The organism is Halanaerobium saccharolyticum, from assembly GCF_003053565.1.
In the GTDB taxonomy this organism is placed as follows: domain Bacteria; phylum Bacillota; class Halanaerobiia; order Halanaerobiales; family Halanaerobiaceae; genus Halanaerobium; species Halanaerobium saccharolyticum_B.
Window position 1 is genome coordinate 1 of the sequence record NZ_QAXS01000006.1, and the last position, 115,343, is coordinate 115,343.

The 115,343-nt window shown below is 35.8% G+C and carries 87 protein-coding genes and 1 riboswitch; of the genes, 9 read left to right on the forward strand and 78 right to left on the reverse strand.

Features of this window, described 5'->3' with window-relative positions; translation table 11 throughout:
• Positions 1 to 62 precede the first annotated feature (62 nt).
• The 28 genes from C8C76_RS03665 to C8C76_RS03790 form a co-directional block, all read right to left on the reverse strand.
• On the reverse strand, positions 63 to 314 hold the full coding sequence (locus tag C8C76_RS03665; RefSeq protein ID WP_181248140.1) for a hypothetical protein: 252 nt from the start codon (positions 312 to 314) through the stop codon (positions 63 to 65).
• A 124-nt stretch (positions 315 to 438) separates the two neighbouring features.
• Entirely contained in the window at positions 439 to 1,140 is a 702-nt protein-coding gene (deoD, locus tag C8C76_RS03670; protein ID WP_108138754.1) for a purine-nucleoside phosphorylase, read from the reverse strand.
• 406 nt (positions 1,141 to 1,546) lie between these two features.
• On the reverse strand, positions 1,547 to 1,675 hold the full coding sequence (locus tag C8C76_RS15325; protein WP_258222416.1) for a hypothetical protein: 129 nt from the start codon (positions 1,673 to 1,675) through the stop codon (positions 1,547 to 1,549).
• A 149-nt stretch (positions 1,676 to 1,824) separates the two neighbouring features.
• Positions 1,825 to 2,943 carry a hypothetical protein gene (locus C8C76_RS03675; RefSeq protein ID WP_108138756.1) on the reverse strand — a complete coding sequence of 373 codons (1,119 nt, stop codon included), beginning with the start codon at positions 2,941 to 2,943 and terminating at the stop codon, positions 1,825 to 1,827.
• Positions 2,944 to 3,154: 211 nt separating this feature from the next.
• Complete coding sequence (locus C8C76_RS03680; protein ID WP_108138758.1) at positions 3,155 to 4,138, reverse strand: aldo/keto reductase; 984 nt, start codon at positions 4,136 to 4,138, stop codon at positions 3,155 to 3,157.
• 212 nt (positions 4,139 to 4,350) lie between these two features.
• Entirely contained in the window at positions 4,351 to 4,476 is a 126-nt protein-coding gene (locus C8C76_RS15330) for a hypothetical protein (protein WP_255417006.1), read from the reverse strand.
• A 144-nt stretch (positions 4,477 to 4,620) separates the two neighbouring features.
• Positions 4,621 to 6,399, reverse strand: a complete 1,779-nt coding sequence (locus C8C76_RS03685) for an ABC transporter ATP-binding protein (RefSeq protein WP_108138760.1) — start codon at positions 6,397 to 6,399, stop codon at positions 4,621 to 4,623.
• Positions 6,400 to 8,157: an ABC transporter ATP-binding protein gene (locus tag C8C76_RS03690; protein ID WP_108138762.1), complete on the reverse strand. Its 1,758-nt coding sequence runs from the start codon at positions 8,155 to 8,157 to the stop codon at positions 6,400 to 6,402.
• A gap of 37 nt (positions 8,158 to 8,194) precedes the next feature.
• Positions 8,195 to 9,160, reverse strand: a complete 966-nt coding sequence (locus C8C76_RS03695; protein WP_108138764.1) for an acetylxylan esterase — start codon at positions 9,158 to 9,160, stop codon at positions 8,195 to 8,197.
• Positions 9,161 to 9,367: 207 nt separating this feature from the next.
• Positions 9,368 to 9,961: a YesL family protein gene (locus C8C76_RS03700; protein WP_108138766.1), complete on the reverse strand. Its 594-nt coding sequence runs from the start codon at positions 9,959 to 9,961 to the stop codon at positions 9,368 to 9,370.
• Between the two features lie 53 nt (positions 9,962 to 10,014).
• Positions 10,015 to 11,751, reverse strand: a complete 1,737-nt coding sequence (locus tag C8C76_RS03705) for a sensor histidine kinase (RefSeq protein WP_146161853.1) — start codon at positions 11,749 to 11,751, stop codon at positions 10,015 to 10,017.
• Between the two features lie 21 nt (positions 11,752 to 11,772).
• The gene (locus C8C76_RS03710; RefSeq protein ID WP_108138770.1) at positions 11,773 to 13,998 is read right to left on the reverse strand and encodes an alpha-galactosidase; all 2,226 of its coding nucleotides are present in this window, start codon (positions 13,996 to 13,998) and stop codon (positions 11,773 to 11,775) included.
• A 20-nt stretch (positions 13,999 to 14,018) separates the two neighbouring features.
• Entirely contained in the window at positions 14,019 to 14,762 is a 744-nt protein-coding gene (locus C8C76_RS03715; protein ID WP_108138772.1) for a response regulator transcription factor, read from the reverse strand.
• Between the two features lie 89 nt (positions 14,763 to 14,851).
• A complete protein-coding gene (locus C8C76_RS03720; protein WP_219909360.1) occupies positions 14,852 to 15,718 on the reverse strand; it encodes a carbohydrate ABC transporter permease in 867 nt (288 codons plus the stop codon).
• 11 nt (positions 15,719 to 15,729) lie between these two features.
• Positions 15,730 to 16,647, reverse strand: a complete 918-nt coding sequence (locus C8C76_RS03725; protein WP_108138777.1) for an ABC transporter permease — start codon at positions 16,645 to 16,647, stop codon at positions 15,730 to 15,732.
• Positions 16,648 to 16,716: 69 nt separating this feature from the next.
• A complete protein-coding gene (locus tag C8C76_RS03730) occupies positions 16,717 to 18,270 on the reverse strand; it encodes a hypothetical protein (RefSeq protein WP_108138779.1) in 1,554 nt (517 codons plus the stop codon).
• A 203-nt stretch (positions 18,271 to 18,473) separates the two neighbouring features.
• Positions 18,474 to 20,165 (reverse strand): glycosyl hydrolase, encoded by a 1,692-nt coding sequence (locus tag C8C76_RS03735; RefSeq protein WP_108138781.1) that lies wholly within the window; start codon positions 20,163 to 20,165, stop codon positions 18,474 to 18,476.
• 61 nt (positions 20,166 to 20,226) lie between these two features.
• On the reverse strand, positions 20,227 to 21,213 hold the full coding sequence (locus C8C76_RS03740; protein ID WP_108138783.1) for a glycoside hydrolase family 130 protein: 987 nt from the start codon (positions 21,211 to 21,213) through the stop codon (positions 20,227 to 20,229).
• 154 nt (positions 21,214 to 21,367) lie between these two features.
• Complete coding sequence (locus C8C76_RS03745) at positions 21,368 to 22,570, reverse strand: glycoside hydrolase family 130 protein (protein WP_108138785.1); 1,203 nt, start codon at positions 22,568 to 22,570, stop codon at positions 21,368 to 21,370.
• A 46-nt stretch (positions 22,571 to 22,616) separates the two neighbouring features.
• On the reverse strand, positions 22,617 to 23,816 hold the full coding sequence (locus tag C8C76_RS03750) for an AGE family epimerase/isomerase (protein ID WP_208109014.1): 1,200 nt from the start codon (positions 23,814 to 23,816) through the stop codon (positions 22,617 to 22,619).
• A 164-nt stretch (positions 23,817 to 23,980) separates the two neighbouring features.
• Complete coding sequence (locus C8C76_RS03755) at positions 23,981 to 26,464, reverse strand: beta-mannosidase (RefSeq protein ID WP_108138787.1); 2,484 nt, start codon at positions 26,462 to 26,464, stop codon at positions 23,981 to 23,983.
• Positions 26,465 to 26,488: 24 nt separating this feature from the next.
• On the reverse strand, positions 26,489 to 28,579 hold the full coding sequence (locus tag C8C76_RS03760; RefSeq protein WP_108138789.1) for a methyl-accepting chemotaxis protein: 2,091 nt from the start codon (positions 28,577 to 28,579) through the stop codon (positions 26,489 to 26,491).
• 193 nt (positions 28,580 to 28,772) lie between these two features.
• Positions 28,773 to 30,125, reverse strand: a complete 1,353-nt coding sequence (locus C8C76_RS03765) for a GH1 family beta-glucosidase (protein WP_181248142.1) — start codon at positions 30,123 to 30,125, stop codon at positions 28,773 to 28,775.
• Between the two features lie 86 nt (positions 30,126 to 30,211).
• The gene (locus C8C76_RS03770) at positions 30,212 to 31,135 is read right to left on the reverse strand and encodes an ABC transporter ATP-binding protein (protein ID WP_108138791.1); all 924 of its coding nucleotides are present in this window, start codon (positions 31,133 to 31,135) and stop codon (positions 30,212 to 30,214) included.
• Positions 31,122 to 32,114: an ABC transporter ATP-binding protein gene (locus C8C76_RS03775; RefSeq protein WP_181248143.1), complete on the reverse strand. Its 993-nt coding sequence runs from the start codon at positions 32,112 to 32,114 to the stop codon at positions 31,122 to 31,124. The genes C8C76_RS03770 and C8C76_RS03775 overlap by 14 nt, the downstream gene beginning before the upstream one ends.
• Positions 32,115 to 32,117: 3 nt before the next feature.
• On the reverse strand, positions 32,118 to 32,981 hold the full coding sequence (locus C8C76_RS03780) for an ABC transporter permease (RefSeq protein ID WP_108138793.1): 864 nt from the start codon (positions 32,979 to 32,981) through the stop codon (positions 32,118 to 32,120).
• 3 nt (positions 32,982 to 32,984) lie between these two features.
• A complete protein-coding gene (locus tag C8C76_RS03785) occupies positions 32,985 to 33,974 on the reverse strand; it encodes an ABC transporter permease (RefSeq protein WP_108138795.1) in 990 nt (329 codons plus the stop codon).
• Positions 33,975 to 34,052: 78 nt separating this feature from the next.
• Positions 34,053 to 35,732 carry an ABC transporter substrate-binding protein gene (locus tag C8C76_RS03790; protein ID WP_108138797.1) on the reverse strand — a complete coding sequence of 560 codons (1,680 nt, stop codon included), beginning with the start codon at positions 35,730 to 35,732 and terminating at the stop codon, positions 34,053 to 34,055.
• Positions 35,733 to 36,234: 502 nt separating this feature from the next.
• Here C8C76_RS03790 and C8C76_RS03795 point away from each other — a divergent pair.
• The 3 genes from C8C76_RS03795 (at position 36,235) to C8C76_RS03805 (ending at position 40,477) form a co-directional block, all read left to right on the forward strand.
• The gene (locus C8C76_RS03795) at positions 36,235 to 37,245 is read left to right on the forward strand and encodes a LacI family DNA-binding transcriptional regulator (RefSeq protein WP_108138799.1); all 1,011 of its coding nucleotides are present in this window, start codon (positions 36,235 to 36,237) and stop codon (positions 37,243 to 37,245) included.
• Between the two features lie 238 nt (positions 37,246 to 37,483).
• On the forward strand, positions 37,484 to 38,665 hold the full coding sequence (locus tag C8C76_RS03800; RefSeq protein ID WP_108138801.1) for an IS256 family transposase: 1,182 nt from the start codon (positions 37,484 to 37,486) through the stop codon (positions 38,663 to 38,665).
• A gap of 18 nt (positions 38,666 to 38,683) precedes the next feature.
• Positions 38,684 to 40,477: an FAD-dependent oxidoreductase gene (locus tag C8C76_RS03805; RefSeq protein WP_108138803.1), complete on the forward strand. Its 1,794-nt coding sequence runs from the start codon at positions 38,684 to 38,686 to the stop codon at positions 40,475 to 40,477.
• Between the two features lie 121 nt (positions 40,478 to 40,598).
• Here C8C76_RS03805 and metA read toward each other — a convergent pair whose 3' ends face one another.
• From metA to C8C76_RS03920, 23 genes are all read right to left on the reverse strand, one after another.
• Positions 40,599 to 41,516 carry a homoserine O-acetyltransferase MetA gene (gene metA / locus C8C76_RS03810; RefSeq protein ID WP_108138805.1) on the reverse strand — a complete coding sequence of 306 codons (918 nt, stop codon included), beginning with the start codon at positions 41,514 to 41,516 and terminating at the stop codon, positions 40,599 to 40,601.
• A gap of 116 nt (positions 41,517 to 41,632) precedes the next feature.
• Positions 41,633 to 42,910: an O-acetylhomoserine aminocarboxypropyltransferase/cysteine synthase family protein gene (locus tag C8C76_RS03815; RefSeq protein ID WP_108138807.1), complete on the reverse strand. Its 1,278-nt coding sequence runs from the start codon at positions 42,908 to 42,910 to the stop codon at positions 41,633 to 41,635.
• Between the two features lie 157 nt (positions 42,911 to 43,067).
• Positions 43,068 to 43,172: riboswitch (SAM riboswitch) on the reverse strand.
• A 111-nt stretch (positions 43,173 to 43,283) separates the two neighbouring features.
• Complete coding sequence (locus tag C8C76_RS03820) at positions 43,284 to 44,462, reverse strand: anhydro-N-acetylmuramic acid kinase (RefSeq protein ID WP_108138923.1); 1,179 nt, start codon at positions 44,460 to 44,462, stop codon at positions 43,284 to 43,286.
• A 63-nt stretch (positions 44,463 to 44,525) separates the two neighbouring features.
• Positions 44,526 to 46,103, reverse strand: a complete 1,578-nt coding sequence (gene nagZ, locus C8C76_RS03825; RefSeq protein WP_219909361.1) for a beta-N-acetylhexosaminidase — start codon at positions 46,101 to 46,103, stop codon at positions 44,526 to 44,528.
• Between the two features lie 127 nt (positions 46,104 to 46,230).
• The gene (locus tag C8C76_RS03830; RefSeq protein ID WP_181248144.1) at positions 46,231 to 47,136 is read right to left on the reverse strand and encodes an N-acetylglucosamine kinase; all 906 of its coding nucleotides are present in this window, start codon (positions 47,134 to 47,136) and stop codon (positions 46,231 to 46,233) included.
• A gap of 21 nt (positions 47,137 to 47,157) precedes the next feature.
• Positions 47,158 to 48,234 (reverse strand): serine hydrolase domain-containing protein, encoded by a 1,077-nt coding sequence (locus C8C76_RS03835; RefSeq protein ID WP_108138811.1) that lies wholly within the window; start codon positions 48,232 to 48,234, stop codon positions 47,158 to 47,160.
• Positions 48,235 to 48,272: 38 nt separating this feature from the next.
• A complete protein-coding gene (locus C8C76_RS03840; protein ID WP_108138812.1) occupies positions 48,273 to 49,442 on the reverse strand; it encodes an exo-beta-N-acetylmuramidase NamZ family protein in 1,170 nt (389 codons plus the stop codon).
• A 74-nt stretch (positions 49,443 to 49,516) separates the two neighbouring features.
• On the reverse strand, positions 49,517 to 50,650 hold the full coding sequence (locus C8C76_RS03845) for an ABC transporter permease (protein ID WP_108138814.1): 1,134 nt from the start codon (positions 50,648 to 50,650) through the stop codon (positions 49,517 to 49,519).
• Between the two features lie 13 nt (positions 50,651 to 50,663).
• Positions 50,664 to 51,635 carry an ABC transporter permease gene (locus tag C8C76_RS03850; RefSeq protein WP_108138816.1) on the reverse strand — a complete coding sequence of 324 codons (972 nt, stop codon included), beginning with the start codon at positions 51,633 to 51,635 and terminating at the stop codon, positions 50,664 to 50,666.
• Positions 51,636 to 51,719: 84 nt separating this feature from the next.
• Complete coding sequence (locus tag C8C76_RS03855) at positions 51,720 to 53,483, reverse strand: ABC transporter substrate-binding protein (protein ID WP_108138818.1); 1,764 nt, start codon at positions 53,481 to 53,483, stop codon at positions 51,720 to 51,722.
• Positions 53,484 to 53,504: 21 nt separating this feature from the next.
• The gene (gene murQ, locus C8C76_RS03860) at positions 53,505 to 54,401 is read right to left on the reverse strand and encodes an N-acetylmuramic acid 6-phosphate etherase (RefSeq protein ID WP_108138820.1); all 897 of its coding nucleotides are present in this window, start codon (positions 54,399 to 54,401) and stop codon (positions 53,505 to 53,507) included.
• A 16-nt stretch (positions 54,402 to 54,417) separates the two neighbouring features.
• Positions 54,418 to 55,284, reverse strand: coding sequence for a MurR/RpiR family transcriptional regulator (locus C8C76_RS03865; protein ID WP_108138822.1), 867 nt, complete (start codon positions 55,282 to 55,284; stop codon positions 54,418 to 54,420).
• 105 nt (positions 55,285 to 55,389) lie between these two features.
• Entirely contained in the window at positions 55,390 to 56,364 is a 975-nt protein-coding gene (locus C8C76_RS03870) for an ABC transporter ATP-binding protein (protein ID WP_108138824.1), read from the reverse strand.
• Entirely contained in the window at positions 56,357 to 57,337 is a 981-nt protein-coding gene (locus C8C76_RS03875; protein WP_108138826.1) for an ABC transporter ATP-binding protein, read from the reverse strand. Before C8C76_RS03875 ends, C8C76_RS03870 begins: the two co-directional genes overlap by 8 nt.
• Positions 57,338 to 57,342: 5 nt before the next feature.
• Entirely contained in the window at positions 57,343 to 58,200 is an 858-nt protein-coding gene (locus C8C76_RS03880) for an ABC transporter permease (RefSeq protein ID WP_108138828.1), read from the reverse strand.
• Positions 58,197 to 59,183, reverse strand: a complete 987-nt coding sequence (locus tag C8C76_RS03885; protein ID WP_108138830.1) for an ABC transporter permease — start codon at positions 59,181 to 59,183, stop codon at positions 58,197 to 58,199. Before C8C76_RS03885 ends, C8C76_RS03880 begins: the two co-directional genes overlap by 4 nt.
• Before the next feature lie 171 nt (positions 59,184 to 59,354).
• The gene (locus tag C8C76_RS03890) at positions 59,355 to 61,016 is read right to left on the reverse strand and encodes an ABC transporter substrate-binding protein (protein ID WP_108138832.1); all 1,662 of its coding nucleotides are present in this window, start codon (positions 61,014 to 61,016) and stop codon (positions 59,355 to 59,357) included.
• 187 nt (positions 61,017 to 61,203) lie between these two features.
• Positions 61,204 to 62,295 carry a mandelate racemase/muconate lactonizing enzyme family protein gene (locus tag C8C76_RS03895; protein WP_108138834.1) on the reverse strand — a complete coding sequence of 364 codons (1,092 nt, stop codon included), beginning with the start codon at positions 62,293 to 62,295 and terminating at the stop codon, positions 61,204 to 61,206.
• 16 nt (positions 62,296 to 62,311) lie between these two features.
• Positions 62,312 to 63,655, reverse strand: a complete 1,344-nt coding sequence (locus C8C76_RS03900; protein ID WP_108138836.1) for an NlpC/P60 family protein — start codon at positions 63,653 to 63,655, stop codon at positions 62,312 to 62,314.
• A 268-nt stretch (positions 63,656 to 63,923) separates the two neighbouring features.
• Complete coding sequence (locus C8C76_RS03905; protein WP_108138838.1) at positions 63,924 to 65,978, reverse strand: beta-galactosidase; 2,055 nt, start codon at positions 65,976 to 65,978, stop codon at positions 63,924 to 63,926.
• Between the two features lie 21 nt (positions 65,979 to 65,999).
• On the reverse strand, positions 66,000 to 67,160 hold the full coding sequence (locus tag C8C76_RS03910; protein ID WP_108138839.1) for a galactokinase: 1,161 nt from the start codon (positions 67,158 to 67,160) through the stop codon (positions 66,000 to 66,002).
• Positions 67,161 to 67,265: 105 nt separating this feature from the next.
• On the reverse strand, positions 67,266 to 68,246 hold the full coding sequence (gene galE / locus C8C76_RS03915; protein WP_108138841.1) for a UDP-glucose 4-epimerase GalE: 981 nt from the start codon (positions 68,244 to 68,246) through the stop codon (positions 67,266 to 67,268).
• 30 nt (positions 68,247 to 68,276) lie between these two features.
• Complete coding sequence (locus tag C8C76_RS03920) at positions 68,277 to 69,425, reverse strand: ROK family transcriptional regulator (protein WP_108138843.1); 1,149 nt, start codon at positions 69,423 to 69,425, stop codon at positions 68,277 to 68,279.
• Positions 69,426 to 69,603: 178 nt separating this feature from the next.
• Between C8C76_RS03920 and C8C76_RS03925 the strand changes: the two genes are divergently transcribed.
• On the forward strand, positions 69,604 to 70,323 hold the full coding sequence (locus C8C76_RS03925; protein WP_108138845.1) for a putative metalloprotease CJM1_0395 family protein: 720 nt from the start codon (positions 69,604 to 69,606) through the stop codon (positions 70,321 to 70,323).
• A gap of 56 nt (positions 70,324 to 70,379) precedes the next feature.
• Here C8C76_RS03925 and C8C76_RS03930 read toward each other — a convergent pair whose 3' ends face one another.
• Genes C8C76_RS03930 through C8C76_RS03940 form a run of 3 tightly spaced genes read right to left on the reverse strand, consistent with a single transcriptional unit; the run spans position 70,380 to position 74,583 of the window.
• Positions 70,380 to 72,068 carry a glycoside hydrolase family 13 protein gene (locus C8C76_RS03930; protein WP_108138847.1) on the reverse strand — a complete coding sequence of 563 codons (1,689 nt, stop codon included), beginning with the start codon at positions 72,066 to 72,068 and terminating at the stop codon, positions 70,380 to 70,382.
• A 37-nt stretch (positions 72,069 to 72,105) separates the two neighbouring features.
• The gene (locus C8C76_RS03935) at positions 72,106 to 73,266 is read right to left on the reverse strand and encodes an MFS transporter (RefSeq protein WP_108138849.1); all 1,161 of its coding nucleotides are present in this window, start codon (positions 73,264 to 73,266) and stop codon (positions 72,106 to 72,108) included.
• Positions 73,267 to 73,287: 21 nt separating this feature from the next.
• Positions 73,288 to 74,583 carry an alpha-glucosidase/alpha-galactosidase gene (locus C8C76_RS03940; RefSeq protein ID WP_108138851.1) on the reverse strand — a complete coding sequence of 432 codons (1,296 nt, stop codon included), beginning with the start codon at positions 74,581 to 74,583 and terminating at the stop codon, positions 73,288 to 73,290.
• A 164-nt stretch (positions 74,584 to 74,747) separates the two neighbouring features.
• Here C8C76_RS03940 and C8C76_RS03945 point away from each other — a divergent pair, with 164 nt between their 5' ends.
• Together C8C76_RS03945 and C8C76_RS03950 are read left to right on the forward strand one after the other, a co-directional pair.
• On the forward strand, positions 74,748 to 75,581 hold the full coding sequence (locus C8C76_RS03945; protein WP_108138853.1) for an AraC family transcriptional regulator: 834 nt from the start codon (positions 74,748 to 74,750) through the stop codon (positions 75,579 to 75,581).
• A gap of 75 nt (positions 75,582 to 75,656) precedes the next feature.
• The gene (locus C8C76_RS03950; protein WP_108138855.1) at positions 75,657 to 76,529 is read left to right on the forward strand and encodes a DegV family protein; all 873 of its coding nucleotides are present in this window, start codon (positions 75,657 to 75,659) and stop codon (positions 76,527 to 76,529) included.
• A gap of 108 nt (positions 76,530 to 76,637) precedes the next feature.
• On the opposite strand, the gene C8C76_RS03955 is transcribed toward C8C76_RS03950, so the two are convergent.
• From C8C76_RS03955 to C8C76_RS03980, 6 genes are all read right to left on the reverse strand, one after another.
• The gene (locus C8C76_RS03955) at positions 76,638 to 77,216 is read right to left on the reverse strand and encodes a class I SAM-dependent methyltransferase (protein ID WP_108138856.1); all 579 of its coding nucleotides are present in this window, start codon (positions 77,214 to 77,216) and stop codon (positions 76,638 to 76,640) included.
• 254 nt (positions 77,217 to 77,470) lie between these two features.
• Positions 77,471 to 79,177, reverse strand: coding sequence for a glycoside hydrolase family 3 protein (locus C8C76_RS03960; RefSeq protein WP_108138858.1), 1,707 nt, complete (start codon positions 79,175 to 79,177; stop codon positions 77,471 to 77,473).
• Between the two features lie 15 nt (positions 79,178 to 79,192).
• On the reverse strand, positions 79,193 to 80,035 hold the full coding sequence (locus C8C76_RS03965; RefSeq protein WP_108138860.1) for an HAD family hydrolase: 843 nt from the start codon (positions 80,033 to 80,035) through the stop codon (positions 79,193 to 79,195).
• Between the two features lie 93 nt (positions 80,036 to 80,128).
• The gene (uidA, locus tag C8C76_RS03970; RefSeq protein WP_108138862.1) at positions 80,129 to 81,940 is read right to left on the reverse strand and encodes a beta-glucuronidase; all 1,812 of its coding nucleotides are present in this window, start codon (positions 81,938 to 81,940) and stop codon (positions 80,129 to 80,131) included.
• Positions 81,941 to 82,055: 115 nt separating this feature from the next.
• On the reverse strand, positions 82,056 to 83,534 hold the full coding sequence (locus C8C76_RS03975) for an MFS transporter (RefSeq protein ID WP_108138864.1): 1,479 nt from the start codon (positions 83,532 to 83,534) through the stop codon (positions 82,056 to 82,058).
• A gap of 297 nt (positions 83,535 to 83,831) precedes the next feature.
• The gene (locus tag C8C76_RS03980; RefSeq protein ID WP_108138866.1) at positions 83,832 to 86,333 is read right to left on the reverse strand and encodes a GH39 family glycosyl hydrolase; all 2,502 of its coding nucleotides are present in this window, start codon (positions 86,331 to 86,333) and stop codon (positions 83,832 to 83,834) included.
• 477 nt (positions 86,334 to 86,810) lie between these two features.
• Between C8C76_RS03980 and C8C76_RS03985 the strand changes: the two genes are divergently transcribed.
• On the forward strand, positions 86,811 to 88,625 hold the full coding sequence (locus C8C76_RS03985) for a heme NO-binding domain-containing protein (RefSeq protein WP_108138868.1): 1,815 nt from the start codon (positions 86,811 to 86,813) through the stop codon (positions 88,623 to 88,625).
• 87 nt (positions 88,626 to 88,712) lie between these two features.
• On the opposite strand, the gene C8C76_RS03990 is transcribed toward C8C76_RS03985, so the two are convergent.
• From C8C76_RS03990 to C8C76_RS04025, 8 genes are all read right to left on the reverse strand, one after another.
• Positions 88,713 to 89,171 (reverse strand): hypothetical protein, encoded by a 459-nt coding sequence (locus C8C76_RS03990; RefSeq protein WP_108138870.1) that lies wholly within the window; start codon positions 89,169 to 89,171, stop codon positions 88,713 to 88,715.
• A 69-nt stretch (positions 89,172 to 89,240) separates the two neighbouring features.
• Entirely contained in the window at positions 89,241 to 90,029 is a 789-nt protein-coding gene (locus tag C8C76_RS03995) for a fumarylacetoacetate hydrolase family protein (protein WP_108138872.1), read from the reverse strand.
• Positions 90,030 to 90,057: 28 nt separating this feature from the next.
• Entirely contained in the window at positions 90,058 to 90,840 is a 783-nt protein-coding gene (locus tag C8C76_RS04000; protein ID WP_108138874.1) for an inositol monophosphatase family protein, read from the reverse strand.
• A gap of 63 nt (positions 90,841 to 90,903) precedes the next feature.
• Entirely contained in the window at positions 90,904 to 91,347 is a 444-nt protein-coding gene (locus tag C8C76_RS04005; RefSeq protein ID WP_108138876.1) for a GNAT family N-acetyltransferase, read from the reverse strand.
• 36 nt (positions 91,348 to 91,383) lie between these two features.
• A complete protein-coding gene (locus tag C8C76_RS04010; RefSeq protein WP_108138878.1) occupies positions 91,384 to 93,507 on the reverse strand; it encodes an EAL domain-containing protein in 2,124 nt (707 codons plus the stop codon).
• 173 nt (positions 93,508 to 93,680) lie between these two features.
• Positions 93,681 to 93,965, reverse strand: a complete 285-nt coding sequence (locus C8C76_RS04015) for a hypothetical protein (RefSeq protein WP_108138879.1) — start codon at positions 93,963 to 93,965, stop codon at positions 93,681 to 93,683.
• Between the two features lie 172 nt (positions 93,966 to 94,137).
• Entirely contained in the window at positions 94,138 to 94,788 is a 651-nt protein-coding gene (locus C8C76_RS04020) for a hypothetical protein (protein ID WP_108138880.1), read from the reverse strand.
• Positions 94,789 to 94,959: 171 nt separating this feature from the next.
• Positions 94,960 to 95,832 (reverse strand): aldose 1-epimerase family protein, encoded by an 873-nt coding sequence (locus C8C76_RS04025; RefSeq protein ID WP_108138882.1) that lies wholly within the window; start codon positions 95,830 to 95,832, stop codon positions 94,960 to 94,962.
• A 265-nt stretch (positions 95,833 to 96,097) separates the two neighbouring features.
• Between C8C76_RS04025 and C8C76_RS04030 the strand changes: the two genes are divergently transcribed.
• A complete protein-coding gene (locus C8C76_RS04030) occupies positions 96,098 to 98,524 on the forward strand; it encodes a GH36-type glycosyl hydrolase domain-containing protein (protein ID WP_108138884.1) in 2,427 nt (808 codons plus the stop codon).
• Positions 98,525 to 98,606: 82 nt separating this feature from the next.
• Here the strand turns inward: C8C76_RS04030 and C8C76_RS04035 are convergent, their stop codons facing one another.
• Positions 98,607 to 99,986 (reverse strand): carboxypeptidase-like regulatory domain-containing protein, encoded by a 1,380-nt coding sequence (locus C8C76_RS04035; RefSeq protein ID WP_108138886.1) that lies wholly within the window; start codon positions 99,984 to 99,986, stop codon positions 98,607 to 98,609.
• A gap of 216 nt (positions 99,987 to 100,202) precedes the next feature.
• Between C8C76_RS04035 and C8C76_RS04040 the strand changes: the two genes are divergently transcribed.
• Positions 100,203 to 100,643: a hypothetical protein gene (locus C8C76_RS04040; protein WP_108138888.1), complete on the forward strand. Its 441-nt coding sequence runs from the start codon at positions 100,203 to 100,205 to the stop codon at positions 100,641 to 100,643.
• On the opposite strand, the gene C8C76_RS04045 is transcribed toward C8C76_RS04040, so the two are convergent.
• The 9 genes from C8C76_RS04045 to C8C76_RS04085 all read right to left on the reverse strand — a co-directional run bounded on the left by C8C76_RS04045 (position 100,640) and on the right by C8C76_RS04085 (position 115,295).
• Entirely contained in the window at positions 100,640 to 101,587 is a 948-nt protein-coding gene (locus C8C76_RS04045; RefSeq protein WP_108138889.1) for an AEC family transporter, read from the reverse strand. The genes C8C76_RS04040 and C8C76_RS04045 overlap by 4 nt on opposite strands.
• Before the next feature lie 172 nt (positions 101,588 to 101,759).
• Positions 101,760 to 105,527 carry a bacterial Ig-like domain-containing protein gene (locus tag C8C76_RS04050; protein WP_108138891.1) on the reverse strand — a complete coding sequence of 1,256 codons (3,768 nt, stop codon included), beginning with the start codon at positions 105,525 to 105,527 and terminating at the stop codon, positions 101,760 to 101,762.
• Between the two features lie 274 nt (positions 105,528 to 105,801).
• Positions 105,802 to 106,632, reverse strand: a complete 831-nt coding sequence (locus C8C76_RS04055; protein WP_108138893.1) for an AraC family transcriptional regulator — start codon at positions 106,630 to 106,632, stop codon at positions 105,802 to 105,804.
• A gap of 19 nt (positions 106,633 to 106,651) precedes the next feature.
• Complete coding sequence (locus tag C8C76_RS04060) at positions 106,652 to 108,646, reverse strand: FAD-dependent oxidoreductase (RefSeq protein WP_108138895.1); 1,995 nt, start codon at positions 108,644 to 108,646, stop codon at positions 106,652 to 106,654.
• 41 nt (positions 108,647 to 108,687) lie between these two features.
• Complete coding sequence (locus tag C8C76_RS04065) at positions 108,688 to 110,058, reverse strand: hypothetical protein (RefSeq protein WP_108138897.1); 1,371 nt, start codon at positions 110,056 to 110,058, stop codon at positions 108,688 to 108,690.
• A gap of 61 nt (positions 110,059 to 110,119) precedes the next feature.
• Positions 110,120 to 111,232, reverse strand: a complete 1,113-nt coding sequence (locus C8C76_RS04070; protein WP_108138899.1) for an alpha/beta hydrolase family protein — start codon at positions 111,230 to 111,232, stop codon at positions 110,120 to 110,122.
• Between the two features lie 43 nt (positions 111,233 to 111,275).
• Positions 111,276 to 112,601 (reverse strand): glycoside hydrolase family 28 protein, encoded by a 1,326-nt coding sequence (locus tag C8C76_RS04075; RefSeq protein ID WP_108138900.1) that lies wholly within the window; start codon positions 112,599 to 112,601, stop codon positions 111,276 to 111,278.
• Positions 112,602 to 112,622: 21 nt separating this feature from the next.
• Positions 112,623 to 113,609, reverse strand: coding sequence for a Gfo/Idh/MocA family protein (locus C8C76_RS04080; RefSeq protein ID WP_108138902.1), 987 nt, complete (start codon positions 113,607 to 113,609; stop codon positions 112,623 to 112,625).
• Positions 113,610 to 113,789: 180 nt separating this feature from the next.
• Positions 113,790 to 115,295 (reverse strand): UxaA family hydrolase, encoded by a 1,506-nt coding sequence (locus tag C8C76_RS04085; protein WP_108138904.1) that lies wholly within the window; start codon positions 115,293 to 115,295, stop codon positions 113,790 to 113,792.
• Between the last annotated feature and the right edge of the window lie 48 nt (positions 115,296 to 115,343).

Genomic DNA, 115,343 nt, shown 5'->3' on the forward strand with positions numbered 1-115,343 from the left:
ATCATTGCTAAGTATTTAAGAGCAATTCAAAAAATTAAAGAGATAACTTGATTCAAACGGTGCTATTTAGATTTCACAACATTTGTCAAAGAGCCATTTATAGCTTCTTTTTTTATTCCACTGTAGCTAGAATTATTATAGCCAGCCTCTATATTTTCCATTATTTCTAATAAAGGATTTTCTTTTGCCTGTTCATTAATAAATTCTTCTAATTCTACACTGTTATATTGTAATATTTTAACTGCCATTTGCAGTTTTGGGGTCATTACCAATTCCTGTTTTGCCTTTAAATCAAGATTAATATCTAACTGCATCATTTTTCTCCTTGCAAAACTTAGTTTTTTGAATTTTTTAAATAAAATAAGCAAAAAGAAAAATTAGAGCTCCTAACTAAATTAGCAGCCCTAATTTATCATTGATATAGTTATTTAAATTAATTTATTCAGCTAACTCAAGTGCAATCTCCATCATATCAGTAAAGGTCTTTTCTCTTTCTTCAGAAGTAGTTTCCTCTCCAGTTACTAATGAATCACTAACTGTTAAAATACTTAATGCATCTACTCCATACTTAGCTGCCAGAGTAAATAGCTCAGCTGATTCCATCTCTACACCTAAAACTCCATATTCTTTCCACTTTTTCCAGGCTTCCTTGTCATCATTATAAAAAGCATCTGAACTTAAAATGGTACCTACTTTAACATCTGTACCTTTTTCTTCAGCTACCTGATAGGCCTTTGATAAAAGTTTGAAGCTGGCTGCTGCTGCAAAATCCTTACCATCAAAACGCATCCTATTTAAGTTGGAATTACTGCAGGCTGCTTTCGCCAGGATTACATCTCTTACTTTGGCTTCTTCATTAAAAGAGCCACAGGAACCAACCCTAATCAGATTTTTCACTCCATAATCTCTAATTAATTCGTTAACATAAATTGAAAGTGAGGGCATTCCCATACCTGTTCCCTGGGTGGAGACTCTTTTGCCCTTATAAGTTCCTGTAAATCCATACATTCCTCTAACATCATTATATTGTTTTACATCTTCTAAATAGTTTTCTGCAATAAATTTAGCTCTCAGTGGATCTCCAGGCAGCAGAATTGTTTCTGCAATTTCGCCTTTTTTTGCACCAATATGTACACTCATAAGTATAACCTCCTATATATTTTCAGTTCTACATATTATTATAATATATTTAGCTTAAAATGACAAAAAACTGCACTACAAAAACGAAAAACCACCCCGGGGAAGGGTGGCTTTAATTATCATTATATATTTAAGGGTTATATAATTATTTGCTTATTAGTTTTAGTTATTGTTATTACTTTAGTTATATTTTAGCCTGATCGGCTCTTATAATTTGCTTAGTAGTTACCTAAGTTTTTAAAAGCATTAAGCTTTGCTTGATTCTCATTAGATTCAAGTTTAGCCTCTTTCATGAATTTGAACATGCTATTAAACATATGCAATCATCCTTTCTTATAAAGTTATATTAGTTATAATCTGATTGTCTTATATTTTTAAAAGTTATTTGCTTTTAATGAAACAGTCTTTAGTACTGATTTAAGTGAGCACAAGAATCATGTTTGAGCTGTTTTTCTTTAACTGAGCGAATATTGCTCTCGATTCTTCTACCCTCACTATTACTTGCTTTAATGAATGTGAATAAAGAATTCAACATTATCAAATCACCCTTTCTTATAGTCTTATTGTTGTTAATCAATTATAAGTGATTTACTTATATTTTTCTTATCTTAATTACATTATACAGCTTTTAAATCTCCTGTCAAGGGTTTTATTAAAGTCTAAATTTACAGACTTTTACGTTAATTATTGCTTAACTCCAATAATCATTCCACCATGAGATTCGTCGCCATCCCATCCGAAAAGCCCATCATATTTATCTTCAGCTTCATTTATAGTTCCACCATCTTCTGTAACACCTACTATTAAGATTTCTTTCCCAACTTTTTCAAAGAGCATCATTGTCCATAATTCTTCAGATCCATTACCACTCATGTCTGTTCTAAAACTCCATAAACCAGGATTAGTATTTTCATCAAAATTAGAAACTGGACCAACTCTTTCTGTTCCTGAATCATCATCAGTTAAAAAAGTGAGGTCAATAGTGTTATCATTATTAATTGAAATACTTATTTCACCATTATAACCATCGACATCTATAAAATTATAAGTCCCAGCAAAATCAGATAATTGCGAATCAAGATTCTGCTTAACTAAAATAGACATCCCATCACCTTCCAGAGAACCACTATCATTTTCTACATAGGAGTCAAATATTCCGATATCCCCATCTAAGAAAACACCGTAATGCTTAAATAATCCATTATTGTTTTCTATCATTTCTAAAGCTTTATAATCATCTTTATAACTATAATCAGCAGTAAATGATTCTTCATCTTCTGAATAAGATCCATTTCCATCTAAATCTATTTTGATTTCCACAATTCCACCTGATTGAAAATCAACAATACCTGGTGCTCCTTCTAAAGAAGTTATAATATTATATTTTCCACTAATTTGATTAGCTTCATTTGAATCCATTTCTTTTAGGGCTGTGATAATTTCTTCTCCTGTATCTTCATCCACAGCTTTATCTGTAGCAATTAAAACTTCATCACCCAACATTAGAAATCGGTCATCATTATCCATTACATAAAAATCAGATCCTGGTTTGGAAAATCCTATTCTATCTTGTTCCACAATTACTGAAGGGTTAGTAAGAGCTTTTACCTCATAATCCAAATAACCATCTGTGACATTTACTTCAATATTGATAAAGTCCCCAGGTCCAACACTTCCAGCAAATATGCGCACATCTTTGACATCACTTAATTCTCCACTACTTCCACTCTCACAGCCGCTTAAAATAATCATCAAAGCCAGCACAACAAAGACAAATCCCCAGATTTTTCTTTTGATCATCATATGTATTCCCCCTGTTATAAAATATTTAAAATAAAAAATTATAATTTATTATACCACTATTTATTAAAAATTTCACTAAAATTGTCAAAAAATATATAAAAATGTCGTATTTTAATTTTAAATAAACAAAAAAAGAGCCTCAACAGCACTGAAATCTATCAGCTGCTATTGAGACTCTATTAATTACTCTTTATTTATTTTATCAATTTTTTTACCAGAGGTGGTGGACACTATCTCTGATATACTCGTCATAAATTTCATCTACTCTTTCCATTACTTCATCGGAGAGATCGTCAGCTTCAGAAGCTGCTGCATTATCTTTTACCTGCCATGGCTTTTTACCACCAGGAATTACACAGCTAACTGCATCATGCATTAAAATCCACTTGAGAGCAAACTGGGCCATAGTTAAACCTTCTGGTTTAATTTTTCCCAGTTCATCAACAGCCTTTAAGCCGAGCTCAAAATCTACCCCGGAGAAGGTTTCTCCCTTGTCAAAGGCCTCTCCATCACGGTTAAAGTTGCGGTGATCATTTTCAGCAAAAGTTGAATCCTTAGAGAATTTACCGGTTAAAAGACCACTTGCAAGCGGTACTCTACAGATAATTCCTACCCCTTTTTCCTTTGCCTTAGCAAAAAATTCATCCGCAGGTTTGTGTCTGAACATATTAAAGATAATCTGTACTGTGGCAACATTTTCGTATTCTAAAGCTTTCATCGCCTCTTCTACCTTCTCTACGCTGACACCATAATTTTTAATTTTACCGGCTTCAACCATCTCTTCTAAAGCCTCAAATACCTCTTCCTGATCATAAACTTCAGTTGGTGGACAGTGAAGCTGCAGCAGATCTATAGTCTCTACATCCAGATTTTTAAGACTGCGGTCCACAAATTTATTTAAGTTTTCCTTATTATAGCCTTCAGCGGTGTGCGGATCTAGTCTTCTACCTGCCTTGGTAGCTATATGTATCTCCTCATCAGTTTCTTCTCTTAATTTAGCCATTAGACGCTCACTGCGGCCATCTCCGTAAACATCTGCTGTGTCAAAAAAGTTTATCCCCTGATCCACAGCCTCTCTTAAAGCGGCCAGTGACTGCTCATCTTCTACATCTCCCCAGGTACCACCGATTGCCCAGCCACCAAAAGAAACTTCCGAAACTTCATAACCTGTTTTTCCTAATTTTCTATACTTCATTAATACTACCTCCTTGAAATTTAATCTAATTGAAAAAAGTTATTTTAACTTTTAAATTATCTGAATTTATTATACCATTTATTCCCCTATATTTAAAGAATTAAATGTACTGAAAAACAAAAAAAGAACACCCCTTTATCTAGAAGGAAGTGTTCCTTAAGTCTGATTAAAATTATTATATTTAACTGCTTTATTCATTATAAGCTTATTTCCTAAAACTGCATATAACTGCTTGTGTTTTCGTTGCGATATTGTTCTTTGACCTCTCTGAGGTTATTTTCTATTCTCTGCCCCTCAGAACTTACCTCGTCAAAAAATCTGATTACTCTTTTAAACATTATCAATCACCCTTTCTTATTAGCTTATTATTAATTATTAGTGATTTTCTTATAATTCTTATAATGTTATTATACAGATATATTTCTGACTGTCAAGAATAATTACTGATTTCCCTTAAATTGTATTTTGTTTTACAGGAATAATTAAATTACCCGGTTATATTGAGCCATGTAGAGATCATGGTAGTGGCCTTTTCGGGCCATTAATTCTTCGTGACTGCCTGTCTCTATAATTTCTCCATCCTCAAGGACCATTATTCGATCAGCATTGCGGATGGTTGAGAGGCGGTGAGCAATTACAAATGATGTTCTTCCTTTTAATACTGCCTGAGTTGCCTTTTGAATTAAGATTTCCGTCTGAGTATCGATACTTGAAGTAGCCTCATCCAGAATCAGAATCTTTGGATCTGAGAGAATTGTTCTGGCAAATGAGATCAGCTGCCGCTGACCAACAGAAAGTCGGGATCCGCGCTCATTGACTTCAGTATCATAGCCATTTTCCATTTCTCTAATAAAACCATCAGCATATACCATCCTGGCTGCTCCTTCTATATCTTCTCGGGTTGCTTCAAGATTTCCATAACGAATATTATCCGCAATTGAGCCGGAGAAAATAAAGGTGTCCTGCATCATGACTCCAATCTGTTTTCTTAAAGAAGCTACTTTTACTCCTTGAATATCAATATCATCTATTAAAATACTTCCCTGATCAATGTCATAAAAGCGGGTCATTAAATTAATGATAGTACTTTTACCGGCTCCAGTTGCTCCCACAAAGGCAATTGTTTCTCCAGGCTGAACCTCAAAATTCATATCTTTTAAAACAGTTTCTCCATCTTCTTCATAACTAAAGCTTACATTATTAAATTCAACCTTACCGTCAATTTCCGGCATTTTTTCTGCTCCCGGTAGATCAACTATCTCCGGATCAGTATCCAGCACATCAAAAATTCTTTCGGCTGCTGAGTTAGCAACTAAAATCTGATTGTAAAAGTTGCTGATATTAATAATCGGCTGCCATAAACGCCAGATATACTGGAGCAGCGCTATCAGAGTACCTATTGTAACCAGACCGGCATTTAAATCTCTAATACCAACTAAATACATGATAATAACACTGGTGGTATTAATTAAAAGTACGACCGGAAAAATTCCGTGGGACATCATAACTGTCTTCATCCAGTTGCTTACATAATCATCCTGGAGGTCTTTAAAAATATTACTGTTCTTATCTTCTCTCACAAAGGCCTGAGTAATCTGCATTCCAGTCAGGCTCTCATGGATATAGGCATTCATGTTGGAGCGCTTTTTCTGTACCCGGCGCCAGCCAACTCTAATCTTCTTTTTCAGTAAAAAGATTATAAAAATCAAGAGTGGCATTACAGTGATTGAAATCAGAGTTAAACGCAGATCCAGATTAAGCATGATAACTAAAATTGCCAGAAAGCGAAATGTATCAGTAATGATGTTAATTAAACCATTTTCCAGTAGATTCTGCAGTGAATTGACATTATTCATTACCCGCACAATAATTTTACCGGCCGGGATAGAATCAAAATAACTGAAAGATAGTTTCTGGATATGCTGAAAGAGATCCTGCCTGATATTGCGGACAACCTTATGTCCAACCTTACTCATAATTAAAACACGAAACCTAACAGCAAAGCCGTTTACTGCCAGCAGCCCCATAAAAAGCAGACTGATCATTGTCAGCCCCCGAAAATCACCGGCAGTAATGTAATTATCAATTGCAACTTTAGTTAAATAAGGTCCTAAAAGATCTGCAAAGGCGGCCATGGCCATTAAAAATAGTGAGAATGCAACCTTATATTTATATGGTTTTAAATAAGCAAGGACTCTTTTTATATTATTGGGATCAAGATTTTCCATTTCCTCATCTTCAAAATAACGATTATAGGCCATTTAATTCACCCACCTTTCTTCAATTTCTTCTTCGCCAATTACTTCTTTGTACTGCTCCTTAAACATTGTATAATAGTGACCTTTATTATTAATTAATTCTTCGTGAGTCCCTCGTTCTATAATTTCTCCATGATCTAAAATTAAAATCTGATCTGCATTTCTAACTGAAGAGATTCGGTGAGCAATTAAAAATAAGGTGCTTCGCTGCTCCATCCCCTCCAGTGCCTGCTGAATCTGATGTTCAGTCTCCATGTCGACTGCAGAAGTTGCATCATCTAGAATTAAGATTGGACTTTCTTCCACAATTGCTCTGGCCATTGAAACTCTCTGCTTCTGACCACCTGAAAGTCCCATTCCTCTTTCTCCAATAACTTCCTCAAATCCACCTTCCATTTCTTCAATAAATTCTCTGGCACTGCTGATTGAGGCAGCCCTTTTAATTTTTTCCAGATCAAGACCCGGCTGTCCGTAGGAGATGTTATTGGCGATTGACTCCGAAAATAAAAATACATCCTGCATTACGATAGAAACCTGTGATCTCAAATTCTGCAGATCATAATCCCTGTTATCAACTCCATCAATTAAAACTTCTCCCTCTGTTGCTTCATAATAGCGGGGAATTAAGTTAATCAGAGATGATTTTCCACTTCCGGTTGCTCCCATAATTGCAACAGTTTCGCCAGGGGAAGCGTGAAAAGAAATATTTTTTAAGATATCTTCTTCATCATAGCTTAAGGATACATTTCTAAATTCAACCTCTCCCTGCAGCCGCTCAACAGTAATTGCATTCTCTTTATTCTTGATTTCTGGCTCAGTTTCTAAAACATTAAAAATTCTCTCAGCAGATGCACTGGTCCGGGAAAACATATTAACAATATGTCCGATCATCCGCATCGGCATAATTAACATCCAGAGGTAGGAGTTAAACTGCATCCAGATTCCAAGAGTGATTTCTCCCTGAATTACCAGGCGGCCACCATAAAATAAAAGCAGAACTGTACTCATTCCGCCCAAAAATTCCATTATTGGAAAATATTTTGACCAGATTTTGGCGGCATTATAATTTTTAGTAAAATAATCATTATTTTCTTCATCAAATTTTTCCATCTCATAACACTGCTGATGAAAGGCTTTAACAATTCTAATCCCCGATATATTTTCCTGGACAGTTGAGTTCAAATCAGAGTACTGGCGCCTAACCTGTCTGAAAACTGGCTTGATCCTTACTCCCAGACGGTAAGCAAAAAATCCAATCAAAGGACTTAAAGCCAGTGAAACAAGAGATAGTTTTAGACTTTCGGGAATCAAAACAGCCATTACAAAAACTATATAAAAAATAGATCTGACAAAATGAAACATTCCCTCTGCAAATAGCATTCTAACTGCTTCCATATCACCTGTCATCCGGGACATTAATTCTCCAGTTCGGTTATGATTGAAAAAATTAAATGAAAGTTTCTGCAGATGATCATAAAGATCCTGTTTTAAATCTCGCAGTATATTTTGAGAAAGACTTTCCGTGTAATAGCGGTGGACCATAATCACTGTCGCTCTCAGTAAATTGGCGATGATATAAGCAACTAAAAAGCCAAAAAGAAGTTCCATTTTTCCAGCGGTAATTACATCATCGATTATTCTTCTGTTTAGATAACCTGGAATCATTGAAAGCAGCACATTAAAAATTATAAATATTAAGCCGACAATAAGGTACAATTTATAATTGCGCACATAATTCCAGAGTTTTTTTAATTCAGCCATTCTTTATCTCTCCTAACAGATTAAAGCTTGTTTTTATTTATAAGTCATTAAAAAATCTGTAGTGTCTGTCTCTTAAACCCGGCAGATCTTCATGTCCATAATCAGGATAAATTAGCATCTCTTTTTTAGATGTTATTTTATTATAAACAGCAAATTGAGTTGAAGGTGGACAGACTGGATCTGCAACTGCAGTAGTCATTAAAACTTCAGCCTTTATCCTATCTGCGAGATTTTGAATATCTATATAAGATAATTTTCTATAAATCTCCTTTTCTTTAATATGTAGGGGATCATATTTTCTAAAAAAATCTTTGATTTCAGCATAGGCGCTGGCATCAATATCAAGCTGGCTTACCCGCCTGTAATCACTTAAAAATGGATAAACTGGAGCCGCTTTTTTGATTCGTGGTTCTAAAGCTGCACAGGCAACTGTTAGAGCTCCTCCCTGAGAATAACCAAAGACTCCGACCCTCTTTTGATCAATATTATCCATTTCCATCACAATTCCAGCCAGCTGTGCAGCATCTAAAAAGACATTGCGATAATAAAGTTTTTCAGCATCATCTGCAAGCCCTCTAATAATATGACCATTGCGGGTATTTCCCTTAACTCCCCCGCGGTCTTCAGAATAACCTGCATTCTGACCCCGACAGTCCATTCCAAAGTAAGAATAACCGCGAGCAGCAAACTGCAGCTTATCTGACCAGTCTTCAATTTTACAGCCATAACCGTGAAATTCGATTACTGCTGGCTGTTTTGTTTTAATATTTTTTGGTTTTATGTATTTAACATGGATCCGGGCATCATCAACCCCGGTAAAGTATAGATCATAACACTCAGCAAATTCAGTCTGAAAAGCTGAAGCATTAATTTCAATTTCTGGATCAACTGACTTCATTTCCGCCAGAGCCCTGTCCCAGTACTGATCAAAATCATCAGCTTTTGGACTGGAACCTTTATATTCCTTCATTTCTTTTAATGACATTTCGAAAAGCATCTGCATCTCTCCTTTTTAACAATTGTTAAAATGATTTAATAACTACTAAATATTTCTTCAAAATTTTTATTTACTTTATTTAATTATTAAATTAATTCTTATCTCTTAAGTTATCACTTTAAAATTAAAGTTGCAAGTCTATTTTAAAATTAATTTAATTTTTTTAAAAACAATAAATAACAGGTCCAAGATTGACCTGTTATTTACTAGAATTTATCTATTATGATATCGATTAAATATATCTTTTAAAAGAAAGTTAATCCAAAACACATAAATTCCCATTATAAAAAACAAGAAAATTGGCTTCCAGTATATTAAATAATATAAAGCCGGTAAAACACCAAGACATAAAATTGTTGTAACTAAATGCCTATTTGCAATAAAAAAAGCCATTTTAAAGCTTCTTAGAATACTTAGATGATATCTCGCTAAAAGCGGGTAAATAATAATACTTCCAGCCATAAGTTCAAATAAAATAAAATATTGCACTGGAAGTAAAAATCTATTTAATGAAAGCATATTTACACTTCTAATATTTACTAAAATCAAATAAAAAGCTAACGCAAATACAGAGAAAATAATAATTCCCTGCTTAAAATTCATTTTAAAACTTTTCCAAAAATCACTGACTAATTTATAGCTCTCTCCCCTTATTATTTTTCCGCTTACAAAAAACAAGGCTATAGTTGCAGGCCCTATTGTTATTATTGCAATTGAAAAAACAAACCAAAAAATATTTAAAACTAATAAATTATAGATAATTTTTGATATTTTATAAATTGGACCATTAATATTAAATATGCCCATTTTCTCTCACCTCTATAAATTCATTTTATCTCTTTAATGCTTTTTTTAGATCTTTATTTCTCTACAGGAATAATAATTTCTACTTCTGTTCCTTGATCAATTTTACTATCTAATTTTAAACCATATTCTTCTCCATAATTAAGTTTTATTCTTTTATTAATATTTAAAATTCCAATCCCATGTTTTTTAAAGTCTTCAATTTCAATTTTTAAAACTCTATTTAAACTATCATTTAATAAATTTAATTTTTCTTCCTTAATACCTTTACCATTGTCTGAAATTAAGAATATAATATTTTTATCTTTAATTTCTGCTTTAATCACAATTTTACCACCATCAGTTTTAGATTCAAGCCCGTGATAAAAAGCATTTTCGACAATTGGTTGTAATAACATTTTTATTATTTTCTTATTTTTTATCTGTTTTTTGATATCTATTTCGTAGTCAATTCTTTCAGGAAATCTGAGCTTCATTATTCTTAAATAACTTTCTATAATTTCAATTTCTTCTTTTACTTTGACAAATCTATTTGATTTAATACTGTATCTAAAAATATCAGCCATAGCAGTTGAAATATTCATTATTTCTTGACTTTCATAAACCGCACCTATACTACGCATGCATTCTAAAGTGTTATATAAAAAATGGGGGTTAATCTGACTTTGCAGAGCAGATAATTCAGCTTTATGCCTAGAAATTTTTGTTTCATAAATTTGTGTTTGCATTTCAATTTCATGTTTTTTTAAGTTTTCAATTTTTTTTAGCATATTATTAGCATCTTCTACAATAATTCCTAATTCTCCATTGATATCTAAATTTATTCTTTGATTAGCTTTATTTTCTCCAATTAGATCCATACTTTTAGCAATTTTAATAACGGGTTTAGTTATATTTTGGTTAAGGATAAAACCAATCCCTAGAAGTAAAATAACAAAGGTTAGACTACTAAAAATAATCATCAATGGAAATTGCTTTAAATCTTCCGCAACTTTATTACGAGAAGTAAAGCCATAGATTCTCCAGTTAGCAAATTTTATTCTTTCATTTTGAACAATATATTCTGAATTCCGATTATAGTTTTCAAAAGCTTTACTATTATCAATTAAATTACTTTTTAAACTGGAAGTAATAAATCTATCATTTTCATCTGCAATAAAAAAAGTCGTATATTGATTAGCAGAAATATCTCTAATGCTTTTTTTAATATTATTAGAGTCAATTCTAATAACAGCAGTTCCCAGTTTATTATTTTCATTTGAACTGCTATGTAAATCAAAAATTGGGTATAAATAAAAATGAATAATTTCCCCTTTATGTTCTATAATCTCAAACTGGCCTCTTGTCAAATTATTAAATTTCTCCCCTAAATCATTGACAACTTTTTGGTAAATAAAATAATCTAAATCTCCATAAAAATTTCTCCAGTTATTTTCTTTTACTAAAGCAGCAGCTCTAAATTCGGTATTGTTTTCCAAAAGATTATTTATAACATTTTCTACATATGGATGAACCTTAATTTTTTCTTCAATAGTGTCTGCTTTTAAAAAATCAATTAGATAAGTATTATAAGCAAATTTTTGTGTTCTATTTTCCACTTTATCTAAAGTCTGTTCGACAGCTGTTTTAGTTTGAAAGATTGTGGATTGAGAATAATCTTTGGCTCTATTTTCTATCACATTTTGGATACTCAAATAACTTACTGTTTGAAAAGATATGATGAAGAAAACAGCTACAGCAATCAAGCTAAATATTTTTCTCTTTAAAGTCATTTGTTTTATAATATTTTTCACCTCCTTTCTCAATCAATTTTACTATTTAATTTTTTTTAACTCCCATATTTTTGACTGAAAATCTCCTTTAAAAACTGTCCCATCAGGTTGAGCACCATTAAACTGTTTTGGTAGATCTATACCGATATACATTAATTCATCTCCACCATACAATTTACCATTGTTATTTATCTGATAGATCGCATTAGAATCTAAACCCTTAAGTTTTAAACGTCTAAAGGGGGCATTTGGTTCTGCCAGTACTTTGTAATAACCAACTAAAGCCTGATCTTTATTTTCAGAAATAACCATCCAGGCTGTATCTCCACTATTTGAAAATGGACTCAGCAAACGATAAAATTCACCCTGCTGAATTAAGTCTCTCTTATTTTTATAAAATTTAACCTGTTCTTTGACCTGTTTCTTTTCTTTTTTAGATAAATCACTGAGATCAAGTTCATAACCAAAATTACCAAAAAAAGCAGTTTCAGCCCTTGTTTTCAAAGGTGTAACTCTAGCAAGTTGATGATTTGGTACTGCAGATACATGAGCTCCAATTGACGACAATGGGTAAATGAAACTGGTGCCATATTGAATTTTTAATCTTTCTACAGCATCTGTATTATCACTTGTCCAGGTCTGAGGCATATAATAAAGCATTCCTGGGTCAAAACGGCCTCCACCACTGGCACAGCTTTCAAATAAAATTTCTGGAAATCTATTTCTAAGTTCTTCTAGAATTTCATATAGTCCTAAAATATAACGATGAGCCAGTTCTTGCTGGCGTTCTGAGTCTAATTTAGCTGATCCAATTTCAGTCATATTTCTATTCATATCCCATTTTACATAAGCAATATTGGCACTACTTAAGATATTTGTTAACATTTCTAAAATTTTTTCTCTCACTTCTTTTCGACTCAAATCTAAAACAAGCTGAGTTCTGGCTAAAGTTCTAGTTCTACTTTCTACATGAATACACCAATCAGGATATTCTTGATAAAGTTTACTTGCAGGAGATATCATTTCTGGTTCAAACCAGAGGCCAAATTTTAAACCTAAATTATTAATTTTTTCAGCTAAGGGTGCAAGTCCATTAGGTAACTTTGCCTGATCAACAAACCAGTCACCAAGTGAAGTTGTATCATCATTTCTATTTCCAAACCAACCATCATCCAGTACAAATAATTCAAGATCTAAATCAGCAGCAGTTTTAGCAATTTCAAGAATTTTATCTTCATTAAAATCAAAGTAAGTAGCTTCCCAATTATTTATTAAAACTGGTCTTTCTTTATCTCGAAACTTCCCTCTAACCAATCTTTCTCGATATAACTTATGATAAATCTGTGATAAATCATTTAAACCAGAATCACTATAACTCATTACTACTTCTGGAGTTTGGAAACTTTCTTCACTTTTTAAAAGCCAGTTGAAATCAAAATGATTTATTCCCATTAAGGCCCTGGCTTTATCAAAAGTATTAACCTGAACTCCAGCAAAAAAGTTACCACTGTAAACAAAAGAAAATCCATAAACCTCTCCCTGATTTTCATCAGTATTTTTTCGGGCCAGCATCATAAATGGGTTATGCTGTGCACTACTGGCACCTCTTGTACTTTCTACCGACTGCATTCCAGATATTAAAGATCTTCTCTTAATATGATTTTCTCTACTCCAACTTCCGGAAGTTGTAATTAAATCAAAATTAGAGTCTGCAAAATCTACAGACATACTAAATGCTCTTTTTAGTTCAATCTTCTTATCTGACTGGTTAATAAATTTAGCCGAACGTGTTATAGCATTATATTCATTATAAATACTATAGACTAACTCAACCTTTAATTCTGCCACCTCATCAAAAAGATTAATAATTAAACTATCTGCTTCTTTATCAGCTTCTACATATGTTGCCGGTAATCCCTTTAATTGATCTTTACCAGTTTTTATTTGATGTCCATTATATTTTAAATTACTAACTCTACTTCCATCTGCCAGCTCAACCTGATAGGCAGGCTGTCTAAAGTCGGAATGTCCATAGGCAGGATATTCCTGGGGTATATTATCGAGTAAAAATTCATTCTCTGCTTCCCCTTTTAAGTTTTCATCTCTTGTTTCTTTTCTTAATAAATGCGTATAATCAAGATCAGGATTAACTTTTTTACCCCAGTATAAGTGCAGCAGATGTCCGGTTTTTGCTACCTGAATAATATATGAGAATTTATCGTTATATAAATGAAAAATTTTATTCTGTTGATCAAATTTAATTGGCATTTTATTCTCTCCTTATTTTGTTATTTTAATTTTTTTCTAAACTCAGAAGCTGTTAAATCATGACATTTTTTAAAAACCTTATTAAAATAATAATAATCATTATATCCACTTCGAGCAGCTATTTCTTTTATACTCAATTTTTCTTTTTTTAATAATTCTTCCGCTTTTTCCATTCGTAAATCTGTTAAATATTCTGAAAAACTTTTGTCTAAGTATTTATTAAACAAATGACAAACATAATTTGAGTTAAAACCAAATTTTTGTGATAAGTTTTTCAAATAAAGTGTTTCTTTGAAATTTTTATTAATATATCTCAACATTTTTTTAAATTCTGGATTATCAATTTTTTTAAATTCAATATTTTCTTTTTTGGATGTTTTATTATTTCTTTTATTTAATTTATTATTAAGTGAATTTAATATAGAATCAGCTTTTTCTTGTTTAATTGGTTTGAGACAGTAATCAAATGCACCTTCTCTAATTGCTTCCTGGGCATAAGAAAATTCTGCATAGCCACTAATTATTACAAATTCACAACGGCAGTCTATTTTTCTGCTTTCTTTTATTAAATCAATGCCAGAATACTCTGGCATTTTAATATCAGTAAAAACTGCATCAACTTTATTGTTTTTTAAATATCTTAACACTTCTTTGGGATCAGTACTTGACATAGATACATTAAACCCCATTTGCTTGAAATTAAAAGTTTTTAATATTCCCTGTAATATCCACCATTCGTCATCAACAACTACAACCTGATACATTTTTACCCCCTTTTTCGATTAAATAAGCAGGAAAAATGGATACAAATAATAAATATCTGCATCCATCATTAAAATTATATATGATATAACTAGCTTTTTACAGCCCCTAAAGTTAAACCTGATAAAAAATAACGCTGCAGAAATGGATAAAGCATCATTATCGGAAACATTGTAGTTACAACACTGGCCATTTGTATTCCTTCTGAGAAAGTTTCAACATTTGCCATTGCAGCTGTATTTCCCTGAAGAAATTTACTCGCATCTTGAACAATATTCCTTAAAACAAGCTGTAAAGGCATTATATCTGGACTAGTAATAAATAACATACCATGATACCATTCATTCCAGCGATTTACTCCATAATATAAAGATAATGTTGCAAGAATTGGTAAAGAAAGAGGTAAAATTATTTTAAACAAAATTATAAAATCATTTGCTCCATCAATTTTTGCTGATTCTTCTAAAGCATCTGGTATATCATTAAAGAAACTCCGTAATACAATCATATACATAATATTAAAACCCATTGGTAATACCATTACTAAAATATTATTTATTAGACCCAAATTTTTAATTAATAAATAATATGGTATTAAACCTCCTGAAAAAAACATTGTAAACAAAATTAGATAATTAATAAACTTACGTCCAGGTATATCTTTTGTTAAAGCATATGAAGTTAAAATTGTTATTAACATATTATATACCGTTCCAAGAAATGTTACTATTACTGTTGTTTTCATACCATTAATAAGCGTCTGATCATTAAAAACCTGTTTATATGCATCCAATGTAATTTCATCTGGCCAGAGCATAAAAGGACTTTCAGCATATACATGTTGAGGAACTAAAGAAACTAAAATAGCATTATAAAATGGATATAAAACAGCAAGCCCAAAAATCGTCAATAATATCAATATTATTATATCTACCACTGTAAATTTTCTCTTAGTCATCATATCAACTCCTATATAATACCTGATTTACCAAACTTTTTAGCTACAGTATTAGCAATCATTAAAAGCATAAAGTTTACTACACCATTAAATAATCCGACTGCTGTACTTACACCATAGTCTGGTGCCTGCTGAAAAGATATCCGATAAACATATGTAGAAATAATATCTCCTACATCATAGACTACTTCATTATAAAGATTAAATACCTGATTAAAACCCGCCACCATAATACTACCGACTGTCATGATGAACATTATCACAACTATATTCTGGATTCCCGGCCAGGTAATATATTTAATTTTATGCCAGCGATTTGCTCCATCAACAGTCGCTGCTTCATATAAAGTAGGATCAATACCTGCAATCGCAGCTAAATATAAAATTGTACTCCAGCCAGCTTCCTTCCATACCTCTGAATAAACCAGTAAATATCTAAAAATTCCTTTATTCATTAAAAAATTAATCTGTCCTAAACCTAAATTTTCTAAAAGACTATTTAAAGCACCAGTATTACCCAGAAAGTTAAATATTATACCAGATACAATTACCCAGGATAGAAAATGGGGAAAAGTATAAATAGTCTGCAAGAATCTTCTATATTTTTTCATCTTCAGTTCATTAATTAATAAAGCCAAAATTATACCTATAGGAAATCCTAAACCTAATTTCATTAAAGAAATGACAATGGTATTTTTAAAAGCTCGCCAAAATGCTGGCTCACTCCAAATATACAGAAAATTTTCTAAACCAATCCAGGGACTGCCTGTTATCCCCTCATTTAACATATACCTTTTAAATGCAAGTTGTATTCCATACATCGGAAAATATTTGAATACTAATAAAAAAGCTAAACCTGGAACTAACATTAGATAAATATATTTATGTTCAAAAATACTACTAAGTAAATTATTAATTTTAGCTTTCATAAAAATTTCACCCTCAATATTAGTTAATGATTTGTAGTCCAGGAGTTATAACTCCTGGACTAAAGAATCTTATTCTTTTAATAATTCTTGATTTAATTCTTCTAAAATTATATCAACAGTGTCTCTTTTAGAATCAATATATTCTTGCCATTTATTTTCTAATTCTTCCATGCTATTTGTTGATACAATTACATCACTAACTTCAGCCATCGTGTCTCCTAATCTAGAATTATATCTGGTATAATCATCTCCAGCAAACCAGGTTACTTCATATGGTTGAGGTTTCACATAAACATCATCTTCTAATTTTCTTCTTAATATACTTTTTACATCATTTTTAATTTTATCAGCTAAATTAGGATTATTTAAGTCAAATTCATCATGCATTGTGGTTAATTGAAAAAATCTTACTCCTGTATCATAGGGATTAATTAAATTTCCGTCTTCATCTTTTTCCCAGAGTATTTCAACTTCACCGTTTTCGTCTATTTGATAATCTTTACCTTCAATACCTAAAGTAGAAAGTCGCTGTCCTTTTTTTCCAGCCATATAATTTTCAATTTCTAACCATCTAGCAAGTTTAGCATCAGACATCTCAGGATTATATATTGTTGCACTCCAGTGATCTAAAATTTCCTCTGCAAAATAATTGCCTTTTGGACTCGTAACAAACATAGGGGAAACGTCGGCAAGTTCTACATTTTTATCGGCTGCAGTAATAGAATTCATTATTCCAGAATAATCTCCAACACTAATGTTATCAAAATATATTCCTAATTCTCCAGCAATGAATTTATTCTTAGCAGCATCATTGTTAGCAATCGGCTGATCTTCCCAAATTATTCCTTGATCATATAACTTTTTTGTTTCTTTTATTCCAGCAAGAAATTCTGGTTGAGCAGGCGCCCATACATACTCTCCATCTTTAACAGTATAAGTATTCATTTGATGAGTTTGTCTTAAACCTGCAAACCAGGGCCAAGCCCAACCAATACCACCTATACCAATAGTTTTTCTGTTTTCACCAGGGTTTTTTTCTATAAAAGCTTCAGCCATCTCTACCATTTCATCCCAGCTATACTCGTGATCTTTGTTAAAAAGACCAACCTCTTTAGCCCAATCAACTCGATAGATAAAGTTAAAAGTATCTACCAAAGGATCTCTCCAATCTACCGTTCCCATTGGTACTGGCATTGCATATAATTCTCCATTTATCTCCCAATAATCGTCTGATTTTAATTTATCTCTGATTGCCTGTAAATTAGGATATTTATCACCAAATTTTGGAATAGGTTTATATGCTCCCTGACTTGCCCAATTGACATACTCAGTAAATTTATTCTGTAAATCAGTCCACATAACATCTGGCATATCACCAGAAGCAGTCCAAATTCTAACCTTTTCATCCCAATTTCCCCAGTTTACTGGTCTAAATTCAAAATCAACATTAAACTTTTCTTTAATTAAATCCAAACGAGGGTCTTCAAGTAGAGAATCTACATTCATTGTATTAATTACATAAGTATACTCTTTTTCATAATTCTCGTCCTGAGCCATCACAGCAGTTGACATAAAAGACACTAATAATAGTGAAACTAATAATAAAACAATTTTTTTCTTCACTTTTTTTCCTCCTGAGTTTAGTTTAGCTACCGGTAAGCTATTTATGATTACTTATAAACTTATAATCTTGCCTGTTATTTAACTTAATATAATTATATATCAGAAAATTTCAAATAAAAATGTAATAATCTCAAATGATTTTGTAATAAACTCAGATTTTTTCTAAAAAAAGCAGAGCTATTACACTCTGCCATTTAGTATTCTTAATTTTCTACCCGTTTTAAACTAACATTATCAATATAAACATTTGGTTTTTCTAATCCAACATTAAATTCAATACGAGCATCAGGATCATCTGCTTCCTCCATAGTAAAAGTTCTTTTAATTGTCTTTTTATTATGGCTAATCTCAATTGAATCATCACCAAAATACATTAAATAATCTCCACCCTGCTCTCCAACTTTCACAAATAATTTTCGCTCAGAATCTGAATAAATGTCAAAAGTTAGGTTATACTTAATACCCTTTTCTAATTTTATATTAGAATGAATTAATTGAACATGATACTTTTCTTTACCAGGATTTTGAATATTAATTTTAGCTTTTCCCTTATCTGTTTTCAGTTCAGCTTTTGCTCCCTCATTTTCAAAAATATAGCTACTCCAACCAGTTAAGCCATCAGAAAAATCTCCATTACTTAGCAGATTGGTATTTGCAGCCGCTTTAAAGTGAGCAATTATTTTAATATCATCATTTGCATTTATTTTAATGGGATTCTGTTGACCACTAATATTTCCTGACCATTTAGTAAATTCAAAACCTTTATTTGCAACTGCCTCAAAGCAGACTTCAGTTCTTTTATCTACTGTTGTATTATTAGTACTACTCTTAATTTTACCATTTCCTTTTGCCATTGTATAAATTTTAGCAATTTTTGTTTCTACCTTTTCAGTAATATAATAATCCATAATATTTGGTAGTTCAGATAAGGTTATTACATATTCACTATTATATACTTTTTTTAGATGTTCTATTGAATTATTATCTATAAGCCAATCAGAATGCCAGGTCATAAACCAAATCCAATCAATATTATCTTTTTTTGACAATTCTGGATCAGGCATTACTCCACATTCATGATAAGCTACCGGCTCTCCTAATCCTACTACATCTCGAACGGAGTTATACATTTTTTTCTGTGGTTTAGAATCAACATTGTAAGTGTCAGCACCACTTAGATCTACATATTTATCTCCAGGATACCAATCTTTATCAGCATTACCTGCAAAACCTAAAAACCAGATAAGATTATTTAAGCCTTTTTCTTCAGTAAAATAATTATACATAAATCTCCATAGTTTATTAAACTTCTCTGGTCCTCCTTTACTCCACCAGAACCAACTACCATTATGCTCATGCATTGGGCGCCAGATTATAGGAACATTAGCATTTTTTAATTGTTTTAAATAATTAGCAATTCTATCTAAATCTGAAATCATTGCTTTATATTCTTTTGTTCCTTCTGTTAAAACTTGATCAATGTTAATTTCTTTTTTGCTATTTTCATAACCTTCTCCAATCGTTGGTGCTCCCCAGTGCCACATAATTGTCGGGATTCCACCTTTTTGCCACCACTCAATTGCTCTATTAACAACATTTTGATTATCTTTTTCATGAATAAAATCTAGGCCTCTAATAGCTGGCTGCTTACCTGTGTGTTTATTAATATATTCCAGTTCATAATTAGGTCCATCCACCCAAGTAGACTCCATTTGTCCTGAGAGCATTTTATCTCCATTAATAGTATGAAGATAATTAAGTACTGCACGAACTTCTTTACTCGCTTCCGAATTGATAGGTTCAGTTCTAATAATTTTTGTTGGCTCAACTGCAATAACTGACGTACTAAAAAACATAATCAATAAGATAAGAGAAATAATAGTTAATTTATCCATTAGCTATTCCTTTCTTATGTTTGAGATTTTTATAATCTTGAACACTAAATATCATATTATTCTAAAGTGAATTATTCTTAATAAATTCTACCAGTTCATCTATTTTAGTATAAGCAAGAGCAACTACTGTGTCTGCTCCACCATAATAAATTGCCATTCTACCAGTATCAGGATCATGTAAAGTTGCACAAGGGAAAGCAACATTAGGTACATCTCCAACACATTCATAATCTTCTTGTGGGGAAAGTAAATAAGGTTCAGTTCTATATTTTACCTGCCATGGTTTTTCTAAATCTAATAAGGCAGCACCCATGCTGTAGACAAAACCATTACAAGAATTTAAAACACCATGATAAATTAAAAGCCATCCTTCTGATGTTTCGATTGGAGCTGGCCCTGGTCCTATTTTTGTACTCTGCCAACCACCTTTGCTTCCCATTACATATCTATGTTCTCCCCAGTGCACTAAATTATTACTCTGGCTTAAAAAGATATCACCAAAAGGTGTATGGCCATTATCACTGGGACGGCTTAGCATAACATATTTATCATTTATTTTTCTCGGAAACAAAACCCCATTTCTATTGAAAGGTAAAAAAGAATTCTCCATCTGAGTAAAGTTCTTGAAATCTTCAGTGTATCCCAGTCCAATTGTTGGGCCATGATAACCATTACACCACATTACATAATATTTCCCATCCATTGCTACCACTCTTGGATCATATTTATATTCTGACTTACCAATTTCGTCTTTATCATAGTCAAATTCTATCGGTTCTGGCTCAATGTCCCAATTAATTCCATCTTTACTTTTGCCAGCATGAATATTCATATTTCTTGCCTTATCATCAACTCTAAAGACACCAGCAAAACCCTCTTTGTATGGAACAACAGCACTATTAAAAATACTATTAGAATTTGGAGTCGCATCACGCGGAATTATTGGGTTTTTCTTTGAACGCCAAACTACATTGTCACAATTCGCAGGTTTTTCCTCCCAGGGAATATTTGGCAGGCTTTCTCCATAAATTTTGATTTCTTCACTCATAAATTAACACTCCTTCAATTTGTTTTAATTCTGTAAATTAATAATATTATAAAACTATCAATTTGAACATGAATATAATTCAGATTTTTTTGTAATTTACTCAGTTATATCTCAAAAAACTAACAGGCCAAAAAGACCTGTAAGCTTAAACTTCTTAGCTATTCATTATTTTTAGATTTTTTTCAATTAATTCTTTTCTTGTCTTAACAGAAGCTGCAGAGCGAAGTTTGTCTTCCGGGGTGTTTTTTGCATAATCAAGCAGACGATTTACAGAAGTCTCTGCCACATGGATTCGGGTATCAGAGGAAGCATAGTAAATTAAAACTCTACCATTATCTTCTCTGATTACTCCATTAACAAAAACTACATTTGAGACATCTCCAACCCTTTCTTCTCCATGGGGAGCAATTAAATAACCACCAGGATTATAAATCACCTTAGTAGGATCATCTAAATCTGTCATAAAAGCGTAAATTACATAACGCAGTCCGGCAGCTGTATTACGAACACCATGGGCAATATGCAGCCAACCTTCATCAGTTTTTATTGGAGCATCACCCTGGCCATTTTTTGCTTCTTTTATAGTATGATAAAATCTTTGATCAATAATTTCTTCTTTATTAATTACTGGATTTTCAATATCATCAGCCAGCCCCCAACCAATTCCACCGCCGGAGCCAGTACTGATAAATCCGTCCTGAGGACGAGTATAAAATGCATATTTACCATCTACAAATTCTGGATGTAAAACAACATTTCTCTGCTGAGCTGAGGGAGTTTTTAAGTCAGGCAGTCTTTCCCATTCCTTTAAATCTTTTGTTCTGACTATACCAGCTTGAGCTTCTGCAGCAGTGGTATTTCCAGCATCTGCTTCAGGATCTTTTCGCTCAGTACAGAAAATACCATAAATCCAGCCATCTTCGTGTTTAACCAACCTCATATCATAAACATTAATATCTGGTCTTTTGGTTTCTGGAATCTCAACCGGATAATCCCAAAACTCAAAATTATCAATTCCATTATCACTTTCTACTATCGAAAAAAATGATTTGCGGTCATTTCCCTCAGTTCTGACCATTAAATAATATTTGCCATTTAATTTAATGGCACCAGGATTAAATGTTGCGTTAATCCCCTGTCTTTCCATTAAATAGGGATTGCTTTCATAATCTAAATCATAACGCCAGTAAATCGGAGTATGCTCTGCAGTTAAGACTGGATATTTATAACGATAAAAAATACCATTTCCTGGCTCAATCCTTTCATTTTCTTTTTCAACTATATTTCTTCTCTCTCTTTCCAATAAACGCAGTCTTGTCTGAAATTCATCTTTAGTTAATTTTTTCATTAATTCCATTTTTCCCACCTCAATTTTTATTATATTAGTGATTTAACAAAATTAGTTATTTTCTAATTGTTTTAATTCTATTAATAGCTTCATAACAGGCACGGCTATTATGGTAAGGTGATTTCCAAGGGTTAATTTTGGCTTTATCTGAAGCCACTCCCTGATGATCAACCAACCAATACCAGCCTCCTTTTTGGTGATCGATAAGATTGTTTAATATATAGTCCCAATTTTTTAAGGCTGCTTCCAGATATTTTTCAGAACCACTTAATTGATAAGCATTGATGAATCCTACTACCGCTTCAGCCTGGGGCCACCAGTGTCGATCACTGTCAATTTTTTGAGCTTCTTTTTCATAAATAACACTTCCATCTTGATTTATTCCTTCTTTTAAAACCACAGCAGCCATTTTTTTAGCATAAACACCAGTTTTATCGATTAGAGCTTTATTTCCAAGCACTTCTGCTGCCTCAAAAATCAACCAGCTGCCCTCTATATCATGACCATATGAGATTATATCAGACTTAGAACTCCAGTCTTGATCAAAAAAAAGTTTGAATTGGTAATTATTTGAATCAACAATTTTATTAATCATTACTTTAATTAATTCTTCCAATCTAGCCTCTAATTTTTTATCAGGCCAGACTCGATAGAGGTTGGTATAAGCTTCTAAAATATGAAGATGAGTGTTCATTGATTTAGCAACATTCATATCTTTTTCACTTAGGCTCATATCATTTACTGGTGACCAGTCTTTGCTATAAGCTTCAAAATAACCACCATATTCTGAATCATAGCTTTTATCTTCAATTAAAGAAAAAATCTCAATTGCTTTATTAATTGCTGCCTCTTTTTTGAAAGCGCGAAAATATTCGCTAAAAGCATAGATACAAAAAGCCTGTCCATATATTTGCTTCTTTGTTTGAAGAGCTTGACCATTTTGATCAAGCAACCAATAAAAACCACCTCTTTTTTTATCTTCAAAATTATCTAGCAGATAATTATAGGCTCTGTCTGCCATTTTTTTGTATTTAATATTTTTATCTTCCCGATAAGCATTGCTAAAACTCCAAAGAATACGGCTGTTTAAAATAAGAGCTTTATTAGCTGCAGGTACCGGTTGATTATTAACTTTTAACTCTCCATAAAAACCTCCATTTTTCTGATCAATCGAGTTTTCAAGCCAGAAATTTAATAATTTTTCTTTTTCTTTAATTAATGAATCGAGAAATTTTAATTGAAGCTTTTTTTGCATAATTATCATCCCTTCTTAAAAATAAAAGGGTGTACTATTAAAAATTAGCTTTTAATAATCCACCCCTATTAGTGTGCCTATTATTTAATTTTAATTAAGATAAAACTAAGTTGACTACCAAAATATCAGCTTAACTTAGTCTCAAATGACTAAATCTAAAAAATTTAGTATGTGTCAACAAGTGATTTTATCATTAATTTTTCTTCTACTTCTTCTACTGTCATTTCTTTTTCCGGCTTAATCTCAATTATTATCTCTCTCCCAGGGTAAATATGGAAGAAATTATCACTTAATTGAGCATCAATCTCACTAAGCTCAAGCCAGGTCCAGAGAGCAGTATTTTGAGCATTAAGATTTAATTTAAATTTATTTTCTTCTAAAGCTTCAATATTAGTTTCAAATCCAGGCTCTTTAAGCTGCATATGTTTTGGTTTAGCAAAAGAAACAAAATTATCTGCGACAATTTCTCCTTCTACTTTTAATTCCACCCAAAGCATTAAATCTCTGTTTCCAAATTCAGAAACTTCTTCTTTAAAGTTAAGTTTGAGCACTTTTTGATTGCTCTGCCCTTCAATTTCCACTGCAAAATTATTAGACTTAATTAATTTACCAGCTACATCGCGAAGCTGCCAGTTTAACTCGCCCTGCTGCTTCTCCATTAAATCACTGGTAATATGAATTTCTACTGTTGAATCTTCTGGATTTTCAATTCCAGAAACTAGTAGAGGTGCATAGAATTTTTTAGCCATATAGTGTAAGGCCTTCCAGCGGCCGTGATAATCTAGGGAAGACCAGCTCGCTACCGGCCAGTTATCATTTAACTGCCAGTAAAGTGTTCCCATTCCTCTTGGCATATTACGACGCCAGTTTTCGACAGCATATTTAATACCGAGGCCCTGCAGAATTTGACTGGTCCAGATAGTATTTTCAAAACCAACAGGTAAACGGAACCACTGGAGCATGTAATGCATAATTACTGAATTACCAATTCCACTCCGTTGATGGTGTTCCATTACATATGAAGTTATGTTGCGGTCTTCTTTTTCAGTATATCCATAACTAGTTTTAGGTTCAGGAAATGATTGAAAACCAAATTCACTATTAAAGCGATGTTCACAACTACGATACCATTCAAATGGTTTTAAACCATGCCAGACATCCCAGAGATGAGCATCTCCTGAGTCAGGGTTATTATAATCATTACGATCACCCTGAGGAGTGTGAGGACTACCTGGCCAGTAATCAGTCTGTGGATTATGATCTGCTACAATTTCGGGCAGTAGTTCATCAAAAAGCTTTTTATAATCATCCCAGGGCATTGTTATTTTTTCACTGTCCCACTCTTCAGCTGCAATTCCCTGTTCAATCTCATTATTACCACACCATAGTGCCAGAGAAGCATGATGGCGTATTCTTTTTACATTATCTTCTGCTTCAACTTTAACATTTTCCATAAAATCATCATCAAAACTCGGATAGGTTCCACAGGCAAATACGAAATCCTGCCAGACAGTCAATCCAAGTTGATCACAGATTTCATAAAAGTCATCAGTCTCATATAGTCCACCACCCCAGACTCTGAGCATATTCATGTTAGCAGCGGCTGCAGATTCTAAAAGCTCTCTATAATCTTCTCTTTTAACTCGAGAGACAAAAGCATCAGCTGGAATCCAGTTAGCTCCTTTGGCAAAAAAGTCCTCTCCATTTGCCCTGAATTTAAAAGATTCTCCCCATTCATCTGCTTCAGTAATTAATTCAAGAGTTCTTAAACCTATTTTTTTCTGATTCTTGTCTAAATACTGGCCATTACTATCATAAATGGTAATCTCTAAGTTATAGAGAGGCTGCTCTCCCATTCCATTAGGCCACCAGATTTCTGGATTTTCTACTTCAAAGTCAATTTTTGCTTTTTCACCTTCAATTTCAAATTTATTGTGGTATTCCTTTTTTCCTGCCAGTGAAAAGTCTATTTCTACAGTAAGATTTTCAGCAGCAATTTTTTCACATTCGAGATCAATACTTAAATCAACATCACCATTTTCTAAATGATTTTGCTCTATCTGAACTGCTTCTATACGTGCTTTATCAAGTGCGATTAGTTCAATATCTTTCCAGATTCCCATTGTAACAAGCATCGGACCCCAATCCCAACCAAAATTACTTGGCTGTTTTCGCAGCCAGCCACCTCCATGCAGACGGTGGTCACCAACACTCCAAGCTGGAATATGGAATTCCTCATCTTTTTGCTTTAGATATGGCAGAGGAGAATTAAAATGAATTTTTATTTCGTTTTCTCCTTCTTTCAGATATTCTTTGACATCAAACTCCCACTCCCGATACATATTATTAGTAGAAGCTATTTTTTGCTCATTTAAATAAATTTCAGCCAGAGTGTCCAAACCTTTTGCACTTAAAAGAATTTTTTTAGCTGCTAAAAAGTCAGCATCAAGATTAAAAGTACGACTGTAATCCCAATCACTCTCACCAATCCACATAACTTTCTCTTCATTATCTCTATAAAATGGATCATCAATTAGACCAGCATTTATTAAATCAGTATGAACACAACCAGGAACTTCTGCTGTGATAACATCATTCTCTCCACTCTGATTTAACTGCCACTTACCATTTAGACTAAGATTATTCATCTGATCACCTCTATATTTTATTAGTTATTCTACCTGAAAATCATTGATATTATTAATTAATTCTTCAGACATAGTTTTAAGCTCAACAGCTGTATCTAAAATCTCATCTGTTGAAGCAGACTGTTCTTCTGTTGAAGCCGAAATCTGTTCTGAACTGGAAGCAAAATCACGGGTTACTTTTGCAATATCATTAATAGCATTTTCAACATTTTCGCTTTCTTCTCGCATTGATGCAATTCTCTTAACTACATTATTAATTGAATTCCCTAAATCATTTGATACATTTCTAATTTCTTTAAAGATGTCATTTGTCTCTTCAATACTGCCCACACTGGCATCTACAAGTTCCTCATTTTCATCCATAGAATTAACTGCCTGATTAACTCCAGACTGAATTTTTTCTATTAGCTTAGATATTTGTTCTGTTGCATCTGCTGATTCTTCTGCAAGAGAACGAATCTCGTCTGCTACTACAGAAAAACCTCGCCCTGCTTCTCCAGCTCTTGCAGCTTCTATTGCCGCATTAAGAGCTAATAAATTAGTCTGATTAGAAATATCATTAATTAAAACTACAATATCTCCAATTTCTTCTGACATTGTCCCTAAATTTTGAATTAGCTTTGCGACTTCCGATGTCTCCTGACTCAGATCATTAATATTTTTAATAGAACTATCAACAGTCTGATTCCCTTTTTCGATACTGCTTAAAACTTCTTGAGCACCTTTTGAAATTTCTTCCGCATTACTATCAACTTCTTTAATCTCATTATTTAAACGCTGAACATTATTATTACTTTCTTCTATCTGAGCAAGCTGTTCTTCTGAACCAGCTGATAAATTTTCTACTGCCAGACCAACTTCTTCTGCTCCTTTACTAACCTCACGACTATTATTATCCATTTTTTCTGCTGACTGATTTAAATTTCTTGCTTGTTGATCAATATCAATTACCAGACCTTTAAGTTCATCTAGCATCTCATTAAAAATACCAGCCATAATTCCAATTTCATCTTTTCTTTTTAAATTCTTGCCTTCCATCTTGACCTGATCTCTTAAATCACCATTTTTCATATTCCTAAATGCTTCCATAAAGGCTGAAAGTGGTTTAAGCTGCCAGCTAATAAATAAGACTGTAATAATTAAAGCTAAAAACAATGAAATTATTGATACTGTTAAAATATTCTGGCCTAAACTATTTACAGGTGCCAGCATTTCAGAATTTGGTATTTCTACTGCCAGAGCTAAGTTTTCAGTAATTTGTTCTTTTAGTAAATAATTATTATCTATCTCAGTAGTTATTATATTTTCTCCCTCTACCTGATTATCTATAAACCACTGATTATCAATTGTCTGGGCAAATAAATCTCTATTTTGAGCTCTAATTATTTGTCCATTCGCGTTAATAAGCCTATAATTATCTGCATTATCAACAGCAAGACTCTGGAGCTCAGAGTAAACAATTTCTGGGTTTAGGGCAAGAACAATATAAGCAGTTATAGTCTCCCCATCATCTCCATATAGTGGAGAATTATATAATAAGTAGTTGTTTTCTCCCTCACTATGGATAGTACCAAAATTAATATCTTTATATAAATCTTGACTCAGATGTTCTCTTAAGTAATTCTCATTATCTTCTACAGCCTGAGCTGAATAAGCACGAGAATCGGCAATAACAGTTCCATCTGCCATAGCAAGATATGCATATTCAATACTTTCTATGTTTTTGGAAACTGAACCCAGGGCTGAAGCAGTAGAATATTCCATACTTAAAAAGGAATCAATATTTGCTAAAAATTCTTCTCTCTGTTCAGCAGTTACTTCTCCTCCGGGATAAAGTCCTTCCATTAGAGTATAATAACCATTAAAACTACTATCAGAGCTAATTGAGTCTATTTGCCGATTAAGTGTTTTTAACATTGCATCAACATTGCTTTGATAAGAAGCAGCAATTAAATTAATATTTTCATCAATCTGTTCTCTCACAATCTCAGATGCTGAATTAAAAGTTATGTAACTGATCGTTCCTAAAACTAATAATAAAATTAAAACTATAATGGCAGAAATCTTCCATTTGAGTGAGTGAAAAAATCCGAGTTTTCCTTTTTGGGAAGCCATTTTATTTCCTCCTGCTTAATTTTTTGGATCAAATTAATAAAATTAAAAATTTTTAAAATGAGTATAACTAAATTAACATTAATTGTCTTGAAAGTCAATAAAGCTTAAAGTGGTTAAGGGATATTAAGCTGGTATAGGGGAACCTGCTCTATAATTAAACCACTCTAAGCTTTTATTGCCTTAGAACAAATATTTATTTATCTAAACCGTTTTTAGCAATAACTTCCTGCAGTAGCTTAGCACTATCTTTTAAAATTCTTGTCTGCTCATTTTCATAATCAATGAATATAATTCCAAAGCGTTTATCATAACCATATGCCCATTCGAAATTATCCATTAATGACCAGATGTAATAACCAGCAAGATTAACTCCAGCTTCAATCGCCTGCTTGGCTGCTTTAAAATGTTCTTCCAAATATTCAACTCGTTTCTTATCATGAACCTGCCCATCTTCTGCTATTTGATCATCATAGGCAGCTCCATTTTCGGTAATAAAGATTGGAGCTTTAGTATATTCTTTGTTTAATCTTAATAATAAATCAGTTAAGCCCTCTGGATATACCTCCCAATCCATTTCGGTGTATTCTACACCATCTGGTTTTACTGTTTTAAAATTAAGTTTTTCAGACTCATCATATTCAACCACTGCTCTTGAATAATAGTTGATACCTAAAAAATCAATATCTCTGCTTATTATTTCTAAGTCTCCCTTTTCCATTTCAAAAGGATTATCATATTCATTCTGATATAAAGACATTAATTTTTCCGGATACTTAGCTTTAAAAACTGGATCTAAAAACCAGCGATTATTAAAAGCATCACAATAATCTTTAGCCAACTGATCTTCTGTGCTATTAGTTTTTGGATAAACATGGTTTAGGTTTAGAGTAATACCAACTTGACCATCGATACCACTTTCTCTAAAGCTCTTAACTGCCATTCCATGTGAAAGTAATAGATTATGTGCCACCTGTAATGCTTTTTGAGGATCGGTAAAACCAGGAGCATGCTCCCCCCATAGATTACCAACCATCGAAACTACCATTGGCTCATTATGTGTTATCCAGCGGGGAACCAGGTCCCCCAGCTCCCTATACATTATCTGAGCATACTCATTGAAGTACTTGGCTGTATCTCTATTTTCCCAGCCTCCATTATCCTGCAGTTTCTGGGGTAAATCCCAGTGATAAAGGGTTGCAGCAGGTTTAATCCCAGCCTCTAATAACTTATTAACAAGATTTTTATAAAAATCAATTCCTTTTTGATTAATTTTCCCTTTTCCTGCTGGTAAGATTCTGGGCCAGGCTATAGAAAATCGGTAGGTATCCAGCCCGATTTCCTGCATTAATTTAACATCTTGCTGATAGCGATGGTAGTGATCACAGGCCACATCTCCGTTATCATTATTTGCTATATTACCTTTTTGGTGGGTAAATCTATCCCAGATAGACTCCCCTTTTCCATCTTCATTATATGCCCCTTCAATTTGATAAGATGCAGTAGCAGCACCCCATTCAAATTTTTCGGGGAACTTAATCATTGTCATTAAAATGCCTCCCTGCTAAATATACTCTTCCGAACAGCTCAACACTTTCTTTTATCTAAGCTTAACGGAAAAATAATAATTAACTTCTATTGATCACTGAATAAGACACTGTGGTCTTCTTCTATCTCTACAAAACCCTTACCCTTATTATTTTGGTAAAAGTCATTTACATCATCTACAACTTGTTCTGGCAAGAATTCTTCGTCTGGATCCCAGCGCTCACCAATCTCAGGTACTGCTTCAAATAACATCTGAGTATAAGGATGAGTCGCGTTTTCGTATATCTTTTTGGTGTCTCCTCTTTCAACCAGGCGTCCTTTGTACATAATAAGTGATTTATCACTGATGTAATAACCAAGGTTCAAATCATGAGTTATAAATATAACTGACATACCATGTTTTTTACAGGATTCCACCAATAAGTTTAAAACTCCAATTCTAGTTGAGGCATCTAACATACTGATTAACTCATCTGCAATTAGAACATCTACATCCATCAGCAGAGCTCTGGCTATCAACAATCTCTGCAGCTGGCCTCCACTTAATTGATGGGGAAATTTACCCAGAGTTCGATCTGGATTTAAGTTCACATCATAAAGAGCATCTCTAATTGCCTTATCTTTATCTTCATAATCTAAATCAAAGGAATCGAAAATCAGATCAAAAACTCTATCCACTCTGTATAAAGGGTTAAATGTTGCAAATGGATCCTGAAATATTCCCTGAACTCGTCGATAATAATTCTGAGTTTCAGATTTATCATTTATTTCAGCAATATCTTTGCCTTTATATATTATCTTTCCTTCACTGGGATTAATTAGTTTCAATATCAATTTACCAACAGTAGTTTTCCCACTACCACTTTCTCCGATCAAAGAAATTATTTTTCCTTTTTCAATATGAAAAGATACATCTTTAGCCGCTACAGTATATTCTGGATTTAAAATTCCACTTTTAAAAACTTTAGTTAAACCCTGAACAGACATTACTATATCTTTATTTTTGGCCACTTAAATCACTTCCTAACTCTTTCCATCTCCAGCAGGATACATAATGATCTTCTGCTACCTGCTCCCGCTGAGGTGTTTCTTCACATTTGTCTATTGCATAAGGACAGCGGTGTCTAAAGCGACATCCTTCACCAATGTTTAATAAATGAGGTGGTGTTCCATCAATCCCGGACAATCTTTTATCTTTATACTGAATTCCTACTTTTGGTAAAGAATCAATTAAAGCTCTAGTATAAGGATGACGAGGATTATCTACAATCTCATCTGTCGGTCCAATTTCAGCAAAATTACCAGCATACATAATCATTATTCTGTCAGCTATCTGATATAGAATTGATAAATCATGGGTAATAAAAATTGAAGACTTAATAATGCCTAAATCTCTTAAATTAGCAAGCATTGTTGCCACAAAGCGCTGTGAACTCACATCTAAAGCAGATGTAATCTCATCAGCTATTAAAAACTCTGGATCTAAGATTGTCGAAATTACCATAATTACTCTCTGTTTCATACCACCAGATAATTCTATTGAATAACGATTTAAAACTGACTCATCCAGATTAACTAAATCAAGTCTTTCTTTAACTTTATTAAAAAACTTTTTATCAGTTTTGATTCCGTGCTGTCTGGCCAAATCTGCTATATATGTTTTGATTTTTTTAGTTGGGCTAAAAGCATCAAGGGCATACTGAGGAATTAAAGAAATAGTACTTAAACGCAATTTTTTAAATTCTTTTTCGCTCATTTCCATAATTTTGTTCCCTACAAGATCAACCTCACCTGATATGTATTTGAGAGGCTTTTTACGAGAAATAAATGAACTGGCAAGTGTACTTTTACCACAGCCTGACTCTCCAGCCAAACCCAAAATTTCGCCTTTTTTAAGATTGAAAGTTACATCATCTACTGCCTTAACTTGTCCTTTTAAAATATCATAGTATGCTTTGAGATTTTTGACTTCTAGTATATTTTCACTCATATCTTACATCTCCCTTAAACGTGGGTTAAAGGCTGCATCTAATCCTGTATTAACAAAGTATAAAGCTGTGATTAAAATTGTTAAAATCAGACCAGGAATTATTGCCCACCACCACATGCCAAGTTGGATACCATTCCAGTTAACAGCATTCTGCATTACAAGACCAAGAGAAATACCCTTAGTTGGACCAAGTCCTAAAAACTCTAACTGAACTGTTGCCAGCATTGTTCCATTAAATTGCTGGATAAAAACCATAAATACATAGGAGAACATATTTGAAGCAATATCTTCTCTTAAAATTCTACTAACACTAATTGAAGAAATTCTGGATAAAGATACATACTCCTGATTTTTTAAAGAAAGAGTCTGTGATCTAACAGCTCTTGCTGTCCAGGGCCAGGCTGTTGAAGCAACGATTACTGCCATAACAAATGTACCTCTAACTTCTAAAAATGCTGCAATTACAATTAAAAGTGCAAGCTGAGGCATAACTACAAAGATATTTGTTAACATCATTAATAACTCATCGAAAATTGTACCTCCATAATAACCGGCAACGAAACCGATAATACAACCAATTAATGTTGCAATTGTACCAGCAACAGCTCCAACCAAAAGAGTAGAACGTAGACCGTGAACTGTCCGGGTAAATACATCCTTACCATCGATAGTTGTACCGAAAAAATGATCTGAGGAAGGTGGTAAATACCCCTGTCCTGCATATTCATCATATTCATATTGTGCAATTAAAGGTCCAAATGCTGCCAGCAAAAAGACAATAGCTACAATTGTCAAACCAAAAATAACTTTTTTATTTGTAAGGGCATAATATAAATTTTCATGTTTTGCCCAAAAATCTTTTGCCATAACCTACACCTCCTCAGTGAATGAAAGTCTTACTCTAGGATCAATAAACATGTAAACAATATCTACTAAAAAGTTTGCTGCTAAAACCATAGTTACTATTGTTAAAAATACTCCCTGCATTAAAAAATAATCCTGATTTTGTACTGCGTCTAACATCATTCTACCGAGGCCAGGATAGTTAAATACTACCTGAACAGTGATTGCTCCACCAACAATCCTTCCAATTCTTAAAGCAAGACCGGTAACCTGAGGTAAAACACCATTACGAAAACCATAATTACGAATTAATTTTTTTGAGGCTCCGAGTGTTTCCATATACTTTGAATAATTAGAACTCTTCTCATACATAATCATATTCCGCATACCGATTGCCCAACCACCGAGCTGAACTAAAAACATAGTAAAGAATGGTAAAAACCAGTGGTGTAAAAAATCAGCTATAAAATTCCAGGTAAAAGCTGGGGAAGTTGTCGAACCATAAGCTCCACTGATTGGGAACCAACCAATCACCACTCCAAAGAAAAACACCACAATACCTGCCATCCAAAAATATGGTGAGGAAGCTAAAAAATAAAAGAACGGCATTGAAGCATTATCTACCTTTTTATCTGTTCCAGAATAAGCACCTAGTTTATTACCAACAATCCAGCTTAATATAATTGCGGGAAACAGAACGGCAAGATCATAAACTACAGCTCTTTTTATAATATCAAAAACTGGTGTTGGAAACTGAATAATTGAAATTCCAAAATCAAATGTAAAAACTGATTTCCAAAAGTTTAAATACTGCTCCCAGATCGGCTGATCTAAGTTAAAGAGTAAGGTTAATTGTTCTTCTAAAATTTCACGTCCACCCTCCATACCAGAAAAACGTGATAAAAGTGATTGAATTGGATCTCCGGGCATCATTCTGGGGATAGCAAAGTTAATAGTTACTGCTATTATAAAAGTAATAATATAAATGATTAATTTTTTTCGTAAATATTTACCCATATTTTGCTCCTTTCTAAATAACAGGCCCGATAGTAACTATCGGACCTGTATTAATGACTAAATTCAGTTTTGTGATCTTTACTGAGCAGGTTCCAATCCGATTAAGGTATGGATCATACCTAACTGATAGGCATTACCCCAACTAACTGGTACACCATATGGATCATCTTCGCTTGGCCAGTTAGTCCAATTATTTGTTGTCTGCTGTGCCCAAAGACCATTGTGCCATAGTGGAACTGTTGGCATATCTTCTAATAAAATTCTCTGAATATCGGAAGCCAAATCTTGCTTAACTTCTTCATCTTTAGTCATATTGAAAGTATCAATTTTTCTGAATAATGTTGGATTATCATAAGCACCCCAGTTACCATTACTAATTGTCTCTCCATGAATACTCTCATTTGCTACACCATTCCAGTAATCAAATGGATTAGAGGAAAGAGTAGTGTTAAAGTTACCAATCAGCATATCAAAGTCTTTATTGAAACGCTTATTATCAAATAGTGAGGAATCTGGGAAGTTAGGTGTAATATTTACCCCAATTTCTTCAGCATTTTGAGAAATAACTCTAACAGCTGACATCCAGTCTGTCCAGCCACTAGGAACAATAATACTTAGTTCTAATGGATCTCCATTAGGCATATCTCTCCAACCATCACCATCTGCATCTACATAACCTGCATCATTTAATAATGCTTTGGCTTTAGTAGTATTATATTCAAAACCATAATCTTCTACTACTTCTTCATCTAAATATTCTAACCAACCTTCTCCAAATAAACCAGTAGGATTAGCAGCCTGTACTAAACCACCATATACACGATCAACAATTGCCTGCTGATCTACCATAAAGGCCATTGCTCTTCTAAATTTAACATCGTCCATTGGCTTTCTGGTTGTGTTCATGTACATATTAGCTGTGTTCCAGGAAAGCATATATGGTTCTTCTTCGTACCAAGTTTCTAAACCAAATTGGTCTTTAACTTTTTGGATTCCAGGTAGGAAGTTATTACTTAAATCAACCTCACCCTTCATCAGCATACCCATAACAACATTGTTACTCTGGTTTACTAAGTCAACAATGTATTTTGGTGTAGGCTGACCAAAAACATCATTACCCCACCAGTCTTCATTTCTTTCCCAGACCATTCTATCCTGACCAGCTTCTCTGGCAGTATATGGTCCAGTTCCAACTGGATCCTGCATTGTTTTAGTGATTAACTCATCAGAAGGAACTTCACTCCAGATGTGTTCTGGGATAATATAACGTCCGTATAATTCAGCATCCCATTCGGCATAATGTGGTTCACTGAATGTAAATCTTACTGTATAGTCTCCTTCTGCTTCTACAGATTCCATCCAGTCCCAGATTGGAGAATACATAATTGAGTTATCTTTAGCTACTTCATAAGTAAAGACAACATCTTCTGAAGTTAATGCTTCTCCGTCTTCCCAACTAATACCTTCTCTTAACTCAACAACATATTCGTTGTCAGAAACCCATTCTCCACTTTCAGCAAGCCATGGCTCATACTTGTTTTCAAGTGGGTTGTAAGAGAACATTGTTTCATAAACTAATCCACCTGTACCAGGTGTAGGGTTAGGAATTAAAATATTCCAAGTTGATGGAGGTCCCCACATAGCTCCAGAAACGACTAATGTCTCTTCTCTAGGAAGATCCTGAGCTAAAGACATTCCTCCAACTAAAAATAGAAAAGCTAGAGTCAAAATTAAAACCTTCTTACCAACATTCATCATTAATAAACACCCCTTTAAATTATTTTGTGATGCAAAATGTCACTCTCTTTTGTCTTAAGGGATTATTAACTTATAAAAAGTAAGAGTGAGCAAATTTTTAGCAATTCCACTAATCTTCATTAAATTATTTAATTTAATGCTTAAAACTTTGACGAAGATTTAAAAGAATTTGCGCTAAAAATTACTAAAACGATTTCTTAGTTTAATTATAGCGCAAATTTGTAGACAATTCAAGCTAATTTTTTAATTTTTTTATTTAATTTTCAATGTACGAAAGTTATTAGTCGCCACCTAGGTTGATTTTCGTGATTAACGAAATAACTTTCTTTTATTATAGCATTGTTTTTTCGTTTTTTCAAACTATTTTAAAAAATAATTTGATTTTATTTATTTTTGAACATATGTTATACTAAAAGAAATAAGTTTCGCTGATTTTGAAAGAAAAAAACAATTTATTAAGAATTAATTTCGTAATCATTTTTTTAAGAAAGGAAGAATTATTATGAGTGTTACAATTAAAGATATTGCTGAAAAAGCAGAAGTATCAATCTCAACAGTTTCTAAATCACTGAATGATAAAGGTGGTGTCTCTCCTGTTACCAGACAGAAAGTCTTAAATATTGCTAAAGAAATGGGCTATTTTTCTTTCCATTCTCAGGCAAATTTAAAAACTCATAATATTGCTTTTCTCATGAGTCGAAATCATATTCCTATTTTTAATAATCCCTTTTATACCAGGGTTATTGCAGGAGTGGAAATAGAAGTTGAAAATTTTGATTATAATCTTTTGTTTTCTACAATTATACTTGATGCCCTGGATAATAAAGAAGTTCCTGCTATTATCAGTCAGAATAAAGTTGATGGTTTAATTCTGGCTGGAGCTGATATCAATCAAAAAATGATTAGAGCCATTGAAAAACTTAAGTTTCCAACAGTTTTAGTTGATAATTATTTAAGCTCTCCGATTATGGATTCCATTGTTTCTGATAATTTTTCGGGAGCAATGAAAGCAGTTAATTATTTAATTAGTATGGGCCACAAAAATATTGGTTATGCAGGAGGACCTCTGAGCCATCCCAGTTTTGAAGAAAGATACAAGGCTTTTAAATTAGAAATGATGGAAAATGATTTAGAAATTAATAGTCATTTCGTAAAAATTAAAAGTGAATTTGGCCAGGATATGGACCAAAAACTGGCAAAAGAATTCCTAAAGGAAGAAAAACTTCCTACTGCTATTTTTGCGGCCAATGATGCAACTGCGATTGGGCTATTGCAGACCTTTAATAAATATGGAGTTAAGGTTCCTCAGGATATTTCAATTATTGGCTTTGATAATATTGAACTCACTGCTTTTACTTCGCCGTCAATTAGCACTATTTCTGTCGATAAAGAAGGAATGGGCCAGGAAGCTGCACGAAAATTATTTGAGCGCATCCAAAATCCTGAAAAGAAATCAACTAAATCAGTTATCCCCACAGAATTGATTGAAAGGGAATCAGTGAGAGAAATTTAAATTTTCTACTTTAAGCTTTATTTCAGAATCATTAATTTCTGATTCTAAATCATTATTTAATTGATTTAGTTTAATTGTTGCATTTATGCTCTGTTTTTCATTTTCTTTAAGAGTATTGTATAATAAGTTGTGTAAATTAAATTTAACGATTTTTTTAAAATAAAAAAGAGGAATCCTTCTTTAAGTGGTTGAATTATTTATTAGCGAAATAAAAACCAAACCACTAGGAGGACTCCTCATGAAAAGTATAACTGATAACCCCAATAATGGTCAAGTGAATTTTGACGATATGATTAATGATTTGATCAAAAATTTTATCGAAAAAATGCTTAAAGGTGAATTAACTGAATTTCTTAATTACGATAAATATGAATCTGCTGGTAAGAACTCTGGCAATAGCCGCAATGGCAACTATTCTCGTAATTTCCAAACTAAATATGGTGTCATTGAAAAACTAGAAGTCCCAAGAGACAGAAATAATGACTTTCAGACTGCTCTATTTGAGCCATATAAACGCCGTGATGACTGGCTGGAGCAGACTGTTATCCAAATGTATGCCAGAGGTCTATCCACTCGAGATATAGCCAATTTGATTGAGCAAATGTATGGTCAAAAATACAGTGCTACCAGTGTCAGCAATCTAACAGATATAGCAGTAAAAGAAATTGAGCAATGGAAAAACAGACCCTTAGAAAAACGCTATAGCGTGCTCTTCATTGATGCTCTAAGCATCAAGATTCGCCGAGAGCATGTTGGTAATGAATCAGCATATATCATTATTGGAATCAATGAAGAAGGTTATAGAGAGATTCTAGACTTCTACATTGGCGTAACAGAGTCAGCTACACTCTGGGAAGAAGTACTGATGAACCTTAAATCCAGAGGCGTAGAACAGGTGCTTTTAGGCGTTATGGATGGCCTACCAGGTTTAACTGACGCATTTCTTAAAGTATATCCAAAAGCTGATGTTCAACGCTGTGTAGTTCACAAAGTCCGTAATACACTTCATAAAGTTAAGAAGAAACATACAGATGAAATTGTTACTGATCTTAAGAAAATTTACAAAGCCCCCAGCAGAGAGTATGCAGAGCAGGCCTTAAATGATTTCAGTTCAAAGTGGGATAAACTCTATCCTCACCTGGCTCAAAGCTGGTTTGAAGATAAAGATGAATTATTTGCTTTCTACAAATATCCAGATAGTATTCAGAAGTCAATTTATACAACAAACTGGATTGAAAGAGCCAATAAAGAAATTAGAAAAAGACTTAAAACAATGAACAGTTTACCAAATGAAAAAGCAGCAGAAAAAATCTTATATCTTAAGATCATAGACTACAATTCTAAATGGTCAGAACGAAGATTAAAAGGATTTTTAGCTACTAGAGATAAGCTAATTCAACTATTTGAAGAAAGATATTAATTTATTTACACAAAATACTTGACGTTACCTAAAAAAAGCATCTTCTCTCCTGTTACAGCTTTTAAAAATTTAGTAAAGAAACCGGAAACAGTTCGCTATCCGGCAGAGTCAAATGATGCTGCTAAAAGATACAGGGGTTTTCATATTAATGATTTAGAAGAATGTATCGGCTGTTCTACCTGCCAGGAAGTCTGTGTTAATGATGCCATTTCGATGGTGGAAATGCTGGATGTACCGGCTGAGGAAGGACAGCGAAATGAAAGACCCCAGATTGATTACGGCCGCTGCTGGTGTGGACTCTGTGTTGATGTCTGTACCACCGGTTCTCTGGAAATGAGCCGGGACTACAGCTATATTGACCTGGACCCTGATACATTTATAGTTACTCCGGATCAGCATGATATAAATAAAGTTGAACATCCACTCGGATATTTAAGAGATGAAAATTCTGATCTCTTAGATTTAAAAAGAATTGACATGGAAATGCTGGAGCCGGAAAAAAGAGTCGATTCCTTTATAGAAATTGTAGAAGGTTTTTCTAAAGAACAGGCGGAAAAGGAAGCTTCTCGCTGTGTGGAGTGTGAAATCTGTACTGAAACCTGTCCTGCCAATATGAATATTCCCCAGTATATCAGAGGAATTTTTGATGAAGACTTAGAAGAATCTCTGCAGCAGATTTATGAGGATAATCCACTACCTGAGGTCTGCGGCCGAGTCTGCACCCATAAATGTGAGGGAGTCTGTGCAATCTCCCACCGGGGTGAAGCAGTCTCTATCCGCTGGCTGAAGCGCTATGCAGTCGACAATGTTGATTCTGCCGACTACAAGAAAATTTTAGGAACAGAAAAAATTGAACAGAATAATAAAAAGGTTGCTGTTGTTGGAGCCGGTCCTGCCGGACTTTCTGCTGCCCACTATTTAAGTGTAATGGGTTATCAGATAACAGTTTATGAAAGTAAAGAAAATGCCGGCGGGATGATGCGCTATGGAATCCCTGAATACCGCCTTCCCTATGATGCCCTGGATAAAGACATTAATTATATTAAGAGTCTCGGGGTAGACTTTGTTTTTAATACCAGGGTTGGCGGGGATATTACTTTAGATGAGCTGCACGAGCAGTATGATGCAGTCTTTGCAGCCACCGGACTTCACAACGGCCGCAGCACCAGAGTACCGGGAACTGACAACAATAATGTCTATCAGGCTGTTAACCTGCTGGCAGACATTGCCCGCGGTAAAGAAGTTCCGGTCACCAAAAACTTAGTAGTTATTGGTGGGGGTAATGTAGCGATGGATATTGCCCGCTCCATGGCCAGACTGCAGATGGATAAGTATGGTGAGGTAAATATTACTGTTACTTCTTTAGAAACTGAAGATATTATGCCTGCTGACCAGGAAGAAATTGAAGAAGCCCGGGAAGAAGGAGTAGTCTTTAAACCCGGTCGCGGTCCTAAAGAAATCGAAGTTAATGAAGACGGCTCACTGGCTAATTTATGTACCAACTGCTGTGTTTCTGTCTTTGATGAGGAAATGAATTTCAACCCTACTTTTGATGACAGTGATATTGAAAATTACGAATGTGATATGGTAATCGAAGCTATTGGTCAGGGTGGAGATAATTCCTATATTGACGACCAGTTTGAAATTGAATATGCTGGCCCCAGAATTAAGATTAATGACTACAGCCAGACTTCAGTTGACTGGCTCTTTGCCGGTGGTGACATTGCCCGTGGTCCAGATGTAATCAATGCTATCAGAACTGGACATGATGCAGCTGTCGGTATCGATAAGTATTTAAATGATGAATTATAAATAATAGCAGCTAATATCTGCTGCCTAAGAACTAGAAAAAGCTTGAGCCCTTCTATTTTAAGTTTAGAAGGGCTCTTTTGCATTATAGTTGTCAGTCTAACCATAAAATGCTTTATCTATTTTATTTAAGTTTGCTCAAATCAAATGGTGTTTCCTGGTAGACATAATAGTTCAGCCAGTTGACAAATAAGAGATTGGCGTGACTGCGCCAGCGCATAATTATTTCTTTTTCCGGATCATCATCCCGGTAATAGTTTTTAGGAGGATCCATTTTCATTCCTTTATTAATATCCCGCAGATATTCGTCCTGCAGGCTCTCCCTGTCATATTCTGAATGTCCGGTAGCAAAAACCTGTCTTCCATTTTTACTGGCTACCAGGTAAATCCCAGACTCCTCTGATTCAGATAAAATCTCCAGCTCATCTACTTTTTCAATATCTTCTTTCCTGACCTCAGTATGCCGGGAATGGGGAACAAAAAATAAATCATCAAAGCCGCGCATTAACTTAACATGTTTTTTGTTTTTATAATGAGGAAAAACTCCAAACATTTTTTCCTCCAGAGGATATTTAGGTACTCCATAGTGGTGATAAAGCCCTGCCTGACTTCCCCAGCAGATATGAAAAGTGGAAAAAACATGGTGTAAACTCCAGTCCATAATTTTCTGCAGTTCCTCCCAGTAATCAACTTCTTCAAATTCGAGTGTCTCAACTGGAGCTCCGGTAATAATCATCCCATCATATTTATTATCTTTAATTTCTTCAAAGGTATTGTAAAATTTAATTAGGTGCTCTTCAGATGTATTTTTAGAATTATGGCTGGCCGGATGCATCAGGTCAATGTCAACCTGCAGGGGTGAATTTCCGATCAGGCGTAAAATCTGGGTTTCTGTTTTGATTTTAGTCGGCATTAAATTTAAAATTAATATTTTAAGTGAGCGGATATCCTGATGGGTTGCCCGCGATTCTTTCATCACAAATATATTTTCATTTTCAAGGGTTTCTACTGCTGGTAATTCATCCTGAATCTTAATTGGCATTTCTTCTCACTCCTAGCTTCTTAACTTTTAAAAGTTTAAATTCTATAATTTCAGGAAAAAGCTTCTCAGTTTTGAATCAGAGAAACTTTTTCCATTAAATATTATGCAATGATTATTTATTTTTGAGCTGCTGTTAAAGCCTGATCTAAATCAGCTATAATATCTTCAACATCCTCAATGCCTATTGAAAGTCTAATCAGTTCTGGCAAAACACCAGTTTTCTTTAAGTCTTCATCACTAAGCTGCTGGTGGGTTGTGCTGGCTGGATGAATGGCCAGAGATTTTGCATCACCAACATTGGCCAGATGTAAAAAGAGCTGAAGCTGATTGATAAATTTCTCGGCCGCTTCTTTTCCGCCCTTAATCCCAAAAGCTATCATACCGCCATTACCATTTTCTAAATATTTTTGAGCATTTTGATATGAGTCATGGCTGTCCAAACCGGGATAACTTACCCATTCTACCCGCTGATCAGCTTCTAAAAATTCTGCTGCTGCCTGTGCATTTTCTGAATGACGCTGCATTCTAAGCCCCAGTGTTTCCAAGCCAGTGATTGTTAAAAATGAGTTGAAAGGGCTGGGTGCACTACCTAAATCTCTTAAAAGCTGAACTCTCGCTTTAGTAATAAAAGCAGCTGCGCCAAATTCTTCCTGAAACTTAACCCCATGGTAACTTGGATCAGGTTCTACAAGACCGGGAAATCTACCGGTATCCCAGTCAAAATTACCACTGTCAACTATAACTCCACCAATTGAATTACCGTGACCGGCTATGTATTTAGTGGTTGAATGAATTACAATATCGGCTCCATATTCAAATGGGCGACAGAGATAGGGAGAAGCAAAGGTATTATCAACTATCAGCGGTACTCCAGCCTCATGTGCAATTTCAGCCAGCCTCTCAAAGTCAGGAACTGATAAAGCGGGATTGCCGATTGTTTCCACATAAAGAGCCTTTGTCTGCTCATTGATTGCTGCTTTAAAACTTTCCGGATCTTCAGAATCAACAAAAGAAACATCTATTCCCATATTTTTAAAAGTATGTTTAAAGAGATTGTGAGTTCCTCCATAAATAGAGCTGCCGCTTACTAGATGGTCTCCATTATTGCAGATAGTTAAAAGGGCAATTACCTCTGCTGCCTGACCTGAAGAAACTGCCAGAGCTCCTACTCCTCCCTCCAGAGCTGCAATTCTTTTTTCCAGAACTGAATTAGTCGGGTTCTGAATTCTAGTGTAGATATCTCCAGCTTCTTTTAAAGCAAATAGATCTGCTGCATGGTCTGTGTCCTCAAAAGTATAAGAAGTAGTCTGATAAATAGGTACTGCTGCCGATTTTTTGTTCTGATCTGCCTCGTAGCCTGCGTGTAGTGCCAGTGTGTCAAATTTAAATTCCATTTTATTTCCTCCTCGAATTTTCTCTACTTGATTTTTAAAATTTCTTGCTTCTAACAATAAAACTTGAGTGATCACTCTCCTGCTTCCTGCTTATAATAAGTTTAATAGATACAAAAAATCCCACTACCTAAAAAATAGGAGTGGGTAATTTACTTACTCCTTATCTCTCAGGAATCTTCCTGCTGGAATTAGCACCGGGCAGTAGCTAACTGCTGGTTGCCGGGTTTCAAAGGGCCAGTCCCTCCACCTCTCGCGATAAGTTTTATTGTTTTTTATAACTTTAACATAGATAAGTAATTCTGTCAAGAAAAGATTTTTGAAAATTCGCCTTTAAAAATTTGATTATCAAATCAGATCAAATCACAAGACAGGTCTACCAGTTCAAATAATCATAAAAATCATTACCCGGCACTAGATCACCGAGCACAACTTTTCTTTTTGCACCAGTAGCAGCCGGCAGATTATTACTTCTCCCCTTCATGGTCTGATAGCCGAGCACTGCAAAGGCGATTGCTTCTTTTGCTTCACTGCTCTGCCCCAGATCTTCCAGAGTTATAACTTTAACTGCTGCAGATATTTCTCTAACAGCATATTCTCTAATTTTCTGCATCAGATAATTATTGTAGCTGCCGCCACCGGAGATAATTATTTCATCAATTTCGGAATTTAAAAATCTCTGGTAAGAATCAACAATTGCTCTGGCTGTAAATTCAGTAATCGTGGCAAGAATATCATTATCACTCAGCTCAGACTTTTTCGCTCGAGCAATTACTTTTTTAGTATATTCTTCCCCAAAATCTATTCGGCCTGAGCTTTTGGGAACTTCTTTTTTGATAAAAGGATGCCCCATTAAATAATCTAATAATTTTTGACTGCACTGGCCCCGAGCTGCCATTTCCCCGTCCTGATCAAAATCTTTTTGATAATCAGTCAGAATTTTAACAGTATAATCAATCATCATATTTCCCGGTCCATTATCACTACCCCGCACTTCACTTACAGCTGCCCCGGCAGGAAGATAGGTATAATTAGAAATCCCACCAATGTTCTGCAGCACTCTATTTTTATTCTGATCCTGATAGAGCAGATAATCCACATAGGGCACCAGAGGAGCTCCTTCCCCACCTGCAGCCAGATCCCTCATTCTAAAATTGTAGACTGTGGTGATTCCACTTCCTTCTGCAATAAAAGGAGCAGCTCCAATCTGCAGGGTAACCGGCCTCTCTTCAAGATTATGATAAATTGTCTGGCCGTGGGATGCAATCAGGTCAATATCTACTGCAGAATAACCCGATTTCTCAATCAATTTAAAAACTGTTTTGAGAGACTTCTCTCCAATCTCAATATTTAATTCTGCAATTTCTTTAACCCTGCTTTTTTTATAATCTGCAGCCTTTAAAATCTTATTTTTAAACTCGCGCTCATAGGGCAGAGAAATAAAATCAAGCAGCTCAACTTCTAAATTGTTTTCTGCTTCTGAAATATCTACTAAAGCAGCATCAATTCCATCAACTGAGGTTCCTGACATTAACGCAATTACTTTTTTACTCATCCTGATATTAATAAAAGTTTCTAAAATAATCAGCAGAAAACTTTTATTAAATCTCACCTCTTTCTATTTAATACTTACCGGCAGTTTCCCCTGAGCTTCAATTTTTCCTCTGACTAAATCAGCAGCAGCTTTCTGGCTGGCCGGGCTGTAATCATAAGTTGTGATAAATGCCTGAACCTGATCCAGATATTTAAAATCATAGGGATTGCGGAGTGCTAAAACTAAAACATTATAGTCTGCAGCCAGTTTTTCTGCAATATCTGCCTGGCTTCTGTTTACTGCCGCATTATAGGTACAGACAACAACTAAATCACTGCCGTTTAATTTTTGCTCAGCAGCAGCACTCAACTGATTAGCTTCTAAACTAAGATGTTCGACTCGATTTAGGTCAGTTTTTAAATAATCTAGAAATAAATTGCTTTTTTCTCCTACATCCTCAGCCAGTGAAACCCTGCCCATTTTAAAATCAATTACACTGATCTTTTTTTCTTTAATATTTTTAAGGGGTAAAACACCCTCATTTTTAACCATCGTCACTGATTTTTCGGCAATTTCTCTGGCAACTTTCTGGTGAGCAGTAAAATTAATTTTATTTTCATCCGCCTCTTTCAGCTCAGCCAGCCTGATTCTTTTACCTTTGAGGCTTAAAATTCTTTTTACAGACTGATCTATCCGTTCTTCACTAATCCGGCCGCTTTTAACCGCTTTCAGCACAGCTTCAATTGCATTTTTCTGCTTTTGATAGCTGTGAGAAACTAAAACGGTGTCACTGCCAGCTTCTATAGTTCTAACAGCTCCCTCTACAGTCCCAAAAGTATTAACTATTGCATTCATTTCCATACAGTCAGTAATAATCAGGCCCTCAAAGCCCAGCTCTTTTCTTAATAAATCAGTTAAAACTGCTTTAGAAAGTGTTGCCGGGATCCCCTCTTCCTTTTCAATTGTTGGAAAATATATATGGGCTGTCATAATACTGTCTACTCCAGCTTCAATTGCCTTTTTAAATGGATATAATTCAACCTGATCCAGGCGGCTGCGGGAATGCCTGATCACAGGTAAATCCAGATGAGAATCTACTGCTGTATCCCCGTGACCGGGAAAGTGTTTTGCTGTGGCAGTAACTCCCTGTGACTGCAGACCTTCAATATAAGCAGTTCCCAATTCAGCAACCAATTCTGGATCCTCACCAAATGAGCGGACACCAATTACCGGATTATCCGGGTTATTATTTACATCCAGATCAGGTGCCAGGTTAACATTGATCCCTAAATTCTTTAGTTCATCACCTACTGCTTCTCCTGCCTGATAGGCAAGTTTCTGATCAGCAGCAGCCCCCAGAGCCATATTACCGGGAAAATGAGTTGCTCCTTTTAACCTGGTTACTGTACCACCCTCCTGATCTGCCGAAATAAAAAGCGGCAGCTTTGCTCCAGAGTTTAGGGCCAGGTCCTGCAGCTTATTTGAAAGCTCTGCCGTCTGAGCCGGGTTAACAATATTTCTGCTGAAATAGATCACTCCTCCAACATGGTAATTCTCAATCATATCCTTAATCTCAGCATCTACTTTAGGACCCGAAAATCCAATCTGAAAAAGCTGTCCTACCTTTTCTGCCAGAGACATCTCTGCAATTTTATGCTCCATTAGTAAATCTCCTCCTCTATTTAAAAAATTAATAATTTTGTTTTCTGAGCTTTCTGCTCTCACTGTCGGAATCAAAAAGAAAATAAGTAAAAGAAAAATTGAGCTGAAAATTAGCTGTTTTTTCATTTTAATTTTCTAATTCCCGTAAAGCCATAAAAACAGCACCATAAGCTGCAGATTTTTTTGCCTTATAAATTTCCAGCTCATAATTTTCCCTTAATTTTTCTTTTAATAACTGATAAAAATAACTGCTTTTGATTAAACCACCAGCAGCAGCTATTTTATCTTCCTGATAATCAAGTTTTAAGAGCGCTGAATGGGCAAGGATTGCCAGCTCAGCTGCTGCCTCCTGACAAATTTCCAGTGCAGCCGCATCTCCATTTTGAGCTAAATCAAAAACTGCCGGTGCTAAAGCAGCTATTTTTTTCCGGGGCAGCTGCTGCTGATAAATAAAGGGAATTAGTTCTTCTAACTTGCTGAAATTAAAATGCTCTAAAATTAGATTTTTCAGCTCTGTCTTTTCAGCTCTCATCTCTTCTGCTCTCACAGCCTTTTTTGCTGCCTCAAGTCCTATCCAAAAACCGCTTCCTTCATCACCGATAATTGGTCCCCAACCACCACTTCTAATCTTAGCTCCATTTTTCTTTAAACCGTAGGCGATTGACCCTGTTCCTGCGATTAAAACAGCTCCCGTGCTGCCCCCAGTAGCTCCCAGCAGAGCAATATGAGCATCACTGCAAAAAAAGAAGTTTCTAGAATTCATTATTTTTCCCATTTCTCTTTCAATTTTCACCAAGTCTTCTCTGCGGCCGGCTCCAGCAAGACCAATCCCTACTGCCTTTAAGCGGCTGATACCTGCTCTTTTTTTGGCCTGCTCTAAAGCCAATTTTATTTCTCTGCAGGCGGCCTCTAAGCCAACAACCTGATAATTTGCAGCTCCAGTTTGGGCTCGAGTAATTATTTTATCTTTTTCAGTGTCCACAATTATACACTCTGTTTTACTACCTCCGGCATCAATTCCGGCTATTAACATCATATCACCTCAAAATTATATTTACTTTAAAACCGCTGCAATTAAATTGTGCAGTCTTGGTCTGAGAGAAATAATATCCACATTATCTCGGGTGGGGTGAACTCGGTTGGTTAGAAAAACCACTCCCAGCTCCAGCACCGGGTCAATCCAGATTGAAGTACCGGTAAAACCAGTATGACCATATGCCTGATCTGAAAATAGAATCCCACCAGAAGAGCGAAAGTTATTTCTGAGGTCCCAGCCTAAAGCTCTATTTTGATTTAAGTCTGCTGTCCAGTTCTGCCGCATGCTCACAATAGTTAAAGGACTAAATACTGTCTGATCCTGATAACTCCCATTATTTAAGAGCATCATTACAAATTTAGATAAATCCTTATTATTTGAAAAAAGTCCGGCATGACCGCTGATCTCTCCCAGAGAATAAGCATTTTCATCATGAACTTCCCCGACAATCATCTTATTTCTCCAGCTGCAGTATTCTGCAGCAGCGATATCATCTGCAGCAGCCTCAAGATTCGTCAGCGGTTTATAGGAAGTATTATCCATTCCCAGAGGCGAAAAAAAGTACTGCTGACTGAACTCCTGCAGGGACATCCCACTCACCCGCTGAACCAGTTCTCCCAGCAAAATAAAATTAGGGTCACTGTAATTAACAAGCTCTCCTACCTCATTCTCTAAGGGCAGATCCAGGATATACTTTATTTTCTGCTGATAATTCATCCCCTGATCCCAGAGCTTTACAATCGCCTGGTAGCCAGAGCTGTGGGTTAAAAGATGAAAAATTGTTATTTCATCTTTATCAGCAGGCAGTTCCGGAAAATATTCCTTAATGTAATCATATATATTTATCCGACCCATTTCAACTAATTTCATAATTGAAGAAGTTGTAACAATTACTTTGGTTAAAGATGCCAGACCAAATATAGTGTCTGACTTCATTTTTCTCTGCTCAGGCTGCAGCTGGGCAGAGCCCAGATGAGTCCTGTATAAAACTTCGTTTTTAGAAACAACAGAAAGTGCTGCTCCCGGAAAAGATCCTTTTTCTAACTCAGATTCTAAAAGTTCTCTAACTGCTGAAAAATCAAGCTTATTATCCATTTATTCTGCTCCTAATTAATATTTTATCCAGAAAGATTTCAATAAAGCAAATATTCTTTTCGGCTTTCTTTAAATTGATCCAGCTCCCGCTTCCAGTCTGCTAAAATATCTCTAACAGCATAATCCTGATCAATCTTTTTTCTGACCTGATCTGTCCCCATCAACAAATCAAAGAAATACTTCTGACTGTCTTTTGGCGGCTGCAGCCACTCTGTCTCTTCAGGATAAAGTTTGAAAAGAGTTTTAATAATAGTTAAAGCTGAAAGATATGAACCAACTTTTTCTTCCTCACTAACTAAAATTTGAACTCCACCACATTCTTGGCCCTGATGCTTGGAAGCTGCAGGAATAAAATAGACCGGTCTGAAGCGTAAACCCGGCAGCTTTTTATTTTCCAGCTCTCTGCTTAAGAGCTCCGGCTCAATCCAGGGAGCTCCAAAATATTCAAAGGGGTTGGCTGTTCCTCTGCCTTCAGAAATATTTGTTCCCTCCAGCATACAGCTGATTGGATAAACCTGAGCTGTCTTGAAATGGGGAACTGCAGGTGAAGGTGGAATCCAGAACAAATCATCTTCACTCTCGGGTTCTGCAAATGTCTCTCCCTGCCAGCCTGAGCATTTAATTACTTCCAGCTCAGCATTTAAGTTAAACTCCTGATTTGCCCACTGCGCCAGCTCACCAAAGGTCATACCGTGCCGGTGGGGAAGTGGATAAAGACCGATAAAGGATCTGAATTCAGGCTGAACAATATTACCCTCAAGCTTTCTCCCCAGAGGGTTGAGACGATCCAGAATATATAATTTGAGATCATTTTCTCCACAGCTTTCTATAGTATAGAGCAGGGTTGATAAATAGGTGTAAAATCTGAGGCCCAGATCCTGAATATCAAAAACTAAAGCATCAAGATCTCTGAGCATTTCTGCTGAAGCCTTTTTATTGTCTCCATAGAGACTGATCATTTTTAGCCCGGTTTTAGAGTCAAGCTGATCTTCCACTTTGTCTCCTGCAGCAGCATTACCTCTAACCCCATGTTCGGGACCAAATAATTTGACTAAATTAATCTCCGGCTCTTTGGATAAAATATCGATAGTACTTTCTAAATTAGAGCTTAAACCGGTATGATTTGTTACTAATCCCAGCCGCTGGTCTTTTAATTGATCCATTTTTCCAGCAATAAGATTATCAAGACCACTTCTGTATTTACTCATTTAAGATCACCATTACTTTTTAGTTTTTAAAAACTTATGAAAATAATTTACCTGGTGCATTTAAACAGAAAAATTTAATCAACTGCAAAGGGATCGATTGCATCCCGCATTGCATCACCAACAAAGTTAAAGGCAAGAACTGTCACAATAATAAAAATTCCGGGAGCTAAAATCCAGGGACTGCTTTTTAAAACTGACATCTGCTGGGCCTGTTTTAAAAGTAATCCCCAGCTGGTCATTGGTTCTTTGATACCGAGCCCTAAAAAACTCATTGAGCTTTCAGCAAGTATCATCCCCGGAAAAGAAAGAGTTGCCGCCACAATTAAATAACTCATTGTGTTGGGTAAAATATGTCTGAACATTATAGAGCGGTCACTTGCCCCCAGGGCTCTGGCAGCATCAACAAAATCCTTATCTCTGTAGCTTAAAAACTGACCTCTGACAACCCGGGCAATTCCCGTCCAGCCGATAAAGGAAAGTACAGTTACTATTCCAAAATAAATTTTTACTGAAGACCATTCAGGTGGCAGAATCATACTTAAAGCAAGCCAGATCGGGATTCTTGGAAAAGAGCGGAGGAGTTCGATAAACCGCTGGATTAAATTATCAATCCAGCCGCCATAATAACCGGAGATCCCACCCATAATTATTCCAATCAAGAAACTTAATAAAATACCAAAAAGACCGACACTTAAAGATACCCGGCCGCCGATTAAGGTCCTGGCAAATAGATCTCTGCCAAAACGGTCAGTTCCCATTAAAAATAGTTTTGAATCTGCTCCTTCTTCTAAACCAAATAGATGTAAATCTGTTTCAAAAAGACCCAAAAGCTTATATTTTTCTCCCCGAACTAAAAAGTGGATAGGATATTTGACCTCTCTGTTAACCTGATATTCAACTGCAAAAGTTACCGGGTCTCTACCCTTTTCCAGCTTGTAAACAAAGGGGCGGAGGCTGAAGTTACCCTCCTGATCGATAAAATGAATTTTAGTTGGAGGAGCATATGTATATTCTTCATTTTTCTGCAGCATATTGTAGGGAGCAATAAATCCACCAAAAATTGCTGAGAGATAAATAATGATTAAAATTACCGCTCCAAACATTCCAATCTTATGTCTTAAAAATCTGCGAACTATTTTTGCCTTATAGCTCACACTTTTATCTAATTTATTAGTTTCTGTCTCTATTTTTTCATTCTGCTTATCCATCTATAAATCCTCCTCAATCAAGTCGAATCCTGGGATCAACCAGTGCCAGCAGTAAATCAGCTATTAAATTACCGATTAACATCATAAATGCTGAAAACATCAAAAAGGTCATAACCAGATACTGGTCCTGGTTGATCAGGGCATCATAAAAGAAAGGCCCCATTGTCGGCAGGTTTAAAACAATCGCTGAAATAATTGTACCACTGATTAGTTTTGGCAGCTGCATCCCAAACATTGAAATCAGGGGATTAATCGCATTACGAACCGCATGCTTATAAATAACCACATTCTCATTCAGCCCTTTTGCTCTGGCGGTCTGTACATACTGCTCCCCCAAAATATCAAGTAGGTTTCCCCGCATCTGTCTTAAAATACCTGCCATTCCAGCTGTTCCAATTGCAATTAAAGGAATCCAGATATGTTTTAAGAGGTCAATCACCTTGGCAATGCTCCAGGGGGCACCGATATACTGCTGGGAAAACAAGCCGCCGACCTCTGTTCCTCCCATAGATAATACTAAATACATTAATAATAAGGCCATAAAAAAGTTGGGAACAGAAATACCAATAAAGCCGATAAAAGTAAAAACATAATCAAAAATAGAATACTTGTGGGTTGCCGAAAAAATTCCAATCGGAATTGCAAGGACCCAGGTAAATAAGATAGTGCTGCCTGCAACAACTACAGTCCAGCCCATTCTTTCCCAGATTAGTTCTGCTACCGGGCGCTTATAGGCAAATGAATAACCAAAATCACCTTCGGTAACTATTCCTTTAACCCAGGTTAAATACTGCATATATGTAGGTTGATCAAGCCCCAGTCTTGCTCTAAGATTTTCAACAGTCTCCGGTGAAACTCTTGGATTACTAAAATACTGACTTCCAAATTCCCCTGGCTGCAGCTTAATAACTGTAAAAGATAAAATTGAAATTAAAATCATCAGGGGAATCATATACAAAAAGCGCCTGAGTATATAATTCATCATCTTAATCTACTCCTATATAAATATTATTAAGAATCCGGGCAGGGCTGAGCCCCCCCGGAAGTTTTAATTATTATAGTTTTTAAACTATTTTTTATAAACTGTGTAATTTACTCCAACTATGATGCCGTTATCATTTACATAATAGTTGCCAACATTATCCTGGACTGCAGAAAGATCCATTCCTTTAGTAATAAAGATTACAGGTAGTTTCTGAGCATTAATCAGCTGCCATCTATCATAATATTCTCTTCTGGCCGAATGCTCCATTGTAACCTGACCTTTTTCGAACATCTCAAAGATCTCTTTTTCCCAGTCAAACATGTTTTCCATTACTGGCTGGTCATTTTCGCCCATTGTAGATAGATGCCAGTAATATAATGCTCTACCTGGCTGCCAGATAGCTTTTCTAAACTGAGGATCAGGCTGATTACCAAAAGCCATAACCATTGATTCGAATTCACCGGCAAGAGCCTTATCGAATACTAAACTACCCTTAATCAGATTTAAGTTAACCTTAATTCCAACTTCCTCCAGATTATCTTTGAGTAAAGAAGCAATATCTACTCTATCCTGAGAATCAACAGCAGTAGTTAAAGTAAATTCAAAATCCTCACCATCTGCAAGTTCTCTAATTCCATCACCATCAGTATCTTCATAACCTAAGTCATCTAAAATAGTTCTGGCTTTTTCGAGATTAAAATCGCGTCTGAGCTCTTCAATTTCTGGATTATAAAACGCCTTATTTGTTGGAACTACGGGCATCCCAGATTCTATTGCCAGTGTATTATATACATCATCAATAATTCGCTGTCTGTCAATTAAATGAGCCATTGCCTCTCTAAACTCAAGGGTTCTAAAGGCTTCTCTCAGCTCTTTATCAGCGATATCGAAGTTAAAAGAAAGGTGAGTTGGACTTGGAGTTGGGTTAACAGGCTTACCTGTTAATACTTTAAAATCTGCTCCATCAACTTCCTGCTGTTTTAACATCGGAAAATCTTTTCCACTAATTGTCAGCTGATCAATTTCGCCAGCCTGGAACTGGGCCAGCTGTACTTCACTATTTTGAACAAAAACATAAACTAGTTGATCTACATATGGAAGCTGGTTGCCCTCACTATCATAGCGCCAGCTATTTGGATTTCTTTTAAGTACCAGTTTTTGATCTACAGAATACTGATCAATAGTGAACGGTCCTGTACCAACAATCTCAGATAGCTCTGTTCCTGTTGACCAGGCTTCATTAATTGCTCCAGGATTTTCTGGATCTAAATGTTTGGCCAATTTATGCTCAGGTGCGATTGGTGCCTGAGATAAAATCTTCATAAAAGGACCATATGGTGCAGGTAAATTAACTTCAACTGTATATTCATCAACCTTTGTAAACTCTACCATTTCTCCTTCAATTTCATAGCGGCTTACTTCATTCGCCTCTGCGTTAGGGTTTAAAGTAAGGTTATTGAAAGTAAAAATTACATCATCAGCATTAAACGGCTCATCATCAGACCATTTAACACCTTTACGTAAATTTAAAGTTACAGTAGTTCCATCATCACTATATTCCCAGCTTTTTGCCAGACCAGGTTCAATTTCTTTAGTAACTGGATTTGCCTCAACTAAAGAATCTAAAACATTGGTCATAATAGAAAAAGTTGACCAGTCAATAGCTCCATAATAGTTAAAAGTCTGTGGGGCTGAGGTAAGAGAAATAACATATTCTCCACCATATTCGCCAATTTCTCCAATCAGACTGTCACTTACTACTTTTCTTTCCAGTTCCTGAGCGCCAACTGTAAAGGAAAGCCCTAATACTAAAACTAAGATCAATGAAAGACTAAAAAATTTCTTCACGTCAAAATCCCCCTTAATATTTTAGTTAATCACTTTTTTTAAAACACCATCATTTTCAGCCAGTAATTTCTGGGCCTCTTTTAGATCCACCCCCTTTTCATACATAATTACTGCTTCTTTCAATTCATAATTTGCTCTTTTTAAATATTCTGCTGCAATCTGATTTTCAGCAGCAGTAATAATCTTAAAGATATTTTGAGCCCGACTGCGGAGTTTATCATTTGTTGGCTGTAAATCAACCATTAAGTTAGAATAAACCTTTCCCTGTTTGATCATTACAGTTGTTGAAATCATGTTTAAAATCATCTTTTGAGCTGTACCAGCTTTCATTCTGGTTGAACCGGTTACAACCTCTGGCCCCACAATGACCGCCATCTCCATTTCTGCTGCTGCAGCCAGAGCTGAATCCTGATTGCAGACTAAAGCAGCTGTAAAGGCTCCCTCTTTTCTTGCTGCCTCTACGGCGCCAATAACAAAAGGAGTTTTGCCGCTAGCAGCAATTCCTACCACACTATCATTCGGACTGATTTCATAACTTCTAATTTTTTCTGCTCCCAGTGCAGCATTATCTTCAATATCTTCCTGAGACCGAAACATTGCCTTTTCTCCTCCAGCTAAAATACCAATCACTCTTTCTGGGCTGACACTAAAAGTAGGTTTACACTCTACTGCATCCAGAATCCCAAGCCTGCCGCTGGTTCCAGCTCCGACATAAAAAAGTCTACCTCCTTTTTGCATCCGGGGAGCAATCCGGTCAATAACCTGCTGAATTTCAGGAATTATTTTATTTACCGCTGCTGCCACTTTTTTGTCTTCCTGATTAATTATTTTTAAAACATCAGCAGTCGGTAATTCATCAATTTGATAAGTATTTGGATTTCGCTGTTCAGTTATCCTCTTTTCCATATTTTCTGCCATATTCTTACCCCCAAAATTATTTAATTCGACTGTCCTGCATCACTACTCTGGTTTTATCTAAAGCTTCTAAAGTTTGATCATACTTATCAGCTGCAGCTCCTAAAAACAGCACATCTATTACAGCCAGCTGAGCCATTCTGGAAGCCAGAGCACTGCCCCGAAAAGGAGTTTCTTTAGAAGAAGTTAATAAAATAGTATCAGCAATCTCAGTTACAGGTGAACCCATATTCGAAGTAATGGCCATTATTTTGGCACCGGCATTCCTGGCAATATTTAGTGATTCCATTAACTCTCTTGTTCTACCGGAATCAGAGATAGCCACAACCAGGTCTTCTGCTGATAAAAGGGAAGCCATCGTCTTCTGACGGTGATTGTCAATTAAGGCTTCAGCATTGTAATTTATTCTTTTAAATTTTAGTTCACTATCTTCGGCTACAATTCCTGAGGCGCCAAAACCAAAGAAAAATATTCTTCTGGCATTGATTAATAAATCAATAGCTTCTTTTATGTTTGACTGTTTTAAAAGCTTTTTTGTATTCTGAAATGAATGATCATAAATTTGAAAAATCTTATCTATAATCTCTTCTATCTCATCATCAGCTTCTATTTCTCCATAAATTCGCTCCTGTTCCCCACTCTGCTCTACCTGGGCCAGCATAATCTTCAATTCCTGATAACCGGAATAGCCAATATGCTGACAGAATTTAACTACTGTTGCCTCACTTACATCTGCAGCCCGGGCCAGCTTAGTGATCGATAGATGTATAACCTCCTCGTAATTATCCAGGATATACTGAGCTACTCTCTTTTCCGCCGGTTTTAACTGTTCTAAATAACTGTTAATCCTCAAAATACCATGAGGAAATTTTCTTTTTGCATTCATCAAATCACATCCTAATAATTCATTAAAATTTTCTCACTATTTACTATATTCAAGACATTAATAAAAAATCCTTCTTAATTTTATTAAATTAGTAAAATAATTTTATTATTGTCTGTAAAGCAGACATCTAACCCGGTGCTTTTCATTGATCTGATACATCTCCGGCAGCTTTTTTGAACATTCCGGCATGGCTTTAGGACAGCGGGGGTGGAACCTGCAGCCTGAAGGTGGATTAACCAGACTCGGTATTTCTCCCTGAGTTGTCAGCTTATTTTCCTTAAAGTCTTTTTCCGGCTGTGGGGCAGCAGATCTGAGCAGCTGAGTGTAGGGATGATAGGCATTTTGAATAATCTCATCAGCCGGTCCCAGCTCCATCAGCATTCCGGCATACATAACTCCAATTCGATCTGCGATATAACGAGCACCTGCCAGATTATGAGTTATATATAGGTAGGAGATATTATCCCGGTCTCTGAACTTTTTAATCATATTCATAATAATAATTCTAATTGAAACATCTAACATTGAGGTCGGCTCATCTGCTAAAAGTAAAACCGGCTCTACCGAAATTGCTCTGGCAATATTAATCCGCTGCAGCTGACCACCTGAGAGCTCATGGGGGAATTTATCAATAAACTGCTCTGGCGGCTCCAGACCTACCTGAACTAAGACTTCTTTAATCTTGGCCTCCAGCTCACTTCTCTCTGCCAGCCCGTGGATCACGAAGGGCCTCTCTAAAATTCCCCTGATTGTATGAGTTGGATTTAAAGCGCCAAAGGGGTCCTGAAAAATCATCTGCACATTTTTGCGGTATTCTAAATTATTTTTCCTAACTTCCTGACCATAAATTTCCTGACCGTTGAAATAAATTTCACCTGAAGTAGGGCGGTGCAATTTTGCAACCACATTGGCAGTTGTTGTCTTTCCACTACCCGACTCTCCTACAATTGCCAGAATCTCTCCCTGATATAAAGAAAAGGAGATATCATCCATGGCGTGAACATATTCTTCTTTTCTGCCAAATTTTTTGACTGGAAAATGCATCGAGACCCTGTCCAGTTTTAGTATTTCCTTATTCAAGATTATCACTTCCCTGATATAAATAGCATTTCACCTGATGCTCATTTTCTAGTTCTTTAAACTCCGGCATCTCAGTTTTACAGATTTCCATTCTTTTTTCACAGCGCGGATAAAATGGACAGCCGGCCGGAGGATTTAGAAGATCAGGCGGCTTGCCCTCAATTCCACTCATTTCTTCAATCTCCCCGGTCAAAGGAGGAAAAGAATTCATTAAACCTTTGGTGTAGGGATGAAGTGGATTGGAATATATTTTAGCTGCCGGTCCAATCTCTAAAATTTTACCGGCATACATAATCGCCAGTTTATCTGATATTTCAACCAGCAGTGAGAGATCATGGGTAATAAAGATAATTGAAAAATTAAATTCACTGCGCAGATCCTCAATTTTTTCGATAATATTTCGCTGCACAACTACATCCAGGGCAGTTGTCGGCTCGTCCATAATTACCAGATCCGGATTTAAAATCATGGCCATTGCAATCATTACCCGCTGTTTCATTCCTCCAGAAAGCTGATGAGGGTAGGCATCCAATCTGTCTTTTTGAATATCAACCAGCTCCAGCATTTCCTCTGCTCTTTTCCGGGCCTCTTTTTCTGAAATTCCTTTTTGATGGGCTTTTAAGGCATCAATTAACTGCTCACTGATCTTCATCACCGGATTTAAGGCATTCATTGCCGACTGAAAAACCATCGACATCTTCTGCCAGCGAAACTGCTTAATTTCCTTAGCAGAGAAGTCAACCAGATTGTCGCCTGAAAAGTTAATCTCACCGGAAAATATGGCCCCATTATCCTCTAATAAATTCATAATTGAATAAGCAAGAGTTGATTTGCCGCAGCCTGATTCGCCTGCAATTCCAATCAGCTCTCCTTTTTTAAGCTCAAAGGAGACATCATTTACGGCTAAAACTCTGCCCATTTTGGTTTGATAACCTGCTATTAAGTTCTGGACTTCTAATAATTTATCTGACATTATATCTACCTCTTTCTAATTTTCGGGTTTGATATCTCATCGATGGCAAAATTCATTAGGGCAAAGGAAGTTCCCAGTAAACCTATAAATAATCCGGGAGGTAAAAACCACCACCAGGCATTATAGAGTAAAGCTGCATTGTTCTGGGCCCAGTAGAGCATAGTTCCCCAGGTAACTGCTGAGATATTTCCGAGACCGATAAATTCTAATGTTGCCTCACCAATGACTGCTGCGATAGTTGAAGTAAAAAAGGTTGCCATAACTAGAGAAATAATATTGGGTAAGATTTCTCTAAAAACAATTACCAGCGGTTTTTCGCCCAGGACCTCAGCCACTTTGACAAATTCTCTTTCTCTGACGGTTAAAACCTGAGAGCGAATTACTCTGGTTCCCCAGGCCCAGCCAGTAAAGGAAAGTACAAAGATAATTGGCCAGACACCTCGAATTGTAATATAGGAGGCAATTACTATAATCAGCGGCAGACTGGGTATAACCAGAAAAATATTATTGATAAAGGAAATAATGTCATCGATAACTCCACCGTAGTAACCTCCCAGCAGACCAAGTGTCAGGGCAATAAAGGTTGTGATCACCCCGGTTACAATTCCCACCATTAATGAAAGTCTGGTCCCATAAATTAAGCGAGAAAATATATCATAACCCGCATGACTGGTTCCCAGAAGATGTTTGGAAGATGGTGCAGCTCTAAGCTGAAATTTACCTTCCTGATCACTGCTCTGTTTGGGATGATAGGGTGCAATTAAAGGAGCAAAAACCGCTATGAAAATAAAAATGGAAAGAATGATTACTCCCAGCAGAGCTTTGCGGTTTGTTATAAATAATTTTAGCATGTCTTTTATCATTTTTTAGCACCATCCCTTACTCTTGGATCTAAGATCATAATTACTATATCGGCTATAAAGTTGGAAAATAAAACTCCGAGAATGATAAATAAAAATATCGCCTGTAAGAGGGGATAATCCTGCTGCTGTACTGCTTGATAGAGCATAAAACCTACTCCAGGATAGGAAAATACCATTTCAGTTAATAAACTGCCTCCGATTACAAAACCTAAAGCCATGGCAAAACCTGAAACTGAAGGCAGGATGGCATTTTTGGCTGCATACAAATTTTTAATTCTGCTCATTGATAAGCCCTTTGCTTTAGCAACTGTTATATAGTCTTCTGCCAGAACATTGATCATATTATTGCGGATGGTTAAAATCCAGTAGCCCATGGAAGTAATAGTAATTGTCATTCCCGGTAAAATACCGTGATAGAGAATAGACTTTATGTACTCCCAGCCATCTGCAGGCATTAAACCTACTTTTGTAGCTCCACCCAGCGGAAAAATAGGGTTATTAAAGGCTAAAAAATAAACTAAAATCAAACCAAACCAGAAATAGGGAAATGATCGAATAAACAGAAATAAGCCGAGCACTGCATCGGAAATTCTGCTCTTCCGCTTCCAGGCCAGAGTAATTCCAATTAAAGTTCCAAAAAGAAAACTTAAAACTGTAGAAATTCCCATTAAACCAATGGTCCAGGGCAGTGCTTTCCTTAAGACATTCCAGACCGGAGTAGGATAATGGCTGATTGAAATTCCCAGATCACCGTGTAGTAAATCGATCAAATAGTCTTTATACTGAATAATTATATTCTTATCAGTTTCCAAACCAAAGGCATTGCGCACTGCATTAATTGCTGCAGGTTCAAGACCTTCCAGCCTCTGAATTAGAATTGTTGCTGGATCTCCTGGCATCAAACGCGGCAGCATAAAATTTATTGTTAGAGCAATAAAAATTGCAAATACAAGCCAGAGTATCCGCCGCAGAAAATATTTCATCTTCTTCCTCCTCATTTTAAAAAATAATTTAATTTTTTGCTGTTTTAAAATTATTTTTGCTAATATCTCGCACCATTAATCTGAACAAACCCCCGACTTCAATCGAGGGTTTGTCAGAAACTTAACTAATCTTTTTTATTTTAGCTTTATCTTAAAAAGCTTTATTTCTATTTATTCAACAGGCTGTAAGTTTAAGAATACAGGCATCTTAGCCATTCCTGCTGTAGAAGGTGCAGTATATGGATCTTCTTCACTTGGCCAGCCGACAAAGTTTCTGGTAGAATATTCAAACCAGACAGGATTGAAAAAGAGTGGTACCATTGGTGTATCATCCAGAAATTCTGAAACAATAACATTTAATAGTTCAATCTGTTCAGCCTTATCTGCTGTTTTACTGTATTCTGCTATTGCCTGGTCAACCTCTTCATTTCTGTATCTAACCTGCGAATGACCTGTTGCTGCTTCCCCAATTGGTGCATAGTGGCGGGAAGGCAGAATATTATTGAACTGATAATAAGGTGAAAAACCAGAATTGGTATAGTCAATCGACAGCTTATAATCTCCATTAATTATATTATCATTAAATGGTGAAGGCCAGGACACCTGTCTTACCTGGGCATCAATACCAATTTCATTCAGCTGAGTACTAACTGTTTCTACTGCTGTAATCCAGTCTGTCCAGCCAGTAGGTACATAAAGCTCAAATGAAAGTTCTTCTCCATCTCTAGCCATAATACCATCATCATTTTTGCTGTAACCTTCTTCATTCAACACTGCTTCTGCTGCTGCAGGATCAAATCCCCAGTTATTAGCAAGGGTCACATCAGTTAACCAGTCCATATAGCCCATCTTGACACCACTGTGGTGAGCTGGAACTGCTCCTGAATTCATAATTGTAGTAATTTCTTCCTGATCGATGGCCATCGCTAAAGCTCTGCGGACATTTCTGTTAGAAAACGGCTCTTTACCATTATTTAAATTAAGATATACAATATTACCCTCCGGCAGCCAGTAATGATTGTGTTCTGGATCTCTCTGAACAAAGGTCTGCTCAATATTAGAAATGAAGTAGGTACCCCAGTCAACTTCACCGGAGATAATCTTCATTGCAGCCTGAGAGTTTCCAGTTGCACTAACATACTGAACTCCATCTACATAAGGAAGTGGCTCCCCATCTTCACCCAGCTGCCAGTAGTCAGGGTTACTTTTCAATCTATATGACTGCTCGGCAAAGGTGCCTTCTTCAAACATAAAGGGTCCTGTTCCTACAGGATTTTCATTTCCACTCCACTTCGAAGGATCTTCTACATCCTTCCAGATATGTTCAGGTACAATATAGATACTTCCGACCTGAGGAATAACTGTAGTATTAACTCCATCAAAAACAAATTCTACTGTATAATCATCAAGCTTATTAACTTCTTCTAATCCCTGGCCCCAGATTCCAGCAAGGTCAAGTGCCTGATCTTCTTCAGCCAGTTTGAGAGTAAAAATAACATCATCAGCATTAAACTCTTCTCCATCATTCCATTTTACATTTTCTCTTAAATTAAATCTTAGAGTTTTAAGGTCTTCTGACCACTGATAGCTTTCTGCCAGCCAGGGCTCAATTTCTCCCTTATAGGAGTTGGCAAAAACTAAAGTTTCATAAAATCCACCAAAGGTTGAGTGAAGAGCATTTGGAGAAAACGGATTAAAGTTCTTTACTAAAACCCCCTGCTTACTTGCTGTAACATTAACAATTCCACCTCTATTTACTTCCTGCGCCATTACTCCTGCTGTCACTGTTAAAAGTAAAAATGTAATCATTAAAAAAATTAATTTTTTCTGCACTAAAATTACCTCCTGTTTAAGTTCTAAAGAATAATTAAATTAAAAATTTTTAAAAAACTGAAATCTCACCCCCGGCATTTTGTCCTCTCTATTTACTTATATTCAACAGAATAATAAAATTTCCTTTATTTTTTTGAAAATTGTTAAAATAATTTTACTGTGATGATAAAAAAATGAACCTGCTGCTTTATACCACCTCGATCAGATTATATATATCTTCAATTCCCAGGCCATTTTTAGCAGGGAAACTAATCTCAGGTCCATTGATGATCATCCCACCAACAACAGGATCTTCTGCCAGATATAGGGGAGCATCCAGATCAAGTCTGGTGATATTCTTTTTAGCTGCTGCCAAATGAGCTGCTGCAGTTACAGAAACTTTTGCCTCCAGCATACTACCGAGCATTACTTCTATTCCATAGGCTTCTGCAATGGCATTAATTTTTAAAGCATTGTAAATCCCACCGGCTTTCATCAATTTGATGTTTATCAGATCACAGGCCTGCATTTTTAGTAAACGGAGACAGTCCTGAGCACTAAAGAGACTTTCATCTGCCATCACTGGAGTCAGTACATTGTCTCTGACAAATTTAAGGCCCTCATAGTCTGCTGCCTTAACCGGCTGTTCAATTAATTCTGGATTCAGATTTTCAGCTTCCATAGTTTTGATAATCGATACAGCTTTTTTTGGCTGCCAGCCCTGATTTGCATCAAGTCTAATTTTAATCTGATCTCCAACTGCTTTTCGGACTGCTCTAAATCTTTCCAGATCTTTTTGATAACCCTTACCAACCTTTAATTTTAAAACCTGATAACCATCTTTAACTGCCTGCAGTGCGTCTTCTTTCATTTCAGCAGGAGAATTGACACTGATTGAGAGATCAGAGACGAGCTTATTTTGATAGCCTCCAAGAATTTTATAGAGCGGCACCCCTAATTTTTGGGCAAAAAGATCATAAACTGCCATTTCTACTGCCGCTTTGGCACTGTTATTATTGACTGCAGACTCTTCAATTAAAAAATGTATTTTTTCTATATTTTCAATCTCTTCATCAATTAACAAAGGCTTAATTTTATTTTTAATAATTCCCCTGATGCTCTGGTTAGTATCTCCAGTAATTACAGCTGTCGGCGGCGCCTCTCCAAAACCCACCTGGCCCGTATCGGTTTCAATTTTGATTATTGTCTCTGCTGCAGTTTTGACAGTTCTTAAGGAAGTTTTAAATTCTTTTTTAAGTGGTACATTTAATGAAAAAATTTTAATGTCTTTGATTTTCATTCTAATCTCTCCTTTTTTAGCTGGTGATTTTTGTAGCCGTAGAAAATTTTTCTAAATAACTGAGCTGTTCACTTTTTAAAAATTGTTCTAGATCCATTATAAAAACACTCCTGATTGACTTTGCCTGCAGTTTTCCTCTTTGATCGAGCTCCCCATAACCGGAAGCTGCATGAATCAAATAATTCTTCCCTGCTGACTCTCCCAGATAAAGCATAATATGGCCCGGCATATGTAAAATGTCACCCGGCTTTAATTTTTCTAAAATAATTTTTCTTGCTTTTAAATCTCCCCTAAAGATTTGCTTTGCAAACGGGATCAATTTTTCCTGTAGATCAGCATTGCGGGGAAACTCAAAACCAAAAGTTCTGAAGATATCCATAATAAAGCGGGAACAGTCTCTTCTTTTAACTGCACCACCCCAGTCATATCTTTCTCCCAGCATTTTAAAAGCCTGTTTGATAATATTTTGCTGATTAAATTTAAGAAATCCCAGGTTGAGATCTCTGGCTGAGGCCACTATTCCCTGTTTTAGTTCTAAATAACCTCTGTCATCCTTTGTCGGCAGCCAGACTAAATAGTTATTTAAATTAGACTGAGCATGGGGGTGGGCGGCTGGAATTTCGCTTATGCCTGAATCCTTAACCAGCGGTATTTTATCCCCCATCTGAAAAAATAGATTGGCTGTCTCCGGGGCAAAGGGATTTGGCTCAGTTTCAAGATAGCTTTCTCTGACTACTAAAAACTGATCAGTATTTAAATAATCTCTGGCAGTTTTTAGATCCTCAGTTAGGGCAATATTTTCTTTTTTAACCCAGCCGGTCATCAATTTTGCTTTGATATAAAAATATTTTCGGTCACTGCTTTCATATAAAATCAGCAGGGGAGTACCAGGCGAAAGAGCTGTCAGCTGCAGCAGATCCTGATCACCGCTGAATTTTTCAGAGGCAAAAACTTCTTCTGTCGGCAGGGCTCTAACAGCTGATCTCCTGATCAAAATTCCGCTCTCAACCTGATTGCCCTCTTTAACTGAATTAAGATTACAGTTAGCTATAATCTTTTCTTTTGTTTTTTGAGCCAGCAGCTCTCCTCTTAAATTAAAATAATCTCTTTTAGGATCAATTTTTCTACTGAAAGTATTTCTAATCATTTCTTTCAGCTCAGATTTTTGATAACTCTCTGGGACAGATTCCAGATTAAAATAATAATCAGTAAAATTATTTTCCTCGGCTTTAAGAGCAGTTTTATTATTAATCTCTTCAACTTCTTGATAGTTTAAAATGCTCTCAGCTGCTGAATCATTAAGCCAGAATTCAGCTTTTAACATTTCTTTTTTGACACTGGGGGCTAAATTAATTTTCACAGATAAAAACTCCTTTAAAATTATTTTCTGATGTTTAAAGATAATCACTATTCTGATATTTCATTCCAAAAATTTTCTCTCTGCTGCTGAATAACAGAGAGAAGTTTTAATAATTATATCTAATAACAAATTAAATAACAATTGTTTTAGCCAATTTTTATCTATTAAATAGAAAAATCCTAAAAAGGACAGTTTAAACTGCTGCCCCTTTTAGGAATTAAATCCAGATATTATTTAATTGTTAAAATGATTATTTATTACTTAACTATTATGCTTTAATTAAAATATCCACACCATAAGCTGCTAAACCTATCTCACTTAACTTTTTACCACTAATCAGACTTTGATAATTATCCTTTAAATCAAGCTTATGTTTTTGATCACTAAAATTCATTAGAAAAATATAGCTATTTTGACCATCACTTCTTTTTTGAGCTGTTACTCCTGAAGGAAGTTCAATATTTAAGACCCTATTCAGTTCAAGATCATCAATTAATTTATAATAAAATTCATCCACAAATTCTTCTTCATTTCTGGAGGCAACATAGTATGCTTTTCCCCGGCCATAATTATTTACGGTCAAAGCAGCTCTGCCGGCATAGAAGTCACTCTTATATTCAGCCAGTATCTCTGCTCCCTGCGGATGAATTAAATCACAGAAAATCTCAGCCTGATATTTTCCTTCTAAATTCAGCTGATTTTCTTTTTTAAATTGAACTTCATTACTGTCACCGTCATAGAGAACATCCAGCTCTTCTGACCAGATTCCAAATAATTCTTTTAGCTGACCGGGAAATCCACCTTCAAAACAGAGATCAGTTTCGTTAACAATTCCGGACCAGTAAGTACTGACAACTCTGCCCCCGTTTTTAACAAATTCTTTTAAACGCTCAGCGGTTCCTTCTTTCAGCATATATAACATTGGAGCAACAATTAATTTGTATTTTGAAAAATCTTTTGTCTGGTCAATTACATCAACGGAAATTCCTTTTTTCCAGAATGGCTGATAGTGTTTTACACAGGCCTCAACATAATTTTTCTTATCCTGCCTGGGACCTGAGGCTTCATTAATCGCCCAGCGGTTTTCCGTGTCAAAGATCACTGCAACTTCTGCCTCAACCGAAGTTCCTCTAATCTGATCTAATTTCTTTAAATCTGCTCCCAGATCCTGAACATCCCTAAAAACTCTGGTCTTGGAATGACCGACATGGTCGACCACAGCTCCGTGGAATTTTTCAAAACCACCTCTGCTTTTACGCCACTGAAAATACTGCACTGAATCTGAGCCGTGGGCTACTGCCTGCAGTGAAGAAAGTTTATGCATTCCCGGTCTTTTGAGTTTGGCAACAGGCTGCCAGTTAGTTTTACTGGGAGTACTCTCCATTAATAAAAATGGCTTTCCGTTTTTGAGAGATCTAAAATAGTCATGCATAAAAGCCACATCCGCAGCTCTGTGGCTGTCACTTTCGTGATCACTGTGCCAGCTTGGATAGGAATCCCAGGAAATAACATCAACTTCCTCAGCAAATTTATTATAATTAAGACCCTCATATCTGTACATGAAATTTGTAGTGATCGGAATTTCAGGTGTTATTTCTCTTAAGGATTCAACCTCATTTTTATAAAAATCAATAGTCTGCTTGGTTACAAATCTTTTCCAGTCCAGAGCCAGACCGTGATTGGACTGCATTCCCTGTGGTGCTGGTGATTCAATATTTTTCCACTCTGTATAAGTATGGCTCCAGAAATTTGACCACCAGGCCTGATTTAAAGACTCCAGGTCACCATATTTATCTTTAAGCCAGCTGCGAAAATCAGCCTGACAGAGATCACAGTGACATTCACCACCATATTCATTTGAAACATGCCACATAATTACTCCCGGGTGCTTACCATATCTTTGGGCCAGTTTTTTATTTAACTCAGCAATTTTTTCTCTGTAAACAGGTGAAGTATAGCAGTGATTGTGCCTTTCTCCAAACAAATTCTTGCTGCGATCAGCATTTACTCTCAAAACCTCCGGATATTTGGCTGCCAGCCAGTCAGGTCTGGCTCCACTTGGGGTTGCTAAAATAACATTGATTCCGTTTTCATATAGTTTATCAATTATTTGATCCAGCCATTCAAAGTTGTATTTTCCTTCCTCAGGTTCTAAGGCTGCCCAGGAAAAAATTCCTACACTCATCACATTAGTATTTGCTTTTTTCATCAATACAATATCTTTTTTTAAAATATCCGGCCGGTGCAGCCACTGATCAGGATTATAGTCTGCACCGTGGAGTAAACTATCCACTTTTCCATTAAATAAATCGTATTTTTGCATATCTAACTTCCTTTATCTAATTTATAACTTTCTCGCTCCATCACCAGGATTGCTGACATAAACTTCAGCCTCAATACCTGTTTCTGCTTTATATTTCTCCTTAATATTCTTTACAAAATCATCTACCTTAGCTTTTTTGACTAAATTAACTGTACAGCCTCCAAAACCAGCTCCGGTCATTCGCGCTCCTTCTACTCCTTCTTCAGCAGCTAAGTTAACTAAAATATCTAATTCCTTACAGCTGACCTCATAATCTTCACTTAAGCTCTTATGAGAAGCATACATTAAGTCACCAAATTTCTGCATATCATCAGCTGCTAGAGCTTTTTTGCTGGCCAGAACTCTTTCGTTTTCGCTGACCACATGGTGTGCTCTTTTATAGACATTTTCAGCCAGCTGATCTTTATATTTGATTACAGTTTCTAGCTCAACATCTCTTAAGGCTGTTATATTTCCATCTTCTTTTTCGGCAAAGAATTCTACTGCCTGATTGCATTCACTGCGACGCTGATTATACTCAGAATCAACAAGCCCTCTTTCTACTTTAGAGTTGCAGATTACTATCTGGTAATTTTCATTTTTAAATGGTACCAGTTCATAATCATTTGTGCGGCAGTCAATTAAAAGTGCATGATCTTTTTGGCCCAAACGGGAAATATACTGATCCATAATTCCACACTGAACTCCGACAAAATTATTTTCTGCCCGCTGAGCAAGTAAGGCCATCTCTACTCCATCAATTTTAATTTTATGCAGATCGGTAACTGCCAGTGCGGTAACTACCTCTAGTGCTGCCGATGAACTCAAACCTGAACCCTGGGGCACATTACCGGTAAACATCAGGTTAAAGCCCTGCAGACTTTCTCCCAGCTTTTGAATTTCATCGATAACTCCGAGCAGGTAGTTGGCCCAGACATTTTCTTCATCATATTCTAGGTTTTCCAGGTCATACTCCACCAGCTGGTCATAATCAAGTGAATAAAATTTGATTTTTTTATCCGGACGCAGCTGGGCCAGCATTGTAATCTCTTTTTCAATTGCCATCGGCATTACAAAACCATCATTGTAGTCTGTGTGCTCACCAATTAAATTAACTCTTCCCGGGGCCTTATAGGCTCCACTTTCTAAATCATAATCTCTAAAGGTCTTTCCAAACTTATCCCACAACTCCTGTTTATTCATTTTTCCACCTCTTTTTAAATTTTGTTATAGTTTATTTTTTGCTTTTAAATTATTCTTTTAATAAGCCTACGGATTAGAAGTCCGCTGCTCTATTTAGATCTCCAATTATTCTTCAAAGTCACCTGATTTATGCCACTGCCAGGCGGTAGAAATTATTTTTTCTAATTCCGGATACTCCGGCTGCCAGTTCAATTCTTTTTGAATTTTATCAGAACTAGCAATTAAAACTGCCGGATCTCCAGCTCTTCGATCGGAAATCTCAACTTCAAAATCACGTCCGGTCACTTCCTTTACTGTATCAATAACTTCTTTAACAGAATATCCTTCTCCATTACCCAGATTATAGATTGAACTATCTTTACCATCAGCCAGCGCCTCTACTGCCAGCACATGGGCTGCTGCCAGGTCATTAACATGGATATAATCTCTAATACAGCTGCCATCTCGGGTTGGATAGTCATCTCCAAAGATATAGATTTTATCTCTAATTCCTAACGCTGTCTGCAGTACAATCGGAATTAAGTGAGTTTCCGGATCATGAGCCTCTCCAATTTCACCTTCAGGATCGGCTCCGGCTGCATTAAAATAGCGGAGAGAAACAAAATTGATTCCGTGAATATCATCATAACGCTTTAAGGCTTTTTCGAAAAAGAGCTTGCTTTCACCATAGGTATTTGTGGGCTCAGTCTGATTATCTTCCTTAATCGGTATCTGATCAGGCTCACCATAAACTGCAGCAGTCGAAGAAAAAACAATATTATTTACATCATTTTTGACCATCGCTTCTAAAAGATTAATTCCATTGGCAAAATTATTGCGATAATACTTGGCCGGGTTTTCCATTGACTCCCCAACCAGGCTGTCTGCCGCCAGATGGATTACTCCTTCAATCTTATTTTCCTGCATCACCTGTTCTAAAAGTTTCTGATCTGATAGATCTCCTTCTATAAATTTACCGCCGGTTACTGCCTCCCGGTGTCCTTTCTGTAAATTATCAAAGGTTACTACTTCGTGTCCTTCTTTTAAGAGTGCTTTTAAAACATGACTGCCGATATAACCTGCTCCACCTGTTACTAAAATATTCATTATTCGTCCTCCTTAAATTTTAGAATAAACTTAGAGTTTTAATTCAAAAAAATTATTTAAAACTTTTTCTGCTGCTCCTGCAGCTCCGGCAAAATCCTGATAATAGGCTGTGATTATTTTTAAATCCTTTACTGCCTGGCTCAAGGATTCTTCTGCTACAATCTGATATAAGGGATCAATTAGTAATTCCTGATAGTCAGCGAAAAGACCACCAATTATTACTGCTTCTGGATTTAAAATATTTACCAGGTCAGAAATTGCCCGGCCAAAATATTTTAGAGCATCATTAATTACAATTAGAGCTTCACTCTCACCTTTTTGATAATTATTCATTATTTGCTTAAAACTGATCTCCTGACTTAAATCTTTAAGTTTCTGGTAGCGAGAAATAATGCTCTCCTTGGATGAAAGGGCCTCCAGACAGCCTCTTTTGCCGCAGTGACAGCGGGTACCATCATCAGTGATTTTCATGTGCCCAAATTCACCGGCTGCGTAGTTATTTCCATAGTGCAGTTCACCTTTAAAAACAAGGGCCGCACCGATACCTGAGCCGGTATTAATAAAGACAAAGTCATCTCTTCCCTGCCAGATTTCTCCGGCAGCCATCATCCGGACATCATTATCAATAAAAATTGGGTAATCATATTTTTCTGCTAAAATACTTTTGATATCAAGCTCACCCCATTCAAAATGCGGTGTGAATATCGACTTCCCAGCTTCGGGATCTACCAGCCCGTGGATGCCGAGACCTATCCCAATTATCTTGCTGCTCTTCTGCAGCTCATTTTGATATTTATCAATCAGAAAAAAAGTCTGCTTTTTATATTCCTCTAATGTGTAATCCTGAGGCTCAATCTGATCTTTAGCAATTATTTCTGCTTCAAAGTCTAATAATACAGCTTTAATCGCCTCAATTCCCCACTCAATCCCGATTACATAGGCTCCTTCTGGATTCAGTTTGAGCAGCATCGGCCTTCTGCCCCCGCGGGATTCACCCATTTTTGACTCTTCAACCAGTTCAAGTTTAACCAGTTCCCTAACAATATTGGTTACTGTAGCCCGGGAGACATCCAGCTTTTCTGCTATCTGAGCCCTGGAAATACCATCCTCATTTTTGATTAAAGTAAGTATGTTTTTTTGATTCTGTTTTTTCATATTTTTAAAACTGCCTTTTTCCATTTGCTCACTCCCGTTTCTTTGTTAATTTATTAAATTAACTAAGTTTATTATAGCATTATTTTAAGATTATGTAAAGTAGAAGTTCTCATTTTTTTATCTTAATAAATCCGGCTGATTTAGTTGCTTGAAAATTGTAATTATAGTATAATAAGTAAAAGAGATAAATGGGGTGAGCCAAATGTTAGCCATGTCATCACTTAACTCTCAGCCGGTTCCAGGCTGGGCTGTTAAATCCAATATTAATAACAGCAATTCTCAGTCAAAGGATATTGACTTAGGAATCAATACTTCTGTAGATAAAAGTGATCAGAATAATAGCTTTGATAATGCTGTGGATAATTCCTCGAGTTCTGCCGAGGGGCAGAATAAAAATTATGAGAATAAAAATGAAAATAGCTCTGGAAATGAATTCAGTGAAGCAGAACAGAGAGAAATAGAAAAATTAAAACGCAGAGATCGTGAAGTTCGGGCCCATGAGATGGCTCATCAGTCTGCTGGTGGCCAGTATGCTGGCTCAGCCTCTTACAGTTACACAACCGGTCCCGACAATAAACGCTATGCAGTTGGCGGATCGGTAGATATTGAAACCTCTCCGGCAAAAACACCGGAAGAAACAGTTAAAAAAGCAGACCAGATTAAAAGAGCTGCTATGGCACCCGCTCAACCTTCTGGAGCTGACATGCAGATTGCAGCCAAGGCTACACGGATGAAAATGGAAGCCCAGGCTGAATTAAATCAAAAAGAATTCAGTGGTGAGGATAAAGAAGCTGAAGATTCGTCTGAAATAAAGAAAAACGATGATTCAAAATTTGAAAATAAATATTTGCTTAATAAAAGAGAAAGTTCTTATCAAAACTCTGCGCGTGAAGTAAAAGTTAAGCAGGGTTTTGCCGCTTAAACTAAATAGAAATTGCAAAGACTGCTGAACTAAAATATTCAGCAGTCTTTTTTAAATTATTTAACTTTAAGTAGAATTGTTTCAAAGGGGCTTAATTGATAATCGAGCATTTTAGCTTTTAAAGCTCGGTAATCGAATTCAGGGTAATTACTTAAAATAATTTCTTCAACCTGATAGTCTAAATTGATCTCAACCTCTTTATTTTTAAAGTTGGCAGCTAAAAGCAGCCTCTCTCCTTCTTTTTCTCTGAGATAAGCAATCAGATTTGGATCTGATTTTAAAAGCGGCTGATATTTACCATCTACAATTATTTCCTGATAGGGGCTGTTTTTTCTGAGCTTGATCAACTCTTTATAAAAGTAAAATACGGAATTATCATCTTTTAGATTTTCTTCAACATTAATTTGCTGATAATTTGGATTCAGCTTTAACCAGGGCTCAGCTTCAGAAAAGCCAGCATTTTCAGCATCAGACCACTGCATTGGGGTCCGACTGTTGTCCCTGCTCCTCCTCCAGACAACCTCCATCACTTCTTCTTTGTCATATCCGGCCTTTAAGGCTTCCTGATATAAACCGTGGGTTGCCAGATCCTGATAATCATCTATATTTTTAAATTTAACATTGCTCATCCCTATTTCCTGCCCCTGATAGATAAAGGGTATTCCCCGCTGCAGCATAAAAACAGCTGCCAGCATTTTAATTGAACGCTCATTAATTTCAGTTTCATTTAAATATTTATTTAAAGAGCGGGGCTGATCGTGATTTTCCCAGAATAAAGTTGCCCTTCTCTTTCCGGCATAAGTTTTTTGAATCTCATTTAACCGCTCTTTTAGCTCAATTAGATCCCAGTCTCGAGCCTTAAACCACTCACTGCCCTCACTTAAATCCAGATCGACATGGCGGAAATCAAAGACCAGATCAAAAGGTCCAGCATCACCGGCAAATTCCTGCATCCTCTTATTATCTTCTGCATATAATTCTGCTACAGTCACAATCTGATAGTTGGAAAAAGTCTCTGCCTTTAATTCATCTAATAAATTCAAAATTCCAGGCTGATTGGCAGAGGCTTCAAAAATACTGCTCAGACCGTCAGGACCATTAACCTCCTGATCCTTAAATCCACTCTTTTTTATGTAGCTGATGGCATCAACTCGAAAACCGGCCAGACCCTTATCCAGCCACCAGTTTACCAGCTGATATAATTCCTGCCGCAGTTCCTTATTTTCCCAATTTAAATCTGGCTGCTCCTCGGCAAAGGTGTGAAGATAATACTGCTCGGTCTGCTGATCATAGGTCCAGGCTGAGCCGCCAAAAATTGAGCGCCAGTTTGTCGGTGGGCTGCCATCAGCCTTTGGCTCCTTCCAGATATAATAATCTCTTTTTGGATTATCCTTCGATTTTCTGGATTCTTTAAACCACCGGTGCTGGTCAGAACTGTGATTGATTACTAAATCCATCATAATTCCAATTCCTCTTTTATCAGCCTCAGCTATCAATTCTTCCATATCCTCCATTGAGCCGAACTGCTCAGCAATTGCATAATAATCATCAATATCATAGCCGTTATCCTTCATCGGGGAAGAAAAAACCGGGCTGAGCCAGATTAAATCTATTCCCAGTCGATTTAAATAATCAAGCTTTTCTATAATCCCCCGCAAATCACCAATTCCATCATTATTGCTGTCATTAAAACTTTTAGGGTAAATCTGATAAATTACTGAATCATGCCACCATTTTTCTGTCATTAAAACCATCCTTTGTCTATTTAGATCTTTTTATAATTTATGCTTCAACATTTTGAGTAATCATTTTTAAATAATAGGTAATTAAAATTGCTGCTCCCAGGATAATTACCAGGAAGACAAATCCCGCTTCAATCGCAATAAAATCATTGATAAAGCCAACGACCCAGTTGGAAAGTACTGTCAAACCAATCATCCCGGCAGTCTGAGCAAAACCAACTACTTTAATCCCACTGCTCTCAAAACTGTCTAAAATCGCAGCCTGCAGGGTTGGTACCTGACCTGCTAAAAAGAGACCAGAAATCGGAATTAAAATTGTAAAGTTATAGCCGCCGATTAAGGCAATCGAAATCAGGGAGGCCGCCGCTGCTCCGGTAAAAATCAGGAAATTATAATAACCAATTTTTTCAACAATAATGCTGGCCAGAAATCTACCAGCAGTAAAGCAGATAAAAAAGAGCGATAAATAAAAACTAACTGTAAGATCAGTTCTTGACTGAGCATCTCTTAAAAATGGGGCCAGCCAGGTCACTATAGAAAATTCTACTCCCACCTGAAAAAATACAATTAGAGAAAATAAAATTACCTTTTTATCCTTAAGCAGTTCTGAAGTTGTTTTCATTATCTTTTTGCCGCTGCTTTCGATATCCGGCAGAGAGGCTGCGTTAAATTCAAAAAAGATGATTATCAGTAAAATAATTGAGAATAAGAATGAATAATTCCAGCTAAAACCCAGTTTTAAAACTGAGGTCACAAAATATGGGGCAATAATCCCCCCGGCTCCATAAAAAAGGTGGAGCAGGTTGATCATCTTTCCTCTTTTTTCACTATAAGAAATTGAGGTAAGATTTACAGCCACAATATTTAATAGAGTTATTCCGGTTCCCAGAAAAAAGAAGGAAGCTAGAAGAGTATAATAATTTACTGATGCATAAACCGCTCCCAGGGCAAGTGAATTATAAATAACACCATAAAACAATATTTTAATCAGACCGAATTTTTCAATCAGCTTACCACTGCCAAAAAAGACCAGCATTGAGCCAATTGAAATAAAGGAAAGCAAAAATCCAAGTCGGCTGTAATTGAGACCAAAATCATCCATAATATATGGCCCAACCTGACCTCTGATATTATTAACAACTCCGTTCATAAACATTATGGTAAAAGCAAGTATAATTATCTTCTTTTTGTTTTTAAGCATTCTGTAAATCCCACCTTATTTTTATTTGTATTCGGGCAGCCAGTCTCCATGAGCCTCTATTAAATCATCGCATAAATTAACTATCTCGTCAATGGTTAATTCTGAGCCAGTGTGGGGATCGAACATTGCAGCCTGGTAAATATATTCTTTCTTCTTCTCTAAAGCAGCCTTGATTGTCATTAAATGAACATTTATATTTGTTCTGTTGAGTGCTGCCAGCTGCTCGGGTAATTCTCCTACATGACAGGGGCTAATGCCGCTGCGGTCAACCAGGCAGGGAACCTCAACTACCGCTTTTGCTGGTAAATTTTCAATCAGACCGGTATTTAAAACATTACCTCCAATTTTATAAGGTCTGCCGGTTTCCAGGGCCTCCATGATATAAGAAGCATATTCGTGAGTCCGCTCATGTTCTAGTTCTTCATTTTTAACCAGCTCATCCCGCATCTCTTCCCATTCTGCAATCTGTTTTTCACAGCGGCGCGGGTATTCATCTAAAGGAATATTATATTTTTCAATTAATTCCGGATACTTAGATTTAATAAAATAAGGGTGATATTCTGCATTATGTTCACTTGATTCAGTTATATAATAACCAAAACGCTTCATCAATTCATAGCGAACCATGTCATCATGAGGTGTTTCTCTCTCAAAGGCTTTCTTCTTAATCTCCGGATATAGATCCTTACCATCTCGACTGATCTCCAACAGCCAGGCCATATGATTGATTCCTGCAATCTTATACTGCAGATTTTCGGTGCTCATCCCAAGCGGCTCCAGCAGCTGCTCGTGACAGATCTGTACACTGTGGCAGAGACCTACTGTTTTAACATTGGTTGCTCTAAGCATCGCCCCGGTTAAAATTGACATCGGATTGGTGTAATTTAAAAACCAGGCATCAGGAGCAACTTCTTCAATATCCCGGGCAAAATCCAGCATTACCGGAATGGTTCTTAGAGCTCTAAAAATTCCACCAATACCCAGTGTATCTCCAATTGTCTGCCGCAGTCCGTATTTTTTGGGAATTTCAAAGTCAATCACTGTTGAAGGTTCATAACCACCAACCTGAATTGCATTGATTACATAATCTGCATCTTTGAGAGCAGCCCGACGGTCAGTATAAGCCTTAATCTCAGCATAACTGCCGTGATTACTGTTGATATTTTTAAGCATCATTTCCGAATCTTTTAAGCGCTGCTCATCAATATCATATAGAGCAAACTCTGATTCTCTTAAAGCCGGGGTTAAAATACAGTCCCCCAGAACATTTTTGGCAAAGACAGTACTGCCTGCACCCATGAAAGTAATTTTAGCCATTAAAATCTCTCCTTTTAGTATTATTGTGAGCTTTAATTTCTCACTTTTAAAATTTATTTTAATTTGTACTTTTATTATATCCATAGTATTATGTTTATATAAATGGTCTAATGTTAAATTAACATGTTATTATGTTGTTTTATAAAATTCAAAGGAGGGATATCATGGCTGAAGAACAGGATTTAAATATTGAAAGGCTGCATTTAACTGATATGGAAATTCACATCTGTGGCTCACAGCAGTGCAGTCAGGGTCACAGTTATGGTCCGGCACTTAGAGATTATTTTTTAATTCATTATATCCACCGGGGAAAAGGAATTTTTGAAGTAGACGGCAAAAAATTCGAATTAAAAAGAGGTGAGGGCTTTGTAATCTGGCCCCATCTTCTTTCCTATTATCAGGCAGACAAGAATAATCCCTGGCAGTACTCCTGGATTGGCTTTACCGGCTTAAAAGCTGAAGATTATCTTAAAGAGGCTGGAATTACAAAAGCTAAACCCTTTTTTAGGACTCAAAATTCGGAAAAAACTTCCGCTATTTTTAATGAAATGACTGAAACAGGCAATTTAAAAAAATCAAAGGAAATTAAACTAATGGGTCTCCTCTACCTTTTCTTTTCCGAGCTTATCGAAAATTCAAATCGACAGCAAAAAAACAACCAAAATCTAAAACAGGAATACTTAAAAAAAGCAGTTAACTATATTGACCGCAATTATTCGCGACCTGATTTAAAAGTCTCAGATGTCGCTTCTTATCTAAACTTAAACCGCTCCTATCTCTGGCAGCTGTTCAGTGAGCTATTAGATAAATCTCCGCAGCAGTATTTAATTGAATTCAGAATGGAAAAAGCTGCTTTGCTTTTAGAAAACTATGATCTTAAAGTTAGATCAGCAGCTTTAAGTGTCGGCTATGAAGACCCTTTCAACTTTTCTAAGATTTTCAAAAAAGTTATGGGGAAGTCTCCCAGTCATTATAAGAATGGACAAAGTAGTAGATAAATGCTAAAATTAATTAAAGGAATATTTTTAAAATTAAGTTAAATTTATATATAAACCAGGGAGGGAGTTTAAAAAATGAGTATTGGAATTGTAACTGACAGCACCTGTGATTTAAATCAGGAAATTATCGAAAAATATGGGATTGAAGTTATCCCTCTTTCAGTTCATTTTGGTGAAGATGAATTTCAGGATGGAGTTGACATTAAACCGGATGGTTTTTTCAAAAAACTAAAACAGAGACAGGAACTTCCCCACACATCAAGACCGGCACCTGCATTATTTATAGAAAAATATCAGGAAATGCTCAAAAAATATGATCAGCTGCTTTCAATCCATGTTTCTGCTGCCTTAAGTGGTACTTTTGAATCAGCAAAACTGGCAGCTCGCGAGGTGGATGATAAAGTTACTGTAATTGATTCTGCTACTATTTCCCTTGGACTCGGTATGCTGACAGTGCTGGCGGCAAAATCAGCTGAAAAAAATCTCAAAATAGATGAGATTATAGAAACTTTAAAGCAGGCTAAAAATAAACTGCACCTCTATTTTACAGTCAAAGATCTGACCTACATGGAAAAAGGCGGTCGCATCGGTAAGGCCAGTTCATTTTTGGGCTCAATCTTCAGCATTAACCCGGTAATCTCGATCAGCACAGAGACTGGAAAGGTTAAACCAATTGCCAAAGTTAGGGGTCAACACCGGGCTCAGGATAAAATAATAGAACTGGTTAGAGAAAAAGTAGAAAATGATAGAAATGTCTGGCTTGGCTTTGCTCACGGCAAGCGCGAGGAAGAACTGGAAGATACTAAAATAAAACTGATTAAAGAACTTAAAGCTGAAAAAGATATAAATCTAAATATTTATGACAGCCGAATCAGTGCCACCCTGGGCTGTCATGTTGGTCCTACAGTTTATGCTGTTATTGTTTTGAGTGGAGATTTTCTGGAGTGAATTTTAAATAAGAGAAAGTGCAGCTCCTCCCTGCAAATAGGAAGACTGCACTTTTTTATAAATTGATGAATATTCATTTTCAAAAAATCAAATTATCTATTAAATCCTCTAAACTTTAACCCCGCTGATTAAATAGGAATTATAATCTATAGCTCTTACTTCAATGTTTTTAACATTTCTCTCTGCCAGCATTGCTTTTAACTGCTCACTTTTAACCCGATGATGAAGTGGTGGGCCCTCTTCTCTCTGATCTGGATCCCATTCAATGAAAACAACTCTGGATCCTTTCTTTAAAAAACTAAAATAATTATCAAGAAACTTATCTTTTTCCTCCACCTCATGAAAAAGATAGGCAAAAAGCATAAAATCTGCATCCTGGTGTAAGTTGGCATCATTGTCTTCACTCTTACAGATTTCTATTCTGTCCGTTAAACCGGCCTGCTGGGCACGATGTTTTAAGTCCAAAAGCATATCTATTTCTACATCAACAGAATAAACTTTTCCCTTTTCACCAACTATTTCTGCTGCTGGCAGTGAGAAAAATCCATTCCCTGCTCCAACATCTATAAAAATATCACCCTCATTTAAATTCAACTCTGATAAAAGTTCAGCTGGTTTTAGACTTTTAAGCCGCTTTTCTGCAAATAACTTTTTCTTTTTCGATGGATGAAATCTCTTGCCTGACATACGACCACTCCTATTCTCTAAAATAATTTCAGTTATAAAAACATGATTTAATATATTTAAAAATAACCTAAGTATTTCTAAAATCTTTCTAAAATTATTATAACTGAAATTATTATATTTAAAAGTAAAAGACCCTACATCTTTAAAAATTGTAAGGCCTTTTACTTCATCTATATTAATTTAATAAGGAGCTTAATGTTGGTACCGGGCACTTGGAAATTATTCCCAAGTGCCCGGTGCCAACAACTAACAATTTATCTTTTTGCTTCCCAGATATCACACCAGACATTTTCGTTATAAGAACCTTTAAATTTAGATTTACCCATTATTTTTTCGATGGTCTGTCTGATAACTTCACTGGTATTTCCGTGGGCATTGATAAATGTTTTGACCATTGGAACATCAATAAAATGATTGGTGTAATTTAAAGATACAAATACAGTTGGAATTTCAGCAGCATACCAGGGCACTTCATTTGCCATTGGGGCTTTCCACTTAATCCGATAATTGTTCTGCTGAGCATATCCTCTGACATCAGCAAAGACAAAGGCCGCATCATATTTATCCCGATATTCCATTATCTTACCCTTTTCTCTAGCTTCACCTTCATTTAGATCAACTTCAAATCCTGCCTTTTCCAGTTCTTCAACTACTCTGTCCCTGGAAGAAGTATCACTATTATAAATTCCACCCAGTTCACCGTAAAGATAATATAACTTGATTCTTGGATGAGTTTCCGGTGTTATCGGCAGTTGATCTAAACTATCTTTAACCAGAGTAATTCCTTTATCTGCAGCATCGGCTGCCATCTGATGGTGCTCATCCTGTCCGATTAGATCCAGCTTTTCTTCTGCTGGCATTAACTCATCTGATTCTGCTTTTTGGTGCAGATTAATGGCTGCTTTAAGGCCTAAAATTCTTTCAAGGGCTTCATTTAAGCGCTGATCTGTAATCACGCCGTTTTTGTAACCATCAAGCATAAACTGAAAATCTTCTTCCTTATCATTGAAGAATAAGAACATATCACAGCCAGCAGCAATCGCTCCCGGAACATAATCTTTTCTCGGCATGGCGGCTGTCATTCCAAGCATATGGGAAGCATCTGTAACTACCAGACCATTAAAGCCTAACTTATCTCTTAATAAATCATTCAATAACTCAGGTGCTAAGGTTGCCGGCATAATTTCCTGTTCCGTTAATTCTGGGTTCAGCTTTTTAGAATATTCCGGCATTGCAATATGGCCGGCCATAATGCTCATCAGGCCATTATCAATATGGTGTTTGTAGACTTTACCAAAGGTCTGATCCCACTTCTCTGGTCCAAAATCATTAATTCCTAAAACTAGATGCTGATCTCTTTCTTCAACTCCATCACCCGGGAAATGTTTAACACAGGTGGCAATCTCGGCAACTTCACTGTCTTTTAATCCCTCAAGATAGGCTGAGGTGTATTTAATTACCTTTTCCGGTGTATTTCCATAGGCCCTGGTGTTGACAATTGTATTCCGCCAGTTATATAAAATATCAACTGAGGGATCAAAGTTCCAGTTAACGCCCAGAGCTGCTTCTTCTCTACCGCTGACCAGACCGGCATTATATGCTACTTCCTCTGATTCTGAGGCTTCAGTCATTGCCCCACTGGCAATAAAAGTCCCATCAGTTGCGGCTCCGTCTCCACCATTATCACAGTTAGCTGCTGCCAGCAGTGGAATTTTACTGGCTGCCTGCATATCTTTAATAAAATTATAAACTTGATTAGAACCTTTGCTGGCATATCTGATTCCACCAACATGATACTTCTTCACAATTTCTGCATTTTCCGGATCAGCTAAATCCCCGTGAATTCTGGTAATAAACAACTGCCCAATCTTTTCTTCCAGTGACATTTCTGAAATTGTATCCTTTACCCATTTAATATCCTCATCATTTAAATAAAAAGGCTTTGCTTTTAAATCTACCATAATTACCTCCGTTTTTTACTTTAAAATAAAATTAAATTTTTTAATCAAATTTTCTTCATATTTCCCCTGATAATCTCCACTGAAAAAATTTGCCGCTGCCTCTTCAGCAAATTTCTGCCAGGATTCAGCTTCCTCACAGGGCATAATTGGATAAAATAAAACATTATTTTTCTGAGCTGCTCTTAAATCTCCGGGAGCATCACCGATCATCAATATTTTATTTTGATCATAACCTTCTGCTTTTAAATCCTTAATATTGTCAGCTTTTGAGCCTGCTTCCTGTCCTAAAATCACTTTAACATGCTGTTTTAAATCATAACTAGCCCATTCATCTAAAAGTGCTTCCTGATTTGCAGAAGAAACAACTGCTAGATCTGCTTCAGCTGAGATTTCAGCCAGGATTTTTTTAACACCTGCAAAAACTTTTCTCGAATCTTTTTCCAGTTTTGAAATCTCCTGATTAACCTGCCTGCTCCAATTGAGAGCTAATTTAAGCTGCTGATTATTCTCAGTATTTTTGATAGCTCTGCTTAAAGCTGGATTTGATAATTCACTGCTTTCTAATGTCCACTTCTCTATCTGATCAAGCCCAGGCAGACCATAACCTTCTGCTCTTAAATCATTAAAAGTCTTAACCAGTCCCTGAAAGCGGTTAATTCCTCTGCTGTGAGAATAGAGATTAACTTTATTCCATTTTTTTAAAAAGTCTTCTTCAATCTCTTCCAACTGCCAGACTTTGACTGCCTCTGGACCAAATGCCTTTTTATGTTTTTCAGTCATTGTATCAATTGCCGAACCATCAGAATCAATGCAGATCAAAAATTCTTTTTCCTTAACAAAATTAGCAATAGTAGTCATTTTTTTACCCGCTCCATTTGTGATTTGTTATACTTGTACCCGGTACAAATAAGCTTATTTGTACCGGGTACAAAAGAATATTTTCACTATAGCTTAGCCTTTATAATCATTCGGTAGTTTTTCCCATCTCTGCTTTAAAAGATGAGCTGCCATCTTGGGCTGTCTGTCTCTGGTAAAGGCACCCTTTTTGTTACCATCTACTCTTAAAATCCCTTCTACTGTCTGGAAGTCAGCAAAGTTCCACATCTGTTCTCCGACTATAGAATCACAGTTATCAAATACTTTATGCTGCAGTTCTAAATATTCATTCTGATATTCTTCTGACCACTGGACTGAAGGTAGTTTATGAATACCTGCCTTAGTATCTGCACCATATTCGGTCATCACAATCGGCTTTCCTTCTTTTTCCCAGCCGGCAAGTTCCTCTTCGAAATTCTTCTGAGAATATCTTAACTCTGCTCCTCCCATTAAGTACCAGCCATAATAGCGGTTAAGGGAAATTACATCTGCAAATTGAGCTGCATTACATTTGCCGTATTGTGCTGTCATTAAATTAGTAAAGGTAAGTGGTCTTGCCTGAGGATCAAGGTCTCTGGCATAGGAGAAAATTTCTTCAAAATACTCCTCGGCTCTTTCCTGAGCACTGTCCGGTTCATTGGCCAGACACCACATGACAACAGAAGCATGGTTTTTATCTCGCTTCATTAAACGCCTAATCTCTCTTTTGTGGTTTTCCTTAGTCTGCTCGTGTACAATTTCTTTATCAAAGAAATCAGATTCTTCACCGGTTCCAGCTGCCAGGAAGTTCATATTCATATCAAACAGTCCTACTGCTGGAGTCTCGTCAATTACTACTACTCCGCGGCGGTCACACATCCGATAAAATTCTTCATCATAAGGGTAGTGAGAAGTACGAACTGAATTAGCTCCAATCCAGTCTAAAAGCTCAGCATCTCTGATCATTACTGCTGGGTCAAAACCTCGGCCATTGATCTCACTGTCCTGATGTTTACCAAATCCTTTAAAGTAGAAAGGCTCATCATTGATTAAAAAGCGATTTCCTTTTACCTCAACTCTTCTAATTCCTACTGGAAGTGGATAATTATCAACCAGCTCACCTGCACTTAAAAGGCTTACTTCCAGATTGTATAAATATCCTTCTCCAGGCTGCCAGAGTTTTACATTTTCAACTTCCAGTTTACCCTCTGTGCCGGAATTTTGAGCAACTACTTTTCCGTCAAGATCCTTTAATTCAACTTTTATTTCAGAATGGGAACTGCTTTCAATTTCATATTCTACAAAACCAGTTTCACCTTCAAAATCAGTAACTGTTGTTATATCATAAATATAGTCTTTTGGCAGAATTTGAAGTTTAACTGCAGAATGAATTCCAGCGTAATTAAAGAAATCAAAGTAAGGAAATAGTCTTTTTTTGCCGTCATCATATTCTTTTACCTGACCTGTAGGAATGGTTGTTAAATCCAATTCATTATTGACAACTACAACCAGGGTGTTTTTAGCTCCAAAGTCAGCAGCTTCATTGATGACTGCTCCAAAAGGCATATAACCTCCTTCGTGTTCAGCAATTTTTTCGCCATTCAGCCAGACTTCAGCTCGGTGGGTTGCACTGCCAAAGCGGAGATTAACATTTTTCTGCTGCCATTCTTCTGCCAGATAAAATTCTGTCTGATACCAGACATCACCTACATGTTCTCTAATATCTTTATCTGTAAATAAATCATTATAGCTTGAAGGCACTGGAACTTCACTAAAATCAGTTAAACCATTCTGCCAGCCCTCTTCTCTACCTTTTCCATCAAAATCGACTTTAAACTTCCAAATTCCTGATAAATCAACAACCTGACGAGTTGGTGATTCTGCAGGATATAAAAATTGAGATTCCATTGATTATCACTCCATTTATTTTTTAATTTCAAATCGTTTATACTATCAGAGCTCCTCTAATAATCTTTTAGAGAAGCCCTATTTGAATATCTCCTTATTACCCTATTTATTAACTTTAGGCCGGTGAACTAACCGACTTTTTTTCCTCAATCTCATCCTGAATCTCTGCCATTTTTTCTGCATCAAGTGGATAAAATTTCATAGCTATTAAGGAAGCCACATGACCAATTAAAGGCAGACCAAAAACAATAAATAAAATTGCAATTTCCAGACTCTGACTAACTGGAGAGTTAGGTGGAATTTTTTGACCACCATAGCCGGCTAAAGCTATACTGAAACCAATAATTACAGTTCCTAAAGATGAAATCATTTTATCTACAAATGAGAAAATAGTTCCGATAAACCCGGACATGAATCTACCTGAACGACAGGATTCATAATCAGTACAGTCTGCAATCATTGGAATAACAATATTTCCAGCCAGCTGACTTACAGAATACTGAGCTCCTAAAACTACTAATAAGATTAAAACTCCTGTTGTTAACTCACCTTCTGCCAGCATTGGAGTAATTACCAGTAAAACTACAATTAAAGCTGTTCCCATCCAGGTCAGTTTGACAAATGCATTTTTAAGTCCCACTTTCTCTGCATATTTAACTCCAAGATAAGTTACTAAAATAGCTGGAGCCATAACCCAGACTGAAAAAGTTCCCTGCAGAGCGGTATTATATAAAATATTGGAGAAGAAATATACAAATCCAGCTCGGCGGGCGGTTAAAGCAAGCTTATCAGTTGATGCTGCTACAATTAACATCTGTAAGGGTCTATTATTTTTAAGAACCTCCCAGGCATCTTTAAATTTAATTTCTACCGCATTTTCTGCCAGGCCAAAATATTCTGTTCTATCTTTAGACCAGATACCGATAATTGCTAAAACTGTCATTACAAAAGAAGCGGCCATAAAGATAACTGAAACTGTGGACCATAAAGCAGGATCATTAACATTTTGAGCATATTTGGGTGCCATATAGGTCATGATAAACCAGGTAGCACCTGCAAAAAGTAGGGTATTATAAATTGCATCGAAAAAAGTAAATAGTGGTCTCTGAGCCGGGTCATTTGTCAGTGCAGCCTGTGCCCCTTTAGTACAGGAAGTCTGAAAAGTATAACCAATGATTGCCAAACCATATAATAAAGCTGTGACAATGTATTTAGTCTGTGCTGACCATTCCGGTGGAACATTAAACAGTGCTATAATCATTACTACTAAAATAATATTACCAGCTAACATAAAGGGACGATACTTACCAAATTTAGTATCAGTCTTATCAAGTATAAAGCCAATAACTGGATCAGTAAAACCATCAAACATTCTCATCGCAGTTGCTATTCCACCAACAATTGCTGCCGAAAGTCCAAGAACATTCTGAGTAAAAAATGCATAATACATTATTAGTACAAAAGCTGTGTTGGTTGCAGTATTATTTAGAGCGAAAAAAGCAATCTGCCATTTTTCGGCGTTGTGGTACTTCCCTTTTTCTTTGAGTTTTTTTCTTTTCTTTTTAATTTCTTTTTGATCTGGCTTATTTAACATTAATAAGTCCTCCTAGTTTTTTTAATGGATTTAGTTCGGCCCTTCCGGATTGAGCTGAACTTTGAAAATACTTTCTTATAGGACTTATGTTAGATTTAACTAACTCTTATATAACTTCTAATAACATTATAAAATAAAATTTAATTTGTCTCGTCTCTATTTTTTTGTGATTTTTTAATAAAAGTCCAGTTATATTGAATTTTTCTTAAGCAAAATTAAAAAGACCCAAAGAAAAGATAATTAAGACTTGCTTTTCTTTGGGTTTGATCACTTTGCTAATAAATATTAAGTTTTTAGTTAAAGCTGAAACTGTTTTCGGAGGAGATAAAATTCGATGCCGTGGCTTTCAATCTCACCCCTAAGCTTATATTCTCCTGTCAGATTGAGATATTCAATTCTCAAATCAGGAAAAGATTTATTCTTTAAATATTTTATTTCATGATTATTTAGATCAGATGGCCCCCCCATCTTCAGCCACTGGTCAAAGGCAGAACCTGAATCTCTATTTAATTTATACTGACTCAGCTTATAGCTTCCTTCCAGGCCGGTCAATTTAAGACTGAAATCCAGTTTCTCCTTATTTTCAAAAACCTGGTACCTGTTATATTTATCAATAATACTGTAATCTGCATTCTGATAGCTTCTGCTCAAATAAGCATAATTATAAATCAAAATCTGCAGATCATTTCCTCTGGCAGTAATTATATAGTTATCACCCTGTTCAATAATCTCATCTCCCAGCTCTGTTAAGATTATATAGGCATAATAACCGGATTTTTTAATTCCTTCTGTATTCATCAAACCTCTGCCCCCAAAAAAAGGAGCTTCATTAATCGGCCATTCCGAAATTAGATCTGATAAATTCAAATAGCCCAGACCATCTAAACTCTGCTGCAGTTTTAAAGCGTTATCAATAATAAAATCAGCCATAAAGGCAGTATCATGGACCAGTTCCTTAGCATTCCAGCTGACATTCCAGCGGGTTGCAATCAATTCCGCCTCCGGGAAATATCTAGCAAGCAGTTTTCTAATTCTTTTGGCTATTTTTATAGAATAATCTTTTTCTTTAAATTTAAATTTAATATTTTCCAGAGTACTTTCTTTATAAAACTGGCTTAAATCAAGCTCCTCCTCAATCATCGGAACCGAATTGTGATAGAGATTAATATTATAAAAGTCTACTGCAGTGTCATTCTGCTCAGCATATTCCATGAATTTTTGAGAAAGAAAATTTTCTTCAAAAAACGTTTCCGAAGCAGGACCGACTTTAAGAGATTGAGAAATCCCCTTTATTTTTTCGGCAGTTTTAGTATAAAACTCAAAATACTCTGTTTCTGTCCCTGCCCAGTGAAAGCCCCGGGCTGGAAACTCTGTCCAGACCTGAAAATACCAGCTTTTAACCTCTTCGATCCCATATCTATTAATCAGATGGACTATAAAAGCATTAATTAAATCAAGCCAGGCTTCAATTTTTTTAGGAGGAGAAAAATTTGCCTGGTAATAAAAAATTGTTTTATCCTTATCACTTGCCAGTAATTCAGGCATAAAACTTAAAGTAATAAATGGCTTCAAATCATTTTCTAAAACAAAATCCATTATATTGTCCACCAGTTTCCAGTTATAATGAATATTATCCAGGCTGTCTCCCTTACAGACTTCCAGATCATCATTAAAAATCCCCTCAAATCGCAGATACTCAAAGTTGATTTCCTGCTGCAGCTCTTTTATCTGCTGGCGGAGATTTGAATCCAGAATGCTCTGGGCAGTACCTGCATTGATTAACTTCTGCCAGACAGGATTTAGCTCCGCAGCTCTCTTATTTCGAGTTAAGTCTATTTCTTTTTTGAGAAGATTACTTTTCCGTTTATTCTGCTGCAGATATGAGATTGTAAAGTCATTTAAAAACTCATTTATTTGGTTGAGCTCAGCAAACTCTTCCTGCAGATGCTGATCTTTTAATTGAGGATAGTTGTCTTTAAGTTCTACAGGACTTAAATTGAAATGATCGTTAAAAACACGATAAAAACTTTTTATATTTTTAAAACCAGATTCCAGAGCTATCTGATTGATATTTTTGTTTGAATATAAAAGCTCATAAACTATTTTCTCCAGCCGCAGCCGGTCAAGATAGCTTTTAAAGTTTATTGCAGTTTTCTTTTTGAATTTCTCTGAAATATAGGAGCTATTATAATGTAATTCTTCAGCAATATCTTTAAGTCTTAAATTATTCATATAATCAGCTTCAAGTTTATCAATTACTTTAATTATAATATCTTCCCTCTGCTGCTGATAAAAGTCATCCTGGCGCTGATTATTAATACAGAAATAATTATTTAAAAAATTAAGCAGCTGATTTAAATTAACTTCTATCTCCTCTGCCAGCTGATAATCTTCATTAAGGTAATTAAAACTTAAACGAGCCAGCAAATATTTAAGCTGATCGAGATTACCATTATTTAGCTGATATATTTTAGCACTGAAATTTTCGTCGTGTTCTTTTAAAAACTGATTTTTAAAATCAAAAACTAAAAACCTATTTTCAGCCTGAATGGAAGCATTATTAATCAATTGAAAAGGAGTATAGCTGTTAATTAAATAAAGATCCCCCTTATTTAAATTAATTTCATTTTTTTGTTCGGTCTTCTGCTCAGCAAAATTATTCTTAACTTTTAAGTTAAGTTCCCCTTTAAGAACCCAAATTATTTTGAAAGATCGATTAAAAACAAAATCTGAGCTTAGTGAATTACAGGAAATATTTAGGGGCAGTCCGTAACTAAAATTGACAGTTTCACAAATCATATAAAGTCTCCTCAAATTTAATAATTGATTAAATTACTCAATTGAGCAATAAAGATGAATGTTGTGTATCTAAAGTTATTATATCATCTCAAATTAAAAATGAAAAAGGGCACCGGGTACCTGGAAAAAATTCCCAGGTACCCGGTGCCGTTATTAAAAAGCAGAAGCAGCTCTGATCAAGCAGCCTCTGCCACCCCAGCATTAATAATAATTTGTTTACAATTATTATAATGACATATCAAAGTTACAGGAAGATTACAGGCAGGTTAATAAATTGTAACTAATTGTTTCAGCTGTGTTAAGTTATTTTGTTATTTTATTCACTTGTACCGGGTACAAAAGTTTTTTCACCTTAAAAAAAGGTTTTATCTGCTCAATCGCGAATTATTATTAATATAGCTTGATTTTTATGGGCTATTTTTGTTTTTCTAACAATAGAAAATAAAATTTTATTCTAATCTAACTGGAGGGAAATATATGAAAGGTACAGTCGTTTCGACCTGGCTCAGTACTCTCAGCAAGACCTATGGAGAGGAAAAAGTCAATAAAGCCAAAAGGAAAGCCGGCTTTAAAGAAGATTTAATCATTACACCAATGACTACAATTGAAGATCAAAAAACTAAAGATTTAATGAAATACATCGGCCAGGATGTAGGTAAAGAGCCTGGTGAGATCTGGCATGAAATGGGAATGAAAAATATTGAAACTTTTTCCAAATGGTTTCCTTCCTATTTCAGTAATCGGACTCTGAAAAACTTTTTGATGTTGATGGATACCGTTCATCTGCAGCTGACAGAGATCCTGCCTGGTGCTAACCCTCCTCGGCTGCAGGCAGAAGAATTAAATGATCATAAAATTGAAATGACATATAAGTCTAAAAGAGGAATGTATGATTACTTTCTGGGACTTTTGGAAGGGAGCTCTTCATTTTTTAAAACCCCAATTGAGGTAGAAGAGATTGATCGGGGCACCCTGGAAGATGGACGGGCATTTTTGAAAATTCATATTGGCTTTGAAAACTCATTCAGAAATAAAAAGAAATACATATTATCTAAGATTCTGGGACTGGGGATTTTTAAAAGCATCCCGGCAAAAATGGGACTTAGCAGTTTTGTTTTGAGTTTTGCCTTAATCTCTTTACCACAGTTTACAGCTGGCTGGCCAGTAAATTTAGGGGCAGCAGCGGGAATAGGAGTTGTTTTAGCTTTAATCAGCAGAATTTTAGTCTCTCCTATTAAAGCAATTGATGATGAATTAAGTAAGATTGAAGCCCTAAATCTTGATGATGAAAATAGACTTAAAACCGCTGATGATTTTGAAAATTTATTTGAAAAACTGCGCCAGATAAAGGCTAAGCTAAGAGAAGATATTCTTTTCTTAAAGGGTGGAACTGATGATATGCATAACTTCACCGAAGATTTTGTAGAGCTGGCTGAAGATATGGAAGATGTATCTGACAGTATTTCAACTGTGGTTGATGAGGTTGCTCAGGGAGCTCAGGCTCAGGCCCAGGAAACCGAAGAGTCAGCCTATATTGTTAATCAAAATGTTGAAGAAATTGAAAAGCTGGCTGCAGCGGGTCAGGATAGCCGTGATAACCTGGAAAATGCTGTAGAAAATATTCGAACTTCTACCCAGGAAGTAGTTGATGTTAATCAAAGAATTAGTGGAGTACGTTCAGCTTTTGCAGGTGTTAACCAGCTGGGGCAGCAGCTTTCGGAAAAAATTGAAACAATCATGGAAATTGTTGATACTGTTGAAGATATTGCAGGCCAGACCAATCTGCTTTCACTTAATGCTTCAATTGAAGCAGCTCGCTCTTCTGATAATGGCCGCGGCTTTACAGTAGTGGCAGAAGAAGTAAGAGAGCTGGCAGAGGAATCGCAGCAGGCTGTTGAAATAATCAGAAAGAATCTGGGCGAATTTACCGAACACGTTGAAACTCTCAGTGAAAGTATTAGTGAACAGTTCAGCAATCTTGAAGCCAGCAATCAAGCCTTAGAAGAAGTTGCTGAATCAAGCAACAGTGCTACCAATGATATTGAAGCTGCTACTGATCAGGTTGTTGATATCGTCAGCAGTTTAAATGAGGAAACCAAAAAGATTAGAGAGGTTATTGAAAACTTTAATAATCTGGCTGCAATTGCGCAGGAAAATTCAGCTTCCAGTGAAGAAATGAGTGCCAGTGTTAATAGTTATTCTGAAAAAATTAAAGAAATGACAGGTTATATTGAACAGATGGAAGATCTTACAGAAAACTTCCGCAGTAACCTTAAGGATTACAATGTTTAAAATTAAAATAAGCTGATAAAAAAATATATAAACTAAAACCGCTCTTAAGACCGGAATTTTTGGATTCTGATCTTAAAGAGCGGTTTTTTATTCTTCCAGATTATCTTTAATTACCTGTTCCCAGGCATGCATATTATCTAAGAGCCAGGCGGCTGAATCTTTTTCTCCCAGATGATTATTAAATTCTACTTTTAATAATTCACTATTTTTTCTTTTTCCCAAAAACGAATTAACCCTCTCAATATTTTTAATATTATCTAAGGGGATAACCAGATTTTTTTTAGGAAGCCACCTTAAAAAATGTAGCTCATCTGGTGTTAAAAGTAAGGAGCCATTCCCTCTAACCTGGGCCCTGCCAGCTGACTTCTGACCAAAAAAATTAACTTCCTTACTAAAAAAAATAATTCTGTCTTTATGGTAATTTGTAAATAGTTCTTCTGCCCTTTTTCTTTTAATAGATGCAATTATTTTGTGCACTATATAATACAGGACAGCTAAGAGAACAGGGATTAGCAAAATAAATGTTTTCTGATTGAAAAACTGCATAATTAACCTCCCTAAAGAGCTGATATTAAATTAAATAAAAACATTTTTCTATAAATCAAGACAATAAAATTAAAGCTCTCTGCTAACAGTGTTTTCTAAACTTCCAATTCCTTCAATTTCAATTGTTATTTGGTCTCCGTCTCTTAAAAAAATCTTCTCTTCTCTCGCAAATCCAACTCCCTCCGGAGTACCTGTCAGAATAACTGTCCCCGGCAGCAGAGTCATATTATGTGATAAATAACTGATCAGCTGTTCTACCTTAAAAATCATATCTGAGGTTTTCGACTCCTGCATAGTTTTTCCATTTAAAATTGATCTAATCTTTAAGTTGTTGGAATCCAGGTCAGTTTCAATCCAGGGTCCAAGCGGACAAAATGTATCAAACGATTTTCCCCGAGCCCACTGCTTATCCAGTTTTTTCTGACAGTCACGAGCGCTGACATCATTAGCACAGCTGTAACCAAGTACATAATCTTCAACCTCAACAGTTTCAAGATTTTTGGCTTTTTTTGAAATTATAACTGCCAGTTCTGCTTCAAAATCAACCTCTTCTGGAGCCAGTTTTGGTAAAATAATATCTGCAGCTGGATCAGTAATACTGCTAGTTGCCTTTAGAAAAACCACCGGACGCTCTGGAATTTCAGCCCCGGTTTCAACTGCATGCTGCCTGTAATTTAAACCAATTGCTATTATATTTGGCGGCTGAACTGGAGCCAGAAGTTTAAGCTGATCAAGCTCTGCAACCTTTTTGCCTTGAGAAAACTCTGAAAAAACATCTCCTTCAAGCTCAAATACTGTCTCACCTTTTAAGATCCCTCTTTTAATTTCATCATCTTTTTGATATCTAATAATTTTCATTTGCTGCTCACCTACTCAATTCTATAGTTTATAGATAAATTTCTTCGATAATCCCTCTCAATTCTGCGACTAATTCTTTACTACCTGCAATCAAAAGCGGGGCGCCCTCAATTTCAGACTTATAAACTTCTCCTCCCGCCTCTCTGACCAACAATTCTCCTGCTGCAAAATCCCATTCTTTAAGTTTGAATTCCCAGTAGGCATCAATTCGACCACTGGCCACCGAAATAAGATCAAAAGCAGCACTTCCGGAACGCCTGAGCCCTCTAATATTTTTTAAAATTTTATTTAGGGGCTCCAGATTATCAATTTTAGATTCCTTTTTATCATAGGGAAAACCGGTAGCAACAAGCGAATTATTTAAAGCAGTTTTATGAGAAATTTTAATTGCTGTCCCCGACTTATAGGCTCCCTTACCTTTAATTGCGGAATACACCTCATCAAGTTCTGGAATATAAATAACGCCCAGCACAACTTCATTTTCATATTTTAAGGCAATAGAAACACAATAAATAGGATAGGAACTGGCATAATTATTGGTTCCATCCAGAGGATCAATCACCCAGGTATATTTGCTTTTTTTATCTGCAAAATCACTTTCCTCACCCATGATATTATGTTCTGGATAGCTTTTTTCAATCTTGGCTCTGATCATATCTTCACTCAACAAATCAATTTCTGTAACTAGATCAGTGAGTGTACTTTTAGTCTCAACCTTGAAGCTTTCTTTTTTTAACTTTTCCTTCTGCATCTTACCCACATTTATAGCCCATTCCTTTGCGAGTACTGCTGCGTCTGCTAAATTTATCAAATTAAAAATACACCTCCAGGATTAGTCTTTATTCAACTTAATTCTATCAAAAACTTTCTCTGATTACAATTTTAAAAGCATCTCATAATGAGGAATATCATCTTCCAAATATCTATCAGAAACAACTTCAAAGCCCAGACTCTTATAAAAGTCAAGAATGTACTCCTGAGCAGAGATCCTAACCACTTCTGTATCCATATTATTTTGAATAAAAGAAATTGCCTGCTGCATCTGCTTTAATCCCAGCCCCTGTCTTCTAAATTCTTTTTTTACAAGCACTCGCCCAATTGAGACTTCCGGATAGGATAGGCCCGAAGGAATAATCCGCAAATAAGCGGCAATTTGATCCTGTTCCTGATAAAATAAATGAAAAGAATCCTGATCTTTATTGTCACACTCATGGTAGGGGCAATCCTGCTCAACGACAAAGACATTAATCCTGGCTTCAATTATTTTATATAATTCCTGGTTTGTCAGTTCTTCAAATTTTTTTATATATAGCTCCATCATCTACTCCTTTGACAATTAATAATCTGATTTCAATTATTTACTGAAGTTTTTTTCTACAACTGCAGCTTTTTCTGCTCTGGAAAAATAATAGCCCTGATAATAATTACAGCTGTTTTCTCGTAAAAATTCTAATTCTTCCTCTGTCTCTACTCCTTCAGCCACAACTTCCAGGCCCAAATTTCTGCCCATCATAATTATCGTTTTTACAATATTTAAGTTACTGCGGTTGTGGACAAATGACTTATCAATTTTTAGTTTGTCGAGGGCAAAGCGATTTAAATATTCAAGTGATGAATAACCGGTTCCAAAATCATCAATTGAAATTTTGACTCCCAGCTGCTTCAGCTTTCTTAAAACTTCTACAGTATATTCAATATCTTTAATTACTGTTCTTTCGGTTATCTCTAACTCTAAAAATTCTGCTTCCAGCTGATGTTTATTCAGCAGCTTTTCTATTTTTTGAACAAAATCATCCTGCTGAAACTGCTGGGGTGCAATATTTACTGACATGACTAGGTTTTGATAGCCTTTATTCTGCCAGCTTTTTAACTGCTGCAGGGCTTCATTTAAAATCCAGTCACCCAGTCTTAAAATCATCCCTGTTTCTTCGGCCAGCGGAATAAACTCTGCCGGTGAAATTCTTCCCTCTTTGGGGTGCTGCCAGCGGATCAGAGCTTCTACTCCAATAACCCTATCAGTCTTAGTTTCCAGCTGGGGTTGATAAAAAAGCTGAAACTCATTATTGACCAGTGCTTTCCTCAACTTCCCCTCTAAATTTAAGCGGCCTGAAAGCTGGCCCAGCATCTTCTGGTTAAAAAATTTGATATTATTTTTTTCATCAACAAAATGAAGAGCAAGCCTTGACTTTCGAATCAGATCAGAACAGCTTTCTTCTTCCTGGTTAACCGCTATCCCAATTTTTATTTTTAAATAAACAAGATTATTGTTGACCTCATAGGGTTCTGAAAGTTTAGTAATAATCTCTTCTGCATATTTTTGGATCTCCGCTTTATTTTTTGCTGAAGCAAAATAGAAAATAAACTCATCACTTTTCCGGGCAATTGTCATCTCTTCAGATAAGCTTTTGCTCAGCCGCTGATAAAGTTCCTGCAGAATTTCATTACCTTTTTGATAACCATAATTACTGTTAACTAAAGTTAAATTATCTGTAATTAGGGTAAATAAATAAACATCACTGGCACTGTCTTTATTTTTCTTTAGAGTTTCCGAAAGATTGCTTTCTAAAAAGTTCAGATTGGGCAGACCGGTCAGGGGATCATTGTAAGTTAACTTTTTTATTCTACTCAGCATCTGATTAAAGCCGGAAGCAAGACTGCCAAACTCATCTTCACTTTTTATATCAAGTTTAAAACTCAGCTGCCCGTTTTCTACTCTTTTAAAAGCTGAGACGATCTGCTGGATATTCTGGTTTATGTATTCTGAAATATCGAAAATAATTAAAAATATAATTAGAATAATTATAGCAAAAGTAATTAAAAGTAAATAAAATGTATCATCACGAATATTTTTAATTTTTGAAAGAATCCGCAGAACGATGCTGTAATAACTGCTCTGATAACCTCCAGATCCTACAAACATATCTGTGCCCTCAATCTGCTGCAGGTATCCATATTTTGTTTCAATCATTCCATTGCTGGGATTAGTGTAGGGATAACTTAATCTACCGCTGCCATTATTTTCAATAAGGGAAATCATTTCTTTTAACAGGGCTCTATCCCTAACCTGAAGGTCAATTCTATTTTTCCCTTCAAAGGCAGGCGTCGGAGGCAGAGAAATTGTATTACCATCCAGGTCATAAATATAAAAATAAAGATCATCAATAGCTATATCATCATTTAACTGGGCCATCATATTCCTCAACTCAGCTTCAGTTACAGTTTCTCCCTGCGCCTCTTTTTTCTGGAGCCGCATCTGATAGACTTCAGATAAAATTTCTGCTCTACTTTTAACCAGAGCTTCGTATTTATCAAACTTTCTTTCCAGTAATTCTGATTCCATTAAAGTCTGGTTTTCATCAGAAAGATAATCAAACTGATAAATAACAATTGCCAGCAGAATAATCATCGTCAGAATAAAGCTGAGTCCAATTCCCAGTAAAATTTTATTTTTGATAGATAAATTTTTAAGTATTCTCATCATTAGCTCCTATTTATATTTTTGTGTGCTGATTAGAGAAATTTAAACCATATTATTAGTCTTTATTATAACAGAAATATCTAATTATATCTATTTTTGCTGCCAATTTTACTAAATTCTGAATATTATTTCAAACAATTAAAAAAAGAAAACAGCCACTACAGCTGTTTTGATTAATCTTTATTTTGATTTGAATTTTCCTGTTTCTTTTCTTTTACTGCTTTTGACATTGTTTTTTTGAGAGTTTTCATCATATCTTCTTCACTATCAACACCCATTACTATAATGTCAGGACTGCCGCCGAAATAGTGATTAAATACCTCAAAGACTAAAATCCCGGTTAAAAGAGCAGCCAGAGCCAACTCCAAACCAAACTCAGTGTAAACAAGAGCAAAAGCTAGTGCAGATATAAAACCGATAACATATGACAGTTGATTTCTATGCTGGGTAATAAACATTGAGAGAAGGTCTTTTAGAACAGCTAATTTTTTCTTGATAATACCACTTCTCCTTTATATTAATTTCTTAAGATTACCTACATAATATCAGTCCTGTTAATGAATGTCAAAAGCTCAGTCTATGCTGTAAACTGAGCTCTTAAGTTATCTTAAATATGATTTACTGTCATTATTATTTAACAAAAAAGATATCATTATAATAGTCACTTTCTATTTCTCTTTTGTGAGCAAGCTCAGGATTAAGATTTTCAGTAAAAACCTGCAGCCACTCAGCATAAAGCTGATGCATTAACTCCAGCTCAACCTCTGTCTGCTGCCAGAATTCCTGGTGCAGACGGCTCTGATGTTTCCAGATTATCTTTCCATCTTCTTTTACTGCACCGGAAAGACGATCACAGGGCATTCTTTCCACAAAATGCTCATTTATTATTTCAAAAGCATCATTTAAATTAAACTCATCTACATCATCTCTTACTTTAGCTTTTTCGGCCAGTTCTTCTGCCTGCTCAGCATAAATGGATAATAATAACTCCTGATCATTAAACTCATCCATTAATGCAGCAACTACTGCTGCTTCTCTACTCTGAGCACTGCTGATTGCTGCCTCAAGCCAGGGGTGAATATCACTACCGGCAATTAATTCTACCAGCGGCTTATCCTCTTTTAACTCACCGTACTGATGGCGGTAAGGAAAAATTAAGTCATCTACTTTTTCTGCTGAATATTTCTGGCTGAACTGATCAACAATCTCAGCCTCTCTTTCTTCAACAATCTGAATCTGATTATATAACCACATATGGATTGGACCTAAAAATGCACTCATTATCAAAACTCCTTTTTTATATACTTGATTATTCTTCTCAAGTTATTATAGCATTTTTGTAAGGGGCTTTATATGATTTGCATCACACTAGCATCCAATCACCACGTTTTAAATAACCATTTTAATTCTAAAAAGAGATTTTCAGCCGCTGGCAAAATTAATTTTTCTCAGTTATCGAATAGTGATTCTATGAGTGCATTCAAATTCTTGACCTGCTTTTAATTTTCTGATCCCTTCTTTTTCCTCTATTTTACCACTGCTGTCTACTGAATCAGCAATTCCCTGCCAGGGCTCAATACAGATAAATGGTGCCTCTGCTGACTGGGACCAGACTCCAAGGTAGGGAAAATCTTTAAATTCTACTTCTACTTCTCTGTCTGATTTTCTACTTTTTAAAGTTATTTTTTCTGATTTTAAATTTTTAAATACTAAGGCATCATCTCTAAAGGTGTCAGGCTTAAGTTCTAAAATCTTAGAGTCAGTTAAAACTTTTTCAGTCTGGTGATTAAGCAGTCCAGATTCTAATAGATATTTATCCGCATTTTCTTTCTTCTCAAATTCTAAATAATAATCTTCCTTGCTTTCTCCCTCAGTCAGCGGCCAGTAAAATGCAGGGTGGGCTCCAACTGAAAAGTAAATTTCCTGATGATCCTGGTTAACCACTCTGTAAGAAATAGCAAGAGAATTACCTTTAATAGTATATTTAATTTCCAGTCTAAATCTGAAAGGATATTTTTCTAAAGTATCCTCGCTCTCCTCAACTGCATAAGTTAAGTGATTCCTGCTCTGCTCGACCAGCTCAAACTCCTTATCCCTGGCAAAACCATGCTGAGTCATCTTATATTTTTGACCATCATAAAAATAGCGGTCATCTTTTAGACGGCCAACAATCGGAAATAAGACGGGAGCTCTTCTACCCCAGTAATCAGAATTTCCATGCCAGAGGTAGTTTTTATTATCCTTTTTTAAAATTAACTTCTGCAGCTGGGCTCCATCAGTATCAACTTCAATTTTTATTTCGTTATTTTCCAGTTTTGAAATCATAAATAATCTCCTCCTGGTCATTTTTTTATATTTCTCAAATTATTAATCTCTATGTTTAGATTATATAATAGATAAATTAATTTTAAAAGATATTACAGTTAATTTAAAACAGTATTTTTAGGCCCCGGAACTTAATTTATTCGTTAAAAAAAGAAGGATTTTTCTGCTTTAGCAAGAATATTATAAATAATGCTAAAACGATTTCGGTTTATGTTTAATTGTTGGCTTAAAGTTTTTTATCAGTCATTTAGAAAGGAGTTATATTGTGAAATATGGTTATTTTGATGATCAGAGTAAAGAATATGTAATTGAGAGACCGGACACTCCCTATCCCTGGATTAACTACCTTGGTTCTGAAGATTTTTTTAGCTTGATTTCGAATACTGGTGGAGGTTACAGTTTCTATAAAGATGCCAGTAAAAGGCGTCTAACTCGCTACCGCTACAATAATGTTCCTACTGACTTCGGCGGCAGATATTATTACATTTACGAAAATGGTGATTATTTTTCTCCTGCCTGGGCACCACAGAAATCTGAACTGGACAGCTATCAGTGCCGCCACGGGCTTGGTTATACAGTAATTGAATCAGAAAAAAATAATTTAAAAACAGAGATGAAATTTTTTGTTCCCAAAGGTGATAATGCGGAACTACACCAGATAAAAATTAAAAATCTGGCTGATTCCAGAAGAAAACTAAAACTATTTTCCTTCCTGGAATTCTGTCTCTATGATGCAGAAGATGATATGACTAATTTTCAGCGCAATTTTAATACTGGAGAAGTTGAGGTGGATGGATCCACAATCTATCATAAAACTGAATACAGAGAAAGAAGAAATCACTACACTTTTTATAATGTCAATCAGGAAATTGCCGGTTTTGATACCGACCGCGAAAGCTTTCTAGGTTTATATAACAGCTTTGCTGAACCACAGGTATTAGAAGCTGGAAAATCTTCTGATTCTATTGCTCACGGCTGGTCTCCTATTGGATCTCATTCCCTGGAAATTGAACTGGAAGCCGGTGAAGAAGAAGAATTTATCTTCCAGCTTGGATATATTGAAAATGATAATGATCAGAAGTGGGAAAAACCTGGCGTAATTAATAAAGAAAAGGCTAAAAAATTAATGACAAAGTATAATAGTTCAGCCAAAGTAGAAAAAGCCTTTGCAGAACTCAAAAATCACTGGGATATGCTTCTCTCTTCTTTCTCGATTGAGCATCCAGATTCTAAATTAGAAAGAATGGTCAACACCTGGAACCAGTATCAAAATATGGTCACCTATAATCTTGCCCGCTCTGCCTCCTATTTTGAATCAGGTATCAGCCGCGGAATTGGTTTTAGAGATTCTAACCAGGATCTGCTGGGTTCAGCTCACATGATTCCCGAGCGAGTAAAGCAGAGAATCAAAGATCTGGCAGCAACTCAGTTTGAAGACGGCAGTGCCTACCATCAGTATCAACCTTTAACCAAAAAAGGTAACGATAAAATAGGCAGCGGCTTTAATGATGATCCCCTCTGGTTAATCTTTGCAGTGGCAGCATATATCAAAGAAACTGGAGACTATTCTATCCTGACGGAAGAAGTTCCTTTTAACAGTGGGAAAGATGCTGTTATTTTTGATCACCTGGAAGCTTCTTTTATGCATGTTGTCAATAATTTAGGTCCCCATAATTTACCTTTAATCGGTCATGCAGACTGGAATGACTGCTTAAACTTAAGTGCTTTTTCTGAAAAACCAGGAGAATCTTTTCAGACTGTAAGCAACAAAGATAACAGTCCGGCTGAATCAGTTATGATTGCAGGAATGTTTTTAACCACAGGCCCAGATTTTATCCAGCTGGCCAAAAAAATGAACAAAGAAAAACTGGCAGCCAAGGCAGAAGAAGCTCTTGCTGAAATGAAAGAAGCAGTAAATAAATATGGCCGTGATGATGATTGGTTCTTAAGAGCTTATGACTATTACAGTAATAAGGTTGGCTCAAAAGAAAATGAATACGCAGAAATATTTATTGAGCCTCAGGGTTTCTGCATTATGGGAGGAATTGGACTGGAAGATGGTTTTGCTGAAAAAACACTCACTTCAGTTAACCAGAGATTAAATTCTGACCACGGTCTAATGATTTTAAATCCAACAATCAAGGAATATCAGCTTAATTTGGGTGAAGTAAGTTCTTATCCACCGGGATATAAAGAAAATGGTGCAGTCTTCTGCCACAACAATCCCTGGATTATGATTGCCGAAACAATTGTTGGTAATGGAAAACGGGCTTTTGAATATTATAGTAAAATTGCTCCTGCTTACAGAGAAGAAATAAGTGAGCTGCACCGGACTGAGCCCTATGTTTATTCTCAGATGATTGCCGGAAAAGATGCAGCCACTTTTGGTGAGGCTAAAAACTCCTGGCTGACAGGAACAGCTGCCTGGAACTTTGTAGCTATAAGCCAGTGGATTTTAGGAATCAGACCGGAGTTTGAAGGCCTAAAAATTGACCCCTGTATCCCAGCTGACTGGGATGGATTTAAAGTTCAGCGTAAATTTAGAGGTACTGAATTTGAGATTGAAATTAGAAACTTTGATAATGTAAATAAGGGAGTTAAGAAAATTTTAGTTGATGGTAAGGAAATCGAAGGACAGACACTAAAAGATTTTACTAAAGATAAAGTTAAAGTTGAGGTTGAAATGGGATAGATGAATAAAAATTAAGCAGAAAAAAAGCGGCCTGACTCTATTAAGAGTTTTAGCCGCTTTCTTATTTAACTAATCAATTATTTTAATAGTCTGCTCTGAAGTTAACTTCTGTTTCTGGTCCTGAAAATCTGTCATTTTCAGGTGTAAAACCTGAAATTGATCCAGTAACCTGAGGAGTAACTATTACAGTTCCCCAGACACTTGTAGATGTCCAGTTACCTTCATCATTAGTTATTGCATTTGCTATTAGAGTGTTATCTGAAGCTCTTCTAATTTCAATGTGAATATTGGCACCATTATTATCTTCTACTACACCTGATAAAGTGTAATATTCATAATTATCAGCAGGTTGAGCTGTAAAATTTGTTATGTCATTTTCTTCATATACAGTCTTATTGGCTGGACTAAACTGCCAGTCATCAAGTTCTGGAGTCACAACTACTTCTCCAGTTAAACCAGTTTTTTCCCAATATCCATTATAATCAGTATTAACAGAAGTTCCATCATTAAAGTTAATTACTACATCTGGAATTGGAATATTTTCCTCATTAGTTATAGTCCCACTGACTGTATAGGGTTGTTCTTCTGCTATTGCTGTGAAATTAACATTATCATCTGTAGTTTCTACAGGTATTGTTGCTGGTTCAAAAGTATAATTAAATTTTTCTGCTTTAATTTCAACTTTACCAAAAAGATCTGATTTTTCCCAATTTCCATCTGCATCTGTCATAACAGAAGAAAATTTGCCATTATTAAATGTTATTTTTGCATTTTCTATTCCATTACCTTTTTCATCAGCAACTTTACCAGAAACAATATAGAAATTTTCAGTTGATAGTGCTGTGAAATTAACATTCTCATCAGATGTTTCAAGACTTCTCGTTGGAGGTTCAAAAGTATATCCATACTTTTCAGCCTTTACCTCTACTCTACCGGTTAAATCTTCTTTTTCCCAACTGCCATCTTCAGCTGTCGTAACTGATGAAAATTCACCACTATTAAAATGAATGATTACATCAGATATGCTCTCTCCTGATTCATTTTTAATTTTACCTGATAAAACAAATAAATTATCTTCAGTACCATCAGAATCATCACTATTTTCATCAGAACCATCATCTCCACCTGAATTATCGGAATCATCACCGGAATCAGTTCCGTTAGAGTTCGCGGTAAAAAGAATACTATCTTTATTCTCATCTAATTGAGACAGGTGAAAACTGCTCGGTGAAAAAGTATAACCAGATTTTTTCGGAGTAATTTCTATATCACCATTAAGTCCTGTCTGCTTCCAACTTCCATCTGCCTGCGTTTTCACTGAAGAACCATCACTAAAATTGATTGATGCACTTTCAATTCCTGCTCCACTACTATCCTTTACCGTCCCTGAAGCCTCATAGTCTTTAAAATAGAGCTGATCACAACCTGTTAAAAGAAAAAAAGCTGATACTAATAATAACAAAACAACAAGACTTTTTTCAGCATAAACCCACTCCCCTTATTTATAAAAATTAAAATAATGAATACATTTCTATATTATGTTATTTATTAACTTCTCCAGTAATTAAAATAATCCTTTAAAAAATGTGATAATTTTGAAAATAATTCTTAAATTCTTGCATTATTTTAATTATAATTATATTATTATAGTAACTACTAAAGAAATGAGGAGTTTTAAATGAAATTAATTTACAGAAAGACAATTTCTTTTATTTTAACTATTATCAGCAACATTTTAAGCTTTATCTTTGCGACTCAAATATTTAATTTAATTAAAATAACCATGCTGCAGTCTGGATATAGGGAAGGTGGAGGGGTTCCACAGTTTATTAAAGTTTTTACAGGTATTCCTCTATTTTTGATTGTGGCAATTTCATGGATGGGATTTTTCATTTACTCATTTTATTATTATGAGAAAGGAGCAGAAAAGAGAAACCTTATCGAAAGATTTCTCTTTATCAGTGGAGTTGAAATTTTACTTATTCCCTTTATAATTTTAATTTATCAATTATTTTTACCTATACCTACTCGAACAAGTGATATTCTCTTACTTGCCATTACCTTCATTGGAGGGGCCATTTCTATTTATCTTTCTAAAAAGCTGGATATTAACTTTTAAACAATCCCCATCGCCCTAAAAATAAAGACAAATAGGGTCAGAGAAAATACTGATCCCAGGGTAGTCATCATAACTATTGAAGCTGCCAGATTCTCGTCTCCTCCCATAGCTGCAGTGATGATTGCCGAAGAAATGGAAGTTGGAACTCCAAATAAAATATAAATTAAAAATATTTCCTGATTTCCAAGTCCAAAAGCAAAGGCTGCCAGAACTGCTGCTGCCGGGTTAATAATCAGTTTAAAAATTGTAGCAGCAACTGCAGGTCTGATATCAACAAATAATTTATCAACTTTAAAGGTAGCTCCAATTGTCAGCAGGGCCAGCGGAGTAGCTAAAACATCAAAATAATTAGCTGTGTTCTGCAGCAGTGTTGGAAATCTGAATTCTACTAAAGAAGCTATGATTCCCAGAGCAATAGCAATAATAAAGGGATTAGTCACAATGTTTTTAAGAGAATTTTTAAACTGATTTTTAGTTTTATTATCAGGATTACTCAGCACTAAAACCAGTACTGCCAGCACATTATAAATTGGAACTACAAAAGCAACTACCAGAGAGGCTAAAGGACCAACCGCTCCTGTCACATTCTCTAAAAGAGAAAAACCTACATAGACAAAATTACCCCGAAAGGTTCCATGGATAAATGCTCCTAATTTACTCTCTTCCTTAACAATAAATTTAGAATAAATATAAATAATAATTACACTTAAAGTTGTACCGATAATTGCAAAACTGATAAACTTTAAATTAAAGTTATCTGCAACTGAACTCCGTGATACACTATTAAAAAGTTTTAAGGGTAAGGCTATGTAAAAAACTATAAAATTAGCAGCATTAATAAAATCCTGTTTAATTATATTTTTCCTCTTCAAAATAAAACCACTCAACATAATCAAAAAGATTGGTAAAGCAACACTGAGACTGAATATAAAATTAGCTAACATAATTACCTCCTGCGATATTTGTATTTAATAGTAGTTTATATAAAAATAAGAGGAATAACAAGACATTTATTGTTATAAGTATTTGCTTTTCTACTTTTTTTGATATAAACGAGAAAAAAGCAGAAAGACCCTGCTAAAAGGCCCCTCTGCTTGATTATAAATATGATCTTATTTACTTAAAAATTGGAGAAGTGAATTCTAAAAAATCTCCTATTTTTATACTTCCATCTTCATTTCGGGTCAATGGTAATTCAATTTCTAAGCTTTCAAAATTCGCCTCAGAAATTTCTACATCATTAACATTAGTAGAATTTTCTCCATTATAGAAGAAGTTATGATTAGAAGCTTCTGCTTCAGGATAGCTATCAGCTTCAATCTCTTTGGTGGCAAAGGAAACGAATTCTTCAATTACAAAGTCCTCTTCGATGCCATCATAAGTTGTAAAGACAATATTTCCACCCTGGTTATTAAAGGAAATATTATTTACAGCTCTTACTCCCGGGTTACTGTTGCTGGCAAAACCTACAGCTCCATTACCAAAAGCAATACTGTTTTTAATTAGATGAGGAACATGTACTCCTTCTCCACCAAGTTTAAACCCATTTTTATCTCCACTTCCTTCAGTTCCATCTGTTAAGGTACCATTATTATAAGCAACAGAATCTTCAATTACGACTTTTCCAATTGCTCCAGTACCAACTTTTGTATATAAATCCCAGCCGTCATCAATATTATTATGGGCAATACAGCCTTTAAATACATTTCCCTCACCGGAGGTTAACTTAGCTGCAAAACCATCGGCATTATTGTTGGATGGATCAACATTATCAAAGGCGGTTGAATTTAAGATCAGGTTATGAGATGGCCATTTATTCTTATCATCTTCGGTAATATCGGTTCTGCTGATCTGGAGGCCAGTATTACCATTATTATAGAATCTACTTTCTTCTATAATATTATGATTTCCACCGATTACCATACCCTTTTCATTGGCTGCAGAATTGGTAACATCAATTCCCTTGATATGCCAGTAATCTCCACTGAGAATAATTCCTTCAGTCTTCTTATCAAAGTCAATTACCACTTCTGCATCCTCTGCTGCAATTAAATACTTATAATTATCTGGAGTACCATCATTATACTCTTTGATTTCTAATTTTTGATCTCTCAGATAATGGCCGGCAAGCATTACTATTTTCTGTCCCGGCTGTGAATAAGCAGCTGCTGTATCCAGATCAAGTGGATTTTCCTGACTACCATCTCCAGCGGCACTTCCTTCTGGAGCAACATAAATATCTTTACCGGCCCTGAAGGTCTTCATCTCAATAGTAAAGTTTTCAATAATCCGGTCATAATCAGTCAGTTTTTGAGTATCATCAGGTAAGAAGATTAAAGTAAAGTCATTTTGAGCATTTGCTTTCAGCTCTGAATTTAATTTAAACTCTTTTCCTGCCTCTACTTTCTGATCAACTGCAATTATTTCTTTACCCTGTTTTACAGTTAATGTTCCAGCTACATTTGCTTCAGTGATTAACTGGTAATCTTTAACAGCGGTTTCAGTTAAAGATAAGAGATTGATTTCAGGTTCTACCGGTTCAGCAGGTGGTATAACCTGAGGTGCATCAGTTTCTGCATTAGACACCTTTAAATCAATATTACTAACTTCTATATGACCTATTCTGGCTCCAAAGAAACCAAGATAGATCTTATCATTTTGAACTTCTAATAATTCTGGCTCAAATAAAATTTCTTCCTTTTCGCCATTTAAGCGGCCTACATAACCACTATTTGTTTTTGCCAGAGTTAAGCGATATTCCTCGGCTGGATGTGTATTATCAGGAGTTGGCTTAAGCTCTTCAATCATAATCCCCTGATCCCCATTACTTCCTTTTCCGTCTGGAGATTCTACTCCTGTTCTGTAGAAAAGCTGAGTTCCATTTGGATCTTTACTACCACCACTATAGCCACCTACTCCAGCTATGTTGGAAGCAAATACACCGGTGTCACCATCTTCACCAATTGCATCACGAGCCATAATTCCAAAAGCTTCCTGACCGTCATGAGGATCTTTGGCATATTCAATTACCTTCACATCTGCTGAAAGCTCAAAGTTATCTTCAGCATCAAGTACTGTGTAGTAATAGGCGATTCCATCGTGATCAGTTGCAACTTTTCCTCCACCATTAATTGAGGCAACTTCTACTGAATCTTCTTTGACATTAATAAAAGTATCATCATCAGAAGCAGACTGACCAAAGTTAATTGCATTCCAGCTGTAGTCTTTTGCTTCTCTGACAGTCACATCAAAGGTAATAGAGTCTACTTGATCAGATTCAGGAATTACTCTAACTGTATAAATCCCCGGCTGCTGATTATCAATTTTTGAGGCATTGATTCTATATTCATCTGCGTCTAGAATTTCCTGATCTCCATTGTCATAAACCCTGGCGATCTTAATTCCTTCTTCAGCAAAATTCTCAGCAAGACCAATAGTTGTTTGAGGATATTCAACAATTTTTAGACCTTCAAGTTCTTTTTCTTTAACTCGGTAATCCATTTCAGTTTTTTGATCTTTATATTCGATTACTAACTTTTTATTTCCAGCTGTCTCACTATCAAAACCTGAGACCTGGTACTGATCTCGCATTAATCTGATAGAATTACCATCAGCATAATTTGCATAAACAGAAAGACCGTCTAATTTTAACTCTTCACCAGGAAAATATAGAGTTTTTGCTGGCTTATTTTTAATTTCCAGTTCTGCGAGAGCTGCATCACTGACCTCAACTGTAAAATCAGTTTTGATCTCTGAATTTTCATTATAGATTACAGAAATTTTCTTTTCTCCTGCAGCTTCAACTGTATAATCAGCTGCTGCAAGTGTTTCTCTTCTGTAGCCGTCATTATACTCTGCTATTACTGTAAGACCTTCAGGATCAAAATTATCTCCTAAATAATAGTCTGTTTTAGCAGGATAATATTTAATCTCTAAAGCTGTAGCACTTAACTCATTGATATTTAGCTTAAGTTCTTTTTCAGCTCCACCATAATGAATTGTAATTGTATTTTCACCGGCCTCAGAGCTGTCAAAGCCAGTTACTATATAATCTTCCTGGCTCAACTTTTTACTGCTGCCGTCTGCAAATTCTGCAGTAACTTTTAGTCCCTCAAGCTCAAAATCTTCTTCTAATAAATAGTCTGTTTTAAAATCTGAAGTATCAGTTTTCAGTTCCGAAACTTCTTTAATCTCTTCAAAGTTCAAATCATTGTAATAAACAGTGGTATTTCTGGAAGTATATAAACCGGCGAATAGATCTTCTCCTTCAAAACCATTAAAATCTTCTATTACTACCGGTTCTTCCTCACCAAATTTAAGCCAGTATGTATTTCCTGATTTTTTCAGCTCAACCTGATAGCTGAGTTCAGGCGCAGGAACTGCACCATTTACCAATTCTCCCAGCTTTTTTTGACCTTCTGCAGTTCTATAAAAAGCTGTAGTTGGAGTATCTTTAGTTGCATTTAAGGGTCCAACTGCCAGTGCATACCCGATATCCTCTTTATTATTTTCATTATATAGAACTTTATCTCTAAGCATTATTCCAAAAGAAACCTGATTGTTCATATCAAAAGATTCCACTTCAGCCTGAACAGTCATTTTAAAATTGTCTCCCTGCTTCATCTTTTTAAAGTAATAGGCTATTCCTTCAGATGAACTTTCAATTTTACCCCGATTATTGGCACTCATCATTTTAATCCTGCCGTCTGCAAGTTCCTGAATGGCAAAGTTTTCAGCAGTAATTTTATTGTCCCCACCAACATTACCAAATACACTTGCTTCCCAGTCACTTTCTACTTCTATCATTTCGGCGGCCAGTACGGGTGTAATCAAAAATGTAATTAATAAAGTTAAGATAATACTAAAAGTAATTTTAGAATTCATTTGCTTAATTTCCCCCTATTTGTAATTTTAATTTAATTCTGAGTCAGTTTGGCTGATTAATTTTCACCCCCTAGTTAAGGTTTAACGTTTTCCGTTAAGTGAAAAGATTTTAAATTTATAAACAATTACAAATATAATTTTACCAGCTTAAGCTGATTTAATCTAAACATATTTTTTGATACTTTCTAAACTTAAACATATTTTTAGGTGAACTGTTTAAATTTTCATATAATTATTAAAAAAACAGGCCATCTCTGACCTGTTGATCTGAAATCTATTTATATGCTTTTCGGTAATCACTTGGTGAAAGCCCGGTTCTATCTTTAAAATTCCTGCCGAAATGAATTAAATTATTATAGCCAACCTTTTCTGCAACCTGACTGACATTATATTTATTTTTTAAGAGGAGATTTTGAGCCTCTTTAATTCTGACACTATTAATATATTCTGTTACTGTATAACCAGTTTTTTCTTTAAATAGAGTACTCAAATAACTGCTGCTGTAAGAAAACTTTGCTGCCAGCTGGTTGAGAGAAAAGTTTTGAGAAAAATTATCTTCAATGAATTTCATTATTTCCATTATTTTTAGATGATAGTGATCTCTGCTCTCCTGATTGTTTTTGGATTTTAGATAGCGGTTGATTAAAATTAAGAGCTCAGAAATTAAAAGTTTTAAATAAATTTTCCTGCCAAAATCATTCTTCTTACTTTCCATTTCCATTCTGGCAAAAATATTTTCGATCATCATTCTGTCATTAATTTCAAGTCGCAGGTGATAATAATCTTTCTTAAAATTAGAAAGTAAATCAGCCTCTTTCCCACCAAATTGCCCCAGTGAGTCAGCCTTGAATTTAACTAGAAAGCGATTAAAATAAGATTTATCCCTGACAAAAGTCTGATGTTTAACCCCTTCTTTGATCAGAATTAAATCTCCTTTTTTAACATTAAAACTCTTATCTTTAAAATCATAGCCGCGGCTTCCATCCTGCAGATAATATATTTCATAGGCATTATGAAAATGGGGCCAGTTCATCCCCTGGTCTTCTCTTTTCAGTAACCTCTCAAAACTAAGCTCCTGCTCCAGAGTTTCTGCTTTACAAAGCATTTTATTACCTCCAGCAATATTATTTTATAACCTCGTCGTTGAGATACTTATTCCAGATTGTTTCAAACCAGTTATTATCTTCGGGAATCTCTCTGACATCCTGCCAGCTGAATTCAAAATGGTCACCTCTGTATCTTAAGCGCTGGATCTTTTTGCTTAAGGCACCATCTTCCAGGCTGAATCTAAAATCTTCGCTTAAGCTCTCTAATGGCAGCTCTCCTTCTTCATCCTGAACCAGGTAGGAGCCGCGACTTTTACCCCCAAGCTGAATATAATCCTTAAAGGCAGTTAAATAAACTAATTGGGCTAAAAGCAGATCATAATTTTGAAAAGCCAGACTTAAATCACGAATAGAATTTAGACTGCTGATTTCTCCCAGCTGATCTAATTCAGACTCTGTTTCCTTAAGAGCGGCTTCGATTGCAGCAAGATTTCGAATATGAGCTCCAGCTTTACTCATTCTCTCACCCAACTTTTCTCTGATCTCTATAATATTTGCCTTAGATTCTTTAATCGATTGAATGAATTTCTCCCCCAGCTTTAATTTCTTTTCGATTTGAGAGGAAGCCTGAGCTGCAAACACATCTAGCTCAGCTGGCTCTTTTTGATAACGGGCAGCTATAAATTGTGCGGCTCGGGTACTCCCCACCTGGCCTGAATTAAGGGCAGTTCCTCCGGGTCGATAGACTCCATGACTTCCATTTACCTCTCCGACCGGGAAAAAGTGAGCAAGATTACTCTCCCACCAGATATTACCCTCAAGACCTCCGTTGTTGTGCTGAGCGCAAACTGCAATTTCCAGCATTTCACTGGTCAAATCAATACCATTGTCAGCATAAAGATCAATTGCCGGCTGGTTCATTTTTTTAAGCCTCTCAATTGGAGTTCCAAATAGGGCTTCAGAATTCTCAAGATACTGATAGGCCTCTTCGCCAAGTTGAGAAAAGTTTAGATTTCCATTTTCAGATGCAAATTTAGAATTCTGACGGTAATCAAGCCAGACTCTTCTTCCCTTAACAACAGTTTCATTATAAACTAAGATATCAATTAGGGATGAGCCAAAATCTTCAACCTTCCTGGGGTCAAAGGGCCACTGATAACCTTTTAGAAAAATTGCATCCAGCATCTTTCCAGGATCAGCAAAATATTCATTTAAAAACTCCTGCCTGTCATTTCCCCCCTGATCGGTTGAGATATAAGTTGGTAAAACCTGCTGATAGGTCCCGGAGAGGTTCCAGCGAAATTTTGTTGAAGCAATTCCGTACTGCCACTCGGTTAAATTTTTCCCCTTTACCCCGGCCTCAAAGGCAAGCCCTGATGCACCAGTTTGAGAACCCGGATAAACTGAAGTAGCATAAAGTCCAGCTGGACCACCTGTGGCATAAACTATATTGGTAGTATTGAAGAGAGTATAGCGCTTTTCTTCATTTTCCATCTGATTTTTATTCAGAGTTAAAAGACCGACAGCGTTTTCCTGCTTTTGATCAGTTAAAACTGCTATTACCTGATAATTATCAAAGATTTGAATCCCCTTATTTTTAACCTCTTTTTCCAATTTTTCTGTCATATAGCGGGAGGTTAAGGGACCAGCCGAAGTTGCTCTTTTGCGGGGGTCATGGTCAGTTTTATAGCCTACATACTCCCCAAAACGATTGTGGGGAAAAGGGACCCCAATATCTACCAGATGGTAAAAGGAGCGGGCTGATAATGCAGCCTCCACCAGAGCCAGATCGCCATCCATTGAGCCACCTGAAAATAGGGTTTCTGCCATCTCAAAAACTGAATCCTGGTCTTTTCCTCCCAGAGTTAATTTATAATAGGTCTGCTTGTCTGAACCGGTATTGCGGGAAGTCCCCATATTTATTCCTTCAGTTACAATAGCTATATCTTCCTGGCCAAAATTATATAATCTGTCAGCTGCATTTAACCCTGCAGCTCCGGATCCAACCACGACCGTATTTAACGAGTAGACATCGAGCATTTTATCTTCTATTTGAAGCTGATCTTTTCGCATTTTTTCCTCCTCTAATAAATTTTAAGCCGATAATTTAAGCTTTAATGATTTTCTGCATATATTTTTTCTAAAACATTATTTTTGATTATAAAAAAACTAATTGTTAGTGCATCAGCAGCTTCACCTGCGGTTAGAGCTAAAGCAGCAATTATAGCAGCATTGATTTCCACTGTCAGAGCTAAAATTAAAAAGACTAAAACCACAAATACAAGCCCAACAATTTTAGCAGCTGCGATAATATTGGTAGTCTGCCGCTGCATCATCACTCCCCAGAAGGTTTCTCTAAAAGCTCTGATAATCGGAAAGAGAATAAAAGCTACTATTACTTTTTTGACAATCGAGCTTATAGCCGGTGATACGGAAATCAATTTAATTAAAACAAAATCTCCAATTTGGGTAAAAGCAAGTACTGCCAGAATGAAACTTACCATTGTCCCTGCCGCCAGTGAAAATTTTAAAATTCGCTGCCAGTTGTGATTATTTAGTTCACGAGCATAAACAAGTGAACACTGATGAAGTTGGTCTAAAGGACCCACAAAAATCATTACCAGAGTCCAGCTGACACCATAGGCAGCCAGATCATGAGTACCAATACTGCTCCTGACAATTCCACTCTGAACAACCGGCTGCACAAAACGAGCCAGAAAAGCCATCACTGCGATTGGAATAAAAAATTTAATTATTCTCTTTAAATTAACTTTTTTTGTTACATTATTCGGCAGACTGGCAAGAACTCCATTTTTTCCCCTAAAACTGCCAAATGTATATCTTAAGGCAAAAGTAATAAAGATCATCTCAATTGCTATTCCAGCAAACCAGACACCACTGGCAGCAGTCACCCCGGCGACAGCCTGATTTACAGTCACCCAGAGCAGAATTAAGGAGATGCTGATAATGCGAACTACTACTCCCGGTGTAATCAGCTCGGTTTTTTTAAGGCTGATTGCCAGACCCTGCATTATATTTCTGATTGACTCCACAAGTGGTATAAAGGCCATAATACTTAAGGCTTGATAGGCAAATTTAATCTCCTGTGGATCTTTTAGCCCAATAATTTTTTTAAAGACAATTTCTCCCAGAGGAGTATAGCCCAGAGAGGCAATCATTAAAAAATATAAGACTCCGAGTCCAAAGATAAATGAGCTGACAAATTTAAAACTGCTCTGGTCATCGACCAGGGAGGTCACAGTCTGTCTTGACATATGGATCGGGGATTTAATAATATTGGTAATACTCTTAGAAACTGCATAGACGGCCAGAGTAATTTCCGGAAAAGGAAGTCTGGCCAGACTGGCATTAACCGCATTGTGAGAAACCCCAATAATAATTGGCATCACAGCCAGGGGCAGAAAAAATTTAATCAGTTCCTGATATTTTATTTCTGAAATTTTTCTCTTTATATTTTCTGACATCAAATTCTCCTTGTTAACTTCAAATTAAAAATTTAGTTTTGAATTTTAGTTTTCTCTTGTTTTAGTCAATTTTCCTAAAAAAATCTATTATCGGAGCAGCTGAAACTGAATGCTCTGCTTTCTCTAAAATATTCATTTTCAGTTGCTCTTCTAAATTTAAAAATCTATAAACTTTTTTTATCTCCTGATAGGCCTTTTGAGCTGATTGAAGTGGAAACAAGCTGTCTTTTTCTGCTGTCTGGATTAAAAGGGGCTTAGGTGCAATTGCAGAAATCATTGTTGGAAGTTCAGCATAATTTAAAATACCGGGCAGATAATTATCCAGACAGTGTCTTTGGGCCAGAATACTGTCCTTATAATATGAAGTATAGCCGCTAATTGCTGCCGCTTTAATTTTGTTTTCAAAAAGTGCTACTAAAATTGCAACTGGAGCACCTCCTGAAAAGCCTACCACACTTATTTGACGATTGAGAATATCCTTCCTTTTTTCAAGCACCCTTAGAGCTGAAATAAGATCCCAGAGTCTGTATTTTAAAATGCTCTCTCCTGATAATAATAAGTTGCTGCTGATTCGATAACAGGAGTTTGCTGTAGGGTTAGCTTTCAGATCAGGATCTTTCTGATAATCTTCTTTTAAACGTCTGTCTCCAAAACCAAGCAGCTCCGGAATAATAACTAGATAACCCTTACTAACAAAGTCAAGAGCCAGATTATTGTGACAGGTTGGGCTATCTAAGTTCTCTCCGGCACCATTTAAGCCAACTGTTTCCCGGCTGCCATTACCGTGGCCGTGGGCAATGATTAATGCCGGAAATTTTTTCTGAGTCTTTTTCTCTTTAGAAGCTGGAATTAATAAATAGGCAGGAATTTTAAGATAGTCTTTAACCTGATAGGCAATTCTAAGCCTTTTATAATCTTTAAAACTCTTTTCTGCTAAGATTTCTACGGCACCTGTTTCTACTGATAAATTACCGACTCCCTTGCCAGGATTTGAGCTCACCGCATTTTTCCCGGGAAGTCCACCAATTAATTCAGCAATTTTTAATTTAAGTTTTTCCCGCCAAAGTTTCCATTCTGCTTTAGTTTCGGCTACAAACTTAAATTCAGGCTGATTATTTTGATATAATTTTTCTAAATAAGAATCAGGAGAAAAATCAAAGTTATTTCCTGCCATCTATAACACCTCATTAATTTTAAGCTCTTAATTAGTTTAAATTTTAATCCTTATTCTGACAGCTGCTCTCTTCGATATTTAAATTACTCACATTTTTAAACTTAAACTGGTCTTCAGCTTCAACTCGTAAGTTAATATTTTTAAGATATAAGCCTTCAAGATTACTTGCTCTTAAACCTTCTTTACCGCTGAGGTTAATATTTTCCAGAGTTATATCCTTCATTTTCTTTTCCGGTAAACCGCGTAAAACAACAGGCTGAGCAATATTTTCACCTTTAATATTGCGCACAGTTATATTTCTAAATAAAGGCGGCATCTCACTCCTCGGCTCAACTGTAGTTGCATCATAATACATATTTAAAATAATCCCCTGATCCCGCAGATTGTTGATCTCAATATCTTCAAAAAGCAGATTTTCTACACAGCCTCCACGGCCGCGCATTGATTTCAAGCGAACTCCTCTTTCTCCACCATTAAAGACACAGTCGTAAACATGCACATTTTTAACTCCACCTGACATCTCACTGCCGATTACAACTCCACCGTGACCTTCTTTGGCCTTACAGTTACGGATTAGCAGATTTTCAGTCGGCTTATTTACTCTTCTGCCGTCTTCGTTAATTCCAGATTTGATGGCAATACAGTCATCTCCGGTTTCAAAATCACAGTCTTCAATCAGCATATTTTTACAGGAATCAGGATTAATTCCATCTGTGTTTGGTCCATCTGTAATAATTTTTAGATCTCTAATAATTGTATTCTCACAGTAAACAGGATGGATGGTCCACATTGGACCATCTACAATTGTAATCCCTTCAATCAAAATATTTTTAGAATTAATAGGCTGAATAAACTGTGGTCTTAATCCTTCTTCTCTACCAAAAATTCTATCTTTTACCGCAATCCCGTTATATTCTGCATCATATAGTTCTTTAGCTGCAGCATGCTGGGTCTGCTTCCAGGGCCACCATTTGGCTCCATTACCAACTAATTTCCCTTTGCCGGTAATCGCTATATTTTCACAGTCCTGAGCATAAATTAGAGGAGAATAATTATAGCATTCATTTCCCTCCCAGCGGGTAAAAACTACCGGCAGATAATCTTCAAAATCATCACTGAAAGAAATTACTGCTCCCTTTTCTAATTTCAGATGAACATTGCTTTTAAAGTGAATAGGTCCTGTAAACCACTCGCCTTCCGGCACGACAATTGTTCCTCCACCAGCCTGATGACAGCTGGAGATTGCCTCTGCAAAAACTTCAGTATTATCAAATTTTCCATCTGCCACTCCACCAAATTCTTTTAGATCAAACTCCCGCTCTGGAAATTCCGGCCTTTTGACCTCTATTTCAAAATTAGATTTTAACATTTAAGCCTCCCTTATAACTGCCTAAAACTGAATTAACTTTTTCTGATCAGCCGAGCGTCTGGCCTGCAGAGCCGCTTCGGTAACTCTAAATGATTCTTCCGCTGTAATCATACAGTCACCATTACCTTTGACCCAGTCCAGAAAATCAGCAAAAATTTCTTTTTTCTTGACTAAAGGCAGTTCTCTGTTTCCTTCAATTTCATCATTGATTAAATATACTTTTTCTTTTAAAACCTCGATAACTCCCTTATCTCCAGCAATTCTAATCCGATCATCATCATGGCTGGTCGCATTCTGCGGCCTTAAATAGTCAATATTAACTGAACCTGCAGCCTGATCCTCAAAATCAAAATGGCAGAGTGCCGAAACTTCCAATTCGCCATGATTTTGATTGGCAATAGTAGAATGTGAGGCATAGACTGATTTAAAATCCTTGCCACTCAACCACTGCATCCAGTCAATTGCGTGACTGCCGACCCAGGGAATAGTACCACCATAAGTCTCGCGCTTTTTATAAAAGTCTTCGCGCTGGCCGAGTCGATAAGATTTCTGGGCATTCATCAGTCGTACTTCCCCAATTGCACCCTCTTTAATATATTTATAAGCGGTTAAAAACCAGGGTTTATAGCGGATTCCAAACATTGCTGCCAGTTTGGAGTCACTCTTCTCATAGGCACTCTTTACTTCTGCCAGCTCTGCCAGTGTGGTAGCAATCGGTTTTTCAACAAATAGATCAATATTTCTTTTTAAAACTTCAACTGCAGCCCGAGCATGATCGCCAAAATGACAGGCAACAGCAGCAACATCAGGCTTCAGCTCATCTAGCATTTTTATGTAGTCATCATATTTTTTTAGATCATAATCCAGTTTTAATTTCTGATAGAGGTCTTCAACACTTTCTCCCTCTGAACCTGGTGCAATTGCAACTATTTCATCTTCATAATTATCTTTTAAGCCGTTAACCACATATTTAGTATGACCGGTGGAACCAATTAAAACTATCTTCATTTTCTACACCTCTCAATTAATATCTTCAGCTCAAAGCTGTATTTATTAAAATTTTTAGTCAAGTCATTATCTGGAAAGACTCTAATTTCGGAAAACATTTTCCAAAACTAAAGGAAAAAAGGTTTCTCCGGTCAAATATTATTAAATTTAGCCCGAGAGAAACCTGTTCTGATAGAATAATTAAAGTGTAACTCCATCTTTGAAAATTGCAATTTCTCGATAATCATTAATCTCATTTTTAGTCTTTGTTTTTTTAGAAGCAAGATCAATTAGGTAATCAAAAAACTCAGCAGCTAGAGAGTCCATATCTCTACCTTCCAGTAATTCTCCTGCATTAAAATCAATCCAGTTCCGCTTTTGATTGTATAGTCTGTTATTGGTAGAAACCTTTACAGTTGGCACCGGGCCGCCAAAGGGAGTTCCTCTTCCGGTTGTAAATAGAACCATGTGGGCACCAGAAATTGCTAAAGCTGTTGTTGCCACCAGGTCATTGCCCGGACTTTCTAAAAGATTTAGGCCCTTACCGGTAACCTGATCCCCATAGAAAAAGACATCATTAACAATACCTGTACCACCTTTTTGAGTACAGCCTAAGGACTTTTCTTCTAAGGTAGTAATTCCCCCTTCTTTGTTTCCTGGAGAAGGATTTTCGTAAATTTCCTGATCATGAGAAAGGAAATAATCCTTAAAGCCATTGATCAGCTCGACTACCTTTTCGAAAGTCTGCTCATCTTTAGCTCTATTCATTAAAATTTTCTCAGCCCCAAACATTTCTGGAACTTCAGTTAAAATACTTGTACCCCCATAGGCTCCCAGTTTATCAGAAATTCTACCGAGTAAGGGGTTGGCAGTTACTCCGGAAAATCCATCTGAGCCGCCACATTTGAGACCAATTTTCAGTTCAGAAACCGGCACTTCTTCCTGCTTAAATTTCCCGGCATAATCGACCAGGTTATCTAAAATCTTCTCGGCAGCCTTCTGGTCATCTTCAACATCCTGCAGATTAATAAACTTAACCCGCTCCGGATTATAGTCTCCAATATATTCTTTAAAATCTTCTATTAGATTATTTTCGCAGCCGAGACCTACAACCATTACTGCTGCTGCATTGGGATGATTGACCAGACCGGCCAGTGCCTTCTGGGTCATCTCCAGGTCATCACCAAGCTGGGAACAGCCGTAAGGATGTGGAAAAGCATGAATGCTGTCAATAACTTCATTTTCAATCAGCTCTTTGTATTTCATTTCTGCCTTTAAGGCCATTTTTTCTACAACTTTATTGATACAGCCGACTGTATTGATAATCCAGACATCATTACGAATTCCAACTTTGCCCTTTTCCCGCTTGTAGCCCATAAAAGTAGGCATTTCTGCTGGGTTTTTTACTTCAGGTAAATCAGGCTGATATTCATAATCCAGTTTGCCTGAAAGAGCAGTCTTTAAATTATGAGTATGGATCCACTCACCTTTTTTGACCTCTTCTGTTGTTTTTCCGATTGGAAAACCATAACGAATTACTTCATCACCTGCAGCAAAATCTTTTAAAGCAACCTTGTGGCCGACAGGAATATCACTTAAAACCTTAATTTTTTCTCCCTTAACTTCAATTTGTTCCCCAGCATCTATTTCTTCAACAGCGATCACTATATTATCATTTTCATTTATTAATAAAACTCTGGCTCCCATAAGAACCTCCTTAGATTCTAAAATAGCCCGGAATAAAGACATCCCAGG

What these genes read in the sequence shown, in the direction of transcription:
- C8C76_RS03795 (WP_108138799.1), top strand. Translation starts at nt 36,235, where the DNA reads ATGAGTGTTACAATTAAAGATATTGCTGAAAAAGCAGAAGTATCAATC.
- C8C76_RS03755 (WP_108138787.1), bottom strand. Translation starts at nt 26,464, where the DNA reads ATGAATAATCTTAGTCTAAATGGTAAGTGGCAGTTAAATCAGAGTGGA.
- C8C76_RS04015 (WP_108138879.1), bottom strand. Translation starts at nt 93,965, where the DNA reads ATGTTTATTACCCAGCATAGAAATCAACTGTCATATGTTATCGGTTTT.
- C8C76_RS04005 (WP_108138876.1), bottom strand. Translation starts at nt 91,347, where the DNA reads ATGGAGCTATATATAAAAAAATTTGAAGAACTGACAAACCAGGAATTA.
- C8C76_RS03990 (WP_108138870.1), bottom strand. Translation starts at nt 89,171, where the DNA reads ATGCAGTTTTTCAATCAGAAAACATTTATTTTGCTAATCCCTGTTCTC.
- C8C76_RS03930 (WP_108138847.1), bottom strand. Translation starts at nt 72,068, where the DNA reads ATGACAGAAAAATGGTGGCATGATTCAGTAATTTATCAGATTTACCCT.
- C8C76_RS03725 (WP_108138777.1), bottom strand. Translation starts at nt 16,647, where the DNA reads ATGAAAGCTAAAATTAATAATTTACTTAGTAGTATTTTTGAACATAAA.
- C8C76_RS04045 (WP_108138889.1), bottom strand. Translation starts at nt 101,587, where the DNA reads ATGTTAGCTAATTTTATATTCAGTCTCAGTGTTGCTTTACCAATCTTT.
- C8C76_RS03835 (WP_108138811.1), bottom strand. Translation starts at nt 48,234, where the DNA reads ATGGATAATAAGCTTGATTTTTCAGCAGTTAGAGAACTTTTAGAATCT.
- C8C76_RS03680 (WP_108138758.1), bottom strand. Translation starts at nt 4,138, where the DNA reads ATGAAGTATAGAAAATTAGGAAAAACAGGTTATGAAGTTTCGGAAGTT.
- C8C76_RS03665 (WP_181248140.1), bottom strand. Translation starts at nt 314, where the DNA reads ATGCAGTTAGATATTAATCTTGATTTAAAGGCAAAACAGGAATTGGTA.
- C8C76_RS03800 (WP_108138801.1), top strand. Translation starts at nt 37,484, where the DNA reads ATGAAAAGTATAACTGATAACCCCAATAATGGTCAAGTGAATTTTGAC.
- C8C76_RS03710 (WP_108138770.1), bottom strand. Translation starts at nt 13,998, where the DNA reads ATGCCAATTAAATTTGATCAACAGAATAAAATTTTTCATTTATATAAC.
- C8C76_RS03885 (WP_108138830.1), bottom strand. Translation starts at nt 59,183, where the DNA reads ATGAAATATTTTCTGCGGCGGATACTCTGGCTTGTATTTGCAATTTTT.
- C8C76_RS03875 (WP_108138826.1), bottom strand. Translation starts at nt 57,337, where the DNA reads ATGTCAGATAAATTATTAGAAGTCCAGAACTTAATAGCAGGTTATCAA.
- C8C76_RS03950 (WP_108138855.1), top strand. Translation starts at nt 75,657, where the DNA reads ATGAGTATTGGAATTGTAACTGACAGCACCTGTGATTTAAATCAGGAA.
- C8C76_RS03975 (WP_108138864.1), bottom strand. Translation starts at nt 83,534, where the DNA reads ATGTTAAATAAGCCAGATCAAAAAGAAATTAAAAAGAAAAGAAAAAAA.
- C8C76_RS03820 (WP_108138923.1), bottom strand. Translation starts at nt 44,462, where the DNA reads ATGAGTAAAAAAGTAATTGCGTTAATGTCAGGAACCTCAGTTGATGGA.
- C8C76_RS03675 (WP_108138756.1), bottom strand. Translation starts at nt 2,943, where the DNA reads ATGATGATCAAAAGAAAAATCTGGGGATTTGTCTTTGTTGTGCTGGCT.
- C8C76_RS03960 (WP_108138858.1), bottom strand. Translation starts at nt 79,177, where the DNA reads ATGGTAGATTTAAAAGCAAAGCCTTTTTATTTAAATGATGAGGATATT.
- C8C76_RS03865 (WP_108138822.1), bottom strand. Translation starts at nt 55,284, where the DNA reads ATGAATGCAAAAAGAAAATTTCCTCATGGTATTTTGAGGATTAACAGT.
- C8C76_RS03700 (WP_108138766.1), bottom strand. Translation starts at nt 9,961, where the DNA reads ATGGGCATATTTAATATTAATGGTCCAATTTATAAAATATCAAAAATT.
- C8C76_RS03905 (WP_108138838.1), bottom strand. Translation starts at nt 65,978, where the DNA reads ATGCAAAAATACGATTTATTTAATGGAAAAGTGGATAGTTTACTCCAC.
- C8C76_RS15325 (WP_258222416.1), bottom strand. Translation starts at nt 1,675, where the DNA reads ATGTTGAATTCTTTATTCACATTCATTAAAGCAAGTAATAGTGAGGGT.
- C8C76_RS03940 (WP_108138851.1), bottom strand. Translation starts at nt 74,583, where the DNA reads ATGGCTAAAATTACTTTCATGGGTGCAGGCAGTACTGTCTTTGCCAAA.
- C8C76_RS04050 (WP_108138891.1), bottom strand. Translation starts at nt 105,527, where the DNA reads ATGAATTCTAAAATTACTTTTAGTATTATCTTAACTTTATTAATTACA.
- C8C76_RS03895 (WP_108138834.1), bottom strand. Translation starts at nt 62,295, where the DNA reads ATGAAAATCAAAGACATTAAAATTTTTTCATTAAATGTACCACTTAAA.
- deoD (WP_108138754.1), bottom strand. Translation starts at nt 1,140, where the DNA reads ATGAGTGTACATATTGGTGCAAAAAAAGGCGAAATTGCAGAAACAATT.
- C8C76_RS03955 (WP_108138856.1), bottom strand. Translation starts at nt 77,216, where the DNA reads ATGTCAGGCAAGAGATTTCATCCATCGAAAAAGAAAAAGTTATTTGCA.
- C8C76_RS03845 (WP_108138814.1), bottom strand. Translation starts at nt 50,650, where the DNA reads ATGGATAAGCAGAATGAAAAAATAGAGACAGAAACTAATAAATTAGAT.
- C8C76_RS03785 (WP_108138795.1), bottom strand. Translation starts at nt 33,974, where the DNA reads ATGGGTAAATATTTACGAAAAAAATTAATCATTTATATTATTACTTTT.
- nagZ (WP_219909361.1), bottom strand. Translation starts at nt 46,103, where the DNA reads ATGGAGCATAAAATTGCAGAGATGTCTCTGGCAGAAAAGGTAGGACAG.
- C8C76_RS03965 (WP_108138860.1), bottom strand. Translation starts at nt 80,035, where the DNA reads ATGACTACTATTGCTAATTTTGTTAAGGAAAAAGAATTTTTGATCTGC.
- C8C76_RS04025 (WP_108138882.1), bottom strand. Translation starts at nt 95,832, where the DNA reads ATGATTTCAAAACTGGAAAATAACGAAATAAAAATTGAAGTTGATACT.
- C8C76_RS04055 (WP_108138893.1), bottom strand. Translation starts at nt 106,632, where the DNA reads ATGCTTTGTAAAGCAGAAACTCTGGAGCAGGAGCTTAGTTTTGAGAGG.
- C8C76_RS03765 (WP_181248142.1), bottom strand. Translation starts at nt 30,125, where the DNA reads ATGACAATGATTAAGTTCCCCGAAAAATTTGAATGGGGTGCTGCTACT.
- C8C76_RS03690 (WP_108138762.1), bottom strand. Translation starts at nt 8,157, where the DNA reads ATGGCTGAATTAAAAAAACTCTGGAATTATGTGCGCAATTATAAATTG.
- C8C76_RS03830 (WP_181248144.1), bottom strand. Translation starts at nt 47,136, where the DNA reads ATGTTAATAGCCGGAATTGATGCCGGAGGTAGTAAAACAGAGTGTATA.
- C8C76_RS03745 (WP_108138785.1), bottom strand. Translation starts at nt 22,570, where the DNA reads ATGGAATTAATGAAAAAATTAACTAAAGATGAATTTCAGACAAGACTG.
- C8C76_RS03815 (WP_108138807.1), bottom strand. Translation starts at nt 42,910, where the DNA reads ATGGAATTTAAATTTGACACACTGGCACTACACGCAGGCTACGAGGCA.
- C8C76_RS03790 (WP_108138797.1), bottom strand. Translation starts at nt 35,732, where the DNA reads ATGATGAATGTTGGTAAGAAGGTTTTAATTTTGACTCTAGCTTTTCTA.
- C8C76_RS04040 (WP_108138888.1), top strand. Translation starts at nt 100,203, where the DNA reads ATGAAATTAATTTACAGAAAGACAATTTCTTTTATTTTAACTATTATC.
- uidA (WP_108138862.1), bottom strand. Translation starts at nt 81,940, where the DNA reads ATGGAATCTCAATTTTTATATCCTGCAGAATCACCAACTCGTCAGGTT.
- C8C76_RS03945 (WP_108138853.1), top strand. Translation starts at nt 74,748, where the DNA reads ATGGCTGAAGAACAGGATTTAAATATTGAAAGGCTGCATTTAACTGAT.
- metA (WP_108138805.1), bottom strand. Translation starts at nt 41,516, where the DNA reads ATGCCAATTAAGATTCAGGATGAATTACCAGCAGTAGAAACCCTTGAA.
- C8C76_RS04020 (WP_108138880.1), bottom strand. Translation starts at nt 94,788, where the DNA reads ATGAGTGCATTTTTAGGTCCAATCCATATGTGGTTATATAATCAGATT.
- C8C76_RS03775 (WP_181248143.1), bottom strand. Translation starts at nt 32,114, where the DNA reads ATGAGTGAAAATATACTAGAAGTCAAAAATCTCAAAGCATACTATGAT.
- C8C76_RS04080 (WP_108138902.1), bottom strand. Translation starts at nt 113,609, where the DNA reads ATGAAGATAGTTTTAATTGGTTCCACCGGTCATACTAAATATGTGGTT.
- C8C76_RS04085 (WP_108138904.1), bottom strand. Translation starts at nt 115,295, where the DNA reads ATGGGAGCCAGAGTTTTATTAATAAATGAAAATGATAATATAGTGATC.
- C8C76_RS03920 (WP_108138843.1), bottom strand. Translation starts at nt 69,425, where the DNA reads ATGGAAAAAGGCAGTTTTAAAAATATGAAAAAACAGAATCAAAAAAAC.
- C8C76_RS03685 (WP_108138760.1), bottom strand. Translation starts at nt 6,399, where the DNA reads ATGGCCTATAATCGTTATTTTGAAGATGAGGAAATGGAAAATCTTGAT.
- C8C76_RS03715 (WP_108138772.1), bottom strand. Translation starts at nt 14,762, where the DNA reads ATGTATCAGGTTGTAGTTGTTGATGACGAATGGTGGATATTACAGGGA.
- C8C76_RS03780 (WP_108138793.1), bottom strand. Translation starts at nt 32,981, where the DNA reads ATGGCAAAAGATTTTTGGGCAAAACATGAAAATTTATATTATGCCCTT.
- C8C76_RS03750 (WP_208109014.1), bottom strand. Translation starts at nt 23,816, where the DNA reads ATGCAAAAAAAGCTTCAATTAAAATTTCTCGATTCATTAATTAAAGAA.
- C8C76_RS04070 (WP_108138899.1), bottom strand. Translation starts at nt 111,232, where the DNA reads ATGGCAGGAAATAACTTTGATTTTTCTCCTGATTCTTATTTAGAAAAA.
- murQ (WP_108138820.1), bottom strand. Translation starts at nt 54,401, where the DNA reads ATGGCAGAAAATATGGAAAAGAGGATAACTGAACAGCGAAATCCAAAT.
- C8C76_RS04060 (WP_108138895.1), bottom strand. Translation starts at nt 108,646, where the DNA reads ATGCGAAAAGATCAGCTTCAAATAGAAGATAAAATGCTCGATGTCTAC.
- C8C76_RS15330 (WP_255417006.1), bottom strand. Translation starts at nt 4,476, where the DNA reads ATGTTTAAAAGAGTAATCAGATTTTTTGACGAGGTAAGTTCTGAGGGG.
- C8C76_RS03925 (WP_108138845.1), top strand. Translation starts at nt 69,604, where the DNA reads ATGTTAGCCATGTCATCACTTAACTCTCAGCCGGTTCCAGGCTGGGCT.
- C8C76_RS03985 (WP_108138868.1), top strand. Translation starts at nt 86,811, where the DNA reads ATGAAAGGTACAGTCGTTTCGACCTGGCTCAGTACTCTCAGCAAGACC.
- C8C76_RS03740 (WP_108138783.1), bottom strand. Translation starts at nt 21,213, where the DNA reads ATGAGTGAAGAAATCAAAATTTATGGAGAAAGCCTGCCAAATATTCCC.
- C8C76_RS03910 (WP_108138839.1), bottom strand. Translation starts at nt 67,160, where the DNA reads ATGAATAAACAGGAGTTGTGGGATAAGTTTGGAAAGACCTTTAGAGAT.
- C8C76_RS03695 (WP_108138764.1), bottom strand. Translation starts at nt 9,160, where the DNA reads ATGCAGATGCTTTTCGAAATGTCATTAAAAGAAATGAAGGAATATAAA.
- C8C76_RS04075 (WP_108138900.1), bottom strand. Translation starts at nt 112,601, where the DNA reads ATGTTAAAATCTAATTTTGAAATAGAGGTCAAAAGGCCGGAATTTCCA.
- C8C76_RS03850 (WP_108138816.1), bottom strand. Translation starts at nt 51,635, where the DNA reads ATGATGAATTATATACTCAGGCGCTTTTTGTATATGATTCCCCTGATG.
- C8C76_RS03980 (WP_108138866.1), bottom strand. Translation starts at nt 86,333, where the DNA reads ATGATTTGTGAAACTGTCAATTTTAGTTACGGACTGCCCCTAAATATT.
- C8C76_RS04010 (WP_108138878.1), bottom strand. Translation starts at nt 93,507, where the DNA reads ATGAGAATACTTAAAAATTTATCTATCAAAAATAAAATTTTACTGGGA.
- galE (WP_108138841.1), bottom strand. Translation starts at nt 68,246, where the DNA reads ATGAATATTTTAGTAACAGGTGGAGCAGGTTATATCGGCAGTCATGTT.
- C8C76_RS03995 (WP_108138872.1), bottom strand. Translation starts at nt 90,029, where the DNA reads ATGAAAATTATTAGATATCAAAAAGATGATGAAATTAAAAGAGGGATC.
- C8C76_RS03840 (WP_108138812.1), bottom strand. Translation starts at nt 49,442, where the DNA reads ATGAGTAAATACAGAAGTGGTCTTGATAATCTTATTGCTGGAAAAATG.
- C8C76_RS03935 (WP_108138849.1), bottom strand. Translation starts at nt 73,266, where the DNA reads ATGCTTAAAAACAAAAAGAAGATAATTATACTTGCTTTTACCATAATG.
- C8C76_RS04065 (WP_108138897.1), bottom strand. Translation starts at nt 110,058, where the DNA reads ATGTCAGAAAATATAAAGAGAAAAATTTCAGAAATAAAATATCAGGAA.
- C8C76_RS03735 (WP_108138781.1), bottom strand. Translation starts at nt 20,165, where the DNA reads ATGGATAAATTAACTATTATTTCTCTTATCTTATTGATTATGTTTTTT.
- C8C76_RS03720 (WP_219909360.1), bottom strand. Translation starts at nt 15,718, where the DNA reads ATGACTAAGAGAAAATTTACAGTGGTAGATATAATAATATTGATATTA.
- C8C76_RS03760 (WP_108138789.1), bottom strand. Translation starts at nt 28,579, where the DNA reads ATGGCTTCCCAAAAAGGAAAACTCGGATTTTTTCACTCACTCAAATGG.
- C8C76_RS03880 (WP_108138828.1), bottom strand. Translation starts at nt 58,200, where the DNA reads ATGATAAAAGACATGCTAAAATTATTTATAACAAACCGCAAAGCTCTG.